Origin of the sequence: Clostridium saccharoperbutylacetonicum N1-4(HMT) (genome assembly GCF_000340885.1) — a bacterium.
GTDB classification, from domain to species: domain Bacteria; phylum Bacillota; class Clostridia; order Clostridiales; family Clostridiaceae; genus Clostridium; species Clostridium saccharoperbutylacetonicum.
The window spans coordinates 4,957,346-5,072,688 of the sequence record NC_020291.1; the positions used below are offsets into that span (position 1 = coordinate 4,957,346).

Genomic DNA, 115,343 nt, shown 5'->3' on the forward strand with positions numbered 1-115,343 from the left:
TATTACTTCCACTTCCCTAACTCAAATTTCGTTTTAACAACTATAAATTTTCAAATAACATTGATTTTCCAAGAGCATATAATAGCAACCCATATGGATGATGATGTAATGCAGCAATATTTAAATATACTAAAGCTGTTAACACTTTAACCTTTTTTATATCGTATCCATTACTAATTATCCATTTCTCAAAGCTTTTTTCACATTGTACTAAGATTTGTTTTCTATTAAAATCAAATCTAATACTATCTTCCTTCCATTCAACCCCATATAAATCTTTTGCTATAAGCTCATGACAAATAATTAATCCATGTAGCATCTTTGCAAAATCATAATATATATCTCCAACAGTTAATGAACCACCAAAGTTTTGTCTCCAATCTAAAAATGTAAATTTATCGTCTTCTTGTGAATAAAGTATGTTTTCAAAGTGAAAATCTCCATGAAAACGCCCTGGTAAACCATCTGATATCCAATTCCAATCTAAATTATCCAGCATTTCTTTAAGAGTTGGCATAACTATATCGTTGATTTTCTCTACTCCATCACTCTTATTAAAATTTTTATAAAATAATTCTACTCGCTCAATTGTTTTATCTTTATAGAATTTCATACAGCTTTCTTTAAATCCACTTCTAGTCTCCATCGATAAATTCTTATTTTCCCAAAACTTAAGAGAATCTTCTAATAGCTTTTCGAATATAGGTAAAGTTACAACTTTTGACATCACTTCACCTTTTGCATATTCATAACTATACATGTGATTATCAAATCCAGTAATTTTAGGGATAAATCCATCAAGTTCTTTTGTTCTTAAAACTCTATCAGAAATAAACTTAGTATCATCTGAGAATTTAATAACGCTATCATTTAAAAACCAAATAGTCTCGTTTGCCTTTTCCAATATGTTAGGTGCATTTTCAACCTTGTAATGTTCTCGTGTTTTATTTAATTCTTCAGCTGTACCAGTATCATACCATTCAAAAAAGTTCGCATATATATCATTATTTTTCATAAGAACTTTTAAACCATATACTTCTCCCTCATTAATTGCATCAGAATGGCCATTTTCCATACTATCCCAAAATGACTTATAATCATAAATACCAGCAAGTCCTATATATGGTTTATCACCTTCTTTTGCCATCCCCTTTTCATTTATATTTTCAACTTTATTATCATTAATACTTACTGTTCTATAACTAGATAAGTCCTTACGCTCACTAAACCCTATCCAATTTCTATCAACTTGTGGAATTTCTCCATCAACTAGTGTATCACAAGAACAAAATATAAAGGGTTGTTGCAAAAACTGTTTACACGATAGCATGCTTAGTCCTAATCCGGATCCTTCACCTTCAAATAAATCTACATATCCAAAATAAAATTTCCTTTTTGGATATGCTAATTTTAAAAATTCTTTAACTATTTCTCCTTTATACCCTAATGCAAAAACAAACTCTGTATCATTAGAGAAATTATCTATTATATTTGATATTGCAGGTTTATTAGAAACACTTATAAGAGATTTATTTAAATATTTTGTCATTCCACCAAGTCTAGAGCCTGTTCCCGCAACTGGAATAAATACTCTATTTTTCATGTTTATTTACTCCTTTCATAATCATCAGATAATCTAATAACATCATCGATTTCAGGAGTGCTAGCCTCAAAATATTCACTATCACTTACAGCTTCCATTCTATGTACCATCATAGGTTCTATCGTAATAGATTCTCCCTTCATATATATTTTACTTTCCAAATTATCTCTATCTTCTCCATAAAGGATACGTAACTCTCCACTTAGTACATATATTGTTTCCTTTTTATGTTCATGATACTGTAAACTACATCTATGTCCTTTTTTCATTAATAACTTTTTAAACATATAAATCTCATTTATTTCAATAATTTCTTCACTACCCCAAGGTTTTTCAATAATTTTAGTCATACTAAATACTCTCCTTCTTATTTCTACTTAATTTTATATTTCTTTAATTCAGGATTATATTCAAAAAAGCTCTCATAGAACATTTTTACATACTGTTGCATAACCCACCGATTATTAAATCCATATTTTTTCTTAATCCATTTAAGGCCTTCTTCTACATACAATTTTAAGTTTTCATTGTATGTTTCTGTTTTTATAATATCAGAATGATTAATTAAATAACTTTCATTTTCTTCTACTATTACTTGAGCTGTAATAGCTGCTGCCCAATTATTAGCATATGCTTTTGCAATCAATTCCACTTCAGTTAAATATCCTCTAAAATTACTTCCATCAAATAAAAAATTCATAAATCCTGGTTCATCACTATTATATATATCTTCAATAAATTCTCTTCTTAAAAAATATGCATTATTATGTATAAACCAAAAATACTTTATAGAATCATTTGCCAATAAAATTTTCTCTCCCCAATTATTTGAACAAGGTGAAAGTATTCCTACTCTACTGTGCTCCTTTAATATCTCCATCAATGGTTTCAATGTTGATTTATTTTCTAATTCTGCGTCGTTTGTAATCAAAAAAAATGCTTCATATTTTTCAAATTTATTTGTTTTCCATAGTTCACTTAATGCATAATTCATGCCTCTTGAATATCTTAACCCATTTTTTTTAACATCCGGTGTATCAACATACCAAGTACAGTATTTCGATATTTTATCTTCATCAGACCCTGCCTCAACAACATATATGTCTGTAATTTCTCCATCATACTGCATAATATGTTCAACCAAGGCATTTGTAGGCTCTGGAAGATTACGATTTAATATAATTGTTGCTATATTTTTCATTTTCTCACCAACCTAAAATTTATTAAGTATCTCATTATTGAACTTTTAACATTCTCTTTTAAATAGTCATCTAAAATAATATTCTTTTTTTGTAATTCCATTGCAGCTTTTAATTTCGCTTCTATAAAATTTTCATCAGAAAATATGTAATGACCAGCTATTATTGCTTTTTCTCTATCTGATGCCTTTGTATTATGTGCCATCCATTTATGCCATTTTTTCGAATTATAAGATAAACTTAAAATGTTTTCTGCTAACTCATTAAGATTATTATTTTCTAGAATCTCAATAAGAGATTTTGTTTCAATAACGCCAAACTCTGGTGCAATATTAGCAGAATGAATACCAAGCCTTGGATACCATTGTAATGATTCATCTGAAAGGTAATCTGTATTGTGTGCTTTCATAAAGACACCATTTTCTTCACATATTTTTGACATATAAGGTACTTGAATTTCCGGAGGAATTTCTCCCTTAACACGAACAGGAAAATCAAAAGACCCAACATTCCTCATTTCAATTACACGAGTACCATTTTGTACTACTACGAATAAAGGTTTAGGATATTTGTTTTTTTCACAAAATTTATTTACCTTCTCTAACATATGTTTAAAAGACGAACCTGTACTAGTACTTCCAGATTGCTCTTCTGTTCCAATTTCAAATTCAATCTTCTTACCTTTATCACATGCAATTTTACAGCAATATTCATATAATTCGAAAACCCTATCTAAAATTTCATCTGAAGAAGGTGTTGTATGTATATCAACACTAGGATCTATATGTATAATTTGAAAACCTGCTTCTATATCAGCCTTATATGACTCTTTTGCAGATTCCATAGCTCTTCTTAATCCTAGCCTTTTTTCTTTTTCTAAAGGATTTTGCCATGGCCCACCATGATCTCTAGCTAGTATAATTTTCCCTTCCATATCTCTATCTAATACATAATCTGCAAATTGTGAAGTTGTCCAATTATTAACATATCCTCCACCAAATCTTTCTGAATCAATTTGCCTTCTACTTGCAATAAGCATTATAGGAACATTATAGCTATTTGCTAATTCAATTGATGCGTCAATACAATTGGTGCTCATTGGCCCAACTCCAAGTAATGTACGCTTCTGTACAATTAATCTTTCAAGCTCTTCCCTAATCATACTGTCCAATCCCTTCTAACATTAATTTTTTCTGTTGGTAATTTTTCAGGATCAAATTTTTCAAAGAACTTTTCTAATATATGCATACATGCTTCTGCTACAGCACGACTTCCTCCATTCCTCTGAGTTACATAATCTGCATACATCTTTGCATTATTGTCACCATTAGAAACTGATATAGAATATCCAACTTCTCTCATGACATAATGATCAAAAATTCCATCTCCCATATATATTACCTCTTCAGGATCATAATATTGTTTAATCCAATCAATACGTTTAATTGTACTAACTAATTCTAATTTCATATGCATATCATCAACAATTCTTTTTTTACTAATAGGGAATCCTTTTTTATCACCAGTGACAAAAATTATATTTATATATGGCTTTAATAAACTTAAAGCATCATTATCATCTGCTCCGAATTTTTTCATTACTTTTCCTTCAATTGTATAATAAAACGATCCATCTGTAAGGATTCCATCAACATCCATAATAAATACTTTCGGTTTTTTTATTTCATTTGCATTCACAACTATCATCTTCCTTCAAAATTCTCTTGCGCTCTTACCTTAATATAATCAAAAAATTTCTTTGCAACAATTGTTTGGTTGAAATTTTTTCTAACATATGAATACCCCGCTTTTGCTATTATTTCAAGTTCTTCATTATGCTCTTGATAATATTTAATTTTTTCTATTAAATCTTCTAATGTTCCATCATAAGCAATGTAATGAATCCCTGGTATTAGTCCTAAACATTTATACATATCATGATCTAATCCTATATATGCGCACCCACATGCCATACCTTCAACAAATCCTATACCTGGCATACCTATAGCTTCTTCTGGGCATATAAACATTTTATACTCATTAAATCTATCAACCATATCAAAGGATAGATAATTCGTTTGCCTCCATCCATGAAACCAATTATACACTTTCTTTAGTTCCTTAATAATTACTAAATCCTTCTCAATAATTTCGTAAGTTTTATCTTCAAATATATATGAAATATTAGAATCTATATATTCAACCAACTTATTTTTCTTGAGTAAAATTTCTCTTCGTATTGGTTGTACCCAATAAGTTCCTGTAAATTTCACATATTCATCATAGCCTGCACCCTTTACTGTAGAAAGTGTTCCTATTGCTAATGCTTTATTTTTTCTCCTATCTGCACTTACTTTCTTTTTAAATCTGTCCTGAAATACAAATGGCAGTATATATTGATTTACGTTATTTAAATTAAAGTACTTATTTATGAATTTATTTTTAGATACATCAACCTCGTTCACAAAACAATTTACACCCATCTTGGATAGATTAGGATTGGAATATAATGAAATAAAATGTTGTCCTAGTACAACTTTATATCCATTTACATTTTTCAAACATTTCATTTGATCCCTATAGTAATATGAAATCATTACTATATCATCTTTTTGTATAGATTTAATATCAGTAATTATCTCTATTTTAGATACATCAATATGATTCTTCCAAAAAACTAATTTACTTTCTTGAACTCTTCCTAAATTATTACTTGAATATTTATTCATCCATTTTGGTGCAGTTGTCCCTTCATCATTTATATAATTTACCACTTTAATTCCTTTTTTAATAGCATAATCCAATAAGTATCTTTGTTTAAAAGTTTTTAACTTATTACCTTGCAAGATATGATTGAATGGTTTTATAAAAAAAACATTACAATGCAAATTAACAAAGACAATTCTCATAAATCTAAGACTCCTTTAATATTTTTATTACCCGTGCTGGATTCCCTCCTACAATTGAATTTTCTGGAACATCCTTAGTAACAACCGAATTTGCACCTATGATTGCATTTTTACCAATTGTAACACCTGGAAGAATAGATACATTTTCTCCTATCCAAACATTATCTTTTATAATAATAGGACCTTTACAGTATAACTTTCTACTCCTTGGAGGAATTTTTAATTGTTTATATTCACTTGTTCCATGAAAATGATCAATAATTAATACATTTGATGCTATCAAAACATCATTTCCTATTATTATCTTATTAACACATCCTATATGGCAATATGGATTAATTCTAACATCATTTCCAATTACAAGATGTGGTTTAAACCTTTGATTTTGAAAAGCATCCAAAGTCTCAATTCTTGCATTTCTATGTAAAATAACATTATTACCAATTGAAATTTTATCTCCGCCTGCAATAAATGCTGGATATTCAATTATTATATTTCTCCCACATTTTTTAAATTGCTTTTTAATCAGTTTAGTATATAGTTTTTTAATTTGATTTTTAATCATTTTCTCATTTCCTTTACACATATAAATAAATTTATTTAAAATTATATATCAAATCAATTTCATCAAAACTATTCCATTTAGTATTTAGCTTCCTTTAATGCTTCTTTTATTGCATTTAAATAAGCATATCTATACTTTTTATCTGGCTCTAAATATGCACCTTCTGACCATTCATTCCATGCATTAATAAATAGTAGTTCATTCCCTAACTCATTACTCCTTTTAATTTGAGTTTTTAAAAATTCTTTGAATTTCCCAGGTGAACTTCCTGTTATGATTAGACCACTTTCATCTTTTCTTGCTGTGTTATCCCAAGAAGGAAATGCACCTAAAAAAACTTTTTTCTTATTCTCTTTATAATTTCTTTTTGTTATATTAGAAACCAATCTAGAATATGAATAATTGGTAATAAATAGTTTATTTAATAAATTATATTTTGTAACACCAATTTTTTCAAATAACTTAGCTTTTTTATAATTCACATTTTTCTCAAAATTAGAAATCTCTCTCAATGCATATAATGGTTCAAATTCAACTGCCGCATCAAAGCACTTATGTACATTATCTGGCTCAAATATTGTTAGCATGGTAACAAAATAAATACCTGAAAGACCATTTTCTTTGGCCATTTCATTCCAAAGTTTTACCATTTCATTGCATTTTTTAAAATCTCTTGACATGTATATTAAAAAAACAGGTTTGTTATCTATTTTTATATATCTATCATCTTTAAAAAATGGTAATAAATAATCAAAATGTTCTATCCATTCTTTTTTTTCTCCATAAACCTGCTTTAGTAGCATCTCTGAGTTTCCATCTTTGCCATACCATGTTCTCTGCCATGATTGATTAGCCCATGAAAAGCAAAACGAAAACTCTAAATTTTTATTGTTTAAAAACATCTCTGCCGGTTTTTCTAATAATTTCTTCCCTGAAAAATAATAGTGATAAAAACAAAAACCATCTACACCAAATTTTTTTGCTATTTTAACTTGCTTTTCCATAACTTCCTTGTCCATTAAATTATAGTAATTATTATTTAATGGTTGTATTGGTTGATAATGATTTTTGTAATATGGTTTACCTCTTTTAACATTTGTCCATTCAGTAAATCCTTTTCCCCACCACAAGTCATTTTCAGGAATAGTATGATATTGCGGCAAATATAATGCTATTGTTTTCATATTAATACCCCTCCAAAATTCAGCAATTTTTTCTTACTTTTGAGCTCTTACAAGTCCTCTTCTAAATTGTGGATGTTCTAAAAAATAATCATCATATATGAATAACATATATCCTTTAGAATGCTCAACTGAATACCCCTTTTCCTTTAAAAGGTTACTAATTATTATAGCATCATTGTATTTATGATATGTGCAAACTAAAAGCTTTAATTCCTTTTGCTCTAGTAAAACACTAGCTCCTTCAAGTGCTTTTTCTTCCTCACCTTCAATATCAAATTTAACAAGGTCAATTTTTTCTAAGAAATTAAAACTATCTAATGTTCTATTAATCCCACTATTGTGATTAGATATATACGTTGGTATAATTTCAACCTTATCCTTATATGGCTCAAATGTTGCATTCAAAGCTTCTATCCACTCTTCATCAACTTCGAATAAATATGCCTTTCTAATTTTATCAATAACACTTATTGTAAAGTTTCCTTCAGCAACACCAACATCTATAATAACTGAATCCTTTTTAATATCAAATTGTTTAGTTAAATATCTATGTGGTGATTTTTCATCCTGCTCCTTACGCAACTCATTATAGTAATTTAATATTTCATTTTCGTTCATACTTCTCTTGAAATATATCTTCTTATTCTCATAAATTACATATCTCAATTTTTTTTCATCATCAAGAAATACCTGAATATCATCAACTTTATATTTTTCTACAAATTCATCACAAAAAATATTTATAGGATTTTTCTCCAAATATTTTATAGCTGCTATTAATTCTCCATCATTTTCAACTTCATTTGCATTCTTTTTATAGTATTCCAAAGTAAACATTTTATTTAATTCAAAATAATTTATTATTTTTTTTGTGTCACAGACTTTATTCTGTATTAATCTATTTTTAATTTCTTGAAAATACGAACTAGCTATTAATATATAGTCATATATGTAATTATTTATTTCTTCAAGCTTTATAATATACTTACCTAAAAACTTTTCACCTTGCTTTGTACTATCCGAGTCTACATATGCCATAATATCAATATCATGCTTATTTAAAATTTCTGTACATTCCTCACTACATTTTCCTGTTCCATAAACAATTAAATTCATTTTTATCTCCTTAACTAAATTAAAATCCCATCATTTTGCATTTATAAATTTTCCATCTATTATTTTAAAATAATCTTTTTCTAAAAACCTTTGTTCTATGTTTATGCCTTCAACATTCTTATATCGCTCTATTTGTTGTTCAAAAAAATAAGTAAAGACTTTATCTGTTATTTTTTCTGCAAGTTCTTCATTTTTTCCTAACTTTATAATTTTTTTCACCATATGTATTCTCGCTAAAGAATAATGCTCTTCTAATTTTTTGTGCTCAATTGTGGAATGTAAGTTATTATAAGAATTAACTTCTCCTCCCCAACTATTTGTATCTGCATTCCTTATTCCAAATGGCATACTAACATACTTCATTTTCCCATATAAAGGTAACATGTAATAATAAAAAAGTTCTCTTAATTGAACATATATAATATTTTTATTAGCTAAAAACTCAACATTTTCATCCAATAAATTTTTATATAATTTTTTATTAAATACTTTATACAACCCTTCATATTGCTCATTTTTGTTTCCTATTCTATCAATAACATTTTTGCTATAGATACAATTTTTTGAGTCAATAAACTCATTATAATAAAAGTTATTTAAATCATTGTCTATAAAATAATATTGATTTCCTAAGACTGTTATGATTTCATTATCTGTTTCCATTTCATATATAGACCTTGTTATTGACTCTTTCATTAAAAAATCGTCGTCTGCACATACTGCTATATAATCATCTTCAATTTGCTCATAAACTTCAAAAATAAATTTATGAAAAAACACACCTAATTCATATTTATTATGATTAATTTCAATGTTCTTATATTCTTTAATAACATCATCATTTTCTTTAAAGAACTTCTCCTCACTAACATCAATGACATATATTTTGGAAATAATAAAATTATCGTCTAAGCATGATGAAAAATAATTCAAGCATCTTTTCAATAGTTCAGGTCTATTGTATGTTGTAATGAATAATGTAAATCCCTTACTTATACAAATATTTTTACTTACTTCTAACTCTACACATTCATTATTAACAAAAAATTTATTATCTTTATACAATAATTTATACTTATAAAAATCATTATCAACAAATAAATCATCTACAACTCTTATGAAATCATCTCCAAGCAACCTTTCATTTTCATCTATAAACTTTTTTCTTTGAGGCGTGATAATCCTAATTTTATTATCATCTATCCCTAAGTCTCTAATCAATTGATTATAAATTTCATAAAAATATGTGCTTGCAATAATCACTTCACAATCACTTACAATTTCATAAAGCGAATTAGGATTTATGATAGGAAGCTGAAATAACTGTTCGTTAGTATTTACAGTCCACTTTTTACTATTATTATCAGCAAAAGCAATAATATTAACTTTTTTACATATCTTTTCAAATACCCATTCTGCAAAATTTCCAGTACCAAATATTATATACTTATCTTTTTCTATTTTATAACTTTTTTTCATATCCATAAATCATAATCTCCTTATACTAATACCCTGCCTCCAATATACAATAGAAAAAATTATGAAACCTATACTAATAAATTTATTATTATAATTATGATTTATTTCTATTTTTTCTTAAAGTAATATTATTATCACATATAAGGCCAAGCAGCCAATAAAATTTTGACAATTTATCTTTATTATCTTCAGAATACAATTGAGACAATCTTTTGTAAATTTTTCCCTTTAATCTAAAATTTTTTTTATCAACTTTTTTCAAATTATTTTTTATTACCTCAATAACCATTTTAGTTACTTCTTCTCTTTTTTTAGTTGTTAGTGATTCTCTATGTATTCTATATTCATACAAAACTTTATCAATAAAATAAAATTTAAATTTGTGCTCATAAGCCCTAAGCCAGAAATCATAATCTTCATAGAGAAATTTTGTTGAATCATATCCATTTAAAACTTTATGCACATTACTTCTATATAAAAAACATGCTTGTATGCAATTCCCAATATACAAATTTTCTATATTGCTAGCAAATCCCTTACCCTTTTTTCGTCCAGATTTATCAATATTAACACACTGCGCATAAACGAAATCTATATTTTTGTTTCCGTTCATCACTTTAACCATTTCTTCAATTGCATTTTTTGCATATTTATTATCATCTGATGTCCATGTATAGAACTCACCACTTGCATCTGAAAATCCTATATTTAAAGATTTCGGTAATCTTTTATTTTGTTCATTTTTAATAATCTTAATTCTAGAATCTTTTAGTGCATATTCTGAAATTATTTCTTCTGTTCTATCCGTAGATGCATCATTTACTATAATCAATTCAATATCAGAGTATGTTTGCTGCAAAATACTTTCAATTGACTCTCTAATGTATTTTTCACCATTATACACAGGCAACACGATACTTACCATTTAATTTATAACCTCCATAAATTTATCAATTGTACTTTCCAAATATATTATATTGCATAAATTACATCTTCAAGAGAAATAACGCTATAATCAACTTTTTCACTTATATTCTTTTCAATAACTTCAAAATCATATACTGGACTTACAACAATCGCATCAACTTCTTCTAATTCATCATCTAGCGAAAAAACATCAAGTTCAGAATAAACACCATCCAAATTTCTATCAATACAATATTTTACTTCTATACTTGTATCTTTTAAATCCTCATATAATCTACACCCAAGTTCACCCATTCCATAAATAGCAACTTTATTATAATTATTCTCTTTAAAATACTCTTCAAGAGATCTTCCCTCTGTTTTTAAAATAAGCCACTGATTTAACATATTGTAGTATGTTGTATATCTTTCTATACATCCTTGTTGCTGATTTTTAGATTTATTTGCTAAATAAGTTGTTGCTCCTGCACCTATTGCCACCCCAGCAACAGTAGATAAAATTGATACAATTCCTTTTTTCATAATTATTTCCTCCTAAAATTAATTTTTGTGTATATATTTGTTATATAAATAATTATATAACCAAAAATGCTTATTATAATTGGAATGCTGATTCATTTCATCATTTTTAGATATTTTAGCATATTTATAAAAATACCTACCATACCTAGAATGAAACCCTTTTTTCCACGGCTTATCATCAGCGAGATAATGAATTATTTTTATATCCATCCTATTTTTTTTATTAACTATAAATAGTAAATACTTTATTAAGTTGTCGTTCACTAAACATGATTTACAATTATAATTTAAACTTATGACTTTAATTTTATTATAAAACATAGAATTTATAACATCTTGATCAGAAAAATACAACTTTTTATAATTCAATTTAACAAATTCAAATAGTTCTTCTGTTCTAACCTCTTCTCTAAATAACTTAAGGTTAATCAGTAATACACCTGCATTAATATAAGGCTTATTTAATGGTATATTTAATTTCTTATGAATTTTCCAATTATCAATATCTATATTTTCATCTTTGGCTGCAAAGAAATAAAATTTTCCCATTTGAGAATTATAAAGTTGTTTTAACGATTCTTTAATTATTATATCTGCATCTAAATATAGAACTTTATCTATATTTTCTGGTAATAGTTCTGCACATAATAATCTATAATATGTTTCGTTAGAAATTCTTTTTATTTGAGGTAAATTATCAAAAAAATTCGTTGATACAAAAATCGCTTCAAATAAATGCCCATTCTTTTCTACAAGCATTTTTATTTTTTTTATATTACTCTCTTTTATATTCGAATAAAATAGAAAAACCTTAATTTTACACCACTTATTTGTTTCAAATAAAGATGTTAACATCACCTCAAGTGGTGCAACATAAGCATCATTTAGCGCAACTAAAATATTCATTTGTCCTCCCTCTATTCTACAAGACCTAATCCAAATAATACTTGATTAATAATTTTATCATCATCATTATAAGTATATTTGATCTCAGTTATTTTTTTATCATTACTGATATCTTTTAATGAAAAGAATTTAAAAGCATTGGGAAAAATTAAACTTTCTTGATATAATACTACTTTTTTTGCTTTTGTCTCACTAACAATATCACAAAATCCACTCCTCAAACCTACAAAATATCCAGCATACTCTATCACATTGTAAGCCTCCTTAAGTGGGAAAAATATAGATTTAGTCCCTTCAATAATTGGTTCGCTTTCTCCTGCACTATTTGTGCACACAATATATCCATTTATAATTAACTTTTTCGCTAATTTTGTCCAAAACTCATTAGGAAGTCTAAAAAATGTTTGAGCATATGGAGATAAAATAACTGTATTTCCTTTTTCTAATTTCTCATCTTCAAATAATTTCCTTACATACAAATTATCATTTTCTCTTTTAGGAATACATTGTTTATAGTTTCTATTAAATGTGCAGTACTTAAACATATTAAAAAAATCAACTTTTTCATACAGATTTCTTTCGCAGTTATTCAATATACCTGTATGTATTTTAAAATACTGATAATGTAATATGGAAATATTAATATTATTTTTTCCTATAAATATAGATAGCTTAACTAAAGCATCTGATTCATCAATATCTAATTTTTCTACTTTTTCAATATTAAACCATTCACACAAATTCTTACATGAATCTTTTATAACTGTAACCACATAATTCTTAATATTGTTATTTTCTATATATTCTTTTAGATAGGTTCCTGCTAAGTACATATCTCCTGTTCCAGTTAATGGCATCATAAATATATTTACATCGTCTCCATATTTATTAATTATTTTTATATAAACATCTAACCCTCTTTTTACACTTTCAACATTATCATCAAAATTTTTTTGTTCAATATTTGACTTACTAGGCACTTCAGATATATCTATAATTTTGATTATGTGCTTATCTCTTTCATAATTCATACTTTCTAATTGTTTTACCATCTCACCATAATATTTAGATGCTATTAAAATAATAGCATTACTTCTATATTCTTTAAGACCATTTTCAGGTGAACATATTTTAACACCAAAAACAAATTCACCTTGTTTACTTATATCATTATCAACAACCGCATCAACATATATATTCCTTTGACTCAAAGATCTAAAAATAAACTCTGTTGTTAAATTTGCTCCAAATACTACTATATATTTTTTATCAAATTTCATTTTTTTTATATTTCTATCTATTTCCTCTTCAATAATATCCTCTAAATTTTTCATTGCAATGTCTCTCCTAATTATTTTTATAATTTTAATCTTATTTGTCTATCAATTAAATTATAGTAAATACTATTAAAATAATATGGATGACATCCATATTCAAAGTTCCTATCGGTAAATTTATAATTCATATCCTCTAAGCTTATAACTATAATATTCTTTATGTTTTTCTCAAAAAATTCATAATATTCGTCCAGTATACTATTGATTTTCCTTATTTCACTTTCATTACTAAAACTTTCAACATAATTATACGTGCCATATTTCTCAGCTAATTTAGTTTTAATCAGTACAATTCTAGCGTTACCAAAATTGTTATTTAAAAATATTATAAATTCACTACAATATTTTTTCCAAAGCTTAGTTCTATTTGAATCTGTTATTTTTAAAATTTCATAACTATCATCTAATTTTATTTCAGCCTCATCAAAAAAAGCGGATTTTGTAATATACGATTCTGATAATTTCATAATATCGTTTATTTCTTCTAATAAATCTATAAATAAAAAATCTATACTTTCTGATTCGCTTTTACTTAAATTCATAATAGTTTTATTTATATCATACTCTATCATTTCTCTTCTAAAGTTATTATTGCTATTTATCTTTATATTATTTAATTCTTTTGGTTTAGTTGACATTGCACTAATTATACTGCTTGAACAAAAATGCTTTTTTAAATTTTGATTATATATTAGTAATTTATGAACAATTATTCTAGTATTGTAACTTCCCCATACATATACATTCCCATCAATTAATTTATTATTTTTCGTATAAATACCGTAATTTTCGTTTAAAAAGCCAATAAATAGATTTTTTATTTTTTCAAACTCGTGCTCATTTAAATTCAGAGCTGCTCTTCTCATAAAAATTTTAATAATCGAAAAGGATAGTTCATACAATTCATTATAAAATTCTTCAAACAAATTGTCCTTTAGAAAATTATTTTTTAAATTTTCTAAACTATCTTTCACTTCTGCAATTCTCGAAAAATTTGTTGACATGTTTCCTTCTCTTATTAAATTATAATTATACAAGGCTTGTTTTAAATGACATATTAACTTTGCTTTTGTAAAAATCAGTGGTAATATAGCTAAATCCTCACATATATTGTTTGTCATTTTAATATTGTTTTCAATAAACAATGATCTTCTAAACATCTTATTACATAAAATTGTTATCATTGTTGAAATCAAATCTTTTCTTTCAAATACATTAACTGATTTCTCTATACTACTAGGCATATTAATATATTTTTTTTCCAAATCACCAAATTCACTTTTATAAATCTCGTAATAGTCAAACAAACATACATCTGCATTATTTTTAGTTATATAATTATATATTTCTTCTAACGCATTTAGTTCTAACCAATCATCTGAATCAACGAAAATTATATACTCTCGACTAGCTATATTAATCCCTAAATTTCTTGTAGTTCCTTGCCCTTCATTTAACTTATTGATAAATATTATTCTTTTATCTCTATTTGCCCACTTCAAACATTTTTCATCAGTCTTATCAGTTGACCCATCATTAATAAGAATAATTTCAATATCTTTAAATGTTTGATTAACAACACTCTCTAGACATTTATCAATATATTTTTCTACATTATAAGCCGGTATAATAACACTAATCACAAGAGAACCTCCTTACTAGCCAATAACAATTTCACTGATATCATCTGATAGCCCCATTTCTTTTATACTAAAGAATAAGCTTTGATTATCTGGATATAAAACAATTTTTTTAGCTTTTGCGTTACTTATCAAATCACAAAAACCACTTCTTACCCCTATAAAAGTCCCCGCATATTCAATCACTGAAACAGCCTCTTCTAATGGAAATTCTAACGGTATACTTTTTTCAATTGGTGGCTCTTCAGCACCAACACTATTTGTGCAAACTTTATATCCTTTTTGATTCAATTGTTCAACAATCTCTTCCCAAACTCCATCTTCTAATCTAACTATTGTATTTGCATATGGTGACAATATTACTGTTTTACCTCTTATTAAATTATTTTGGGCAAATAATTCTTCAACATACTCGCTTCTTTTGCAAACTAAAGGAATAGTTTTGGTCGAATTTTCATCTATTTCAAGAACTCCATATTTAAACAACTCACCCCAAAATAACTTATTAGAGCTTTCAAATTTATTTAAAATATCCGTATGTATATAATTATGACTTAATACCTTTATAAAATTAACCTCATTTTTAATCATTCTATATAAGTCAACTAAATTATCAGATTCACTTTGTTCTAATACTTCTATATTGCCAATATTAAACATAGCAGCTACCCTTTTACATGTATTGCCGACCACTACCAAAACATACTCTTTAACATTATTTTTAATTAAATATTCATTTAAATAACTACTTATAAAATATATATCACCAATGCCTCTATAAGGACAAATCAAAATTGTCTTTTCATCTCCATACTTTCCAATAATTTTCCTATACACATCATAACCCTGAATAACATCAGAAACTTTTTCATCAAAATATTCTTTATCCACAGTATAATTTTTATATCTAATTGTTCTAAATATGTTTACTTCTTCTATATATTTCATACGTTCTAGTTGTGTTTTCATTTCTTTATAATACTGTGATGCTATAAGGATAACTGCATTCTCAATAAATTCCGTTAACAATTCTTCTGGAGTATATATAGTTATTCCTAACATCTTTTTACCAGCTTTACTTTTACTATTATCAATAATAGCATCTACATATATATTCTTTGACTTCAAATGTAATATTGTTTTTTCAGCCGGCTTATTTGCACCAAAAACCACAATGTATTTGTTTCTAAAATTATCATTTGCAATTAGCTTATCCAAATTTTTATTTAATTCATCAATATACTTAGAATTCATCTAATCTGCTCCACCACACCTAAATATTCTTTAATACTTGTTCTATTATAACTTCAATATTATCATCTGCTTCAATTTCTATGATATCTTCAGAAAATCCCATATTTCTAATTCCATAAACATCAATTACTTTACCAAATCCACATGCTTTGTCTGGATATAATATTATTTTTTTGCATTTAGCAGTGCTTAATATATCACAAAGTCCACTTCTAATTCCAATAAATATTCCTGCATACTCCAAAACATCAATTATATCGAAAAAATCAATAAATAATGGTTCAGTATTCGGAATGATTTCTTCTCTTTCTCCTACACTATTAGTAAATACTTTATATCCTGCTTCATTTAATCTTTTAACAAGATTAATCCAAAACTTCCATGATAATTTAGGAATGCTATTAGCATATGGAGAAATAATTACTGTCTTTCCTTTAACTAATGAGAACTCTTTTATTAGCTTTTTTAATTTGTTCCCATCATATATAATATTAGGAGTTTTTGCTTTTGAAATATCATCTAGTTCAAACAATGAATATTTAAAAAAATCATTAAAATTCAGACCTTTATATCCATCAATGTTATTCAAAAAATTAGTATACATTATATATGGTTGAACAGTCATTATTCTAATTTGAGCACTTCTTAAAAACCTTTGTAACCTTACAAGTAAGTCCATTTCATTTTGATTAACTACTTCAACATTATTAATACCAAAAAGTCTTGCGACGTTATAACATCCATTACCTATAACCACTAAAACATAATTATTAATTTTGAACTTTTCAAGATAGCTTTCCAAATATCTACAAGTAATATAAACATCACCATTTGCTCTAATAGGATTTAGAAAAATAAATTTATTTTCACCATATTTATTTTGAATAGCCTCATATGTTTTCATTGCATTAAAAATGAATTCTAAATTCCTATGAAACATATCCTCTTCAATCGAATATTCTATCCCTACATTCATATCCAATATTCTAATAATATGTTTATCTGCAATATATCCCATTTTTTCAAGCTGTGCTCTCATTTCAAAATAATAACTAGAACAAATAAGCACCAAAAGGTTTTCTTTGTAATCTTTTAATAAATCATTCGGCTTATATATAGGAACATCCAATAATTTTTTTCCACTGTTAATTGGGTTATTATCAATAATCGCGTCTACCATCACATTGTTTTTAGACAAGTAACTTATTACTTCATCACCTGGATTATTAGCCCCAAAAAGAATAATATATCTATCTTTGAACACATTTTCATTAATCATAATATCTAATTTGTTTTTCATACTAATAATCAATTCATTATTCAATACAACACCACCTAAAATTATAGCCTTTCATCAACCTCAAAATTGGTTGCAAGAAAAACATCTCTATCTGTATTAATAGCAATTGCCGTTTCTAACCCAGATGGTTTTTTATCATTTATTAAAATCCTTTCTCCAAACGGTGCATTGTAAATAATATGATCAAATCGAATTCCGTTTTTAATTAAAAACTTTTCTGTTTCACTCTTCATATCTATTGTTCGAGAAGTTATAAAAACTATCATATCTTTTTCAGAAATATTATTAAAAAATTCTTTAGCTCTTTGTAATAATGAATCTTCGCCATCTATTTTATATCCATTATGCTTAGCTATCGTACCATCAATATCAAATATCCAAGTTTTCCCTAACGGAGATACTTTTATATCCTTACTATTCATCTTTTAATAAATCTCCTATATGTCCACCTGGATGATTTTCTTTAAAATCCTCTAGCTTAATTTCCATACGCATAGCTATATGCATAGCTAGAGCTTGTAATATTATGAGATTCAGCGTAGTAGAATTATTAGGCATTATATTCCACATGTCGCCTTCATTTTCTAAATCTAGAATAACTATATCTTCAATCATTGAGGTTAATGTACTCTTCTTACAAAAAGATAACAACCATAATCTAGCATCCTTCATTTTTAAATGTTTTACTAGATAAACTGATTCAGAAGTTTCTCCACTTTTTGTGAGAACTATAACCAAATCATCTTTATGTACAACACCAATATCACCATGAATTGCTGAATTTGTATGTAAAAAACAAGAATTTAATCCTAAAGATGACATAGTTCCAACAAACTTTTCACATATTGGAACATTTTTTCCAAGACCAGAAACAATAATTTTTTTTCCACTTCTTAAAGTGTTCACACTTTCATCAACAAGTCTGTTAAAAGATTCTTCATCTACACTATCTAAAGATTTAGAAATAATCTTTAATAGATCTTCAAAATAAGATATCATAATACTTCCTCCAAAATCAAATTCACTATTAAAATATTAAAGAGATAAATCAAAAAATATAAAATATATATCACACCAACAGTTATTCTATTGAAAGAAACTTTTTTATCTTTTCATCGTTTCCATTATAATTCGGAGGTATAATCTTTTTACATTCTTTAAGTCCATATATTCCTATAGCAATCAGTTCTTCCAATGTAATTCCTTTCTTTCCAATAAGTTGTCTTCCATTCCTACCTTCTGGTTCTTCTAGTGAAATTATTATAAGTTTATCTGTAAACATATATAAACAATAAAATTTCATTAAATATTCCGCTTCTTCTCTAGAAAAATCATAAATATCACATATTTTATTCGAAAACATTTTTCCTATTTTTTTTACATTTTCATCATAAGTCAATATTATGATTTTTTCCGCTCTCACTCTATCTATGAATTCACTAAGATGCAAAAGAGCATAATAATTATATTCAGCATTTAATGATGGCATTAAAATAACATAATCTTCATCACCTAATTTATACTTATTGCATATTTCAATCCATAAGTTCCGTCCTTCTTGTGCCTTATTAATATTTTGTTCAAGTATTTGTCTTATTTCCATATTCGTTAACCACATCCTATTTATATTACACAACTTCATAAATATATATAATTTACTTTTCAATTCTATACAGAGTCTGTATCCCATATAATATCTTTATTTAATATACGAGTAAATTTTTCTGCTCCTATCTCATTTAAGTGTGAAACATCATAAAAATCGCTATCCTCAAATAATTTATTATTAAAATAATCTAGAAATTGAAAACTATATTGTTCTTTTACTTTGTTAATTATTGAGTAAAATTCTTCTTTCATAGATTGAAGAAAATACTTTGAATAGTATTTTGATACTGGACAAACAACTATTATCGGTTTTATATTATTATCTTTTAATAATTGTAAGTATTTTTGTAAAATCTCAGTATTCTCTTTTACTGTTTCATAATAATTTTTATTACAATCCAATAAAGCTTGCCTCTTTCCATATTCTTCATTAACTAAATCAATTTTTTTATCAGAAGAAGTTATGTTCCATTTCACTTTAGGATATCCATAAATATCTAAATGGAATACTTCTTTAACAATATATTCATTATTCTCAGTCTCACTTAAATATCTATCTATGTCCAATAAATGATGTTCTTTACCAATAGCTTTATAATAAGCCTGTACCTTTCCCTTCATTGCTGAAAGTGACATATCATATTCAAATGAGTAATAACTCAAACTTATTATTACATACTTTAGATTTTTCATTTCTTCCTTGTATTTATCTATTGCATAATTAACCAAATTATAGTCATAATACAAATCTTGGCTGTGTCTTGTCAATTTATTAAAATTTTTGATTAATACTTTTTCATTTATTCCCTTTTCAGCATATGATATTCCAGTAATTATGCCTTCAACATTTTCCCTGTTGTTATATAGCTGTAAAAGGTCAAATTCTACATAACTCCAAAATGAGTCAATATACTTAAAAAACTGAAGTACTTTCACCTGGTTTATCCCAATCTCAATTAGTTGATTATATATTTCATCATTGAATTGACTTGCTATTATAATATAGTCAAAATTTATTTCTTTAATATTTTCTGGACAAATAACTTCTTTTTCATCGAATATTTTCCCCCATTTACTCTTATCATTATCACAATAACATACTATATCAACATCTTCTTTCAATCCACTATTTACTATTTTTGATGTAGCTCCTGTTCCAAAAATAATTACTTTCTTCACTTTAGAATTTCCTCCAAATAATAAAGTCCATTATAAAATGCCCCACATATTGAATCATAATCTTCCCATGCATATGTTGTAAGAGATAGCCATATTATTGCATGTATAAGTTTAATATCTTCTTTTCTTACGTTTTCTCCAATTAATTCAAAAAAGTAATCTTCCGTATCTTCCCATCCATTAGAATCTATTTCCAGATTAATATTATCTTCATTAATATTTATTCTAAACCTTTTTAAATTAAATTGGTCATAGTTTCCTACTATTGAATAATATAATTTAGCCCAATCATAGGCCACATCTCCATATAATTCAACAAATCCAAAATATCCTCTTGGATCAATCAATTTAGGATCAATACCTTCTTTCAAAACTATATTAGAAAAAGTACAATCTCCGTGCAATAATTTAAATTCTTCAATCGAATAATTAGAGAACATCTTTTCTAGTTTTTCTTTACTATAAAATATGTTTCGACATTGTCGACCATTTATAGTTATTACCTCTTTATCTGCATAAGGCACTAAATCTCTTATTTTATTCAATCTGTCAAATGTCTTAGTTATATAAGCTTCTTTAATACTAAAATAATCTACAGTAGCTTGGCCAAGTTCATGTAGCTCTTTTAGATTACCTATTATATTTTTTAATATTTCCTTTTTCTGATCGTATGTAAAATCATATTCAAATACATTCTTTCCGTCTATTTTCTCCATTTCTAATGGTTCAAATGAATAAATTTCCGGAATTTTATTGAAACCTAATTTTTTAACTTCTTTATACCATTTTTTTTCTCTTACAGCTAATTTCTGTCCTTGCTCATCAATTCCTTCTTTTATAATTGTCTCTTCCTTAATGATCAATTTATTGAAAGGTCTACATCTATCACTTTCAATCTTTTCATGTTCTTTTAATAATCCAAACTCTTTAGTCCTATTTAAAGAAACAATATTAAATTTAATTTTTTTGTTTTTCAACCACCTTACAAATTCTCCTGAAGTTGGCACATCTGAAATTATTGATTTTTCTTTAAATATAAACAAACCTGCAACACCTGTATTTTCAGATGGTACTTCTTCAAATTCACCATTTTCATATCTCCATCTGCACGTGAAATCTTTTGATAATCCAATACAATTTGACTCAGTAATACTAATAGTAAAATCATCTGATAACACTAAGTCAGACCATATAAGCATAAATGCTTCTTTATTTGGAATCAATTCAAGTGCATCATTAATTCCAGCACAGGTACCTTGCTTTCCTCTTGCGTCTACAACCAAGTATTTCACCTCTGCAAATACTTCTAAATAGCTCTTTAGTACATCTATTTTATAATCACCTATTATTATAAATTTCTTATCTGGATATTTTTTAAATAGATGAAATATCATTGGAAGATTTTTAATAGGAACTAAAGCCTTAGGCTTATTACTGGTTAAGTACTCCATTCTTGTTCCTTTTCCACCTGCTTGTACAATAATATATTCAAATTCCACAAAATTCACCTCAATCATAAATCAAGTACTATAACTTTAGTTCTTTATTATATATAAACCGCTTCTTCGTAACGAAGCATAGTAATTTCTTTAAATTCTTTTGTATATTTCACTTGTCCTCCATCCAGGATGCTTAAAATTTGTCGTCCATAATCTGCTCCAGCTTCAAATGATAAAGGAACTCCTCCTCCAAACCTTGGATTAATCTCTAATAAGTAAACTTTTTCTTCCAGTGTTTTAAAGAATTGTATCGTTAATGGTCCACATAAAGCTAGTCCATTTTTATCCCTTAACTTATTTAAATATTCTATTACTTTCAATGTTTCATCTATTATACTTTTATTTTTTTCAGTAGCACTTTTTACTACTTCTCCTGATCTAACTTCAATTCTTTTTCTTGGCACTATATATATTGGATTTCCACTTAAATCTACTAAGGTATCAACTGTATATTCATCTCCTGAAATAAATTCTTGTATCATTCCATCCTTTACATATTCTTCAAAGAATTTCAATTCTTTAAAATTATTAATTTTAAAGACATTATCGCTACCCATTCCACATTTAGGTTTTACTATTAATGGAAATTTATCAATATCACCATAAGTTAAAATGTCTCCAAGTTCAGTTTTTGAATAAACCTTAGGTATATTAATTACTGAATTAACAAAATACTCATAAGTTTCTTCTTTATCTTTACATATATTTAATATTTCTTTATTACTTAATAATACAATCGTTCCTATACTATAAAATTGACTTCTTTCATTATGTAATATTTCAAATTCTCCTTCATATAAAGGAATCAATACTTTAACTTTTTCTTTTTTACAAATTTCCATTAACGTCTCAATGTAATTTTTTTCACTTGCTTTTGGAATTTTATAAAATTTATGTACAAAAGCTTTAGCCGGATTAATTTCACTTGCATCTACACCAATCACCTTAAAACTTTTACTTAAATGTTTGATAAGCTGCACTCTTTTTCCTATAGAAGTTAGCAATAAACTTGGTTTATTATCCTTAATTATCCTTTGTCCATTGTCCATCGTACATTGATTATTTGTATTTTTCATAATCATATAAGCCTTCTTTTTTAAGCACTTCTCTTAATTTTTGCACATTAAGCCATTCTTTATTAGTTCCAGAATTATATTCAAAACCATCTTCTACTAATTTTCCACCTGGAGTCATATGATTTTGAGAATTCCACCAGTCGAAGTGAGGATATATTATATAATGTTTTTCATATTCATAAGTCATTCTTGAATCATCTTTGGCAACCATTACTTCGTCAAGTTTTTCGCCTTCTCTTATTCCTATTTCCTCTATATCAGCATTATTTAACATTGCAAAAGCTAAATCAGTAATTTTAAAGGAAGGTATCTTTGAAATATAAGTTTCTCCTCCTCTTGATTCTTTAAGAGCTTTAATTACCAAATCTACGCCTTCATCTAAGGTTATCCAAAATCTCGTCATTCTTGTATCAGTTATCGGTAATACCTTCTTGCCTTCTTTTATTAGTGCTTCAAAAAATGGAATTACAGATCCTCGACTTCCCGATACATTTCCATATCTAACAACTGAAAAAACTGTTCCATGTCCAGCTGAATAAGCGTTGCCTGAAATAAATAATTTATCCGAAACAAGCTTTGTTCCTCCATATAAATTTATTGGATTAACAGCTTTATCAGTAGATAACGCTACAACCTTTTTAACATTACAATCAATTGCTGCATCAACAATATTTTGCGCTCCATGAATATTAGTTTTTATAGCTTCAAAAGGATTATATTCACATGCTGGGACTTGTTTCATTGCAGCTGCATGAATTACATAATCTATATCTTTAAAAGCTCTATAAAGCCTTTCTTTATCCCTAACATCTCCAATGAAAAATCTCAATTTATGTACTTTATCAGGATACTTGATTGAAAAATTCTTCCTCATTACATCCTGCTTAAATTCATCTCTTGAATATATTATAATTTTCTTCGGATCATACTCATTTAGAATTCTTTCAGTAAACTTTTTACCAAAAGAACCTGTACCACCTGTTATTAAAATTGATTTACCATTTAACATGCTACCCCTCCAAATACATAGTATTAAAATATATACACTTTAAATTTCTTAACGATTAATTATCTCTCCTAACTTATCTTTAATATCGTTTAAGATTGGTGTTATTTCATAACTAAACAAATCACCTACTAATATAAAATCTTCATTGTCTAAAGCTTCTATAGTTTCTTCTAGCTTTTCATTCAAATCTCCAACAGATATTTCTACTTTTTGAAGATCTCTAGTTAAACTTATTACTTGAGTAATCCATTCTATACCATCGCAAATCAATGGAATTAACTTCACTCCTTTTTCTTCATTTCCACTATTTATTGCATTTCCTAATTCGTTAATTCCACTATTCAAATTATCTATATAATTATAAGCATCCTTCAATACTTCAAGCTTATTTTCCATCACCATTCTCCTTTAATTCTTTAACTGTATTTTCTATTTTATTATAACATTCTTTTACAATATTTTTTATTCCTGCATAAATTGCAGCTGATCTTTCAACATTCTTTTTAAACATAACTTTTTCAGAATCATTTTTATTTATTACAAACTCGTTATTACTTTCCACTTCATATATCATTCTGCTTAATGCAAAATTAAGGATATATAATTCTTCTAAATTTCTTCTAATTTCTTGATCAACTTTGTTTAATGCATTTTCACTTTCATATAACTTTTTATCATTTTTTATATTATAGCTTTGTTTATAATCCTTTAATAATCTATCTGCTTTTTCACACAGCTTTATGTATTTGTTAAAATTCTTTAATGACTCTTCTAATTTTTCAATTATAATTTTTGTTTTATCTTCTTTTTCCAAATATTCATTCAAATCAACAACATCGTATTTATCTAATTTTTTTAAAACTTCCGATAATTTTTCATTTTTTGCTCCCCTAATATTAGCTCCACCTTCAGTAGCATTTATAAATTCAATTTCTGGGCATGCATCTATTATTTGTTCCATTGATTTTTTATAATCATTTAATAATAAACTAGTCCTTACAGGTTCCCCATTTATATCTTCCACATATATATCATCATCACGTTTGTACTCATCAAATCCCCATTCTCTCCATCTATTTCCCGATGATATATCATGTCCTCGTTCTCCAGTATATGCAAAATCTTGACCTATAAAAATAATCGGACTACATCCCATATATATAGCTAAAACTGTTAAACTATGTGCTATCGAACCTCCGCAGCTTAAAATATAAGGAGGTTCATCCCATAAATCATCTAAAAATGTATTTATTCTAGTAATAAAATTATTTTTATTGTGTTTTTCTAAAATTCCAGGATGTATTTGATCGTTATAAATAAGGGGACAATTTATCTTATCAATATATTTTTCTACGAGTCTATATGAAACATCAGCTGGGTCAACAACACCAATTGCATTTGGCATTATATTTTTTTCCATTAATGTTGTTAAAGTTCTTCCACCACTTAAAATCAAAGCATTTTTTACATTTTTTAAATTATCAATATTTTTACTCAAAGATGGTCCTGCTGAAACTATTATAGCAGGTTTATTCTCATATTTTCCCCTTAAATTATTTACCATTGTTGATTTAGCAATATACTTTAAGTTTCTTAAAAAATTATCAAATCTCAACTCTCCCGAAACAATTCCTGTATTCCTTACCAAAATAACGCTGATCAGTTCATCTCTTATAAGATAATAAGTTTTCATTAATTCCTTTTTATAAACTTTTAAATACTTACCATAAATTAGTGTTTGTAGCTGATTAACATTAACTTCATTTATATTTTCAGCAAAAAACAATTTAATATCATCATTATCTTCAAGCAATGTAACTCTTGGATTTTCTAATATTCTTCTAATTTTTAAATCTTTTTTGCAATATTCTTTCAACTCTTTATTAAACTCTATAATTAAAATTTTACTATTTTCATAAGTTATTTTTAGTAATTCTTCAATGTGTTCAGCAAAAGACAATCCAAAGACTACATAATTATCTTTTTCTGTTATTTGATCTAAATTGCTCAAAAACTTTTCAATTTCTCGCTTTTGATTGTATTTGCTTCCCAAATACATTTTTTTGTCATCTATATTAACTTTTAATATCTTATATCCATCTTTTGACACATCTATCTCTAAACTCATGCTATCACTTCACTCCTTATAAGTAATTATCGACAGCTTTCATTTTTTCTTAAATATTATTTTTAAATAACTTTAATTCAAAGCATAATTCTATATTTTTTTAATAAAAAAAGAGTGCCAAAACGACACTCTTTAATTCTTATAAAATTAGCCTTGTAATAAGTTAAGAACTTTGTTTGGTTGTTGGTTAGCTTGAGCTAACATTGATTGTGCAGCTTGAGTTAAGATATTGTTCTTAGTGTAATTCATCATTTCCTTAGCCATATCTGTATCTCTTATTCTTGATTCTGCTGCTTGTAAGTTTTCTGATGTATTATCAGTAGCAGTAATAGTATGTTCTAATCTGTTTTGAACAGCTCCTAAGTTAGCTCTCATTGTTGATACTTGGTTAATAGCATCATCAATAACCTTTAATGCAGCAACTGCTCCACCTTGGCTTGAAAGAGAAATATTACTTAAGCTTGCTTCAGCATTAACTGTAGTTGTACCTACCCCATTACTATAACTCATTTGAGCGAAACCAGTACCAGTAGCATTCTTAGTTCCAAGGTTGTTTGCTTTAGCAGAACTTAATTGTACTGATATATCATTACCTTTTTCTCCACCAACTTGGAATGTAACTTTTCCAGCTGCAGAACCAGTTAAGTTGATTCCATTGAAGTTAGTTGTAGAAGCTATTCTTGAGATTTCTGATTTTAATTGAGCAACTTCTGTTTGAATTTGCTTTCTATCAGCTGATTGTAAAGTTCCATTAGAAGCTTGAGTAGCTAATGTTTTAAGTCTTTGTAACATTGCATGAGTTTCAGTCATTGCACCTTCAGCAGTTTGTACTAAAGATACACCATCTTGAGCATTAGTTGAACCTTGATCTAATCCTCTGATTTGAGATCTCATTTTTTCAGAGATTGCTAATCCTGCAGCATCGTCTCCAGCTCTGTTGATTTTTTGACCTGAGCTTAATTTTTCAATAGATTTTGAAGCAGCTCCTGTGTTGATTCCCATTTGTCTGTGTGCATTCATAGCACTAAGATTGTGATTAATTATCATTATAATTTCCTCCTTGATTTTTGAAATTTGGACTTCCATGTCCTAATTTAAAATAATTTATATCAACTCTTAAGAGTTAATAGCTTAAGCTTATGTTTATTTATTCGTCTTATTTATAAATTACTTTATACTTTTTCGAAATTTTTTTTCAATAATTTTATTTAATTACCTTATTTACTTCTAGCAGTAAAAAAATTCTGAAATTCAAAAGCTCTATTATAATTCTTGGCAGCTTGACGGCCTCTTTTAATAACATCCATTTTACTTTTTATTTTTACCTGTTCTACTTTCATTAACCTTACAAGTTCTTCATCTAGTATTAATAAATCAAAATCATTAACTATTTTTTTAAATTCTTCTGAGGAAAAATTCAAATTTTTAATATTCTCCAATACTTCGCTTCTTTTCTCGATAAGCTCTTCAAATTCATCATTATCCTGCTTAATTTTTTCTATTAATTCTAAAGTGATTTTTTTATAATTCTCTAAACATTCATACAAATTCATATTTAGCACTCTTTTCAATTAAAAGTTATTTTATAATCTATGTATTAAAGTTAGCTTCCACTAGAAAAATAACTAGACAATGACGATTGTTGAGATTGCAATTTACTCAAGGCACTTTCCATTTTTGCATATTTAGTATAAAGTGTATTTTCTCTATCATCTAAGTCAGTTTTCATCTCTGCTATTTTCTTTTTCATATCAGTTATTTGCTTGCTTAAATCGTTTGTCAATGCATTTTTTCCATTTTCAGTTCCAGCTAAACTATCAAATGTAGAATCCGTCTTTTTAACTTGATTCCACATTACATCTCCTAGCTGCTTACCTAACCCTGAAGAAGATACAGTTCCTGTATTTTTTGAAAAAAGTTCTTGTACTGCATCCATATTATTTTCAAGTGCTGTTGTAAGAGCAGCATCATCAATTTCATACAATCCATTCTGTGATGAATAATCTTCAACTGGCTTTATACCGATCTTTTCTAATGTTAATCCAGAAGATGACACCATTTTATCTCCTGTTATCCCTGACATTGCATCTTTCATACTTTGTGCTAATTCGTCTAAATAACTATCATTATGCAGCAATCCCGTTTTTGCCTTAGTTTCCCATTTTGTAATTTGAGTTTCTGACATATCTTTTTTTTGATCATCAGTTAGCGGCTGATAAGCTTTATCATATTTCTCATATAATTTTGTATTAATCTTTCCTAAAAGAGCATTGTAGTCAGTTATAAAAGATTTTATTTTATCTTTCACCCCACTTACATCCTTTGAACCTGTAATTTTAACCGAAGTTCCTCCAGTAAAATTACCGCTTGCATCTGGTGTTGTACTTGCTCCTGTTGTATCTTTAAAATTAAAAGTTACTCCATCAAGAGTTACATTATTACTATTACTCTTATGTTGAGAATCTGATATTGTATATGTAGTTCCATCAGCTTTTTTAATAGTTGCATAAAGATTTTTACCAGTAGCAGTCTTTGTAGCTGTATTTAATTCTGTTCCACCGCTATCTTTTAATGTAGCTGTAAAACTTATATCACTTCCCATATCAGATGATTCTATTACTATCCCACCAGAAAAATCACTAGTTTTTGCTGTTGCACTTATTCCTTTTGCTTTTAGTGCAGCATTCAATTCTGATGTTATTTGTGATTGACTCTTTCCAGATGTGTTAATAGTATCTATTGATTTTCCTCCAAAAACAAGATCCAAAGTAGCTGATGAAGATATATCTGTTGCTTTTAGTGTTGTAGAAGCTTTTGCTGCTAACTGTGCTACATCAACACTATAATTTTCAATAGCTGCCCCGGCTGCTCCAGTAACTGAAACAGTTCCGTCTTGAGTTGACGTAAACTTTGACGCATTATACGTACTTGACATTAATAAACTACTTGATCCATCAGATGTTAAATATTTAGTATACAACGCATTAGCATCTTTCATTATATCTCTGTATGCTTCCTGTTTCCATTCTAATAACTGTTCTTTTTGCTGTTGTGTTGTATATTTTGTTTTATAAGGCTGCATAGATGCCGAAACAAGTGCATCAGTATCTAACAATCCTGTAATTCCTGTCATTCTAACTGTCATTTTTATCACTCCTTTTTTTATTTCATCTTCTTGTAATATTGTAATATATAATAAATTCACAATTTTAATCACCAATAACATTGATTGACGATTTACACTTTTGCTTATTGATATTTATAATCGAATATTATCCCTGTCTCTTAGCTTCTTTATATGCGTCATGCCATAGATTACTAACATCTTCTATCAAAGGAATAATTTCATCCATTATTTTGACGTCTTTCTTCAAATTAGCTTGTACTAATTGTCGCTTAATGAACTCATATATGCTAAGCATTTGTTTTGTCCATTCTCCTTGAGTAGTATCTAAACTAACCATTAACTCTGTAAATATATCTTGTGTCCTAATTAAACTAGAATTAGCTTTTTCGATATCCTTATCTACCATAGCTTGTCTTCCAATCTTTGCAAATTTAACTGCACCCTCAACCAACATTAATAATAATTGTTCTTTAGATGCATAATTTACACTATTACTTTTATACACATTATAAGCATTTGGATACATTTCTAGTCCTCCTATTTTTTTGCGTCTAAAATTCTTCCTTTAGAATTATCTTCATAAATATTTTCAATTTTTTCTGCTCTAATTGACATTGATTTATGTTCATATTTCACTCCATCAATTGTAACGTATCTCATAATTTTTTTTTGTTTATTATTCTTTTCTCTTTCGTTGGAGTTCTTTTCATCTTTCAAATCTTTTTTCCCTGTAATCTTCTTTCCAGAATGTATTTTACTTATTTCTATTTCTTCTTGGAGTTTTTTTCTCATATCAGTATCTATTTTATTCAATATAAATTCCAACTATATCTCCTCCATCAGATTATTATACATATTTTCTGAAAAGTTATACTTTTTTATCTAACAATCCATCTTCCCTTAATAGACTTGCAATCATATCTAATATCTTTTTAGGCGGCGCTTCTAAAACAGTTTCTTTTGTCTTATCATCAACTATTTTAATTATCATAGTACCTAAATCTTTATGAATAGAATATTCTGCATGAGTTTTTTCTGGTTCTAAAAACTTATTTAAATAATTCATAGCCTTATCTAATTCTTTTTTATCAATTGGATTTTTATTTTGATCATTAATATCTGTTTTATCTGTTTGCTTAACATCTGAAGTTTTAATATTGTCAGCAGCAACATTATCATCACCAGTATTATTATAAGCATTATTGACATTTATAGCATTTCTAATTCCATTAACATCCATGTTTTACATTCCTCCCTACCTTTTATTCGCATTTCCCTTGCTCATTATTTCTTTGCTATGTTCTTCAATAAACCAATATCAATTTTAATTGCTTCTTTATTTTCATCTTTAACCTGATCATAAAGTTCTTTTCTTAATATAGATACATTCTTAGGGGCATTCACTCCTATTTTTACACTTCCATCTTCAATTTTGCTGATAGTAATTTCTATGTCATCACCAATCATGAGTGATTCACCTTTTTTTCTCGTTATAATTAGCATTTAATCACTCCTTTATCAAGGGCTCTTTAACTTTATATTTAGAGTTATCTACTATTATTTGTTCCCCTAAATTATTAGAAATATTTATAATTATTGGACCTTGTAAATTAGTCGTTATCTTTTTTATATCTGAATTTAACGTTATAGTAGTTAAAATCATAACTTCTTGTGAAGACTGTATATTTAAGTTATTAATTGCTTCATTATTTAAATTAATCTCATAATCATCAAAAAATTCATATGGAGATGTTACAATAAACCCAATTTCTTCATCTTCTAATGAATGAAGCAATTTGAAAGGTTCTGTATCCTTTAAATCAACAAGAAAAAACTTTCTTAACTGATCAAAACCCAAAACTCCTTTTTTAAAAGTAATTATATCCTTATCTTCATATGTTATTTCACCATGAACCTTTGACATGTACTTCATCTATATACACCCTCTATTTTAAATATAATCTAATAATGTCTTTGTTAATACTTTTCCGCTTACTTGAAGAGATGCAGTATAAACAGTTTGAGCTACTGAATATTCCATAGTTTTTTGAGTATAATCAACATCTCCAACTTCTGATAAAACATTTGTCATATTATAGTTTTGATCTTCATTAGTTGATTGAGCTGAATCCATTCGATTTTGTAATGCTCCTACATTTGATCTACATCTTAATAAATTCTTAGTTATGTAATCCATACTTTCTAATTGATTAGTATTAAGATCCTTTAAATTAGCTGCAGTTGGATTACTCATATCTGTTACTATACTATTAATTACATCAGATACATTTACCTTTGTACCTGTGTTAGTATCAGTAAAGTTTAATATATTTGATGCAGTTTGATTGTAATCCACAGTAACTCCTGTTGATATTTCACCTTTTAAGCTTGAACCTATTTGGTTTACAGCTGTATACGATGAATATAAATCATTACCAGACCCAGTCCAAGTAGCTGTTTCTAAATCTGTCTTTAGGGTTGCTGCATTTTTAGGATTATTCGAAACATCTACAGTAGAAACAGTCTTTGGTGTTACTGTTGGTGGAGTTGTACTCGTATCAGTCACCTGCATCATAATATCAGTTCCATTTATGCACATGCTGGTAACACTTTTTGTTCCACTTGTAATTTGAGCTCCAGTTGCAGTACATGGTAACTTATTTCCATCCTTATCTAAATAACTAATTGATCCATCACTATTTGCTTTTACAGGTTTTGAATTACTCTTGGTTCCACCAAAAATGTAATTTCCATCATAAGATGAATTTAATATATCTCCTAGCTGCGAAACCTTTTGTACTACTTCATCTTTAATATTGTTTATTTCATCCGGCGAATAAGAACCATTTCCAGCCTTAACCATAAGTTCTCTTATTCTAGAAAATACATTTCCTGCTTCTGATAATGCTGTATCTGTAGTATCCAGCCAATTTGACATATCCTTTATATTTGAATTATATTGCTTATTTGCTGCAATTTCACTATTTAATTGCATAATTCTTGTTGCAGTAGATGGATTATCTGATGCCCTCTTTATAAGACTACCTGATGATAGTTGATTTTGCAAAGTGCTCATATTCCCTAAATTTCTTCTTGTGTTATTTAAATAATTTGCAACAAGCATTGAATTAGTTATTCTTGGCATATTTATTTTCACCTCTTCTTTGATATCAAAAATTTTCTTACTATAATCAATTTGCCCTTATTATCAATTCTCCAACATATAAATTATTTTAATTTATTGATATAGATATCCAAATTAATAATCAAACTGATAAATGGAATATACATGCATCATTGAGAAATTATAATCTTAACACTACTCTAGAAATTAGATACATTTTTCTGGAAGCAGGCATGTGAAATTGAGCTGATGATGGTTCTTAATGGGGGCTTGTTTCATTTTCAGCTTGTCTAAAAGTGAATGTCCAAATTTTATATTTGGAAACATGAACTTTCTCCTTGGAGCTTTTACATCTGGAACACGCTGAAATGATGACAAGCTGCCATTTAGAACCTTCTAGCGAAAATTTCACTAGTCCTGTGGAAGATAAATGTATCTGATTTCGGTAATTGTTGCATAAGTATAATTCTTGCATTGTATATCTATAACTTATCATCGATAATTATTGACTAAACTTTTACTTCATCAATCCATTTATAACTACATCTAGCAATTCACTAACAGTACTTATTACCTTTGCATTTGCTTGATATGCATGTTGATATTGTATTAAATTTGTTGTTTCTTCATCTATTGAAACTCCTGATTCTGATAATCTATCATTTTCATAAGTTTCTAATTGAGTTTCTGAATTTGCAAGATCGCTTGCTACCCCTTTAGTTACTGTAGCTAAGTCACTAATTAAACTCTTATAGTAATTATCCATAGTTGTTCCTGTAGAATTACCATTTAAATCACATAATTCAGTTGTACTTTTAAAGGTAACTCCTGAATTTCCTCCTGCTGCTGAGGTCCTGTTAAAGAAGTCATTCCTTGTGGATGTACTTGTTACATCAATTTTATTCAAGTCCATTTTTACGTTTTTCAAACTAGCTATTGCTAAAGCTCTTGTTCCTGCATGTTCTCCACTTGTATCAGCATCAGTTAATCCACAATTTAATTTTGATGGGTCTGTCTGTAGTACTGAATTAACTGTTATATTCTTAGCATTGATACCTGTATCAGTAACTCCTGCTGTTCCATTAGTTGCTTTAGTTACAAAAATTGCATCTTTATTTGTAAGTGGTGATGTTGCCGTTCCATCAGTTCCAGTTTGAATTGCGTTAACTGTATATGCAAGTCCAGCTGCCAATTTATCTAATTGATTCATAGAATTTTGAATCGTAGTTTGTACAGTTTGCTTACCTCCAACTTCACCAGTCTTTATATCAAAAATTACATTTGCACTATTAGTATTAAAATTACTTAATGTTATTGTTGCATTTCCAGCTGCACTATAGGCTGAAAGCCCATTTAAATCATTTGCATTCGTAGAAACATCCTGAACTAGACCATTTTGGTCTCCAACAAGGATTCTATTTTGCATTAAGCCTTTTCCTATTGTATCTAATTGTGTTGCATCAGTAGCTGCAGAACCTGTAATTGTTATTGTTTTTATGTTAGTTGTATCTCCCATAACTGCATACGATACTGTAAGAGTTGGTGCTGCTGGATTTGTTGTAGTATCTAAACTTGTTCCTGTAACATAAGATAATCTATTACAATTTGCACCTGTAAAGTCGTTTCCATCAACAAAATTTACTGTATTTGAACCTAATGTTGTAGTAATATCTACTGCTTCATATTTTTCTCTTTTAGTTGATATTCCAAATTTTTCACTTAATTCGTCAAGCAGATTATCTCTTTTATCCATTAAGTCATTTGGTGTCATCCCAACAGCTGATACACCTGCTATCTGCTTATTTAACTCATTAACTTGATCTAACATACTGTTGATGTCTGTAACATCACTTCCCAATGTAGTTTGAATATCATTTTTTTTAGTTTCAAGTTCTGTATATCTAGTATTTAATGCACCCGCTAAAGTTTGAGCTTGTTGTAAAGCTACTGTTCTATTACTTGACTTTGTTGGATCCAAAGACAATGTTTGAAACTTTGCATAAAAATCACTTAAAGCTTGTTGTACACCTGTATCCGATGTTTCATTTAATATGTCTTCAACTTGTGTTAAATAGCTATTTTTTTCACTTAATGCACCATTAGCTGTTCTTTGAGTTCTAACTTGATAATCTTTGAAGACATCTCTAATTCTTTCTATTGTTTTTATTTCTGCACCAGTACCAACTTGTCCAGCTGAACAGCTATCAAATCTTGACATTCCTCCAAAAGGTCTTGTAGTTTGAATTACAGCTCTTTGTCTTGAATATCCTGTTGTACTTGCATTTGAGATATTGTGTGATGTCGTATTGATATTTCCTTGTTGTACATTTAAACCTCTTTTTGCAATGGTAAATGTATCAAATAGTCCTGACATTTATTTTCCTACCTTTCAATAATTCCAACTTCCATGTCATAAAAATTTTTACATCCTTATTGTTTGTTTTATCTTGACAAATTACCATATGAATTATATGTTTTAATTTCTCTATTTGGATTAAGCAACTGTAACATTTTATTATTAAAAACTAGTTGCTGCTTTAATAATAATTCATTGGTTTCTTTTCTGGCTATCACTTGATTCAAATTTTCTTGAATCTCACTATATAATTTCTTTAGTTCATCATCATTTGATTCCATAACAATCTCTTTAATACTTCTATTTTCTGTTACATTTCTTCTTTCTACTTCATCTTTTGCTATTTTCTTACCACAATCATAAATCTTATCAACTAACCCTTCTAAACCAAACACATCTTTACTCATTATCATGTTATATTGAGTTTCCAACAACTCTAAAAGTTTCCTAAGCTCTTGATCTTGGTTTTGCATTAATTTAATAAGTTCTTTCATCATAGTTATTCATTTTGCTCCTTCATTGCATTTAATAAACTTTTTGCAGTTAATCTAGCATCAATACTGTACGTACCACTATCTATCCTATTTTTAATCTCAGTTATCTTTTTTATATTTGCCGCATTATTTTCTAAAGAATAATTTTTAAGACTTTTTCCAAGGTCTGAGATTTCTATTGTGTCCACATTTCTAGTCTTTGTAACTTTATCTACATTTTTACCACTATTAGAATTATAAGCATTTATATATGCTGATCTACTTATTCTATCAATACTCATATCACACGTCTCCATTCCTTATCCTAATATTATAGTTATCGTACAAATTTCAATTAAGTTTACACTTTTTTCTTATAAAAAAAAAGAAGAGGCCCCCCTCTTCATATATTCAAACTCATCCTATTATTTAATTGCTTTTATTTTAGCTATATCATACCAATTATTTGCTGTTATCATTTCAACATTATTAATGTCTTTCTTTATGCTCGTGATGTCTTCTGCTGTTCTTTCTACTTGTTCATGTGTAGATTCTAATTTCTTTTCTATTCGTTCTTGACTTTGCTTTAACTCCTTAATATCTTGTTCCATTAAACCAATTTTACTTTCTATACCACCAATTTTAGTTTCTATCCCGCTAACTTTAGTTTCTATTCCAGTCACTTTGGTCTCCATTACTGTTATTTTATCATCCATAGTATTTATCTTAGTTTCAAGCCTGCCAAGAATTTCTAGAATTTGCTTTTCCATTTTTTCACCTCACATGCTACTTTTTTAGTAATCCTGTAAATTTATTATATCATAATATTTATACAATTCTACTGGTAAATCTATGCAATTCGATAAATAAAAAAACTCCCTTTCGGGAGTTAGTTTATCTTAGCTTCTTTATTCTTTCAACACTGCTTACTATACTAGTTATTCTTATTCCAAAGTTTTCATCAACAACAACAACTTCTCCAAGTGCTATTTGCTTTCCGTTAACTAATATTTCAACTGGTTCTTCTGCAAGTTTATCTAATTCAATTAAGGAACCTGTTCCTAAATTTAAGATATCTTGAATACTCTTCTTTGTTCTACCTAAAACAACTGATATATCTAATGGAACATCTAAAATTAAATCTATGTTCTTTATAGGTGGAACATTATTTTGAGGTGCCAATGGTTCAAAGGCAGCTGAATGAACTTCTACTGGTTGCTGCATTCTTTGTGGTGGTGCCTCATAATATGGTTGTTGCTCATAATATTGTTGCTGAGGTTGACTATACTGCGGTTCCATACTTGGTGCATTGTTAACAGGTTGTTGTATTTCTTTACTCGCAATACTTTCTTTTGGTGCAGCTTTGGCAGGTTCTGCCTTTGGCTCCTCCTTAGGTTTATCTTCTCCAGTCATTATAGCTACAATATTTTTTGCTGTAGAAATCGGGAATATCTGCATTATATTACTATCTACAATATCTCCAATTGTCATTTTAAATGATACTCTTACAATAGGCTCATCCTCTGGAATAGCCTCTGATATTGGCATATTTCCATCTGTAACAACTCTTGCTGATGGTGGTGAAATATCAACCTTTCTACCAAACATTGTTGCCATAGACGTTGCTGCTGAACCTATCATTTGATTCATGGCTTCTGATACTGCACTAATTTCTATTTCTGATAGTTCATGAACTTCTGTAATGTTTCCATCTCCACCCATCATGAGATTAGATATTACTAAACCATCTGCTATTTTTACTATTAGTATATTTCTTCCAATGATCCCTGTAACATATTCTATATCTAAAACAATATTAGGAGTTTCAAATCCTTCCTTTATTTCTCTTAAAGTTGTTACAGTTACAACTGGTGTAGTTATATTAACTTGTTGATTTATAAGCTGATATAATGCTGTAGAGGCTGAGCCCATGGAAATATTTCCAATTTCCCCAAGCAGATCTTTATCAAGATCAGTTATTACCTCTGCATCTGTGCTAGCTGTTGTTCCATTATCACTTTCAGTAGAAGTTGTATCTTCTCCTGATAATAAAGCATTTATTTCTTCCTGTGACAAAAAGTTATTACTCATACTCATCCACTTCCTTATCTGATATATCTAAAATCATTACACCCATATTCTTTCCTGCTATACCTGGCTTAGCATAGTAGCATTCTTCATTTCCTACATATACCTTTATTGGGGATGAGCTCTTATTATCAAGTCTAATGACATCGCCTACTGTTAATTTTAAGAAATCATCTACAGTAATCTTTGTACATCCAAGTTCAGCTATAATATCAACATCCACTTTATTAATACCTTTTTCTAGTTTTTCTCGTGATTCAGCCATCATAGCTTCATCATCATTTCTAAATGCATATTGAACCACTAATTTATCCAATATTTTTTCTATACTTAGATACGGAAGACACATATTTATAAAAGTGCTTCTTTTATTCATTTCAACCGAGAATGTTATTAACGCTACAGGATCATTTGGGGCCAAAGTTTGATTTACAGCCGGATTAGTTTCAATAGCTTCAACTTCCGGCTCAACTTCGATAATTGTATCCCATGCCATTTTTAAGTTATTGATCATTCCTGTTGTGATTTGTCTCATTATGTTTTTATCAATATCTGTAAACTCTTTAGCTTCAACTTTCCTATCCCCTTTTCCCCCTAATAAAACATCAATTATCTGTAGTGAAAATTGAGGATTAGTTTCAAATATTATATTTCCTACCAATGGTGGCATTTTAAATATTGTAATAAAGGTAGGATTTTGTACAGAGTGTATAAATTCCTCATATGTTATCTGCTCTACAGTTTCAATTTTAACTTTAACATTTAGTCGTGTTTGACCTGTTAAATAATTAGAAATTATTCTAGCATAATTATCATGAATTAATTCAAGAGTTCTTATATGCTCTTTTGAAAATTTTTGAGGACTTCTAAAATCATAAAGTTTAATCTTATGTTTTTCTTCCTCTTTCCCAACCTCTTCTGTTTCTAATTCCCCTGTAGATAAAGCAGATAACAGTGCATCAATTTCACTCTGCGATAAGACATCTGCCATATTTCTCCCTCATTTCAAAATACTAATTTAATAACTTGTCAATATCTATTATTGTAAGAAGTTTATCATCATAATTTAATATTCCTTTTATGTATGCTTGTGACCTGTTTGCATCTTTGTCAACTTTTTGTATATTTTTTTCATCTATATCTAAAACTTCTTCAACTTCGTCAACTGATATACCTATTTCTTCATCCTCAACAGTCAAAATAATTATATTATTTTGTTCTACACCTGGAGTTACATCTAACAATAAGTTTATATCAACAAGAGACTTAATACTACCACGTAAATTAATTAACCCTTTAATATAAGCTGGTGCTTTAGGAACCTTTGTAATTCCCATAGTATCATTAATACTTTGAACTCTTTCTGTTTCCACTGCAAAATGTTCTTCCCCTAATTTAAATACTACTATTTGCATAATTACACCTCCTCTTTCTTCCAATTAACAGTTGAAATTTTAATGTTAACTACTTAGCCTTAAATTCTTTTTAAATTCATAAAAATATAATTCCTAAATCCTAAAAATTTATAACTTTACAGTCAACTCATAACTGTTAACTCATAACTCATAACTAAATAAAATTATCCTACAACTTTTTTAATAGCTTCTAAAACTCTGTCAGCTTGGAATGGTTTTACTATGAAATCCTTAGCTCCAGCTCTTATTGCATCCATAACCATTGATTGTTGTCCCATTGCTGAACACATGATTACTTTAGCATCTGGATCAAAAGCCTTTATTTGTTTAACTGCCTCAATACCATCCATATCAGGCATTGTTATATCCATTGTAACAACATCTGGTTTTTCCTTTTTATACAGGTCAACAGCAACCAATCCATTGTTTGCTTCTCCTACTATTTCAAAATCATTTTTTTCTAAAATATCCTTTATCATCATTCTCATAAAAGCTGCATCATCTACAATTAAAACTTTAGCCATAATTTTTTCCCTCCAAATTTAATTTATTCCTATAGATTGTAATATTCTCTCCAATGACCCCGGCATTGGAATATAATAAAAGTGTCCACCTATATTTTCTTCTGTGTCATAATCTAAAAATACAGTTTCTATATCTAATATATATTCATCATATTGATTAGATTCTATAAATGTTGTTGTGAGTATTGCCCCTAACATATCATATGATGTAGCTGGTACTGATGGTGCAATAGCAAGATTTGTTAACTGTGCAATTGAGTTCATGTATGATGCCGATATTATATTGGCTATCTCGCACAATACAGATTTACCCATTTCACTTTCTGGTGACTGCTCGCTCCCAACTAATTTCCTTATTACATTGTCAGATGTTTTTCTATCGAATACTAAAAGTATATTACCTGCAATATCTCCTAGCACTCTTACAACTGTACCAGCTACTTCTATCTCTCCATTTTCTTCTACTAATGCATCTAATCCTACGACATTTACAGCTGGTACTGTCATATCAATCTTTTTTCCTATCATCATGGAAAGAGCAGTTGCTGCATTTCCTGCACCTATGTTAGAGACTTCTTTAAGTGCATCTAATTGTAAAGCGCTTAAATTAGAATACTCCACTTCTAACCCTCCTTCAAAAATTTTCTACCCTTAAGGGCATTTGGTATGATACATGTCCTCACCTTTTCTATTTTTGAAATAAGATCAAACAACATCTACCTATACTAATTTTAACTATATCAAGTAAACTTAATTAATTCAACTTGAAATTTTTTATAATAATGCACCTATATCTAATATCAATGTTACCAAACCATTACCTAGTATAGTAGCACCAATATATTGATCTAAGTTCTTAAGTGTTTTTCCTAAAGGCTTAATAACTATTTCTTGTTGTCCATGCAATGAATCAACTAATAAACCTATAGTCTTATCACCTACATTTACTATTATAACAAATTTCTTATTAGTTTCGCTAGCCTCTATATCTAAAGTTTCATTTAATCTTATTAATGGAATTACATTTTCCCTATAAACAATAACTTCTTTTCCATTACTTCTCTTTATATTTTCTTCTTTATAATCAATTACTCTATCGATAAAGCCTAATGAAATTGCCAATGTTTCTTCTCCAACTTTTACAAGTAAAGCTTGTATTATTTGCAGTGTAAGCGGAAGCTTAATTACAAATGTTGAACCTTTTCCTTCTTCACTTAATACATCAACAGTTCCTCCAAGTGCTGCAATTTTTGTCTTAACGACATCCATTCCAACTCCTCTACCAGAAATATCTGTTACTACATCATTTGTACTAAAGCCTTGTGCAAAAATTAGATTCTTAATATCATTTTCTGACATTCCTTCTGTATTAATCCCCTTTTGCTCCGCTTTAGCTTTAACTTTTTCTACATTAATTCCTGCACCATCATCGATTACCTTAATTAATGCTTTAGTTCCTTCTTGATACGCTACTAGCTTAACAGTCCCAACTGGTGATTTACCTTGCGCAACTCTCTTTTCCACTGATTCTATTCCATGGTCAGCTGCATTTCTTAATAAATGTATTAATGGTTCACCTATTTCATCTATTACTGTCCTATCAAGTTCAGTATCAGCACCTTCTATAATGAAATTAATTTCTTTATTTAATTCTACTGATACGTCTCTAATCATTCTTGGGAATCTATTAAATACTGTATCTAATGGTAACATTCTAATTTTCATAACTAAATCTTGAAGATCTGATGTTGTTCTTCCAACTTGTTCTAAAGTTTCATTTAATTCTTGTGATTTTTGAACATTTACAATCTGTTCCAATCTAGTCCTGTAAATTACAAGTTCAGAAACCATATTCATTAAATTATCTATTCTTTCCAAATCTACCCTGACAGATTGATGTGCTTTTTTAACTTCTTTCTTAGGTCCTGCTTTCTTAGCTGTTTCTTTCTTAGCTTCCGCCTTTGGTTCTACTGACTTTTCTTCAACTGGTTTTACTACTTCTTGTTTTACAGTTTCCTCTTTAACAGGAACTTCTTGCTTAGCAGGTGCCTCTTTTTCATCAATTTCTTTTAGAGCCACATCAATACCCTCAAAGCTAATTAATGTCGCTTCAACTTTAGATACTTCAGAAATACTATTCACAACAGATAAAATTTCATCTACACTGTTTTTAGTTACTAATATGAATTTTAATTCAAAATCAAATTCCTCATTTTCAATTTCTTGTGTTGATGGTTCTGATTTTAATATTTCGCCATGTTCTTCAAGATCTTTAACAATTAAAAATGCTCTTGCAGATTTTAACAACGTGTTTTCACTTAAAGTAACCACTATCTCAATTGAATTAAAGCCCTTTTCTTTTGCTTGTTTGATTACAGATGAATCATATTGATTTAATTGTAAATCAATAGCTGATGCAGACTTTTGTTCATCTTTTTTATCTTCAACTGCACTATTTCCATTATTTTTAATGTCAGTTAAAGCTTTCATTATACCATCTATATCTATTTTTTCATCTGAGCCCTCTTGAACATTGTCAACCATTTTTTCTAATGTATCAAGACAATCAAACAATACTGTAACTACATCTTGTGTAACTTTTAATTCACCTTCTCTAAACTCCGCTAATACGTCCTCCATTTTATGAGTAAGTTCTGCTAGATCTGTAAATCCCATTGTTGCTGCCATACCTTTAATTGTATGAGCAACTCTGAATATTTCATTAACTTTATCTGTATCCTCTGGATTTTGTTCCAAATCTAATAATGACTCATTCAATGTTTGCAAATTATCTAATGATTCCTCTAAAAACATTGACATATATTGAGATGTATCCATCACGTATTCCTCCTTTATAATTTTTTATAAATAAAGGTTGATGCTTTTTCGAATCCGTAGTCTCTATAATTATATATACTTTCTGTAGCTCCTACAAATAAAAGCCCACCTTTTTTTAATGAATTACTAAACTTTTTATAAATTTCCTGCTTTATGTCATTATTAAAGTAAATAACAACGTTTCTACACACAATCAAATCAAAGCCATTTTCATAATTGTCTAAAATCAAATCATGTTTTTTAAATGTAACCATATTCTTAATTTTAGGCATTATATAATACTTATCGTCTTTTGTACTAAAATATTTACTTAAATCTGTATTATTTACGCCTTTTATTTCATTTTGTGTATATTCACCAATTTTCGCTTTAGAAAGAATAGTGTCATCAATATCTGTTGCAATTATATTATGCCTTCCATTTGGAGTTAATCTATCTAAAATAATTCCTAAAGTATAAGGTTCGCAACCTATAGAACACGCCGCACTCCAAATTTTCAAATTTGGATTATTGGGCAATAATTCTTTAGAAATTTGTTTTTCTAAATCTTGAAATAATTCAGGATTTCTAAAAAACTCTGTTACATTTATCGTAATAAAATCCAAAAACTTTTGCCTTTGTTCTGGATTTTCTTTTATCGCTCTAGTATATTCATCTAATGACTTTATACCCACTCTTGTCATCAAGCTATTTATTCGTCTATTTAACTGTTCTGGTTTATATGCTGATAAATTGATTCCTAATTCTCTATGAACCCATTTGTGAAACTCATTAAAATCCATGTCTCCTTCTATACCCCTTTTACTATTTTTATTATATTATTTGCTACCTGATCTAGCGGAACTACCAAATCTACTTTACCAGTTTCATAAGCTGCTTTAGGCATACCATAAATCGTACATGTTGATTTATCTTCAGAAATTGTTATGCCCCCACTATCTTTTATATTTGCAGTTCCATCAGCACCATCTCTACCCATACCTGTTAAAATAGCCGAAACCAAATTTCCTTTGTATACATTTATAGCTGAATTAAACAACTTATCAACTGCAGGCCTTACACCCCATATTGGTGGTTCTTCATTTAACTTTATTGAACTATTACTTGAAATTGTCATATGCTTTCCACCTTTAGCAATGTATATTGTATCATTGTATATCTTCATTCCATCATCTGCTTCAACCACTTTCATTTCACATGCTTTATCTAATCTTTCTGCGAATACTTTAGTAAAGCCCTCTGGCATATGTTGTACTACAAATACTGGAACTCCTAAATTATATGGCAGTTTTGTTAATACTTCTTGGAGTGCCTTTGGGCCTCCTGTAGATGCTCCTATAACAACCGCATCAATTCTCTTATTTTTAGGTATTGATATAATCCGCTCCATATTCATACTACTTTCTCTAACGCTATTCTCTTTAGGCAAGTTGAAGCTGCTTACTGTGCTATTCTGTTCAACTTTATAATTTGTTTTGTTTTCTAATAAAGGATTCCTTTTAAACTTCATACTACTTGTTATACTTTTAATTTGTTCAACTAAATCATTTCTAATTTTTATTATGTCTAGTGAAATACTACCTGAAGGTTTAGGTATAAAACTTATAGCACCATTATCTAAACAATCTAAAGTCATTTTAGATCCTTCTGTTGTTGCACTACTAACCATTATTATAGGATAATTTTTCCCTGATTTCTTTAATTCTTTTAATGTTGCAAGGCCATCTAAGTCTTTCATATGTACGTCTAATGTGATAAGGTCAGGATTATATTTATCAACCTTTTCAATTAGTTCTCTTCCATCTCTAAATTTAGCGATAACTTCGAAAGTACTTTCAGATTCTATCATATCTGAAATAGCTTTTCTCATAAACGCCGAGTCATCAACAACTATAATTTTGATTTTATCCACCTAATCACCCTTTCTTGCAATTTTATATTTCCATAACGCCTTGTCCTACAACTTTAAGAACTACCTTTCCATCACTTGCGTGAAGAATCATTGTTCTCCCCTTATTTCCTCCTGTCTCTTCTGAGATTACAGGTACAGCTTCATCTTTTAAAGCTTTTTTTACCGCGTCACTGTTTCTTTTACCAATATCACTTATTATACTTTTATCAGTAAAATTAAACATTGATGCCCCCCCTGCAATTTTGGCTATAAGGTTTCTTTTTTTGCAGCCCTCTTTTTCCATTTTTTCTATTAAAATAGGTATAGCAGTATCTGCAAATTTCATAGGGTTAGTGTTATTTTTAAATTGAGTGCTATCAGGAAGCATTATATGTGCCAATCCAGCAACTTTTAATGTTTTATCATATAAAGCTATGCCTATGCATGAGCCTAATCCTATAGTCATTATTGTTCCTGGATCCAGTACCAAATTCAAATCAGCTATTCCAACTTTTATCTCTGCACCTACCATTTTTACCCCCTAAAAGATTCTTTCTTCATCTTCAGAAGATAATATTTTTTCTAAGTCTAGCAAAATAACTATATTTTCTCCAAGCTTTATTAATCCAGAAATGTATTTTTTATCTATTGTAGCTGTTATTGGAGGAGCCTCTTCCATTAAGTCACTATTTACATCTCTTACTTCATATACATTTTCAACAATTATCCCAAATTTATTTGATGCTCTTTTTACAACAATAATTTTTTTATCATCATTATTTATATCTTCTCCAATTCTAAATTTTTTAGATAAACTTATAATTGGAAGTATTCTTTCTTCATAATTAATTACTCCTTTAACAAAAGATGGAGCTTCAGGTAAAACAGTAGGTTCTTGATACCCTAGAATTCTTTCAACTTCCTTTATATCTGTTGCATAATGTTCTCCACCAAGTCCAAATATTAATATCTTAATTTCATTACTCGCCATTAGTTTTATAACCTCCTATAAAATGAACTTATCAATCGTTACGTCTCCATCTTTGTCCAAATATGCCTCTACATTTTTAGAAGAGATATCTAATACCATTTGCTTTTCTCCAAAACAAAAAACTGTATTATAATGTGCTATATCAGCAAAAATACGACCTTTCTTAGAAACCTTCAATATAGTATTAACTCCCGCCTCACTTCCTACTGTCTTTACTCTTATCTCTGAACCAGCGTATAGTGTACCTCCTCTACACACTGCTTTTTCATTTGTAAATTCTATTTTATTTAAAGCGGTAATATCACATGTATACTGACCTTTTCCAGTTATATAAACATTTCCTGATGCCTCTATGGTTGCTCCTTGTGCATATCCTAGATAAATATCCGCTGGAACCACTATTAACGCCTCTATTTCTTCTATTTCCTCATCAAGCATATTTTCAAACTTTTCAAGCTCTTTATAGCTTTCCATTTTAAGAGGTCCTAGTCCAATCAATTTATTTATTATAAAAGTAACCAACTCACTATGTTGAATACCTTGTGACATGTTGAAATTCAAAACACTTCTTGATAAGTTAGGCAATGCTTTAAATTTATTCTCAATTAGAATCTTAATAATTTCTCCATCTTTTCTATCACCTAATAATTTGTTTCCCTTTACTTGTTCAGCGGAAGCTCGCAATTCTTCCATAATACTTTTATATGTTAACAAATTATCCAAATATTGCTTTCTTTCAACATTTTCACAACCTGCCGTAACTGTTGAATTTAATACGTTACCATTTATTCTTATTTCTCCGCCCGATCGCACTGTTGCAGACTCTACATTTTTCCCAATTAGTAATTCATTCCCGGCTTTTACCTCCATACCTTCCAAAACCGCTCCAGTTACTTCAACATTACCAACAAAGTCAATATTACCACTCTTCAAATCAACCTGATCTACCTTATATTGCTTATTTACTGCAAATGTATTGGTTTTGAACGAAGGTTTTCCTTCAGTAGTTGCTATAACTTCATCATGTTCAAGTTTACATCCGTCTCCAATTTTTAATGCAACTTTTTTTGACGTCTTTCTTTTTAATTGTACGCCAAAAACATCTTGTCCATCACTTCCTGTAGTACCATGTATTATTCTACCTATAACATCTCCAACAACAGCATTTGCAATTGAAAATCTATTTCTAAAATCAATTTTATCACTTGTTTCTTCATACCCTTTTAACTCTTCAGATTCCTTGAATAATACCTGAATTTCGTCAGGTATGTCATCTTGAGCAGGCATACCTTTTGCTACAAGTAAATCTTCTACATGATGAACTTGACAAGCTTCTTCTAATGCATCATTAATTATACCATATCGAATACCTTTATTTTGCAATAAAGCCCTTAATTCATTCACAGTATATTTTGCTGGATGTTTGTCTTCTACCCTTTTCTTTTGAATAACTAAATTCTTACGGTATCCTTGTTCAACTAGCTTATATATATGTACAGGATTAGACTTTATACTAAGATAAGCTTCCATTTTATTACTTGTAATTTGTATTTCTGCACTTTTTGTTGGTTCAACTTCTTCAAATTTATATTCTATATTATCACGGGAAGATACTTCTGCTATTTGCCCTGAGAGCTCACCATTAACATATAATTTAATGCCATCACATGGTTTTATTGTGATAACTTCATTGCTATTACCAGAGTCTTTTACTATTATCTTTCCATTCTCCACTTTAGCTCCGTATTCCATATCATCTTCTTCTATATTCTCTGTAACTTTATTTTCAATATCATTTTTTATTATTTCTTGCTCATTTTCTTCTATTTTATTAAGTTCACTCTCTAATATTTCTATTTCAACGATCTTTTTAAAAAAATGCTTTTCTTCTTTAGTGACCTTATATTTTAAATTTTCTTTAGCAATATTTAATTCACTAGCTGCTTTATCTAGACATTCTCCTAATGATGATGCTGAAAATTTCAAACTCATAATATCTCCCCCTAAAAAATACTCTTTTCTTTTAGTATACCACAGGCTAATATAATTTTATATTCATTTATTTATATTAATTTATGTAATTTTACAAATAAGTGCAAAAATTTCATTTTTCAATGCATTTTTATATATGAATCTATCTCATGATTATATTCTTCAATTAATTTTCTAATTAAATCATTGTTAATATTAAAATTTATATTATCAACTTTACTTATTGGTAATATTTTAGGAGATGTACCTGAAATAAACATACCATCCAACTCACCAATATCTGAAGCTTTAAATTCCTCTTCTTTAACTTCTATACCATTTCTTAAAGCTATCTCAATCACTTCGCCTCTGGTAACTCCAGGCAAAACCTTTTTTAACGGAGAAGTAATAAGAATATTGTCTTTAACCATAAATATGTTTGATCTGCTTCCTTCCGTAATATTTCCTTTTGAATCAACCAGTATTGCTTCGTAAACATTTTTGTCTCTTATTTCATTATTAATTCGTTCTCTAAAAGTTGTGTTAATTATTTTTGCATTAGGATTTTCTCTTTCAGCAAAATACAAAATGGTTTTAACTCCATCTTTATACATATCTGATGAAGGATATGAGTGTTCAATAAAAAATATTCTTAATAACTTTTCATTGACCGAATATGTTATTTTTATATTTCCTTCAACTTTTTTTTCACTTTTTATCAATTCTTTTATTTTTTCGCTTATTTCATCATAAGTAATTTTAAAATTTTCATTAATTAATTCAAAAGAATTTTTCATTCTCCTTAAATGATTCTCTAAAAAAAGCGGTTTTCCTTCTAAAACTCGCAAAACTTCATATATTATTTTTTCCTCCATCTCCATCACTCTTTTCTTATCTATCTTTTATTGCCATTTTAGTATTTCAATTTCATGCTTTTTACTGTAATTTATTAAATAAGGTTTTCCTACCAAATCCAAAAGAGGTTTATCAGATAAAGAATCCGAAAACATATAAGATTCTTTAAAATCCACTTTGATTTTTTCATCTTTTATTACTTCTTTTAATCTCTTTACCTTCTCCTCTCCCTTACAATTTCTTCCATTAATTTTTCTTGTAAAAACACCATTTTTAAACCAAAACTTTGTTCCAATTACTCTATCAACTTCTTTTATATTATAAAATTCATTTATATAAAATTCTGGGGATGCAGAAATTAGATATATCAAATATCCTTCATTTTTCAATTTTTTTATCATTTTTAATGCATCTTCATATATTATTGTAGTTAATTTTTCATCATAAAACTTCTTAACGAGAATGGCTAAATCTTTTTCCTCTATTCCATCTATAAATTTCAAGAATTTTTCTTTCACCTTTTGCTCATCATACACTTTTATTCCATACATAATCCCGCAAAATATAGCTCTAGGCAAAAAACAAATATTCCTTTTATCATTCTTTATTACAAATTTAAACAATTCCATTAAGGTTTCTTTTTTAGTAATCGTATAATCTATATCAAATATAGCAAGTTTCTCCAAAGCACTATACCTACCTTTTTAATATATAACTCAAGATTCACAAGTTCTAATCAACAATTATCAATTAATAATTGTTCTTTTACTAATAGAACATATACATCCTTAGAGTTAGATATTTATTTAATTCTTGACACTATATATTTTCCATATTTTAATTATCAATTATTCGTTGCATATTGTCAATTAAAATACTTTTTTATATATTTTACTTAATTTTACTTAAAAATATTGAAATTCTATCTATTCCATTTTCAATTACATCCATAGATGTTGCATATGATAATCTTATATATTCATCTGCTCCAAATCCTGCACCAGGTACAACCGCTACTTTTTCCTCTTCTAATAATACCCTAGCAAAATCTACGGAATTATTAATTTCTTGATCTCTAAAAGTCGTATTTAAGTATGCTGCTATACTCACCATAATATAAAACGCCCCACTAGGTCTGATAATTGATATTTCATTTAACTTTTCCAATTTGTATATCATAAAATTTCTTCTATTCTCAAATTCTTTGACCATATTATTTAAATCTTCCACCGGTCCATTTAAAGCTTCAATAGTTGCGTATTGTGTTATTGTATTTACATTTGATGTCATATGACTTTGAAGACTAGTCATAAGTTTAATTATTTTTTCACTTGCTGCTGCATAACCAAGTCTCCATCCTGTCATCGCATAAGACTTAGACACACCATTAATTACTATTGTTCTCTCATAGGCATCTTCGTTTAAAGCTGCAATACTAATATGTTTTTCTCCATCATATATTAATTTTTCATATATTTCATCTGATATAATTAATAAATTATGCTCTTTTGCAAAATTAGCAATTTCCAATAGTTCTTCTTCATGATAAATAGTTCCTGTTGGATTATTAGGACTATTAATTATTATTGCTTTTGTTTGATTTGTGACAGCCTTTTCTAAATCTGCTCTTGTATATTTATAATTACTTTCTTTTGATGTTTCTACAAATACAGGAACTCCATCAGCTAACTTCACTAGTTCAGGATAACTGACCCAATAAGGCACTGGAAGCAATACCTCATCCTCAGGATTTAAAACAGCCATAAGTGTATTCGCCAAACACTGCTTTGCACCAGTAGATATTATTATTTGGTTTGGTTTATATTCCAAATTATTATCTTTTTTAAATTTGTCACAAATAGTTTCTTTTAACTCCAACATCCCTCCAGCTGGTGTATACTTAGTCTTCCCATTATTCATAGCATCTATAGCTGCTTGAATTATATTTTGTGGTGTATTAAAATCCGGTTCTCCTGCCCCAAAACTTACCACATCTACCCCTTGACTTTTCAATTCATTAGCCTTAGCTGTGATTGCTAATGTAATAGATGGTGTTATATTACCTGCCTTTTTAGATAATTGCATTGCTTTATTCCTCCCATTTTGACACTTATGTTCTTTATCAAATAGTATATGTAATTATATATATTGTACCCTATCGTCACACATTTAAAATATATCATTATTATTTTGAATTGTAAACTATATACAATATTGGAGCAATAGCTTATTAGCCGCTCTTCCTTTACTATATTTTTTCCTACAAAAAAAAGACTTTAGCTAAATATCCTAAAGTCTTTTTTATCATATTATTCTTCGCCAACTAGCTCATTTTCATAATAAGCTGATACTTTGTCAAATTCTTCTTCGTCTGGAACTACTAAAGCTTCACCATCTAATCTAAAAAGATAAACTGAGTCTTCATTTGGGTTTTGAGCTAAATAGTACATATTTCCTTCATACTCAAATTCATCAACTACAGGGCATGTAATTACATTTCCATTTTCATCTTCTAAATCTATAACGAAGTTTTCTTCATCATCACCGCATCCACATCCACATTCATGATCATGGTCATTTCCACAATTGCATTCATGGTCTTCACCATGATTATGTCCACCACATCCGCAGTTGTTTTCTTCTTCATTATTGCATCCGCATTTTTCTAAATCTTTATCCATTATAAAACCTCCTTTAGGTATATGTATCAAAAAAATAATTATTAATAATATGTCTATATTATGTTGATAAGATAGTGCTAAAAAATTAATTGTATTTACTTACAAAAATATCATTTCATAAAACAAACAATTTTATACAGAATTAATTTTTGATAATGTCTCAATTAATTTTACCTTGTATTTCAATAAAATAAAACCCTAAAATTAATTTTTTTTATTATTTATAAAAAAGAAGCCACAAAAGTGACTTCTTCTTTTTCGCGCAAATTTAGTTATTTATTCCTCAATACTATTGTTGATTAGCTAACTTCTTGTATCCTTCTAATCTTTCCATAGCATCTTGTTTAGTCTTTTCAAATAAAGCTTCAGCTTGTTCTGGGAATGCTTTAGCTAATGAAGAGTATCTAACTTCTCCCATTAAGAATTCCTTGAAATCTGCTGTTGGTTCTTTTGAATCTAATGAGAATGGATTCTTTCCAGCTTCTTTTAATTCTGGGTTGAATCTGTACATTTGCCAATATCCACATGCACTAGCTCTCTTAGCTTCTTCTTGGCTGTTACCCATACCAATTCTTAATCCATGATTGATACATGGTGCATAAGCAATTATTAATGATGGTCCTTTGTAAGCTTCTGCTTCTGCAAGAGCTTTCATAACTTGGTTCTTATCAGCACCCATGTTAATTTGAGCTACATATACATAACCATAACTCATAGCCATCATACCAAGATCTTTCTTCTTAGTCTTCTTACCACTTGCAGCAAACTTAGCGATTGCAGCAGTTGGAGTAGCTTTAGATGATTGACCACCAGTGTTAGAATAAACTTCTGTATCTACTACTAATATATTTACATCTTCTCCAGAAGCTAATACATGGTCAACTCCACCGTATCCGATATCGTATGCCCATCCGTCTCCTCCGAAGATCCATTGTGATCTCTTAACGAAGTAATCTTTTTGAGCTAAAATTGATTTAGCAGCTTCAGTTCCTGATTTTTCTAGAGCAGCAACTAATGCATTAGCTCTTTCTCTAGTTCCTTCACCTTCATCAACATTGTCTAACCAATCTTGTAATTCAGCTTTTGCTGGATCATTTGCAGCTATAGCAGCTTTTGCTTCTCCTGCAATTCTTTCTCTGATAGCTTTAACTCCTAAGAACATACCTAATCCATATTCAGCATTATCTTCGAATAATGAGTTAGCCCAAGCTGGTCCATGTCCTTCTTTATTCTTAGTATATGGAGTTGAAGGAGCAGATCCTCCCCAAATTGATGTACATCCAGTTGCATTAGCTACCATCATTCTATCACCAACTAATTGAGTTATAGCTTTAACATATGGAGTTTCTCCACAACCTGCACAAGCTCCTGAGAATTCAAGTAATGGTTGCTCAAATTGGCTACCTTTAACTGTCTTCTTGTTCATTGGGTTCTTCTTAACTGAAATATCATGTACTAAGTAATCCCAAGCTGGAATATTTACATGTTGGCTTTCTTGTGGTTGCATAACTAATGCTTTTCCTGGAGCAGGACATACTTGAGCACAGTTTCCACACCCACTACAATCTAATGGAGAAATTCCCATAGCGTAGAATAATGGTTCTTCTGTCTTTAATGCCTTAGCAGCAACTGCTTTAACTGATTCTGGAGCAGCATTCTTTTCTGCTTCTGTTAATAAGAATGGTCTTATTACAGCATGTGGACATACTATTGAACATTGGTTACATTGGATACATTTTTCTGAATCCCATTCAGGAACATTTACTGCAATTCCTCTTTTTTCGAATGCTGCAGTACCATTTTCAAAAGTACCATCTTCCATTCCTATAAATGCTGAAACTGGAAGTTGATCTCCTTCTTGTCTGTTCATTGGAATAACTATATCCTTAACAAACTTAGTCATGTGTTTAACTTCTTCTTCTTTTTCATCTTGTGCAGTCTTCCAAGCTTCTGGAATATTGATTGCAACAATTGATTCAACACCTTTATCTATAGCTGCGTTGTTCATGTTAACAACTTTTTCACCCTTCTTACCATAAGAAGTTACAACTGACTCTTTTAAGTGTCTAATAGCATCTTCAACTGGAATAACATTAGCTAACTTAAAGAAAGCTGATTGCATTATCATGTTGATTCTTCCGCCAAGACCGATTTCTTGAGCAATACCTACAGCATTTAAAGTGTAGAACTTAATGTTGTTATTTGCTAAAAATCTCTTATATGAAGCAGGTAATTTTTCTTCTAATTCTTCTGGTGACCAGATAGTATTTAATAAGAAAGTTGAACCTGGCTTTAATCCATCAAGTACATTGTATTTGTGAACATATGATTGGTTAGAACATGAAACAAAGTCTGCTTTGTTAATTAAGTATGGTGACTTAATTGCTTTCTTACCAAATCTTAAGTGAGATACTGTGATTCCTCCTGATTTCTTTGAATCATAGAAGAAGTATGCTTGAGCGTACATATCAGTATTATCTCCGATAATCTTGATTGCACTCTTGTTTGCTCCAACAGTACCATCTGATCCTAATCCCCAGAACTTACAAGATGTAGTTCCTTCTGGAGTAGCATCTATATCTTCAGTTACTTCTAATGAAGTATTTGTAACGTCATCATTGATTCCTATTGTAAATCCATTCTTTGGTGTAGCTTGTGCTAAGTTAGCATAAACTGCAGCAATATGTCCTGGATTTGGATCTTTTGAACCTAAACCGAATCTACCACCAACAATAACTGGTGCATCAGCTTGTCCGAAGAATGCATTTCTAACATCTAAGTATAATGGTTCTCCAGCTGATCCTGGTTCTTTAGTTCTATCTAAAACAGCAATTTTCTTAACTGTCTTTGGAATAGCTGCTAATAATCTTTCATTTGAGAATGGTCTGAATAATCTTACTTTAATAACACCAACTTTTTGTCCATTAGCATTTAAGTAATCTATAGTTTCTTCACAAACGTCAGTAGCTGAACCCATAGCAATGATTACTCTATCAGCATCTGGTGCTCCATAGTAATCGAAACAGTGATATTCTCTACCAGTTAACTTAGTAATTTCAGCCATGTAGCTTTCTACTGTTTCTGGTAATTCATCATAGAATCTATTTACAGATTCTCTTTCTTGGAAATATACATCTGCATTTTGAGCAGTTCCTCTAGTTACAGGGTGATTTGGGTTTAATGCTCTTTCTCTGAAAGCTTTAACTGAATCCCAATCAAGTAATTTTGCTAATTCATCATATTCTAAAACTTCAATTTTTTGTACTTCATGAGAAGTTCTGAATCCATCAAAGAAGTTTAAGAATGGAATTCTTGTTTTAATAGCAGTTAAATGAGCTACTGCTGCTAAATCCATTACTTCTTGAACTGATCCTTCTGCAAGCATTGCAAAACCAGTTTGTCTTGCTGCCATAACATCTTGATGATCTCCAAATATATTTAGAGAAGATGTAGCTAATGCTCTAGCTGAAACGTGGAATACTCCTGGTAACATTTCACCAGCAATTTTGTACATGTTTGGTATCATTAATAATAAACCTTGTGAAGCAGTATAAGTAGTTGTTAATGCTCCAGCTTGTAAAGATCCATGAACTGCACCAGCTGCTCCAGCTTCTGATTGCATTTCCATAACTTTTACAGTTTGTCCAAATATGTTCTTTCTTCCTTGTGCTACCCATTCATCTACATGTTCTGCCATTGGTGATGATGGTGTAATTGGGAATATTGCAGAAACTTCTGTAAATGCATAAGATATATGAGCTGCTGCAGTATTACCATCCATAGTTTTCATTTTTCTCATCGCGTTGACCCCTCTTTCAAAATTTAAAAATTAAATTTAGAGTATTTATTAATAAGTTAGTCTTAAAAGACCACCTAATAAACATATTAACATTTGACTAGCTAAAAGTCACACCTCTTAAGCAATATTACAATCAGTTTATTTAACCAATTGTTTACTTAAGTTCATAATCATACTCGAGTGCTTCTTAGTTATTGAATCTTTAACTGCTAAATCTCCAATCACATTAAACCCATATGATGACATCTCATCTTTCCATATTTTCATGAAAGAATTATCAATCCATCCATAGGTAGCAAACAAAATACAATTCTTATTTTCATTCTGATCTTTAAAAGATTCTAACTGTTGAAGAAATGGTCTCATTTCTTCTTGTTCTATTTTAGTTGCATCTAATGCTGGGCAGCCAAAAGCAAGGCAATCTGCTTCTAATACATCTTCTATTGTGGCATCTGCAACATGCTTTAAGTTAACATTTGCACCTTGCTCTCTAGCACCCTCTGCCATTTTGTTTGCTAGAATCTCGATATTACCACCACAACTCCAATATATTATTGACACTTTCTTCATTGAAACAGCACCTCATCTTCTCGTTAAATAATTAACTTACTTATTAACTAAAATAAACTTACTCTTTTATTATATCTCACATATTTTTTTTTGCAAGATTTGATTATATAATTTGTATTATTTTAAATAATATTTATAGATTTTAGCAATCTATTCTCCAATGCTCTTTAATAATACCCCTACTATTGCTTCTACACCATTTTGGGCTTGACTTTTCTCCATATTTCCTATCAATTCTCTTTTTCTCTTCTTTAATTCAATAATTTTCTCATATAATACTTTTTCATTAATTTCTTCTTCTTCTATCATTAATGAATATCCTTCTTTTTTAAAGGATTTAGAGTTCAAAATTTGATCTCCTCTACTCGCCTTTTTAGAAAGAGGAATCAATAAAGTTGGTTTTTTTAACGCCAGAAATTCAAATATAGAATTAGCTCCTGCTCTTGATACTATGTAATCTGCAGCAGCCATAAGATTTGGTAGTTCATCGCTTACATATTCAAATTGTTGATACCCACTTCTATCTTTCAAGCTTTCCTCAATATTACCTTTTCCGCAAATGTGAATTATATTAAATTCACTTAAAAGTCTATCTAAGTTCTTTCTTATTTCCTCATTTATCAGTTTAGATCCAAGGCTTCCCCCCATTATAAGCAATGTTTCCTTATCATTAGTAAATCCACATAGTTTTTTCCCTTTAAATTTATCACCCTTAAGGATTTCTTCTCTTATAGGACTTCCAGTAAGTACACCTTTATCGCCCTTTACATAATTTAAGCTTTCTCTAAAAGTAACACATAATTTATCACAAAAAGGTGCTGATAATTTATTAGCTAAACCTGGTGTTATATCAGATTCATGGGCTACTACGGGTATTTTTTTCATTGATGCTGCAATAACTACAGGAACTGCAACAAATCCACCTTTTGAAAAAACAATATCCGGTTGCTCCTTTGAAATTATTCTTATAGACTGAATAACTCCCTTCATTATCTTAAATGGATCTGTAAAATTTTTAACATCAAAATACCTTCTTAATTTCCCACAGCTTATTCCAAAGAATGGTATATTGTTTTTTTCTATTATCTCTTTTTCAATACCATTGAAACTACCAATATATTTTATTTCAAATCCTTTTTCTTTCAATTTAGGTATCAACGCTAAATTAGGAGTAACATGCCCTGCTGTTCCTCCTCCGGTCATTATAATTTTATATTTTGACAAAAGACTTCCCTCCCGAAACCACTTAACTATTTATTGAAATCCATGTAAGATCTCTATTTTTCTCATCTCAATTGTAAATTGCAAACTATAAACAATATCTACATCAGCATCTTACTTTGAGCAATCGCTATATCAACTGTACACTGTAAATTGCCCACAGGGTACCCTAAAGGGCATAAACTGTAAACTTCCTAAATCATCTGTAATTTTGGACTACAATTTGAATACTCGTATTTCCATTATATTCATTAACATTTGGATAAAAAACCAAATCCATCATTATCCCATTATATACTCCATCATAAAGTTTTAACAATTCTTCTTTGCCATACTTATTACTAACTTCTTCTTCAAATTCGTAAATATCTCCAAAATATATTGCATCTATTACTTTATTTAATTTAGTCTTTACCTTAAGCTTTAACACATTTCTATTTTTACCCAATACTACTGCTTTTATTAAATTTACATTTTTTTCAGCAAATAATGGTTTAGAATTAGCTTTTCCAAACGGTTCTAATCTTTCAATATCATTGATCAAATCATAACTTATTGAATCAAGTGGCAAAGCACAATCAATGGTAACCTTTCTAAGTAAATCTTCATCTTTTAAATCAGTATTTCTATTCAATCTTCTTCTAAATTCATCAATATTTTCTTCCTGCAGTGAAAATCCAGCAGCCATAGGATGCCCTCCAAAGTTTTGAAGTAAATCCTTGCATTTAATAAGTTCCTCATACATATTATATTCCTCTATGGATCTACCAGAACCCTTTACCCCTTTTTCGGATTTTGTGATGACCAAAGTTGGCGCATTGTATTTTTCCCTTATCCTTCCTGCAATTATACCTGCTAAGCTTTCATGAACATCTGGTATATAAATCACAAGTACCTTGTCATTAATCATCCCGTTCATTTCAACAATTTCTATTGCAGTTTCAACGCCTTTCATTGTCATTTCTTTTCTTTCTTCATTTAACCTTACTAGTCCTTTAGCTAAAGTAACTGCTTCCTCTTCTTCTTTTGAAAGCAATAATTGTAATCCTACTTTCGCAGTATCCAACCTTCCTGATGCATTAATACAGGGTCCTATTATAAATCCAAGATGATATACTGATAATTTTTTTTCATTTAATTCACATTCTCTAAGCAATTCCATTAAGCCTAAATTGCTAGTATTATTTATAAGTTCTAACCCTTTTTTAACAAAAATTCTATTCTCATCAACTAAATCTACGACATCACAAACTGTTGCAATAGCCAAAAATTCTACTAATTTAAACGCTTCTTCCTTATCTATATTAAATTTTTCATAAAGCACTTGAATAAGTTTAAATGCTACTCCTGCTCCACATAATTGCTTAAATTTATATCTACAATCTTCTTGTTTAGGATTCACTATAGCATCTGCTTCTGAACTTATGAATTTTCTATTGTTATTTTCATCTTCTACAAACGGAATATCATGATGATCTGTTACAATAACAGTCATTCCCAAATCTTTTGCATATTTAATTGCTTCTATCGCTGATATTCCATTGTCACAAGTTAAGATTGTATCAACTCCATCTTCCTTAGCTTGTTGTATTATATCTTTATTTATACCATAACCATCTTTAATTCTATCTGGAATTTCATAATCTACCTTTGCATTGCATTTAACTAATGCAGTATATAAAATGTAAATACTTATAACTCCATCTACATCATAATCTCCAACAATTCGTATTTTTTTATTTAATTGTATTTTTTCTTTAAGGATATTTACAGCTTTATCTAAATCTTTCATATCACTTGCATTTCTAAGTCTTTCAAGACTTGGATTTACATAGCTTCTTATAACTTCATCATTTGTAATATCCCTATTAATAATAAGCTTGCTCATAAATTCTGTAATTCCATATTTTTGTGCTATTTGCTTATAATTAGCTTTTATATTTTTTACAAACCATCTTTCAGCCATCATTTATCCTCTTTCTAGTTTACAATGCACAATTCAAATTATATATCTATTAATTTTTACAATTCAAAATTGTGCATTGCTATTAATTACATCTAACATCTTAACCTATATACATCTTATATAACATTCCTGATGAAATAGCTTCAACCTTATGCTCATACCCTAGCATTTCTAATAATTTATACGAAAAAGCCATTGCAGTTGCTGGTCCTCTACTGGTTATTATATTTTTATCAACCACAACTGCTTCTTCTAAATATTCACAGTTAATTAATTCATCTTCATAACCTGGATATGATGTCATGTTTATTCCTTCAGTCAAACCAGATTTCCCAAGTACAATTGGCCCTGCACAAATTGCTGCTAATAATTTTCCTTCTTTATTTTGTTTTTTTACAAATTTTATTACCCTTTCGTCATCTCTCAAATTAGTAGCTCCTGGTATACCTCCTGGAATTACAACCAAATCATATTCCATATCCGCATCAAAAATTTTATCTGCTTTAATTTCTAGTCCATGACTTGATTTAACAATTTCATCTTCCATTGAAATTAAATCACAGGTTACATCTGCTCTTCTCATTATATCAGATACAGTTAAAGCTTCTATTTCTTCAAATCCTTCTGCTAATAATACGCATACTTTTTTCATATAAAATTCCTCCTCTTATAAGACAAACGAGGATATCCTAACCACTTTAGAACATCCTCATTCTATAATTTATTATTACCTTAATTATAACTCAATTATTTTATAAACACCATATAATATATACTATCTTAATGTAACTTCTTTTATTTCATCATCAAGAACAATAACCATTATATTAGCTCCTCTTCCTGCTCTATTCTGTAATTTAATATCATTTATTTTTAATACCGATTTTTCTTTAGATTTAGAAACGAGCATTACTTCCATATCACTTTCAGACAAAATCACACTATTTCCTTCTCCACTTTTATAATTACTATGATATTTACCAAAAATAACTTCATCCTCATCTCGTAAGCTTATTCCTGTAACTCCTGATGCAATTTTACCCATCGTATTTACATTTTCAACCGGGAATCTTATTGCCATACCTTTTTTAGTAATCATAATTAAATGCCCAAATTTTAATTGTTCAACTTCTGTAGAAATTACTTCATCATCTTCGTACTTAAACTTATAACATACTTGTTTAAAGAAATCACCTTCAAACTCCTTTAATAAAGTCTTCTTAATCATTCCCTTTTTAGAAAATGTATAAACAGCTAAATCTTCATCAGTATATGAATCTATTGATTTTAAGCTAATTATTTTTTCTCCCTTTTCTAATTTTCCCAAAAATGCTTCTACTTCAATTTCTTCTTTTAATACCTTCTTCATTAGGAATGCTGGGACTTTGTATACAAATCCCTTATTGCTAAACATGAGTATCTCTTTTAAGGAATTGGTTTTAACTTTCAAGGCATCTTCTTTAATTCTTTCAAAAGCCCTAAACTTCTTTTTATCTGTTATTCCAAGATTTATTTCAAAATATTCAAGTTCTTCACTATCTTCAACTTCAATTATTTCATCTTCCTTCGGGAAATTGAATAACTGCATTGGCAATATATTCCTAGATGTATCCTCTAAAGCTTTTACTTCAAGAGTAAATTCTAATCCCAACTTACTTTTAACTCTCAAGAATTTTTGTTCTTCTTCTAGCTCTCTTAAGCATACATCTATTAATTCATCATCTTCTCTAAGCTTTAATGCTTGAAGCTTAGTATATGAAGTTTGGAATTTATCCAATGAACTTAATTTAATTCCACCTTTTTTGGTGATAAATCTAAGAGCATTACTTGGTGAAAAATTATCTATTGATATGGCTGAAACTATTTTTTCCTCTTCAAGGTTTAAAGTTTTAATAATTTCATCAAGCCTTTCTCCTTTTTCCTTCCATTTAAGCTCAGATATATTAATACCCTTTGTCTGATACATAAAGCCTTTATCTGTAAATACAACCAGAGTATCTTTAGTATTTGAATTTACTAAAAAGCTCAAATAATCTCCTTCTCTATATTCAATATCTTCAGGATTAGAACTTGATCTATTATAATTTTTAAGAGGCATTCGCTTAACAAATCCGTCTTTCGATACTGTAATTACAACATCTTCTATAACAATTAATTCTTCAAGCTCAATTTTACTTTCACTATCATCATGAACTATTTCAGTTCGTCTTTTATCTGCATATTTATCACTAATTTCTTTTAATTCACTTTTGACTACTTTTAAAAGTTCCTTTTCACTAGATAATATTTTTTCAAGTTTTTTAATAAGTTTGTCAAGTTGTTCATATTCCTTTTGAAACACCTCTATTTCAAGACCTGTTAATCTATACAACATAAGTTCTAATACAGCCTGAGCTTGGTCTTCTGAAAATCCAAATTTATCAATTAAATTTATAGAAGCATCCTTCTTAGATTTCGAACTTCTAATCATCGCTATTACTTCATCTAATATACTTATAGCCTTAATAAAACCTTCAACAATATGATGTCTCTTCTTTGCTACTTCAAGCTCTTTGCTTGTTCTTCTAGTTATTATTTCTTTTTGATGTTCTACATAATATCGTATTATAGCCTTCAAACTCATAGTTTCAGGCTTTCCATTTGCTAATGCAACCATATTAAAACTAATGTTACACTGCAAATCAGTTTTCTTAAATAAATATTTTAATATCTTATCAGCTACATCTTCATCTGCATTTTTCTTTAATTCAACTACAGCTCTGATTCCATTTCTATCAGATTCATCTCTAATATCTGTTATAGCTTCTAACGCTTTGGCATGCCTTTTGTCCCCTGTCATTTCAGATATAGTTTGAAGAAGTTTAGATTTATTTCTTCTGAATGGGAATTCAGTTATAACTATACCAATTCTACCATTTTCAAGCTTTTCTATGTTAGTTTTAGCCCTATATGCAACTTTTCCTTCTCCGGTTTCATAAGCAGCTAAAATAGATTTTTCTCCAATTAAGATCCCACCTGTCGGTAAGTCTGGACCTTTAATATATTTCATTAACTCACTAGTTGTTATCTCATTATTATCAATATAAGCTAAAACGCCATCCGTCACTTCTCCTAGATTGTGTGGTGGTATATTAGTTGCAAGACCAACAGCTATACCAAACGTTCCATTTACTAAAAGATTAGGATATCTGCTTGGTAATACTTTAGGCTCCATTTCACTGTCCGAATAGTTAGGAACCATATCAACCGTATCTTTTTCAATATCGCGAAGCATTTCCATGGCAATAGGCGATACTCTCGCTTCTGTATACCTCATTGCTGCTGCTCCATCTCCATCTATAGATCCCCAGTTTCCATGGCCTTCTATAAGAGGTGCTCTTGTAGAAAAATCTTGGGCTAAAATTACCATAGACTCATAAACTGATGTATCACCGTGTGGATGATATTTACCTAGTATATCCCCAACTATTCTTGCAGACTTATAATATGGTCTATCCGGAAACGCCTTTAACATATACGCTCCATATAAAATTCTTCTATGTACTGGCTTTAATCCATCTCTAACATCTGGAAGTGCTCTATCTTTTGCTACTTCTATTGCATAAGGCAAATAATTTTCTGGCATTGCCTCTTCAATAGGAATGTTAATTATATTATTATCCTTAGGTATGTTATTTTCATTCTTCTTTGCCATAATATATCCCTTCTTCAGTTTACAGTTTACAGTGCACAATTTACAGTTGTGGAATAAATTCACCCCTCAACTGTAAACTGTAAATTGTAAACTGTAAACTACCTAAAATTCTCCGTATTTATACATATAATTCTTTCTTGGTTCTACAATATCACCCATAAGCAACGAAATCATCTTTTCTGCCTTAGCTGCATCTTCTATAGTCACTTGAAGCAGTGTTCTACTTTCTGGATTTAATGTTGTATCCCATAACTGATCTGGATTCATTTCCCCAAGACCTTTATATCTTTGAATTAAAGCACCTTTTCCAATTTGCTTTTTAACACCTTCTAATTCATCATCACTATATGCATATTTAACTATATCTTTACCTTTTGATTCCTTATATACCTTGTATAAAGGAGGCTGTGCAAGATATAAATGACCATTTGCTATTAATGGTCGCATATATCTATAGATATATGTCATCCAAAGAGTTCTAATATGATATCCATCAACATCTGCATCACTCATAATTATGATTTTATCATATTTTAAATCTTCTTCTTTATAATTATCTAAGGTCCCTGTTCCAATTGCAGTATTAAATATTTTTAATTCTTCAGAGGCTAATACATTTTCAAGCTTTTGCTTTTCTGTATTCATTATTTTCCCCTTAGATGGCATTATTGTTTGGAATCTTCTATCTCTAGCCTGTTTTGCAGAACCACCTGCCGAATCTCCCTCAACAACTATAAATTCATTTACAAATTTATCTTTTAATGTACATACAGCAACTTTACCTGCAAGCGGTGCAGTTCCTTTACCTATTTTCTTTTTTTCTGCATCATTTATTTTCTTAATTTTGTCTCTTCTTTTTGCTGCTTCTAAAGCATTATTAATTATATTTGTAGCTAAAGTTTTGTTATCTTCAATCCATTCAGAAAATTTAGTGTATACCAAATCATTCATCATGGTATATGCCTCAGTATTTCCGAGTTTAGTTTTAGTTTGCCCTTCAAATATAGGATTTGTAATTTTAATTCTTACAATTGCAGTCATGCCTTCTCTTAAATCGTCACCTTCAAATTCCTTATCCTTTTCCTTAACCAATCCTAACTTCTTAGCCCACTCCTTAAAGGCTCTCGTCATACCAGTTTTAAAACCTGTTTCATGAGTTCCAGCCTCAGTTGTAGGAATATTATTTACATAACTAGCGATATATTCTGTTGTAGAATCAGTAAATTGAATACATATTTCTCCATACATTTGAAGATCTCCAACAACTCTTTCTCCATCAAAAATTATTGGTGTGTCGTGAATGGGTGTCTTGCTTTCATTTAAATAATTAATAAAATCTAAAAGCCCATTTTCAGAGTAATATTCTTTTGTAATTTCCTGTCCTTTTCTCTTATCAACTAATTCTAGAGTAACACCTTTATTTTGAAATGCCAATTCCTGCAGTCTGCTGTCTATTATATCAAACTTAAAATCAATTGTTGAAAATACTTCTTCATCCGGTTTAAATGTAATTTTTGTTCCAACCTTATCAGTTTTTCCTATAATTTTTAATCCACTAACAGCTGTTCCAGGCATTTCTCTTTTCAATTCTTTGTCATAAGCATATTCAAATCTCTGTCTATATATATTTCCATTTTGATATACTTCTACTTCCAGCCATTTTGATAAAGCATTTACAACTGCAGCACCAACTCCATGTAGTCCTCCAGATGTTTTATAATTTTTATTATTAAATTTACCTCCCGTATGAAGTTCAGTAAATACCATTTCGACTCCCGATTTCTTTTTAACTGGATGAATACCTGTAGGAATACCTCTTGCATTATCTATTACAGTAACGCTTTTATCTTCATTTAAGATTATAGTTACTTTATTTCCATAGCCATTAGCTATTTCATCTATGGCATTATCAACTATTTCCCAAATACAATGATGTAGACCTTTGCTTCCTGTAGAACCTATATACATTCCAGGTCTTATCCTTACTGGTTCTAGTTTTTCTAATGATGTTAAATCTGTTACATCATAAGTATTTTTCAATTCCATAAAACTCCTCCGTTTGAACACCAGTTCTTATTTGTTCATTATAAACTTACTCTATAAAATATACTTCCTTTATCGTACAATGTCAAAAAAACTTAACTTCTAATTAATAAAGAGTGCACTATCAAATTAATAATACACTCTTTATACCTCAATAATCAGAAGCTTTATACATCACATATTTCTATTTTTCTAACATGCTTAGTATGGCTCCACTCTTTATTATTCTTGTTTAATATACCTTGTATTGAAATAGGGAACCATGTTATTGTATATAATCCATATAACCAGAATCTATAGAATAAAACAAATTGTTTCTTTCCTAGTAATATCCCTGTTAACACTAAAAATGCTAAATTATATCCAATACTAATTGCTAATGCTACTAACCAATCTCTAGTATTTGTTGCTAAATATGGAACTACAAAAACATTACTTGAATATAAAATTTCCATTAACATGAATTGTTTTGAAATTTTCTTATCTATTAACAACGTAAGTGGTGTCAATAAAAATTGAATAACACAAAATGCTTTAAATGCATCATCACTAAACAAGTAATTAATAATAAAAATATTAACTCCACTGGTATTGGATTGTATTAATGTTAAAATAGTTGATATACCTATTAATACTGTTACAAATGGTTGTAAAACATATAATGCACAGTCGAAAATATAAAATTTTCTTTCTAAAACTGCTTTCTTTAGTAATTTAAAGAAATATCTTGAAGCAACATCAGTAAAACCTTGCATCCATCTTTTTCTTTGCGACCATGACTGCTTTAATTTCAATGGCTTTTCATCATATATTATAGCATCGTGTGCCCATCCTACTTTTTCTCCATTTAACACAAGTTTACAAGTAAATTCTAAATCCTCTGTTAAGCAAGTTGCACCCCATCCTAGTTTTTTTAATGTATTTGTTTCTAAAACAAATCCTGTACCACCAATTTGACTTGTTAATCCCAAATTTGCTTTAGCTAATTGATTCATTCTGTTCTGAGTCCAAAAACCTATAGAATAACTTGATGCTATCCACGAATCTTCAGGGTTTTTACTATCAATGTATCCCTGTACAACTTTATATCCTTCTTGCATTTTGGAATTCATTTCTTTTAAGAAATCTTTATGTACAAGATTGTCTGCATCAAATATTGCAATAGCATCATATTGTTTTTCCATAGCAAATAATTTTGAAAACATCCATTCTAATGCATATCCTTTTCCTCTTTTGTCTTTAGAAAATCTTTCACAAACATTAACACCATAACCTTTAGCTATTTTAGCTGTATTATCCGTACAATTATCTGCAATTACAAAAACATCATACATTTCCTTAGGATAATCTAATTTCATCATACTCTCTATAAGACTTCCAATAACAACTTCTTCATTATGCGCTGCAATTAACATTGCAAATTTATTCTTAGGCGTATAATTCTTTTTTTCTTCTTTTCTAAATAAACCAGCAATTCCTAAAAACAAATAATAGCATATTATTGCAAAAACCAAAATTTGAAATATAGCTGTTATGGTCAAAATATATTCTCCCATTATGTTCACTCCTAATATTTAATGAGACCTGCTCCCATTTATTATTTTACATACTTATCATCGTACTATACCTACTTAATAATATTTCAATAAAAATAAAAAATCAAGTCTATTTTCTTAAGATAACATTAATATTTCCAAATTTCATTTTTCTGAATTTTAAAATTTCAATTTTAGTAACATCTTTCAAATCAAAGGAACTAATTATAATTTACCCATATTATTATTAAATATTTTATAACTTATGTATCCTGTTAAAACACCACCAACTAAGCCTCCAATATGAGCAAAGTTATCAATATTTGAGATGCTTAATCCTATAAATAAATTTATAATTATAACCTGCATTAAACTAGACATATATTTTTTCTGAATTTTATTTCTCTCTATAAATGCAAAAGCTAAAAGTGCTCCCATCAAACCAAATATTGCTCCTGATGCCCCTACTGATATGCTATCCGGGCTCATAAAATAACTTAATGCTGATGCCGTTATAGAAGATACTATATAAATAATAAGATATTTCAGAGTCCCATAAATTTGTTCTATTTGAGGACCTATTATGTAGAGCGAATACATATTGCAAGCTATATGTATTAACCCAGAATGTAGAAAGGCACAAGTAAGCAATCTCCAAACCTGCCCTTTATCAATTAATGCATTATATTTCGCGCCATAATCCAATAAAACCTTTGTATCAATATCAAATAAACTTCCTGATAAAAAGGCTGTAATCAGAAATATTGCTATATTTATTACTATCAATCCACTAGTTAATAATTTATTTTCAAAATAACTTTTTCCTAACTTTCTATTTGTTGAAAAATTCTTTTGTATAGCATTTTCCCAAATTTGCTTTAGTGGAAGACAAGATTCATCACAAGCTATAACATTACCTCTATCTTTATTAATAATAAGCTTATTTATTGGATGTACATGTTCCGTGTATATATAGCCTTCACTGGATAAAATCATCACATTAAGTGAAAACGGTTTATCTAATGTTTTTATGTACTCAAATGCTTCCAGTGAATCTATATTTTCATTTGCTTCATCAGTTATTAAAACACAGTATATACCTTCTCGTAATTCTTTAATTGCAATATATACATCTTCTTTATGATAATTGCTATAGTACTGCTTCATATAGAAATCTTCTCTATTTAATAAAGTTTTGTAAAATTCTTCTTTAATATTTTTCATGCTTTACCTATCCCAAATATAATTTCAATGCACAATTTCAATATTTTATAACATCAAATTGACAATTGTGCATTGTGTAAATTCTATTTACCTATCATATCTAAAAGTTCATTAAATCTCTTGATAGTTGCTTCTATAGGTGCATTAGACATCATATCTACACCTGCATTTTTCAAAATACTTATTGGATAATCGCTGCCACCAGCTTTTAAAAAGCCTTTATACTTCTCTACTGAATCTTCTTTACATTCTAATATTGATTTTGAGAATGCTGATGCTGCTGCATAACCTGTAGCATATTGATAAACATAAAAATCAGAATAAAAATGAGGAATTCTAGCCCATTCTACATCTATTTCTTTATCTATTATCATTTCACTTCCAAAATATTTAACATTTAAATCGTGCCACGCCTTATTATACTCATCAGCAGTTAATGGAATTCCTTGTTCTAAAGTTTCATGAGTATAAAGCTCAAATTCTGCAAACATCAATTGTCTGAAAACTGTTGTTCTAATTTGTTCTAATTCTTGATTAATTAGATAAAGCTTTTTCTTTTCATCTTTTTCATTTTCAATCAAATAGTGAATAAGCAAAGATTCATTAGTAGTTGATGCAACTTCTGCACAAAATAATGTATAACTCGAATAATGATATGGCTGTTCCTTTCTTGAGTAATAAGAATGTATTGAGTGACCCATTTCGTGAGCTAAAGTTGATACATCCTGCAAATCATTATTATAATTTAAAAGAACATAAGGCATAGTATCATATCCACCCCATGAATATGCACCACCTCTTTTTCCCTTATTTTCATATATATCTATCCATCCATCCTTAATACCACTTTTAAATATATCTAAGTATTCAGTTCCAAGAGGTTTTAAAGCTTCTAAAACTGTATCAACTCCAGTATTAAACTCAATTTTTTCCTTTTCTATTTCAATTACCGGAACATATAAATCATACATATGGATTTCATCTAGGCCTAATAACTTTTTTTTAATTTCAACATATCTATGAAGAGAATTTAAGTTGTCATTTATAACTTTAATAGCATTTCTATAAACATCTAATGGAATATTATTAGGCTTTAGTGAAGCTTCCAATGCACTTGAGTATTTTCTTACTTTACTACTAAAATTAAAAGTTTTTATTGAAGCAGTTAAAGAAGTTGCTAGTGTATTTTTTAACTTGTCATATTCTCCGAATAGTCTTTCAAATGCAGCTTTTCTTACATTTATATTTTTACTTTTTATAAATGAAGAGTAATTTCCTTCTGTTAATTCAACTTCATTTCCTTCCTCGTCTTCTAATTTACCAAACGTCATATCTGCATTAGTCAAAATGCTGTGTATTGCTGATGGAGCATCCAAACAATCTGAAGCTGCTGCTAATAATTCTTCCATTTCTTTTGATAGAATATGTGGTTTTTCTTTTAAGATATCTTCAATTAAAAATTTGTAATTCTTTAATTCACTTACTCTATTTATTTCCGCTTCAATAAATTTATCCTCTAGGCTTAAAATTTCTGGAACAAAAAAAGCTGTATAACTTGCAAATTCAGCCATATATATATCAATTTTACTCATTAAAGCTTGATATGTTGTATTTGAAGTATCTTCATCATATTTTAAATGTGCATAAATAAATAAATTTTCTGCTTTTCTTGATATTTCTTCATTAAATTTAAGATATTCTAAGATTTTTTCTCCATTAGTTAATTTCCCTGAATACTCATTTAATTTCATTGCCTGACTTTTTAGACTTTCAAAATCCTTTTCCCATGTTTCGATATTTGAATATATTTTATTAATATTCCATTTAAATTTTTCTTCAATTTCTTCTCTTTTTCTTAATTCACTCATCTTAACACCTTCCCTTTCATTTAGTTATGAGCTCTGAGTTAACAGTTATGAGTTATTGATTTAACATTTACTGTTAACAATTCTTATTTTGTTTTTATAATTAAATTATTCTGAATATATTTCTTCTTTCCCTTTTATAGCTTCAAATACTGCATTCATTTCATTTTCTATTATTGCTACTGCTTCATGTATTTTTTCCTTCATTTCATTATAATCATCTTTATATTCAAATTTTATTATATATGTAGGATTATATTCTTCTTCATCTTCTTCTAATTCATATCCTTTTTCTACAAATGCTTCCTTATTAAATAAATCATATATAGCAGAGTATTCCCATTCTTCTACATCTTTATTTGTATCAAAATACATATTTACAATTCCATCCAATACATAAAGTTTTTTTACAAACAATGCTCCTTCATTTACTTCGAAGCTTCCTAATTCTTTCTTTATAAAACCTGTTTCATTATCTTTTTCTATTAATACTAAACTCGAAAAATCCATAAACACACCATCCTATTACTTTTATTATATTAGTTTTAACACTTTTTTAAACATATATGAATATTTTATTTATTGTGTTAATTAAAAAATAAATAATTATTTAAAATCATCTATATATCACTCTGATTATATCAAAAAAGGCAATTTATAACCATAAAAATAAAATATAGCAATATATATAAATTTCTTAAACAAAATAGACTATCTAAATGTAATAAAAATTTTAATACTTCTATTACATTTAGATAGCCTAATCTTTTCCTATATTACTATTTATCCAACAATAGTCATCTAATTATATTATTTTCTATTTTCTAAGAATTCAGCCAACTTATTAACTGTTGACATATCTTCTCTTTCTAAATCTGTAGGTTGAAGTTTTATTCCTAATTTCTCTTCCAATTTTAGCAATACTTCTATTATTGCTAGTGAATCTAATAATCCTGCATCAAAAAGATTTAAATCTAAATCTTCAGCAATTTCATCATTTCCTGTAACTTCAATAAATATTTCTAATACTTGTTCTTTCATTTTACATACTCCTTTTATTTAAATAAATATCCTGAAAATATTAACATACCAAAACAAACTATATGGAATGTTATTGCTATTTGAACACAATTAAACCATTTTTGGTTCTTATTCTTTTTATAAAAAGTTGATTTTCTTTGATATATATCTGTTAATACTAACGCTACTCCTTGATATAACCCATATAAAATATAATATACAGTTAGCCCATGCCATAAGCCCATAATAAACATTGTAATTATTTGTGCTACATGAGAAGCTGTAAATCTGCTTCTAAATCTTTTCTTCCTCATAGAATCCAATACAAATCTTGAAAAAATATAATCTCCAAACCATCGTGACAAAGAAATATGCCATCGTGTCCAGAATTCTTTCATATCCTTGCTTAAGAAAGGCTTATTGAAATTCTCTGGGGTTTTAATACCAAATATATAACTTGTTCCAATTGCAAATAAACTATATCCTGCAAAGTCAAAAAATAAATACATGGTATAAGCATACATATAATTTATACTATTTATTATATTAACCTCTTTTGGTATATTTAGCAACCAATATGTGTCAATTAAATACGCAATTATAAATTTATATATTATTGCTATAAATATTTTTCTTAATCCAACTAACAAAAATTCATTAACATATTCGTTTTTTTCTATTTTAGAATTTAAATTTTCTTCAAATCTCTTCCATCTATCAATAGGTCCAGAACTTAATGTAGGAAAGAATAAAATAAAATTAATAAAATCTATAAATTTAATTTCAGTAATTCTACCATCATAAATTTCAATTATTATTTGGATTGCCTTAAAGTTCAAATATGACAAACCAATAAATCCAATGTATGGCGCAAACCTTGTAAGTCCAGCCACTTTAGTTATTATAACCGGAATTATTGACATAAACAAAAAGGCCCAATATAGATATCTACTATCATTTTTTTTTCGAAGATATAAATATCCGTAAATCAGCGTAATTTCTCCAGCCAGAAACATCAAAAACATAATCAAGCCTATAGTTTTTCCCATTATGAGATAAATCATAGCTATTGATACTATTAATCCATAATATTTAATATTTATTCCTTTTAAGGCTAATACTATAGCTGGAATAAAGGTTAATAATAATAGATATAAATAAAAGTAATCTCCATATTGTGTTAATTTCATTATAGGTCCTCCAATAATTTTTTCCTGTCAATCTTTCCATTCACATTAGTAGGAAATTGTGTAACTATTTTTATGTTTCTTGGGACCATATATGACGGAATTAATTCTCCTAATTCTTTTTTTATTGCGATTCCATTCTTTAATCCACTTAACCCGTTATCTTCCTTTAATTCAATAAAAGCTGTTAAATAAGCAATTTTATCATCTTTATTAACTGGCACAACAGCAGCATTTTTTACATTACTTACTTTTACCAAATTGTTTTCTATGTCTTCTATTTCTATTCTGTAACCATTAAGCTTTATTTGGAAATCCTTTCTACCACAGTAATATAAATTCCCATTTACATAATATCCTAAGTCACCTGTTCTATATGCTCTACAGTTAGTACCATTATATTCATCATAAAAAAATGCTTTATCTGTCATTTCCTTATTGTTAAAGTATCCTTTACTTACACTTGGACCTACAATTATGATTTCTCCCTTTTCTCCTTCATTTACTCTATTTCCAGCTTCATCAACGATTTTCACAACTGAAGTTTTCATTGGATATCCTATAGGAAGGCTACCTTCTTGTGCAAGTGTCTCTCTATTCATGTCATTTGCACTTACTGCTACTGTTGCTTCTGTTGGCCCATATCCATTTACAATTCTTGTGCCTGGAAATCTATTTAAAAGTTCCTCGCAAAGAGGTTTTGGAAGAACTTCTCCTACGAATATCATAGCTTTCAAATCAGGAAGCATTATAGAATTGAAGCTTTCTTCTACCACACACATACCTGCAAACGATGGAGTTGACACCCATATATTGATTCCTGATTCTCCCATATCATTAAACATATTTTTTAAATTTGAAAGAGTTTCCTTTGAATATCCATGCAAAGTTTTCCCATAACATAAGCCTGGATATATTGAAGTTACAGATAAATCAAAAGAATATGCAGCTTGATTCATAAATACTTCTTCCGACTCATCTAAATGTAAATAATCTGCTATCCATTCAACAAAGTTATCTAAATTATTACTGCTTATTTGAACACCCTTTGGCTTTCCTGTACTTCCAGAAGTAAATAAAATATATGCATTTTCATCTTCTTTTACCCAACTACTTTTTTGAACTTCAATATCTTTGTACTCATTTTGTATTTCCATAAGCTGTTCTTCTTTTAATACACGTATATTTTCAAAAGTGTTTTCTTTACTAAAGTCAATAAGCACCTTAGGGTTAACTTCACCTATAATTGCCTCTACTCTTTCTTTAGGATAACTAATGTCAATTGGTATATATGCTCTTCCTGATTTTAGAGCAGCCATCATTACTGCCATCATTAAATTTTCTTTATTTCCATATATGATAATAGGAGTTCTATCATCTCCAAATTCTTTTAATAAAAATGCACCTATAGCTTCCGAAGTTTTATCTAAATCCATATAAGTCATTATATTTCCATCACATTTTAATGCGATTCTATCTGTTTCAGAGTATTTTTTTATGCCTTCTAAAATCTTCATTTTTTTATCTCCTTTAAAATTGATTATATACAAATGGTATTTCATTAAATGGTTCAAATGTTAATATTAAGATTGCTAAAACAACTACTACAGAAGCTATTAAAGCAAAGCTTATCTCTTTATTAGTTTTTAAAATGCTCATAAAGTTCTTCATTTACCTTAGTCCATCCCTTCCATCCTAAATGCATCACATCGCATATAAAATAAGGTGTATATTCTTCATTTTTTAAATTTAAAACTTCAAATCCTCTTTTTCTCGCCATTTCTTCTATTCTGTCAAAGAATTTATCTCTATTTTCCTTAGTCATCCCAGTATAATCATACCATCTTCCATTTGTAGGCGCTAAAATTATATATGGTTTTATATTTAAATCTGAACAAATATCTAAATACAGTTCATAATCTTCATATTCTTTTGAATTCATCAAATCAACATTTTTATTAATATCTTTTTGAGATTGTAAATTATCTTTTAAATATTTATCATAATAGGTGTCATACACCATAAACTCATTATTTGTAACTTGGCTTTTACCTTGTTCTTCAGCCTTTTTATATTCTTCAGTCCAGTTTATTTCTCTTAATTCTGTAGTCTCTTTCTCTGGCAAAGTAATTAATTTTCTATATAATAATCCTTTATCCTTAAGAGTAACAATGTTTTCACGTGCAAAAAAATAAGGCTCAAATAAGCACTTCAATAACTTGTATTGAATACCATCATTAGAATAAATTTTAGCATATAACTTTTCTGGTGCAAATTGAGAAGTCTTTGTTAATACCTGATCTACTCTAGAAGCATACTTTTTTCTATGCTCTTCTGTTATGTTTTTATTTGATAAAAGGGTATAAAACTGTGAAGGTGAAAAATTAGCTTCAAAGCTTGTGTTATCAATTCCAGCACTTCCCATAAACCATTGAAGAGAAAGTATCATTGCAACTTTCCTATCTTTTTTATCACTATCCATGCCGCCAAGCACTGATATTTGTTTTAAATCTTGAGAATAAGCTCTACCTGTAGTTGCAAAATTCTCTAATCCCTTGGCAGGAAACGTATTAACAGGTAATTGCGAAACAGGAGCACCTAACTCTGACGATCCTTCTAATAAAAGGTAATTATTTTGGGTCAAGTATTCATTATATATTACTCCTCTGTCTTTATACGTACTTCCATATTCTATATTTATACTTTTTAAGTTTTTTGTGTTTAACAATATTTGTATTTTTTTATCTAGAAAATTATTTAAAAAAATAACTGTTACTATTCCCACAAAAATAGGCATCAGTATCCATAAAATCTTCTTTTTCATTTTCCCCTCCCGGTTTCTTCTCGAACTTCTATTTTATTCTATAATAAGTCGAAATATAATTCAACATTAAAGCACTTATTTATCTTGCAAATCATTTGCAAGAAAGTGTATAATATAATAATGTTTTAAGGAGTTGATTATTTGATTACTATAAAAAATTTAAGTTTCTCTTATACTAAAGGAACAAATTTGTTAACAGATATAAATTTAAATATTCCGAGAGGAATTTACTTATCCATACTTGGAGAAAATGGGAGTTGCAAAAGCACATTGGTAAAACTTATATTAGGACTATTGAAGCCTGATAATGGTACAATCACATTAGGCTCCAATAAAATATCCTATGTTCCACAGAGAATGGATAATTTCAATGCAGACTTTCCAATAACAATTAAAGAATTATTATCTTGTCATGCTAAGACTATTGGTCTTAAAAACCCAAAATGTATCACTGATTCTTTGGAAAAAGTTAATATGCTTGAGTTTTCTAAAAGCTTGATTGGTAATCTTTCTGGTGGACAGCAGCAAAGAATTTTTATTGCAAGAGCTCTTATGGGAGATCCAGATTTAATAATACTGGATGAGCCATCAACTGGAGTTGATGAAAAAAGTCAAAGTGAAATTTATCCTTTACTTCAAAGTTTAAATAAAAATTTTGGAAAAACTATTATTTCTGTCGAACATAATACAAGAATAGCTTTAAAATATTCAACCCACATTTTAAAGGTTGAAAATGCCAATATAAAATTATATTCTAAGGAAGAATTTTTAAATACTATAGATGACGATTGTTCTTTTTCCAAAATAATATAAAATCCCATAACAACCAAATGAGTATTTTTAGAAAGGTAATATTTTATGTTTGAATTAGGTTTTATGCAAAATGCATTTATTGCAGGTTTTCTTGTTTCTATTCTTTGTCCATTTATAGGACTGTTTATTGTTCTTAAGCGTTATTCAATGATTGGAGATACTTTATCCCATTCTTCCTTTGCAGGTGTAGCAATTGGGTTGCTTACAGGCACAAATCCACTTATAACAGCTTTTGCATTTACTAGTGCCTGCGCAATAATTATAGAATTTTTAAGAACTTATTATAAAAAATATAGTGAGCTAGTAATGTCTATTGTTTTAACATTAAGTTTAGGTATTGCAATCATCTTAATAAGTAGTGGAAAAGCTTCTGCAAAAGTAGATTCATTCTTATTTGGTAGTATTCTAACTGTAACAGAGTCAGATATTATGTTAATTTCAATTGTCGGTGGTATTTGCTTTATAACGCTTCTATTTCTCTATAACAAATTAATATATGTAACCTTTGATGAAAATGGTGCAAAAACAGCAGGTATAAATGTTAAATTAATTAATTACATCTTCACCTTACTTGTCGGTGCTACAATTTCACTTTCTATAAGAGTTATGGGAATACTTGTAGTTTCTTCGATTATAGTTGTTCCTGTAGCAACAGCTATGCAATTAAAAAAAGGTTTTACAAAAACATTAATTTTTGCAATTGTCTTTGGTTTTTTAGATGTAATGATTGGACTAGTTCTTTCTTATTTTGTAAACAGTGCTCCTGGTGGTACAATTGCTATAACTTCAGTAACAATGCTTATACTAACTTTAATAATAAAAAAATTCACAGCTAGTAACATGTAAATTATAAAAAGAAAAGTTTTGCTAACTATTTATCAGATAGGTAGGCAGAACTTTTCTTTAAATTATTTTTTATAACATTATAATAATTTGATTACTCTTCATAACTTACTTGCAACTGAGTGAAATATTCCTCTAATAATTCTATAAACTTAAGCATATTTTCTGGGTATATTTGTCCTATATTGGCTATTCTAAAAGTATTTTTTGATGCTATCTTTCCAGGATATATTGTAAAGCCTCTATTATATAAGAAATCGTGCATTTCATTAAAATTATACCTACATATTTGTGGCTCTATTATTGATGTTAGGAGCATAGAAGAGGCTTTTTCACTCACTAACTTTCTTAATTTTAATTTATCTAAGCCAGTCCATAAAACTTTACAACATTCTTTGTATCTTTCGTACCTTGCATTAATAGTCTCCTCTTTAGCCTCAATTATAGCTTGTCTTAATCCATAAAGCACTTGTACTGGCGGTGTAAATCTCATTTGATAATTATCCTTAAAATAAATATATTGTTTATAGAGATTTAAATAGAGATTTCTTGGCTTAATATTTTTTGTTTTAATTAATGCTTCTTTATTTGCTATAACAAAGCTTATTCCCGCCATTCCTTGTATACACTTATTTGAGCTTGAAGCTAGGTATGTTATATTCATTTCATCCATGTTTATTGGAATTCCAGCAAATGAACTCATAGCATCAACAATCATATCAATATTATATTTTTTACAAAGCTCACCTATTAACCCTATATCATTTAATATGCCTGTTGTGGTTTCATGGTGAATTACTGCCAGATGGCTTATACCAACTCCACTATTATCATCTGAATTATGCATTTTTATTATATCTTCTAACTCATCCAAATTAATTTCTTCTATAGGTGAACATTCAAATTCTATATAATTTAAATTATATATATCAGCCATTTCACAAATTCTTTTACCATAAGCACCATTATTAATTATCAAAACTTTTCCATCATCCACTACTGAACTTATAATCGCCTCAACAGCAGCTGTTCCAGATCCTCCAAACAGTATTGTTGTATAAGTATCATTAGAACCAACAAAGTTAGTAAGTTCTTTTGACACAAATTCCATTACATCACCAAATTCTTTTTCTCTTGGACATATATCTGGTACAACCTGAGAAAATTTTACTGTATCAGTAGTAGTTGCAGGTCCTGGATTTAATAATATATTTCTCTTAATGTCCATATTAACGCTCCTTATTTTTCTGCTAATTATAGTTTAAAATTTATAAATCTAAAAACTTCATGAATGCATTTTTATTTTCAATTGGTGTCGTTGTAGGTCTTCCTAAATCTTTTCTTGCACCTTTTTTTACCTTTATTTCTATAAATAGAGGCCCTTCAAGATCTTTTGCTTTCTCCAATAACTCTTTCAATTTTAATTTTGAATCGCACGAATAACAATTTTTAAACCCACAAGCTTCTGCTATTTTACTTATCTCAACGTCAAACCCGACAGTTTCTTGACCCCCAACAGAATCATGAGCACCATTATTAATTAAAATATGTCTAAAATTATTTGGTTTCTGATTTCCTATTATAGCCAACCCACCAAGATGCATTAGCAAAGCTCCATCACCATCAATACAATACACAACCTTGTCTTTCTTATTTAATGCAATTGCCAACCCAATTTGAGATGCATGGCCCATAGATCCTACTGTTAAAAAATCTTTACTATGATCATGGCTCTTTTTTTCTCTTATTTCAAAGAGTTCCCTAGATGCCATTCCTGTTGTAGAAATAATAACTGAATCATCATTAATCTCGTTTACTAATGTTTCTATTGCCTCTTCTCTGGTCATTTCAAAATTATAGACATTTTTATTCTTAAGTTTATATTCATTAAATGTATCTTTCTTCACAACCAAAGCGTAGGGTTTATTTTTTTCCTTCATATATATATATGCTTTCTTTAATTCAAATTTCATTTCATTATTACTAGTAGCTTCATCTAAAACCTTATATTGTATTCCTAATATATCTAATGTCTGAGTTGTAATTAAACCTTGCTTTTTATGCTGAGGTTCATCTTTTTTGTTCGGTTCTCCCCTCCAGCCTATTATTAATAACATTGGTATACTATAAACTAGTTCATCCGCAAGAGAAGCAAGTGGGTTTAATGCATTTCCGAGCCCAGAGTTTTGCATATATACTACTCCAATTTTCCTTGTTGCTAAATAATATCCACTTGCTAAAGCCACTGCGTTACCCTCATTTGCAGCAATAATATTCTTTTCATTACTAATATTATCCTTAATATATGCACAAAAAGATTTCAATAAAGAATCAGGCACCCCCGCAAAAAAATCCATTTCATTTTCTAATAACTCATTATAAAACTCATTAACATCAATCATCCACTTCAACTCCAAACTGCAAACTCATAACTCCTAACTATAAACTGTGCCCTGTTAACTGCTCTACATTCCTCCTGGAATTAAAGTCAATATTTCTTTTATCGGCATACAATTAATTGATGCTTCTTTTGACCTTCCATTTTCCAAAATACTCTTTGCCGTATTTACCATTGCTGGATAAGCACTTCGGATTAAATGATTTGCATATATAACAACACTAACTCCTAATTCAATTAATTCATCTTCTTTCATAAAATTATATGAAGTAGGAACTACTACTAATGGAACTTTATTTTCAAACCCATTATATCTTCTACAAAATTTTATTATCTCTTCACCATTTTTTTCTTTACTATGGATCATAATTCCATCTGTTCCTGCCTCAATATAAGCTTTTGCCCTTTCAATAGCATCTTCCATTCCAGCTCCTGCAATCAAACTTTCAATTCTTGAAATTATCATAAAATCACTAGTAACCCGAGCTTCTCTTCCAGCTCTGATCTTATCTGAAAAATGTTCTATGGTATCCTGTGTTTGAACAACAGCTGTACCAAATAATGAATTTTTCTTAAGTCCAGTTTTATCTTCAATAATAATAGCTGATACACCTAATCTTTCTAAGGTTTTAACAGTATAAACAAAATGTTCAATTTGTCCACCTGTATCTCCGTCAACTATTATAGGTTTTGTAGTGACTTCCAAAATATCATTAATTGTATTTAATCTTGAAGTTAAATCTACTAATTCAATATCTGGCTTACCCTTGGCAGTTGAATCACATAAAGAACTTATCCACATACCATCAAACTCTTTTATTCTACCTTCTTTTTCAACCTTTGTTTTTTCTACGATAAGTCCTGTCAACCCATTATGAGCTTCAAGTATCCTAACTGGTTTTTTGGAATAAATTAGTTCCTTAAGACTTTTCATTCTCATCTGAGGTGTTATTCCTATCTGCGCCAATTCTTCATCTAATTTTGAAATAGAAACTCCTTGGGTATATGGAACCTCAACAAGTTTTCCTCCCCATTCACCTATTGCTTCAATTACTTTATCTCTAAGTACTTTTTGTACTCCTTCTTTCCAATCATCACCATGCAGAACATAATCAGGTTTAATTTCTCTAATATTAGGCACTTGATCTAAACTATCTTGAGGAATTACTGATACAACCCCTTTGATATTGCTTACAACTTCTTTTCTCTCTTCATATTTCATTATAGGATTTCTCCAATATCCTCTTATTACATCATCAGTATGCAATCCAACTATTACATCTCCAAATTTTCTTGCTTCATTTAATACATTTAAATGTCCTTGATGAATAATATCTGCACTCATAGCTACATAAACTGTTTTCATATATTACACTCCTCAACCTTTCATTTTTTTAATTTTCATATATCACCTGTGGAAAAGCTAAATTATTAATTGCTCTTCAGTATTTTTTTCTAATTTAGGTAATATAATTTTTTCTATTCTTTCAAGATGTTTTCTATCATCGATTTCTCCCCAAACTAAATTATCAACTTTTAAATATCCAACTTTTCTTTTTCTTGCAGCATCAAATATGGCATTTTCATAATCATATTTTTTTGTTGATCTTTTCTCATTTTCAAAAATATAATCATTATCATCATCTACATTATAAGAGTTAAACTCTTTATATTGCCTTATCATCTCTCTATACAGATCTAGTGATATTTTAGAAATTCCAACTAATTCTCCATATACCCTTTCTATTTCTTCTTTGTTTTTAGAGATCTTATATAAGTTATCATCCCTAACTTCAACATAACATTCATCTCCAGAATTTGTCCTGCCACTCAATAATACACAATCAGCAGCGGCGTGATTCAAAACTCTAATTAATGCATAAACTTCATATATTAAATCACTTTCAAGTAGTAAGAAATCTTCTTTAAGTTCATCTTCTAATATTGCTAGAGAAGTCATACTACCTGTTGCTTTATATTTTCTATTTCTTCTAGTTTGAATATAATTTTTATCTTTTGCTAAATCATCATAAAATTCATTTAAATGACCTGTAACAATATATATTTTTTCAATACCTAAGCACCTTAATTTATCAATGGATCTTTCAATTAAGCTTTTACCATTTATCTTTATAAAACCTTTTGGTATTAAATCATTAGTTACATCTTGTAATCTTGTGCCCATACCTGCTGCTAAGATTACTGCTGTTTTTATCTTTCCCATACATTTACTTCCCCTTTCCTAGACATTTTTTATAGAAATTATTTCGAAGTTCATTTTTTGAACAAGATTATATTAACATCTTTCACTGTTCAAAACAATATGTTCATGCTTAAAATTTACAATTTTTTATATTCTTCTGATATGAAATTTGCATAAATAAAAAAAGCTATATAAAAATAACGGAAAGTTATTTTTATATAGCTTAGATTTATTTTAATACTATTTTGCTATTGTATTTGAAGTTTCCTTTGATGGAGTTAGCATTTTTAGAAGATCTGCCTGTGTAACTTTAAGAACACTAGTTGGTGAAGTAATTTCTTTAACTTCACTCTTAACAGCTGATGATTTCATATTTAATGATACATCTCCAAAATCTTTAACTTTTAAATTCATACTAAAATCAGAATTGTAACTTGTATCTGTAAATGTTTCTTTAGATGAAATTGTAGAACCTGCTAATGCTAATTTAACTTCTGCTAATCCTTTATCAAACTCCGAACTATTAACTGCTGCTTTCATTTGTGTAATACTTTCAGCTGGTAGTCCCATTTTAAAGCTAGTATTGATATTGTCTAAATTATTAGTTGCAGCTTTTATAGCTTTTACAGCTAAATCTGTAGTTTGATCAGAGTTAAGGTTTAATGAATATTCTCTTCCATTTTGAACAAATGGCAAATCAAGATCATTCTTTTCTCCAAATAGTAATTTAGTAAATTGAGCCATTCCATCTGGTTGACATAATGCTTTAATCTTATCCTTATCTAGTCCTGAAGATGCTAAATCAAAACTTAAATATTCTTCCTTAATTTGAGCCAATCCATTTGGAACAGCTTGTCCTGTTAAGGTATATATTTCTTCAAAATAGCCTTTGTTTATCTCCATACTTCCTGATGCCAAATCAACATATTCTTTAATTTCTGGTAGTTTAATTAATCCTGTTGGATCTGTAAGTTTTATATTTACGTATGCCTTATCTTTAGCCTTATATCCTGTAGCTGTAAAATTGACTTGTTTGCTTATTCCTTTTGCGTCAATTTTGAACGTACCATCAACATTCGATGTTGTTGCTTCCCATTTAGCAGTATTTGAAAGTTCCTGTGAATAATTTAGAGTAGCTTGATTACATCCAGCTAATGTACCGGCTGCTAAAGCTGCTGTCATAATAATTGCTAGTGTTTTTTTCATTTTCATTTTTGTTTCCCCCTGTTATACTAATTTATTTATGATAAAAATACATTTCATGTTGAAAACTAGTTTGTGCTATATTTTTATTATACATCTTTTCTATTATTAAATTCTAAATATAAGATTTAATAATTTAAAAAAATCCTTAATTAGGTAATTATTTGTTATTGAACTTATTTAATTGAAGTTGCTGTAGCTGCTGGTATAGCCTTTGTAGTTGTTGATACACCCAATAATTTATCAAATTCCTCTTCTGTAAGTTTAATCTTACTAGCTGGCATTTCAACTACTTTTCCTTCTGTTTTACTAGTTGTTGATTTCATTCCAAAATAAAGTTTTCCAAAATCTTTAACTTGTAAATTCATATTGAAATCACTAGTATAACTATTATCACTAAATGTGTTTTTTGAACTAATAGATGTACCATTTAAAGCCATCTTTATTTCAGCTAATTTTGAAGTAAAGTTTGTATTATTAATTTCCTTTTTTGCTTCTGCAATTTGTTCTGCAGTCAACTTTAACTTAAAAGTACTATTTAAATTATCTAAATTATTTGCACCCGCTATAATAGCTTTTGCTGCTAAATCTACTGTTTGGTTTCCATCAAGATATAAAGTATATTCCCTTCCATTTTGAACATATGGTAAATCTAAATCATTATTTTCACCAAAAATTAATTTTCCTAATTTCATTAAAGCATCAGGATCATTAGCTAATGCTTTTATTTGTTCTACATTAGCATTAGTTTTAGCATTATTTGAATTTACATCTGTTCCAATATATTCTTCTTTTATATTGGTCAACTCATTAGGAACAGCTTGTCCTGTTGAAGCATATATTCCTTCTAAAAAACTCTTATTTATATATATTGTATTTTCATCACAATATAATTTAAGTTCAGGAATATTAATTTTCCCATTTGGATCTTTAAATTTAATATCTGCATACTCATTTTCTTTTGCTTTGTATGCTGTACACGTGAATGATATATCCTGCTTTATCCCTTGAGCATCTACACCAACTGTTCCTGTTATATCTGAAGTTGTTGATTCCCACTTTTCTACATTATTAACTTCCTTAATATAGTTTTGAGTAGCTTGACTACATCCAGCCATTGTTCCAACAGTCAAAACTGCTGCCATAATAATCCCTAAAGTTTTTCTTAATTTCATTTCTCTTTCCCCCTACAATATTGAATCTTATGATAAGAATACAATACAAGTTAATTATTTACTTTAATAGCATATATTTATTATACCTTCTTTTAATAAATATAAAATAGTTTTAATATTAAATTAAACTTAATTTTCACTTAAGTTTTTATCACTAATCAAATTCTTTTTAACTATAACAAGCTTATATCTCAACTAAACTTAACATTATTCAATTATAAAAACTTGAAATTTACAACTTTCTTTTCTTCTCAACAAAAACACTTAAAAAAGTTGCACCTATTGCAATCCAAAGAACTGTGAATATATTCATCAGAAATTCCTACTTTCTAGTTAACCCAATATTTGATTAGCTACTAATATATTTTATACTTCTTTTTTCATACAAATTTTATATGATACCAAATATGAACAATATCCAATAATCATTATAATGAAAATGCTACAAACTGATAAAATAATTTCATTATTTAAAATAACCTCTAATAAATATCCTAATTCTTTTTTAATAAATTCTGGTAGCATTATTACTAATACAGCTGGTACAATTCCTATAATATTTAGTATTGTCTTTTTTCCATCAAAGCCAATCTTATAACTTAATGGGTATTGAATAAATAAAAATATTAATACTGTTATTTCAGATAAAAACATTATTATAATTTCATTATTATCAATTTGATTTATACTAAACATATATATCATTAACATAATTTCAACAGAAAATATGCATATAAACCACAAGAGCAAGTAAAGAAATCTTCCTAAAACCATTTTAGATATCTTAGCTGGAAAAATATAATGTAACTTCTCTATATTTTCATTTCCTTGTGCAATAAATGGCGTATTTACAAAAACCATTTGTATTAGAAGAAAATAGCCTTTTCCATAATAATACATTTTTCTTTCAAAAAATAAATACAATACTATTCCTAATATCGGCACCATCAATAACAAAGTTCTTTTGCTCAACCTTAAATCAAGTTTTAGGTAACTAATAGCATCTCTCATATTTCTCTAAACCTCTTTTCTATAAAAAATCCAACATGAAACTTTATACGATAAGTAACATATAAATCCTATACTTAATAATTCCAAAACAATAAAACTTTTTTTATTATTTATAATTAAGTTTCCTATACTATTTAATTGATTTGAATATCTCAATCCCGCCTCTTTCATTTCTATTGGAATAAATATTATAAATGATAGTATTGCCAATGAAGCAATTATAAGTAGGGCAGTTTTAATTACATCTCTTTTAGATTTTTGAGCTTCATAATATAGAGGATAACTTATACACATAAGAATTATAGAGATATTTACTACTATTATTAATTCTGTTACAAATAATAGCTCTGGTGAATTGAAATTAAAACAATACAGACTTGTTCCTCCCAATATACAAATTGTTATTACTAAAGTTAAAATTAGATACATAAATCTTCCCCAAACTATACTGGAGTATTTATTTGGCAGTAAACTATAAATATTCTCTAATTTATCTCCATTTTCATTTGCAAAAGGTATTCCTATATACAAAATTACAAAAAACATAAATGCTGCTAATCCAATATCAATATATTTCATCATTATAAATGTAAAGATTGGAATTAGAATTAAATAGATATATTGCATTTTTGCTTTCATAATCCTCATATCAAATTTAAAACAATTTACGGCTTCCCTCATATTATTTTCCCCTTGTCCCATTAATATAAAAAACCATAATTTCCTCCATAGAAGGCTTCTCAAACAATAAATTTTCATCTAAATAATTTTTGTCTTCTGAATGAATCAATCCTGTAAAACTTATATTTGACAATTTATAACCAATTAACTTTTCTTTCACATCTTCACTTAACTCTCCTGTTCCACCTTTAACTAACAGATGATTTTCTAAGATGTTTTCTGTTGTGTCAAAAAATACTTTTTCTCCATCATTAATAAAATAAAGATAATCTGTAATCTTTTCTAAATCACTCATAATATGAGTGGAAAATATAACACTTTTCTCTCCATCTGATATATAGTCTTGTAATATCTCTAAAACTTCACTTCTAACTACTGGATCAAGACCACTAGTTGACTCATCTAATAAAAGTAGTTTTGTTTCCCTTGATAAAACAGTTGCAAAAGCCAATTTTGCTTTCATTCCCTTAGAAAATTCCTTTATCTTTTTCTTATAAGGCAACCCCCATTTTTTTGCATATTGGTCAAACTTACCTTCGTCAAACGAAGAGTAGAAATCTTTTAATGTGTTAATAATATCTTTAAGTGTAAAACATATTGGAAAATAGCAGTCATCTCCAATAAAACCTATCATATCTTTATATCCTGCCTCATCCTCATCATATTCTTTACCAAATACTCTTATTTCTCCACTATTTCTCTTTAAGTGATTCATTATAAGTTTTATTGTAGTAGTTTTCCCTGCTCCATTTTGTCCTATATACCCAAGAATATATCCTTTAGGTAATTCTAAATTTATATTTTTAATATAAAATCCCTTAAGATTCTTATTTAAATTTTTTATTTCAAGCGCATTCATATCTTCATTCTCCCTAAATTGATTTTTAGCATTATATACTTTTCAATTAACAATTATTTATGAAGTAAGCAAACTCTCTCTTTACAAAAAGTTACTCATTATACAAAATTATTCATTCATAAGAGTTTTTAAAATAAGCATTAATTCATCATTTGATATATTTGCTGCCTTTCCATTTTCCATTGCGATTGTAAATGCCTCTTCAATTTTTTTTAAATACTGTTCTTTTACCATTTCTGCATCTTTCGGAAGCACATAACTTCCTTTTCCCCTAAGGGTTGCTATAAATCCTTCACTTTCAAGATCAGAATAAGCTCTTGTCGTTGTGATAACACTAATTCCCAAATCCTTTGCTAGCTGTCTTATTGATGGTAAGAATTCATTTTCTGCAATAGAACCCGTTAAAATCTGCTCTTTTATTTGTGATTTAATTTGTTCATAAATAGGCAAATCGGATTTATTTGAAAGTAATATTTTCAAACTTCACTTCTCCCTCCTCGTTGTTCATACTGTATATATACAATATATACAGTATGAACAGTTTTGTCAATACTTTTATATATTTTTTAAAAAAGTATCATCATAATTTATCCTTTCACACTGTGTATATATTAATTCAATCCCTTCTAGAAATTCCGAAATCCAGTATACAAAAAAAAGATCCTTACGTGACTATTATTGTCATGTAAAGATCTTTTAATTATAAATATACTATGTTAAGATATTAACTTACAAATGTAATATATATACATACTTATAAGACTTAAATTGAAACACTAAACCAGAAATCCAATGCATTTTTCTGGAGCAGGCATGTGAAATTGAGCTGATGAAGGTTTTTAATAGGAGCTTGTTCCATTTACAGCTTGTCCAAAAAGTAAGTGTCCAAATTTTATATTTGGAAACACGAACTTTCTCCCTGGAGCTTTTATATTTGGAACACGCTGAAATGGCTATAAGCTCCTATTTAGAACCTTCCAGTGAAAATTTCACTAGTTCTGTGGAAGACAAATTTATCGAATTTCGGTAATTGTTGTATAAGTCTAATTCACGTGTCGCATATCTATATTTATTACTAATTTAATTAGCTTCAGCTATAATTTTATCATTTGAATTAAAAACTTCTTTATCTAATTCATTGAAACTCTTAGCAACTGTTACTGCTGAAACCATTGCTCCATCAACATTAAGTGCTGTTCTTGCCATATCTAATATTGGATCAATTGCAAGTATTCCTCCTGCAAGTGGGAAGAAACTTCCCATCCCCATACCTGATATTACAACTGATACAGACATTATCGCTGTTCCTGGCAACCCTGCGATTCCAAAAGAACTTATAATTATTGTAATTACTAGCATTGCATAAAAACTGAAGTCCATTGTAGTCCCAGACATATTAGCAATTGTTATAGCCATTAATGCAGGATATATAGCTGCACAGCCATTCATTCCCATGTTAGCTCCAAGACTTCCTGCAAAACTTGCAATTCCTTTCTCAACTCCAACTTTTTTATTTAGAGTTTCTATTGTAACAGGTAATGTTCCAAGACTTGACCTTGAGGTAAATGCTAAAACTAATGGTTCAGTTACATTTTTTACATACTGAATTGGATTTAATCCATTAAGTGAAACTATTATAAGGTGTACAATAAATACAATACTAACGCTCACATATAATGCAATTATGAAGCTAAGTACATTTGTTATTGCCGATATTCCATTTGATGCAATTGTATTTGCAAGTAATGGCAAAACAGCATATGGCATAAACCTTATAACTGTTCTAGCTACACTTGTCATAATACTATAAAATGCTTCAATTATATCTACTGCAGGTTTTATAACATCTTTATTGCTCTTATTTAATTTTCTTATTGCTATTCCAAGAAATGCTGCAAATATAACAACAGCTACTATATTAGCGTCAGCCATTACTTTTATTGGATTTGATGGAAGAAGTCCTCTTATTGTATCTACAAATGGAACTATTTCTTTCATTTCTGCTTTGCTTTGAACTGCCTCTACTCCTACTCCAAGTTTAAATAAATTACCAACTATTATTGCAATTATTGAAGATATTGCTGTAGTCCCTAGCAAAACTGATATAGATCTAAAAGTAATTTTTCCTAAACTTTTCTGAGCATCCATAGTTATTATAACTCTTAACATTGATATGAAAACCAGTGGTACTACGAGCATTTTTAATAGATCCATGAATCCATTACCAACTAATCCATACCATTTTATAACTTCGCCTATCCATTTAACATCTCCACTGCTCTTTGGAAAACCAGCTATAAATTGTATAACAACTCCTAGAATTAATCCAGCTGCTGTAGAAATAAGCATACGCTTTGAAAAATTCAAACCTGCCTTTTCCAGTTTATATATTATAAATATTAGTCCAATTAATACTGCTATGAATACAAGCGGCATAAAGCTTGTAATCATTATAAATTTTGAAAAAAATGTATTTTCCATAATTATCCCCTTCCATTTCTTATAATTCCTATAAATTTAGTAAGATTATATTATCAATTATATTCTTCTATGTCAATAGCGTGTGTTTTATTTTTTTGTTCTATTATAATCAAATATTTAAATCTTTAAACGGTTTCTCTAATATATACTGATTTTTTATTGATATCACTTAAAACTTTTAAATTGTCTGTGACATGTTTAATTAATTATCCATCATTCATCTTCAAAATCCTTTATTTCATAAGGCTCTCAGGTTTCTTAAATTCTTATTCCTGTACAATAAAAAAATCGCAGGCGACTGTGGGAGCCGTAGATTTTTTTACGCATCTGCATATGAGAACATTTTATGCAGGCGAATATGATTTATTTTTTTAAAACATTAAACCTAGTTGATTATTCTATTTCAAAAGGTATCCACAGATTGTCCAACAATATAATTTCCTAAAGAATAAAAAAACTATGTATAAGCTTAATAGTATTAAGACTCCTTATACATAGTTATATATTAGTTTCTTATTCATGTAGTCTTCTGATGATTTTATATGCTACTACATTTTCCATTACTAACGGTGACTTATGAGCAAAAAATATTATCCCATCAGTAGGAGATATAACTTTTTCTATGACCTCTCCTTCATAAGGATGAATTATCTCAGCAAGTATATCTCCTCTTTCTACTCCATCTCCGGGATTTTTTAATCCTCTATAAATTCCGGCAGCTGTAGTCTTAACAGAAAGCAAATCATCTTCTTGCAAAACACTTGCTATATAGCCACTATGACTAGTATATTTTATTACTCCCATTCTTGTTAAAAATCTCAGAACTGCAACCACCGCATGCTTTGCAGAACTTTCATCAATTTGATCTGTAGCATTTGTATATAATGAAAAAGCACTTGATTCCCACATTTGCCAATTATAATTTAAGGTCATTTTATCATATGGTTTAGGTTTACGTATCACTACATATTGCAAGCCAAACAAATTTGCAAGACTTGGACTATGATATCCAGTTTCCATCATTCTTATATGTGGTATAAAATCTCCTGGCATATAAAAACTAGTGAATTGAATTCCATATGGGTAATCCTTAACCTGTTCAAAAACACCATTCGCAATTCTTTGAGTAGTTTCTCCATTTGCTTGTCCAGGAAACATTCTATTTATATCAGTATTATCCATTGCCCAAAATCTTTTTCCTATATTCATGGAATGTGGATTTACACAAGGTATAACAAGAATTTCACGATCTTTTGAAATTGCTCCTCTATGTTCTAACTTAGTTAAGGTTTTAATTAACTGAGAACAAGTATATAATTGTTGAATTTCATTTCCTCTTATAGCTCCAACTATACAGGCTGTCTTTTCACCTTTTCCAAATTTATATCCTGTAATTCTCATATCTTCACGATGAGGTGACTTTAAAGTATATATTATTTCCTTTCTCATTTTGTACCTCCAACAACCCTTGCAATAAGAGAGCCTTCATAAACTACTGGATATTCTCTTAATGTAAATATTACTCCATCACATGGTGAAAAAACTTTTTCATCTATTTCACCAGATAAAGAATTTATTATTTCACCTATTTTTTCACCTTCTCTAACCACATCTAAATGCTTAACAGAAGGCATAAAAACGCCTGAAACATTAGCATTAATAAAGTTCATTTCCTTTTCTACAGATATTATTGGTTCTCTAACATCAATTACTTCACCCTTCCAGATATTTAACTTTTTCATTAAATTAAATATTCCATCTACCAATTGATCTCCATATTCCTTAGTAATTCTCATTCCAACTCCCATTTCTACAAGTAAGGTTGGTATATTTCTTTCATTTAAATTGTATGTAAGAGTAGATTCTAATACTGTTAATTCTGGATGTATCCATATAAAATTCATATTAAGCAATTTTGCATAAGGTACAAGCTTATCTTTCATATTTTCACTGATTCTTACTTGAGGTACTTCTCTTAAAAATATGTTACTTGCATGTAAATCTACACAAATATCAGCACCTTCTATATCCTCAATTATTTTTGCTGCTACATGTTCTGCCATAGCTCCACTTTCTGATCCAGGAAAAATTCTATTCATATCTAAATCAAAAGTTGGCAAGCCCCTATGTACCGAATCTATTCCTAGTGGATTTAAGGATGGATATATATCAACCACTCCATTTAGGCACTTTATATTATCTTGTATTAATTTTATTAATTTATAACATACATACTGCCCCTCTAATTCATCTCCATGCATTCCTGTAACAATGCATATTCTTTTTTCTTGTCCATTTATATTACTTGGAGTAAGCCTATTTTTCTTGATGATTAAATTTTCATCTACTGCTAATTCCAATGATACAACATTTTCTATCATAACGCCCTCCTTATGCTTACTGCTACTTTTTATATATATAATACTATATAAAAAATGACTATTTTATTATTTTTCATGTAAAAAATTTTTCTTCGAATATATTATAAATATCAGATATAAAAATAGACAAAGACCTCAGTAATGAGCATCTTTGCCTTAATTTAATATTACTACTCCATAATTTTATTGTCAAATATTTTAACATAACTGTTAATCAAGTTCAAAGGTATCTATAATATTGTTTAAAGTTAAGGTAATTTCATTTAAGTTATCAGCTAATGAACTCAATTCACCAATATTACTTCCCTGGAATTCCATTGAATTTAAAACCTCTTGAGATGAAGCTGAAGTTTCTTCTGTAGCTGCAGATATATCAGAGAAACATTTAATAACCTCATTTTTATGTTCATTAACCTTGCTTATAGAATTTACTAAACTAGATACACTTTTATTCATTATATCTACTTTGCTATTTATATCTACAAATACATTTTTTGTTTCATTCATACTTTCAACATATTCATTTGTAGATTTCTCTGCTACCTCCATATTTACTTTTGTTAATTCTATTTCTTTTTGAATTTCTTGAATAATTTGAATTATACGCTTTGTAGAACCTGCAGTCTCCTCTGAAAGTTTTTTAATTTCATTTGCTACTACTGCAAAGCCTTTTCCGTATTCTCCAGCCCTGGCTGCCTCAATAGATGCATTTAGTGAAAGTAAGTTAGTTTGAGTTGCAATTTCACTTATAGCATTACTTATTTCACCAATATAAATTGATTTTTCAGCTAACACTTCAACATTCTTACCTGCCTTACTTTGAGCTAATGCTGTATCTTCTATTTTTCTTGATAATTCATCAATATACATCATACCTTTATCTATATGCTCTACTGTAACAGTGGAAATTTTCTCCAAAGTATTAGTATCCTCTGCTGCCGTGTAAATTTCTTCTGAAAGGTTAGTCAATTGTTCAATACCATATTGAGACTCTTTAGCTTCACTTTCAATTGCCTTTACAATTTGTGAAAGAGTTTTAGTAACATCTTCAATAGAAGCTACATTTTCATTTACAACTTCTGAAAGCTTTGAACTTCCATCAATAACCTTGTTAGATGCCCATCGTAATTCTACCACAATATTGATCAAAGTTGCTCTTAAGGCATTTACAGCCTTGCATATAGTCTCAGTTTCTATATTTGAAGCTTTAATATCTCGATATTTTATACTTTCCTCATTATTTGTTAATTTTAAATTTTTAATGTCGTTAATAGTAGCTGTCAATATAGAAATAGGCTGAGCTATTTTAACTCCTAGTAAGTGACCAATGACATATGTAATTATTGATGCAATGAGAATTATAACAACAAAAGTACTTATTAATATTCTTAGCGAAGAATTATAAACACTTTCAGGCACTGCTAATCCTATTTTCCAACCTGTACTAGGAATAGTTGTAAACATAAATAACCTATCTATGCCATCATAATCCTTTAATTTATTTGTATTATAAATACCATTACTTATTTGTGCAGCGCTTGAAAATGCATTTCCAATAATACTTTCAATATTAGTAGTTTTATCTTCTTTAGGCATATATTCATCATTTGGATGAGCTATAATATTATTTCCATTGTCAAGAACAAATCCATATGTATTTTGATCCTTCTTTGCCTCCTCAATAGTTTCTGCTAGTACTTTTAAATTTACGTCTAAAGAAATAACCCCTACAATTTTATTTTCTCTAATAATAGGTTTAGAAATAGCTACGCACATACTTTGAGTTGTAAGATCAAAATAAGGATCACCGTAATTAAGATCTTTCTTATTAATAGCATTTTTAAACCAACTTCTTGTGGTACAATCAAAATCTGCCTTTGGAGTCCACCCAGATCCATCTAAAAATGTTTTATCAATTAATCCAACATATATATCTGATGTAGATTTATTTTGTTTAAATTGTTCAGTTACAAATGAAAGAATTTTTTCATTACTAAAATCAGACATTGTCTCTAAATAATTATCTATAATATTTATAGTATTTCCATGAACCTTAAGATATCCATCTATCTTTGAAGAATATGCTTCAATTTGATTTGAATATTTATCCTGTGTATTAGAAGAAATCATCTTTGATGAAATAAAACAGCTTATAAACATAGCAATAACTAGACATCCTATACAGACCAAACTAAATACCGTTATTAATTGTGTTTTTATTTTTTTCATAACTAATCACCTCTTCTTATTAATTTTTATCCCTAATTACAAATCATATAAAAAATTAAATCCATGCAATCTATAAATTTCGATTTATAGATCACATGAATTAATTCCTACGTTGAAATATTAAATTATATAGATACTAGAACTTATATATAGTTTATATTTTTTAACTTATAGACATTCTTTAATTGATTCTTCTAATACATCCATTCCATATTTAACTTGTTCTTCTGTCATTACAAGTGGTGGTAAGAAACGAATTACATTGCTAAGCAATCCTGCATTTAATAAAATAACACCTTTTTCATAGCATTTTTTAATTATTGCCTTTACTAAATCTGCTGCTGGTTCTTTAGTTTCCAGGTCTTTAACAAATTCTACTCCTATCATAGAACCAAGCCCTCTTACTTCACCAATAGCATCAAATTCTTCTTTCATCTTATTTAATCTACCAGTAATATATTCTCCAAGCTTTTGTGATTTCCCACACAAATCCTCTTTTTCAATTTTTTCAATTACTTTAAGTGCAGCCACACATCCAAGCGGACTTCCAGCATATGTTCCACCAATTCCACCTACACATGCTGAATCCATTATTTCTTTTTTAGCAACTACAGCACTTAATGGAATTCCCGCTGCTATTGATTTTGATAGTGTAACAATATCTGGTTCTATACCATAGTGTTCATGAGCAAACATTTTTCCAGTTCTAGCAAACCCAGCTTGTATTTCATCTACAATTAAAAGTATATTATTTTCATTACAAAGCTTTTGTAATTCTTGCATATATTTTGCAGATGGTACTATAAATCCACCTTCACCTTGTAATGGTTCAATAATCAAGCATGCTATCATATCTGGAGATAATGTTGTTTTAAGCATACTTTTTAATTTATTAATACATTCTTCTGCATAGTCTTCCTCTGAAACTCCAAGTGGAGCTCTATAGGAGTATGGGTAATCAAATTTATAAGTTTCAGGTGCAAATGGCCCAAACCCATTTTTATAAGGCTTATACTTACTTGTAATTGACATAGTCATATTTGTACGACCATGAAAAGAACCTGTCGCTGAAAGGATTCCTGTTTTTTTCGTATAAGTTCTTGCTATTTTTATAGCATTTTCTACTGCTTCTGCACCACTATTTGCAAACATTACTTTTTTTTCAAAATCCCCAACTGTTATTTCTGTTAATTTCTTTGCTAAAGCTCCATAAGATTCATAAGTTACAACATTATATCCTGGGTGAATATACTTAGCTGTTTGCTCTTGTATTACTTTAACTATCTCATCATCACAATGCCCAACATTTTGGACACCAATTGCTCCAGCAAAATCTAAAAATACATTTCCGTCAACATCTTTAATTAAAGCCCCTTTTGCTTCTGCAATAGCAATGTCTGTGGATATCGATACACCATTTGCTACATATTTTTTTCTTTCTTCAAAAATTTCCTTTGATTTAGGTCCTGGTATGGCTGTTACTAATTTTACATTTGATTCTTCTATCATTTTTAATCCCCCTATACTTTATATGATAAAAGCTGTTCATGTTTTAGCCTTCATCATTTATTTTTCATTCTCAATTTTCTATTAAACATTTTTAGCAATAAAAAATGGAATCTTCATGTTTATACCCATAAAGACTCCATTGTCTACAAAACTTTTATGTTGCGCTCTTTGTATTAGCTTGTTTATATAATAATACTTTCTTTCCTTTTTTTCTATGTCCAAACACCATAATATTTTTGTCTATTTTGACCAAAACACTACCTTATCTATAGTATTTTATTTATATATAATGCCATTTTTATATTAAAACATTCTTCAAAATTGTGCAGACTGCAATTTAATAACTCTTCAATTTTTTTTATGCGATATGTTAGAGTATTCCTATGAATTAATAATTTTTCTGCTGTCGTAGTAATGTTACAATTTTCATTTAAGTACATATCTAATATTTTAATATAATTAACATCTTTATTATTTTTTGATTTTTCAATAATTGGTCCAATTACTTGCTTGCAATAATTTTCTAATATACTCTTATTATTAACATTTAATATCAAACTATATATCCCTATATCATTATATTTCCTAATTGCCTGTCTCCCACCATCAAATTTTAAACTCTCAATTACTATTTTCGCTTCATTAAAAGATTCCTTCATAAAACCCAAATCTTCATATCCATTCCCAATCCCTACATTTATTGATATCCCCGCCATGCGCTTAGAAACTAATTCTTGTATTTCTTGCAATGCTCTGTTTAATCTATACATAGAATTTTCTTCTGCTCTATTTAAAAAAATAATTTCTTCTTCATTATCAATTATTGGAACCTTCAATGAATATTTTTCTAATATGTCCTGAACTAATTTCCTTAGCGTAACTTTAATTTTAGTTATACTAATTTCATCTTCCAGAGCTTTCGACTGAGCAAATTCCTTTAATCCATTTATCTGCAAAATGCATATACAGCATTTTCCCTGCAGGTTATATCTAAAATAATTAGCTTTTTCTTTGACATTAACCCCTAAATCCGCTTGAGCAAATAATATATTATTCAAAAAATCATTCATAAATTTTTCTTCAATTCGCGCTAATATAATGGCATTGCTTATTTGCTTTGAGACCTCTACAAGCCTAACTTCCCACGGAAGTGCAAATAAAGGAATTTCAAGTTTATCAGCAATTTCTACCGCACGCTCTGGTATTTTTTTTATGTATTTACCTACATTTACTATTAAACCCACTCCACTTTTTTTGCTTATTTCCTCGATAAGTTTTGTTAATACTCCTATATCACTTTTTATTCCTACACCTGTTATAATTACAATTTCTCCCCCTTGCAGCCACTTTATGCCTTCCAATGGATCTTCTAAGCATTCTGATACGTATATCCATTCTATGCATTTTTCTAGGCCTGCACTTCCTCCAACCAATACCATGTCTTTTAGAGTGTCTAGTTTCAGAATATCTTTTACTAAAATTGACATATAACCACCCCGCTTTTCAGTTTACATTTTATAGTTTACAGTTAATCTTATGCTTAAAATCTATGGAAAAATAAAAGTCTATCACTGCTGTGATAGACTAACATTGTCCTTTTATTTAATTATCCAATATTGATAGTTAAATTATAATATATATAAGTTATAACTATTATTGTACATCTCACTCCAATAAATTCAAAAAACTTAGCTATTAATTTATAATTTAATATTAATAATTAGCAATTAGAATATAACTATTATATAAAATTCTATATTTATTTTATATGTCCACAAACTATAATAAAATTGTCCACTGTATCCATAACATTACTTTTTTAATACTTTGCTAACATATAATGCTATTTTCACTTTAGTACATTCATTAAAATTATGCAAATCACAATTCAATAGTTCTTCTATCTTTTTTATTTTATATTTAAGGGTATTTCTATGTAAAAATAATTTTTCGGCTGTAACTGTGATATTGCAGTTTTCATTTAGATAAGTTTCCAAAATTTCAATCAAATTATTATCTTTATTCTCACTATTTATAATTGGTCCCAAGATTTCAGTAAAATAATTTTCTAATACAGTTCTGTTGTTAATACTAAACAAAAGACCATAAATTCCTATATCTTTATACTTTGTAATTGTATCATCTAGTCCCTGACATTTTGCGCTATCAATAGCTAGTTCCGCTTCATTTAATGATTGCTTCATCATTTTTAAATCTTTATATGAATTACCAATTCCAACACTTACAGAAAGATTATCCATACGCTTTTTTATTATTTCTTGTATTTCTTTTAAAGCTTTATCTAATCTATTCATGCAATTTTCTTCTGATCTAATGAAAAAAATAACCGCATCATCTTTATCAATTATTGGAACTTTAAGTGCATGCTTTTCCAAAATATCTTGTACTATTTTTCTAAATGTAATCTTAATTTTAGATATACTCATTTCATCTTCTAATTTTTTGAACTTTAAATATCTTTCAAATCCATCAATATCAACAACACAAATACAACATTCACCAGCTAAATTATATCCAAAATATGCTGCCTTTTGTATTGCATCTCCTTCAATTTCTCCATCACCAAATAAAATATTACTCAAAAAATGAGTAAGCGAGTTTTCTTCTATACGCGACAAAACTATTGCATTGCTAATCTCTCTTGAAACTTCTACTAACTTAACTTCCCATGGCAATGTAAATAGTGGTATTTCAAGTTTATCTGCAAGCTTAATAGCTTCTTCAGGAATGCTTTTAATATATGGGCCTATATTTACAATTAATCCAGCTCCATTCTTTTCATGTATTCCCTTAATTAAATCTAATAATCTTTGAACATTATCTTTTATTCCTACACCTGTAATAAATATAATTTCTCCACCTTGAAGCCACTTAATTCCTTCTAATGGATCTTCAAAACATTCTGCTACATAAATCCATTCAATACACTTTTCTAATCCAGCCTCCCCACTAACTAGTTTTACTTTTTGTAATGAATCTAATTTAAATATATCTTTTACTGAAATTGACATGTCATCCACCCTTGCCCTTTTATTATTAAAAATATCACTATTGCTTATAATATTTTTATCACATATTAATGCATAAAAAAAGGGTAAATTATAATATTCTTAAATATAAAATAAAAACCACACCATTATTGCCCTAATTTTATATAAGCAAAAGATGTAGTCTTTAATAATTTAAGAACCTAACTGAATTTTAGCATTTTCTTTTCTACTAATTTTACTAATTGAGATAGTGGCAAACTCAATATTAGATAAAAAACAGCTAAAATTGTATATGATTCAATGGTCAAGAACGATTGAGATGCATAACTTTGAGTTCTTAACAACAATTCACTAACTGATACATATGCAAGTAATGAAGTATCCTTTAACATCATAACCAAGTAATTTCCAAATACAGGTATTACATTTCTTAATGCTTGAGGTATTATTATTCTAAATAAAGCTTGATTATTTGTAAGACCTAATGCCAATGCTGCTTCATTTTGCCCACCATCAATTGATACGATTGATGATCGAATAACTTCTGATATATAACAACCATAATTAATTCCAAGACCTACTATTCCAGCAACTAACGAACTTATTTTAAATTGATATCCAGGATTCCAAAATTGTACAATCATTGATACTAAAAGTGGTACTACATAATACATATATACTAATTGAACTAATAATGGAGTTCCTCGAATGAATTCTAAAAATACTACCAATATTCCCCTTAATACTTTAAATCTACTTATACGTCCAATTGCAATAAGTAACCCTAAAACTATTGCCAAAAAAAATCCGAATATAGTTGCTTCTATAACAATCCAAAGTCCATCCCCTAAGGAAGGTACTAAATATTTAAATGCAGTGCTAAAATCTAAATTAGATAAAATATCCATCTATACTTCCTCCTTTTCCAAAAAAGAATCCTTATGGATTCTTTTTTAGATTTTATTATTTATCTGAAGTTTTACCATCTTCTATTGATACAAAATAATCTTCATTCATTCCATACTTCTTAAGAAGTTTAAGAATAGTTCCATCTTTTTTCATTTCATCAAGTTTTTCATTTACAGCATCTGCTAAAGCAGTGTCATTTTTTCTAACTGCTGCTGCTATCATTCCAGATGCCTCTGCCTTATATGGTGATAAAATCTTCAAATTAAGACTACTATCTTGAGATAAAGTATATCCTGCAACCATTCCATCTGTTATACAAGCATCTACTTTTCCAGTATTTACAGCTAACATTAATTCAGATTGACTTGCAAAGATTTTAACATCCTTAACCAAACCATCTTTTTGCCACTTTTGAGCTGTTTCTAAGAAGGCTGTTCCTTTTTGTCCTCCTAATGTTACATTTTTCAAATCATCTTTGCTTGTAATTTTAGAATCTTTAGGAATAACTATTGCTTCTCCCTCTTTGTACCATATATTTGTAAATTTAGCTAATTTTTTACGTTCATCTTTTACGTACATTCCATCTGTTACCATATCTACTGAATTATTATTTAGTTCAACCAATAAATTCTCAAATGGTATTTGCTTCATTTCAACTTTATTTATTCCAAGTCTTTTAGCAATTTCAGTTATTATTTCTGCATCAATTCCAGTAAATTCATTAGTCTTAGCATCTATAAATGCAAATGGTGCATCATTTGATGAAGCAACAGTCAATACTCCTTTTTCCTTTGCTGCTGCTAAAGTATCTTTTCCCTTACTACTATCTGCTGCCCCTGAATTAGTAGCATTTCCTCCTGATCCACATCCTGCCATTAATCCAATACACCCTATAACAACTACCGTCAATATCACTAATTTTCTCCACAATTTCTTCATATTAATTTCCCCTTTTCATAATTATTTTTGCTTATTTTGCTATATTAATTAAATTTAATATTTTATTTAATTAAGAACTCTAGATAAAAATTCTTTTGTTCTCTCATTTTTAGGATTTGTAAAAATCTCTTTAGGTGATCCTTCTTCAACTATATAACCTTTATCCATAAAAATTACTCTATCAGATACATCTCTAGCAAATCCCATTTCATGTGTAACAACTACCATAGTCATACCGTCCTTTGCTAACTGCTTCATAACATCTAATACATCTCCAACTAATTCTGGATCTAGAGCAGATGTTGGTTCATCAAACAAAAGCATCTTAGGCTCCATCGCTAGTGCTCTTGCTATGGCAACACGTTGTTGTTGTCCTCCTGACAAAGTCTTCGGGTACACATCTGCCTTTTCTTTCAAGCCAACCTTTCCTAAAAGTTCTAATGCTTTTTCTTCTGCTTCTTTTCTATTTTTCTTTTTAGTGAGTACTGGTGCTAGCATAACATTTTGAACCACAGTATGTAGTGGAAATAAATTATACTTTTGAAACACCATTCCTACTTCTTCTCTAAGAGTTCTGCTATCTGTATTTTTCTCCATAATACTTTTACCATTATAATACATTTCTCCACCTGTTGGAACTTCAAATAAATTTAAACACCTTAAAAATGTACTTTTTCCGGATCCAGAAGGTCCTATAATACATACAACTTCGCCTTCTTTTATATCTACACTTATATTCTTCAATACTTCAAGATTTCCGTATTTTTTTGATAATTCGCAAACTTTATACATATTCTCAACTCCTGTTTTCATATAATATAAAAAGACGCACTGTTTTAATTTCAGTGCGCCTTTGCATTCAATATAATTATTTTCTTTTTTTGTTAAAATAATATTATCACGATATTTTTATAATTTCTATACTCATAAGTAACATTTTTTATGTGCAGTGTGCACAACCTTTAATTTTAATTTATTCCTCACCATTGATTTTCAAAACTAGGCTGCGTTTCACTAAACAATCTTTGCTACTTTCAAGAATTAATTTGCTTGTATGTATATTATCACATTAATGTTTATCCGTCTATTATCATTTATAACAATATTTTAGTGCAATGTGCACAACCTTTTAAAGTGCGTTAATGTAAATATCTTTAATCTCTTCTAAGTTAAATTCTTTAGGATTATTGGCTATACTTGGTTTTGATACTTTCATACAGTTTTCTGACATCCAATCAATATCACTTTTTTTAACTCCAAGTTCACCTAATGTCACTTTAAGATTAATTTTTTCAAGGAATTTCCTTATAGCCTCAGCACAATCTTTTGCATCTGTTCCTCCTAGAAGCCTTGATATATCACTATATTTTTGTACATTGCTTTCCCATGATTTTTCAATAATTACAGGAGTAAGTGCTGCAAGACCTTTTCCATGAACAATATCATACAATCCACTTGCTGGATGTTCAAGACCATGTGGTGCAGCAACCCCTGCTACCCCAATAACCATACCTCCTAAAGTACTAGCTAATGTCACTTGTTCCCAAGCATCCATATCAGCAGGGTCATTGTATACTCTAATTAAGTTATCAGCTAATAATTTTATTCCATAAAAAGCTTTCATATCTGTTAATGGTTGTCCTATTTTTGATACATAAGCTTCCATATTATGTGCTAATGCATCAAAACCAACAGATGCAAGTATACTCTTTGGCATTGTTGTCATTAATTCTGGATCAATAATAGATGCTTTTGCAATTATTACATTTGTCCTAAGAGACTTTTTATCCTTTGTTTCCGGATTAGTAAGAACAGAAAAACAATTTCCTTCACTACCAGTCCCACAAGTTGTTGGTACTAAAACTATTGGTAATGCTTCATTTCCTTGCTTTATCCCAAATATGTATTCTGAAATATCTCCAGAATTCTTAGCTGAAAATGCTATACTCTTTGCAGCATCCATAATACTTCCGCCACCAAGACCTAAAATAACATCACAACCTGTTTCTCTTAAGACCTCTACACCTTCATATACAGTTGTAGTCAATGGATTTTGCTCAACTTTATCAAAAATTTCATATTCAACTTTTGCGTCTTTCAATAAAGTTATGACTTTATCAAGTAATCCACTTTTTTTTGTACTGCTTCTTCCAGTTACAATAAGCGCCTTCTTCCCATATTTAGATACTTCTGTTCCTATTTCATTGCTTCTTCCCCTTCCAAACAAAAGATTTACTGGTAAATTATAATTAAAATTCATTTCTGACTCCTCCTAAAAATAACTTAATAAATATCACTCGATTATTACATTTACTTAAATAAATGCAAAAATGCCTCTATTTTAAAAATAAAGACACCTTCGTCAAAATAATGATATCATAATAAAAATATATATTCCATGATTCTTGCTAACATTTTTTTAGTGCACCCCGAACAAATTTTACAAAAAGATATATATAAATTAAAAGAAGGCATCTCAGCCTTCTACCAATTATCACTTTTATTATTAAATTTATTTATCTTCAAATAGTGCAGTAGATAAATAACGTTCCCCTGTATCAGGAAGTAATACAACTATTGTCTTTCCAGCATTTTCTGGAAGTTTTGCTAATTCAGTTGCTGCATAAATTGCTGCTCCTGACGAAATTCCTACAAGTAGCCCTTCTGTCTTTGATAATTCTCTAGCGGCACTAAATGCTTCTTCTGTTTTAATCTTTATTATTTCATCATAGATTTTTGTATTTAATACATCTGGAACAAAACCTGCACCAATTCCTTGTATTTTATGTGGGCCTGATTTTCCTTCTGATAATACTGGTGAATCAGCTGGCTCTACAGCGACTATTTTAACATTTTGGTTCTTAGATTTTAAATATTCTCCAACTCCTGTAACTGTTCCACCTGTTCCAACACCTGCTACAAATATATCTACTTTTCCATCAGTATCTTCCCAAATTTCTGGTCCAGTAGTGTTTCTATGAACTTCTGGATTAGCCGGATTTATAAATTGACCTGGAATGAATGAATTTGGAGTTTCAGCTGCTAACTCATCAGCTTTTGCAATTGCGCCTTTCATTCCTTTAGCACCTTCTGTTAATACTATTTCTGCACCATAAGCCTTTATAAGACTACGTCTTTCAACACTCATAGTCTCTGGCATTACAATTATAACTTTATACCCTTTAGCAGTTCCTACAGATGCAATTCCGATTCCTGTATTTCCACTAGTTGGTTCAATTATAACTGAGCCTGGTTTTAATAAGCCTTTGTTTTCAGCATCCTCAATCATAGCCTTTGCGATTCTATCTTTAACACTACCTGCTGGATTAAAATATTCTAATTTCGCAACTACAGTAGCTTTTAAATCCTTACCTTTACTATAATTAGCCACTTCCAATAATGGTGTTCTTCCAACTAACTCTGCAAGATTTTTATATATTTTTGACATTACACTCACTCCTCATTATCTTTCTTAGAATTCTTATCTATTTACTATGTTATAAGTATATTCCTATGTTATTATCTAGTCAATACTTTTTTCCATAATTCTTATTAAAATTGTAGGAATTACTCATTTCATCATTCAATTAATTAATTTTAATTATGACAAATATGTTTTAATTATAAATTAACAGTAAAACTCCAATGAAATAGTTAAAATAATGAGCTATGAAATGTTAACAAGAGAAAACTCCTAAATTTATATTTTCATTAATGCTCAAGTCTTATTTAATTTGAACAATAATTAAAATATTATACATAAAAAAATCGCAGGCGACTGTGGAGCCGGAGATTTTTAATATTAAGTTCTGTATTGTGCTTCGCACTCTTTTTATAGGTGCGCATCTGCCTTTTCGAACGTATGTGAGAAAAATATGCACATTAGAAATGGCAGCTATGTACATATGAGAACATTTTATGCAGGCGAATATGATTTGTTTTTTATTCTTTTTTTATACCCAACTCACTTAAATAGCCCTTTTCATATATTATCCACAGATTTTACTGCATTATAAATTCAAAAAGAATAAAAAATAACAAGCCTGTATGGAATTTATCCAACCACTGACTTGCTATTTCCAGTATCTAAATTATTCTAGTTATTTGAATTTATCTAATACTTTTCAAACTATTTTACAAATTTAACCACTCCAGCTTTTCTTTCATGAACTGCTGGCACATTAGCAGTATATCCTATAGCTGCTATTCCCCATACAATATGATTTTCTGGTATATCAAAACTATTTAACACTTTTCTTACTTCTTCCTCATCACAAATGGTCTTTAATTGATTAATCCAACACGACCCTATTTTTAGTGAATTTGCCATTAAGAATATATTTTCTAATGCACATGCACAATCTGCAAGTCCATTTGTATTATCTTTGTCATTAGACAAAATAATTAAAGTTGGAGGCGCATAAAAATTATATCCAGCATCTCTGCCTAAAGCTTCTCTAACTACTTTTGCAAGTAATTCTATTTTTTCTTTGTTTTGAACAACAGTAAATTGCCAGCTTTGCTTATTCATTCCACTTGGTGCATATATCCCTGCTTTTAGAATTAATTCTAACTCACCATCTTTTATTTGATCTTCCTTAAAAGCTCTCACGCTTCTTCTTGTTAATATGTTTTCTAAAACTTCATTCATAATAGCATCTCCTTGTAATAAATGATTTAATAAGTACATTATACCATTTTATAATTCAATTAGTTATATTATCATTATATTAAGTATTGTTTACTAATTTTTTCAAAAAAGTTAGTACTTCATTATTAATTAGAAAAATAATTATAAGATAAATGTTAAAAAGTATAAATAATAAAAAAATCGCAGGCGACTGTGGAGCCGTAGATTTTTAATATTAAGTTCCGTATTGTGCTTTGCACTCTTTTTATAGGTGCGCATCTGCCTTTTCGAACGCATGTGAGAAAAATGTGCACCTTGGAAAGAGCAGCTATGCTGCATATTTAAACCTAGTTGATTAGTCTGTTTCAAAAGTTATCCACAAATTGTCCAACAATATAATTTCCTATAGAATAAAAAAAGAGCCTATCTATAGGTTCAATTATGCTACCTTTAGCTTTTTAAGAAATACTGCATATTCCTTATCAGCTCCCATGATGTGCTCACTAATCCATTTAGATAGAAAATCTATTATTTCTAATACAACTTTCCTTTGGTTTTCATCAATATCTTCTCTTGATGCTACTTGCTTTATTTTATAAACATAAAATGCATGTTCTTCCTCTTGATTATGAATATGTTCATAATTATATTGTTTTAACATATTTTCTTCATACTCAAAGTGATACTTTGTATATTCCAAAAGCTCATCAAGGATTGTCATTATCTCATCATATCTATCATATCCATCATCTATTACTGCAATATCATAAGCTTTTTTTCCTATTTCCATTAGCTTTCTATGCTGTTTATCTATTTCCTCTATGTTTAAATTATATTCATCTTTCCATTGAAATGCTGCCATTTCTTACATCTCCTTTATTTAATAATTATTATTACTAAATAAATTATATCACTTTAAAAAATAATTGCAATATTATTCTAATTTATGAAATATATATATAGCTTAATAGAACTCACTCTTTACTAATTTTTATATAATATATTTTATTTCTTTTTCTTCAAACAATTCATCAATTTCTTTCATAAAAAATTGCTTTATATCATCTATACTCTCCTTTGGATACACATATTTTCCATATCCAAATTGTCCATATTTAAATTTTCGTTCTTCTTCTTTCATTGGAAGTTCACTTTTAGGGAAAGCTTGAAGTATAATATTCTTTGCTGTAGTAGTATAACGATGAGATATTATTTCAAAAGTTATCGGGTTCTTTAAATCCTTTGGAAGTTCCTTGCTTAATTTCAATAATAAATCATGATATTCTTCTTTCCAATTATTATAAATAAAAACAGGCGCAATTAAAAATCCTATTGGATATCCTGCTTTAGCTGCCTTTATACTAGCTTCTATTCTCAAATCTCTAGATGCTGTAGCATGCTCATATTTATCTATTATTGAAGAAGTATTTATACTAAATCTTATTTCTGTATGACCATTGTGTTCTAACTCTAATAATGAATCTATATCGTTGTATTTTGTAACAAACCTAAATCTAGCATTCTTATTTTTCCCAAAAAATATTATTGCCCTTTCTATAGAGTGAGTATATGGTTCCACTGGTATAGGATCAGAGGTTGCAGCACCTTCAAATATAGTTATATCAGGTAATCTTTCTTCAATATATTTATGAGCTTCGTTAAGAATCTCCTCTACATTAACATGAACTTTTATAAAAGGTTTATCTCCTAGCTTTGTATTTAAATAGCAATATTCACATTGTCCAATACACCCTGATATTAGTGGAAGTTGATAATGCGCTGATGGCTTACAGGATTGAAATTTTAAACTTTTTTTAGTTCCTACTACTAAAGTCTTTTTTCCTTCCCTATATTGAGAATAAAAATCTTCTCCTGGAATATGCTGTTTCAATTTGTTTGATGTTAAACTTATAATCTCTATTTGCTCTTCTTTTTTAAATTTATCGTATATATTTCTTCCTGTTTCATAATTTAATGCATCTTTTTCAAATATAATTCTTTTAGGTATAAACATAATTTCTACCAATAAAACTGCCATAAGGCTGATTTATTTCTCCTCTCCTAATTTATAGGATTATTATTTGCAAAAACTTATAATGTCTATACCATATTTTTATTGAAATTAATTAATATTATTTTTTAGTTTATAATTTTCAACTTTATCTTTAAGCTTTTGAACTTCTGGCTTTCTATCTATAGTAATTTCTGAATTATTATAAATCTTATAAATAACCGGAACCGGTATGCCCTCTTTTAATAGTTCTAGCTCTTCTTCTCTAATAACAGTTGTTACCTCTCCATAAAAGGAATTTTCATTTTCATCTAAAACATCAAATTCAAATTTAACTTCAGGTAGTTTTCTTACATAATTTCCTGTTTTGCTTACATTTTTAATAAGGCCAACACTTTTTATTCCATTTGCAATAGCTTTTCTATATCTCAACTCTCTTAAAGCAACTGTAAAAATAATAGCAATTAAAGGAACAATTAAAACTAATGCCGGAACTAATAAAGGTAATGCTGTTTCAATACCATCTTTGGACATTTGTAATAAAAAATTTTGTGAAATTGTAAAAACGCTAACCCCAATACATATTATTAGTATTCCAATTAATAAATAATTTTTATTTTGTTTCATATATATTTTCCCTCTTTATGCTTCTTAATAATGCTTAAGATAATCGAGTTTTAAAATCTTCATATCCAAATTGTCTTATTATCTCAATGCCTTTTTCTTCACTATATTTTACAATAGCAGGAAGGTTAACTCCATTAAAGGTATTATTTTTAACCATAGAATATATGGCCATATCGCAGAATATAAGCTTATCTCCTGGTCTTAATGGCTCTTTAAATGAATAATCTCCAATAATATCTCCAGCGAGACAAGTTGGTCCACCAAATCTATAAGTATATTCATATTCATTCGGCTTACCTGTTCCTATAATATTAGGTCTATATGGCATTGCAAGCACATCAGGCATGTGACATTCTGCTGAAGTATCTAGTATTGCTATATCCATTCCATTTTTAGTTGTATCTAAAACTGTTGATATTAGAAAGCCTGTGTTTAATGCAATGGCTTCACCTGGTTCTAGATATACTTGTACTCCATATTTATCTTTTATAAAATTAATAGATTTTATTAATGTATCTAAATCATAGTCTTCTCTAGTAATATGGTGTCCTCCACCAAAATTTATCCACTTCATCTTTTTAATATACTTACCAAACTTTTCATCAACAACTTTTATTGTACGTTCAAGAGTATCAGAATTTTGCTCACACATTGTATGAAAATGTAATCCATCTATTCCTTCTAGCTCATCTTCTTCAAAGTTATCTAAGGTAACTCCCATTCTTGAATTTGCAAAACATGGATTATATATATCAGTTTCTATTTCAGAGTATTCTGGATTAATACGAATACCACATTCTATTTTTTTTCCTTCAAAATTTTTAATTCTACTTCTAAATTTTTTCCATTGACTAAAAGAATTAAATATTATGTGATCAGAATATTTCATTATTTCTTCAAATTCATCATCTCTATATGCAGGTGAATAAATATGTACTTCTTTTCCCATTTCCTCATATCCAAGTCTAGCTTCATGCAAAGAACTTGAAGTAACACCTTTTAAGTACTTTCCGATTAATGGGAAAGTTGAATACATAGAATATGCCTTAGTTGCAAGTATAATATTACAGCCTGTTTTATCCTGAACATAGTTTAAAGTTTCTAAATTCTTTTTAAGAAGTCTTTCATCAACCAAATAACATGGTGAAGGTAATTTACTTATATCTATATCTCTCATTTATTTTTATCTCCTCTAATAAAATCAATTTTCAATTGTCAACGATCAATCATCTATTTTTAATAATATGTAAGATTCACCATTCCAAATTTACTAATAAGTATTGACCATTTACTATTGATCATTCATTCTCATTTTTAATAAAAATCTACTTTCTTAGAAAGTATTTAAATAAAGCAATAAAAAACAAAAAAGTGGCCGAGCCACTCTTTTATTTTTATTTAGTGCCCCTTATGGGTACCATGTAATAACTTAAAAATTAAAATAATTAAAAATGTAATTTTTTATTACTTTAACTTTAGAAAAGCCATAAGGCTTTTCCTCCTAAACTGTACACTGTAAATTGTCCACAGGGTACCCTAAAGGGCATAAACTGTAACCTGCCTACTCAACAAGTGTTGGATCAAAACTTTCTTTCCATGGCAATCCCCATTTGTTTAATTCTTCCATAAATGGATCTGGATCGAATTCTTCAACATTATATACTCCTGGTTTCTTCCATAAGCCTTTCATTACTAAGCTCGCACCAATCATTGCTGGAACTCCAGTTGTATATGAAATTGCTTGTGAACCAACTTCTTTATAACATTCTTCATGATCACATACATTGTAAACATAGTAAGTCTTATCTTTTCCATCTTTCTTACCTTGGAAAATACATCCTATGTTAGTCTTACCTTTTGTTCTTGGTCCAAGTGATGCTGGATCTGGTAAAACTGCCTTTAAAAATTGTAATGGAACTATTTGTTTCCCTTCAAATTCAATTGGTTCAATTGAAGTCATACCAACATTTTCAAGCACATTTAAATGTGTTATATATTTTTGTGAGAAAGTCATCCAGAATCTTATTCTCTTAATTCCTTTGATGTTTAAACCTAGAGATTCTAATTCTTCATGATGGAGTAAGTACATATCTTTTGGTCCTATTTCAGGGAAATCATAAACTCTCTTTATTTCAAGAGGTTCTGTTTCTATCCATTTTCCTTCTTCCCAATAGCTTCCTGGAGCAGTTATTTCACGAATATTGATTTCAGGATTAAAGTTAGTTGCAAATGGATATCCATGATCTCCAGCATTTGCATCTAATATATCTATGTAATTTATTTCATCAAAATAATGTTTTTGAGCATAAGCACTAAATACTCCTGTAACCCCTGGATCAAATCCAGTTCCAAGTAATGCAGTTATTCCTGCTTTTTCAAACTTTTCTCTATATGCCCATTGCCATTTGTATTCAAATTTAGCTGTATCAAGTGGTTCATAGTTAGCTGTATCTACATAATGAACCTTCGTTTCTAAACAAGCATCCATAATTGTTAAATCTTGATATGGAAGTGCAAGATTTATAACAACCTCTGGTTTAAATTCATTTATTAATGCTACTAATTCTGGTACATTATCAGCATCTACCTTAGCTGTTTGTATCTTAGTTTTAGTTTTACCTTCCAACGATGCTTTTATAGCATCACATTTTGATAAAGTTCTGCTTGCTATACATATTTCTTCAAACACCTCTGAATTTTGACAACATTTGTGGATAGCTACGCTAGCAACACCACCCGCACCAATAATTAAAGCTCTTCCCATTCTAATTCCTCCTGTTTCTTTAATAATTATTTATCTTCAATTGAATACACAGTTAAATTATTCTTTATCACAATTCTTTTTTAGAATAAATACCATATAATAATCATGAACAAATATCAACTGCCAATTAACATTAATCGAAAATTGATTATTGAGCATTGTTACCGCTTATTCTGTAAGTCCTCTCAACATTTCTTTAACATAATTAGGTAAAGCAAAACATCCAACATGAAGCTCAGTGTTATAGTATTTAGTTTTTATATTTAATTTATTCCATGCTTCAGCATTTAAATCCCTTATAGGATGATATTTTTTTGAAGCAAATCCAAATAACCAATGACCTGATGGATATGTTGGAATGTGTAGTTGATAAACTTTTATAATAGGGAATACTCCTACTATTTTTTCATGAGCGTCTTTCATTGCTCTTGCATCATTATCATAATATGGACTTTCATGTTGATTAACTAATATTCCATCTTCCTTCAATGCTTTAAAACAATTTCCGTAAAATTCTTTAGTAAATAATCCTTCACCAGGTCCAAAAGGATCTGTAGAGTCTACAATTATTAAATCATATTCATTTTCTTTATTACGAACGAACTTTAAGCCATCTTCATAAACTATATTAACTCTTGGATCATCTAGTTTACATGCTGTTTGTGGAAAATATTCCTTACATATATCAACAACTCTTTTGTCTATTTCAACCATATCAATTTTTTCAATTGTATCATATTTTGCAAGTTCTCTTATAGTACCACCATCTCCAGCACCTATAACCAATATCTTCTTTGCATTAAGATTTGTTGCCATTGCAACATGAACTATCATCTCATGATAAATGAATTCATCTTTTTCAGTTATCATCATTAATCCATCTAAAGTAAAAAATTTTCCAAATTCTTTAGCTTCCAGTACATCTATTCTTTGAAATTCAGTTTGCTCTGTGTGTAATTCCTTTTCAACTTTAATTGAAAATCTTACATTTTCAGTATGTTGTTCTGTATACCATAATTCCATAATTAACCCCGCTTTCCCAGTTAAGAGTTATGAGTTATGAGTTATGAGTTAAGAACTTTAATCTTCCGCAGAAAATTCGAGGTATCTAAATATTTCAACTTGATGCCTCGAAATTTTCTTTAGAATTTCAACCTTAACTTTGTTACTCGCTTACTGTTAGCTGTTAACTGAATTAATAACTATATTAATATTCTCTATTTTCGGATCTGCTGTTCCTGTTAAGAAACATCCTTTTTCTTTTGCATAGCTTATATAATCTAGAATTTCTTGAGTTATTTTTTCCCCTGGAGCAAGAATTGGAATACCAGGAGGATAACACATTACAAATTCAGCACATATTTTCCCTTGACTTTCATTCATTGGCATTGATAACTTTTCAGAATAAAAGGCTTCTTGAGGAGTAAGTATTACTTCAGGATTTATATACTCATGATCAAACATTCCTGCTTTATCCCTTGAATGCAGCCTTTTAATCTCTGATAGAGAAGATATTAATCTTTCAATTGCCAAACTTCTATCACCTACAGAGATAATGGCTAAAATATTTGCTATATCTCCAAATTCTATTTGTATACCATATTCATCTCTCAAAAGATCATATACTTCAATTCCTGCAAGTCCTATATCTCTAGTAAATATAGATAACTTAGTTACATCAAAATCATAAACTGCATCTCCATCAATTAATTCTTTTGAGAAAGCATAATAGCCATCTATCTTATTTATTTCACTTCTTGCATATTCTGCTATATCAACTACTTTATGAAAAATTTCATTTCCATGCAATACCAAATCTCTTCTTGCTAAATCCAATGAAGACATTAAGAGATATGATGCACTTGTAGTTTGAGTCAAATTTATTATTTGACGAACATATCCAACATTTAAATCACAATTTAAAAGTAAAAATGAACTTTGAGTTAAAGACCCTCCAGTTTTATGCATACTGATTGCAGCCATATCTGCACCTGCTTCAACTGCTGATACTGGCATATTTTCTCCAAAGTAAAAATGAGTTCCATGAGCTTCATCTACCAAAACATACATTCCATTTTCATGAGCAATTTTAGTAATTTCTTTTAAATTAGAACATATCCCATAATAAGTTGGATTGTTTACTAAAACTGCTTTTGCATCTGGATTTTCTTTAATAGCTCTTTTTACGTCATCAATTGACATTCCAAGTGGAATTCCAAGCTTTTTATTTGTACCCGGATTTATATAAACCGGAATGGCGCCACTAATTATTAATGCATTAATAGCACTTCTATGGACATTTCTCGGCATTATTATTTTTTCACCTTTTTTACAGACACTCATGACCATAGCTTGAACTGCCGAACTTGTTCCATTTATCATAAAAAATGCATGCTTTGCACCAAACGCATCAGCTGCAAGTTCTTCTGCTTCCTTTATGACTGATACCGGGTGACAAAGATTATCAAGTGGTTTCATAGAATTTACATCAACAGAGAGACATTGTTCGCCTAAAAATTCCCTAAGCATAGCATTACCTCTGCCTTGCTTATGTCCTGGCACGTCAAATGGAACCACCCTAGCCTTCCTATATGCTTCTAAAGCTTCATAAATTGGAGCTTTTGAGTGATATTCTTTATTTTTCATCTTATCTGTTCCTCCGTTAATATATATTTACTCCACTAAAAATCTCAATCATTTCTTTTCTTAAATTATTTTCGATTTCAAGCCTTTGCTTTGGCTTAATTTCATAAACATCTCTATTGAAAAGATAATTTTGAAGATGCATTTCTTTAATTAACATTTTAGTATGAAATATATTTGATTGATACACATTTATATCCATTGCATCATATTTTTCTAAAGTTTCTATATCGATATAATCTTGTATCGATGTTATTTTGTGATCTATAAATAATTTTTTGCCATCAACATCTCGAGTAAACCCTCTGACACGATAATCTATAGTTATTATGTCTGAATCAAAACTTCCGATAAGATAATTTAATGTATTTAATGGAGATACCTCTCCACAAGTGGCTACATCAATATCCACTCTAAAAGTAGCAATTGAATTATCTGGATGATATTCTGGATAAGTATGAACTGTTACATGACTTTTATCTAAGTGTCCTACTACAGTCTCCCTAGATTTCAAAACTTCGATTTCACCTTTGTTGCAAGAGTCATCTATTTTTTGTACTCCTATATTTTTTTCTGATATTAATATAGTTACACTTGCTCCTTGAGGATCATAATCCTGCTTAGAAATATTAAGTACATGTGCTCCAATACTTTCCGTTACATCACACAGAATCCTTGTAAGTCTTTCCGAATTGTATTGCTCATCTATATAAGCAATATAGTCCTTTTGCTCGCGCTCACTTTTTGCATAGCATACATCATAGATGTTAAAGCTAAGTGTTTTGGTGAGGTTGTTAAAGCCGTATAACTTCAGCTTGTTGTCCAACCCTAACATCACAACCTTTCTGGCTTAAATTAATTTCTAGTCGCATAGGATTTGTTTCAAAATCCATATATTATATATCGATAAGTTTTCATCTAATTCTTATTATTTTAAATAATAAGTTTTTGTACCTAGCAAATACTAAATTTAAAGTCAATATTGAAACATTTTATCATACAACATTGACATTTTACTATATTATGTTTAAAAATGCTACTGTTTATGACAATATTTCTTGAATATCCACTATAAATTTATTTAAAGTCACTTATGCTCTGTTTTCTTTAATATTCCTTATCATTTCATATACATATAAGCGCAAATTCAACTAACTATTTTTTTTCATAGCTCTCTCTTTCACATATTGATTATATTCTTCTATTGAATAAACTTCTGGTTCTCTTACTTCTTCTAAGAAATGTGAAGCTTCAGCATCAGCATTGCTAAAGGCCAAAACTGATTTATACATTTCTATGGCTTTATTATAATCTCTATACTCATCCTTTGGTACATAAGCTCCCATATGCCATCTTATCATCAAACATTCTTCTAATGTAAGTTTAACAAATTGTTGAAGTAAAATTACACTTTTTTCCCCGTGCCCTAATGGAATTTTATCATCAAATTCATAAGAGGCATATCCTATCCACTTTCCAGTCATTTCATCTTTTTTTAATCTCATGGTTTTATCATACAAGTTGCACTTGCATAAATCATGCAAGTACCCAGTTAAATACATTGTATCATTACTTAATCCTAGCTTATATTGTTTATTCTTTTGAATTAATAGTTCAACAACATTGTCAGAATGAAATGCTAAACCTCCATCAAAGTTTGAATGAAACTTTGTTGATGCAGGTGCTGTAAAATAATCAGTCCTTTCAGTAAGATAATTAATTAATTCATCTATTCCATCTCTATTAATAGAGCTTAATCTTTCTAATATTTTATCCTTTAGTTCTTGCATCTCCTGTGCTGCCTTAGCTTTTGTCATTTCTTTCAAGTCGCGTAAATCACTCATTGATACATCTCCTTACATTGATTAAGTTCTTAATATTATAACTTTTAGTATTTCAGAATAAGTTTATTATATTTATTCTTCTTTTACTATTCTATCACTTTTGAAAAAAAACTTATATCATTCTATTAAATGATATAAGTTTTTAAATTAAACATATTATAATTCAAATCTATATTTTATAAAAGAAAAAAATACCTAAAGTATAAAATTATATTTTTAATCACATAATATTATTGCAAAATGCTAGGAGGTGAAAATTATGAGTCCAAAAGAATTATCGTATATTGAAGATGCACTAAATCATGAAAGACATATGAAAACAAAATGTTCAGATTATGCCAATAAAATACAAGATTCAGAACTTAAATCTTATGTAACTCAATTATCTAATGCTCATCAACAAAGATTTAATGAATTTTTAAATTTATTATAATTAAGGAGAATCAAATTATGAATGATAAAGAATTATTTGAAGACCTTTTACTTACAGTAAAAGGTGGATCTGATTTATATTTACATGGAACAATAGAATCATCTACTCAAAACGTTCATGGTACATTTGATAAAGCATTAAATGATTCCTTAAAAATGCAGAATGAAATTTACACTAAAATGTCTCAAAAGGGTTGGTATCCATCAGAAAAAGCTGATCAAAACAAAATAAATCAAGCTAGACAAAAATTTTCATCACAACAATAAAACTTATTTATATTCAAATATAGTTTTTACTAATAAAAAATGCAGATTTTAATTTTAACATTTAAGTTAAATAAAATCTGCATTTTTTAGATAAAACAAAACTATTAAATTACTTATTGTTATAAAATCCAAATCATTTATTATCAAGTATTTTTTCCTCTAATACTTTTTTATATTTTTTATGTAATTTCTTTATAGTTTTATCTTCATTAAACCTATTATATGGCCATATCCTTGTCTCTACTTTGCATCTGATCCATTCTGCTTTTAGATATATTTGTACCAATACATCTATCTCACTATTTAAACAATCAATCTCATTTTCATATTTATTAATCAAATAATCACTTTCTTTTATTATTTGACTGATTAGTACTGGATTAGCTAAATATAATAATTTCACTTGCTTTTTTAATTCAAACAAACTCATATTATTTAAATTCTCAGTATTAATTCCTAAATTTAAAAACTGCTCTAATACCCGTTTTTCACTTATGGAATCGATTATTTCATCGAATTTAATTAAAAGTTCTTCCTCATTCTTAATAAATTTAATCGTATTTTTACAATAATATATAAGCAAATAGCTATTTAATGCAACCTTCAATTCTTCTACTTTAGAAATTAATATAATATCATGCTTTCCAGTAAAGTTAAGATGCATTTTTATTAATGATACTATTTTTTCAAGCTCTCTTCTATAGGCTATTTTATTAAATCCATCTTTAGTTATTATATACAAATTAGTTATATTACTTAATTCTTTTAAAGAAGCTATATAAGCTCTAAAGGTATTAATCCATATCACTCTAAATTTTGTTATATTGTTTATATATAGGGTTTTCTTATTTTGGCATAAATTCAATACTCCTGTTATAAAAGTAATCATAATTCCTGTAAATGTAATTATATCAATTATTTCCAATTCAATTTCTCCAACTCTCATAAATCACTCCATAATTTTATTCTAATCAAGAATTTTGCTTCTTAAAAAAATAAAATGTTTTAACATAGTTGAATTTATTTTATACATATTTTTATCTTTTATTCCCTAAAATTTAACCATAAAACTTTATTTTATTAAGATTATTATATAATTTTCTATAAATCATATTTTTTTCTAAATTAATATGTACTTTTATATAATTTTGAATTATTATAAATAAATATACACAAATACCAATCAACTTAATATGTTTTAATCTATATTTTTCACAAATTAATAATAGAAATTTATTGAAATTTATACTATTTTATATAAATTTAGGAGGTAAAAATGAAATTCACAAAAAATAAAAATCAAAATCCTGTTAATAAAAAAATCAAATTGAGTAATTTCTCATTTAAACAAAAATTTATCAATTTAAAGAAAAAAAATAAAAATTCAACGAAGTCTTCTTATAGTCACTTAAATGATAATTTTAAATTAAATAGAAACTCAATCAGCTTCAAAGTGCTTTTAAAAGTCGTTCCCATTGTAATTATTACATTAATAATAGTGTCAGTCTTCACTTACACTTCAGCACAAAAGGCATTATACTCTAACAGTTTGGAATTATTAAATCAATTAAGTAGCATTACAGCACAAGATATCAGTGATGTAATGACAGAAAAGATAAAATCTATTGACAGTTTAGCTCATAATCCAATAATCACAAATCCAGAAGCACCAATGCAGGATAAACTTAACATATTATTAGAAGAAAAGAAATTTCAGCAATATAATAATATGGGTATAGCAACTCCTGATGGAAAGCT

At 28.7% G+C, this 115,343-nt stretch carries 108 protein-coding genes (1 of these 108 cut by a window edge); 5 read left to right on the forward strand and 103 right to left on the reverse strand.

The window, feature by feature from the left end:
- Positions 1–40: 40 nt before the first annotated feature.
- The 70 genes from CSPA_RS22060 to dltD form a co-directional block, all read right to left on the reverse strand.
- Entirely contained in the window at positions 41–1,603 is a 1,563-nt protein-coding gene (locus CSPA_RS22060; RefSeq protein ID WP_015394609.1) for a phosphotransferase, read from the reverse strand.
- A 2-nt stretch (positions 1,604–1,605) separates the two neighbouring features.
- Positions 1,606–1,953, reverse strand: coding sequence for a cupin domain-containing protein (locus tag CSPA_RS22065; protein ID WP_015394610.1), 348 nt, complete (start codon positions 1,951–1,953; stop codon positions 1,606–1,608).
- 23 nt (positions 1,954–1,976) lie between these two features.
- Complete coding sequence (locus CSPA_RS22070) at positions 1,977–2,804, reverse strand: glycosyltransferase family protein (protein WP_015394611.1); 828 nt, start codon at positions 2,802–2,804, stop codon at positions 1,977–1,979.
- The gene (locus CSPA_RS22075) at positions 2,801–3,964 is read right to left on the reverse strand and encodes a class II D-tagatose-bisphosphate aldolase non-catalytic subunit (RefSeq protein WP_015394612.1); all 1,164 of its coding nucleotides are present in this window, start codon (positions 3,962–3,964) and stop codon (positions 2,801–2,803) included. The genes CSPA_RS22070 and CSPA_RS22075 overlap by 4 nt, the downstream gene beginning before the upstream one ends.
- On the reverse strand, positions 3,961–4,509 hold the full coding sequence (locus CSPA_RS22080) for an HAD hydrolase family protein (RefSeq protein ID WP_015394613.1): 549 nt from the start codon (positions 4,507–4,509) through the stop codon (positions 3,961–3,963). Before CSPA_RS22080 ends, CSPA_RS22075 begins: the two co-directional genes overlap by 4 nt.
- Positions 4,506–5,711, reverse strand: a complete 1,206-nt coding sequence (locus tag CSPA_RS22085; protein WP_015394614.1) for a glycosyltransferase — start codon at positions 5,709–5,711, stop codon at positions 4,506–4,508. The genes CSPA_RS22080 and CSPA_RS22085 overlap by 4 nt, the downstream gene beginning before the upstream one ends.
- Before the next feature lie 4 nt (positions 5,712–5,715).
- Positions 5,716–6,276: an acyltransferase gene (locus tag CSPA_RS22090; protein ID WP_015394615.1), complete on the reverse strand. Its 561-nt coding sequence runs from the start codon at positions 6,274–6,276 to the stop codon at positions 5,716–5,718.
- Between the two features lie 77 nt (positions 6,277–6,353).
- Positions 6,354–7,460, reverse strand: coding sequence for a glycosyltransferase WbsX family protein (locus CSPA_RS22095; protein WP_015394616.1), 1,107 nt, complete (start codon positions 7,458–7,460; stop codon positions 6,354–6,356).
- A 33-nt stretch (positions 7,461–7,493) separates the two neighbouring features.
- Entirely contained in the window at positions 7,494–8,576 is a 1,083-nt protein-coding gene (locus tag CSPA_RS22100) for an FkbM family methyltransferase (protein WP_015394617.1), read from the reverse strand.
- 30 nt (positions 8,577–8,606) lie between these two features.
- A complete protein-coding gene (locus tag CSPA_RS22105; protein ID WP_015394618.1) occupies positions 8,607–10,061 on the reverse strand; it encodes a glycosyltransferase family 2 protein in 1,455 nt (484 codons plus the stop codon).
- An 88-nt stretch (positions 10,062–10,149) separates the two neighbouring features.
- On the reverse strand, positions 10,150–10,980 hold the full coding sequence (locus CSPA_RS22110; RefSeq protein ID WP_015394619.1) for a glycosyltransferase family 2 protein: 831 nt from the start codon (positions 10,978–10,980) through the stop codon (positions 10,150–10,152).
- A 47-nt stretch (positions 10,981–11,027) separates the two neighbouring features.
- On the reverse strand, positions 11,028–11,504 hold the full coding sequence (locus tag CSPA_RS22115; protein WP_015394620.1) for a hypothetical protein: 477 nt from the start codon (positions 11,502–11,504) through the stop codon (positions 11,028–11,030).
- 18 nt (positions 11,505–11,522) lie between these two features.
- Complete coding sequence (locus CSPA_RS22120; RefSeq protein ID WP_015394621.1) at positions 11,523–12,410, reverse strand: glycosyltransferase family 8 protein; 888 nt, start codon at positions 12,408–12,410, stop codon at positions 11,523–11,525.
- Positions 12,411–12,421: 11 nt separating this feature from the next.
- Positions 12,422–13,744, reverse strand: a complete 1,323-nt coding sequence (locus tag CSPA_RS22125) for a hypothetical protein (RefSeq protein ID WP_015394622.1) — start codon at positions 13,742–13,744, stop codon at positions 12,422–12,424.
- A gap of 23 nt (positions 13,745–13,767) precedes the next feature.
- Positions 13,768–15,390 carry a glycosyltransferase gene (locus tag CSPA_RS28975; RefSeq protein ID WP_015394623.1) on the reverse strand — a complete coding sequence of 541 codons (1,623 nt, stop codon included), beginning with the start codon at positions 15,388–15,390 and terminating at the stop codon, positions 13,768–13,770.
- Between the two features lie 15 nt (positions 15,391–15,405).
- Complete coding sequence (locus CSPA_RS22135; protein WP_015394624.1) at positions 15,406–16,641, reverse strand: ADP-heptose--LPS heptosyltransferase; 1,236 nt, start codon at positions 16,639–16,641, stop codon at positions 15,406–15,408.
- Positions 16,642–16,660: 19 nt separating this feature from the next.
- Positions 16,661–17,941, reverse strand: coding sequence for a glycosyltransferase family protein (locus CSPA_RS22140; RefSeq protein ID WP_241393372.1), 1,281 nt, complete (start codon positions 17,939–17,941; stop codon positions 16,661–16,663).
- A 41-nt stretch (positions 17,942–17,982) separates the two neighbouring features.
- Positions 17,983–18,363: an HAD family hydrolase gene (locus CSPA_RS22145; protein WP_015394626.1), complete on the reverse strand. Its 381-nt coding sequence runs from the start codon at positions 18,361–18,363 to the stop codon at positions 17,983–17,985.
- Positions 18,356–18,940, reverse strand: a complete 585-nt coding sequence (locus CSPA_RS22150; RefSeq protein WP_015394627.1) for an SIS domain-containing protein — start codon at positions 18,938–18,940, stop codon at positions 18,356–18,358. The genes CSPA_RS22145 and CSPA_RS22150 overlap by 8 nt, the downstream gene beginning before the upstream one ends.
- Positions 18,941–19,022: 82 nt before the next feature.
- A complete protein-coding gene (locus tag CSPA_RS22155) occupies positions 19,023–19,544 on the reverse strand; it encodes a hypothetical protein (protein WP_015394628.1) in 522 nt (173 codons plus the stop codon).
- A 65-nt stretch (positions 19,545–19,609) separates the two neighbouring features.
- Complete coding sequence (locus CSPA_RS22160; RefSeq protein ID WP_015394629.1) at positions 19,610–20,728, reverse strand: nucleoside-diphosphate sugar epimerase/dehydratase; 1,119 nt, start codon at positions 20,726–20,728, stop codon at positions 19,610–19,612.
- The gene (locus CSPA_RS22165) at positions 20,725–22,227 is read right to left on the reverse strand and encodes an NTP transferase domain-containing protein (RefSeq protein ID WP_015394630.1); all 1,503 of its coding nucleotides are present in this window, start codon (positions 22,225–22,227) and stop codon (positions 20,725–20,727) included. The genes CSPA_RS22160 and CSPA_RS22165 overlap by 4 nt, the downstream gene beginning before the upstream one ends.
- 47 nt (positions 22,228–22,274) lie before the next feature.
- Positions 22,275–23,309 carry an ATP-grasp domain-containing protein gene (locus tag CSPA_RS22170; protein WP_015394631.1) on the reverse strand — a complete coding sequence of 345 codons (1,035 nt, stop codon included), beginning with the start codon at positions 23,307–23,309 and terminating at the stop codon, positions 22,275–22,277.
- Positions 23,287–24,312, reverse strand: a complete 1,026-nt coding sequence (pseB, locus tag CSPA_RS22175) for a UDP-N-acetylglucosamine 4,6-dehydratase (inverting) (protein ID WP_015394632.1) — start codon at positions 24,310–24,312, stop codon at positions 23,287–23,289. Before pseB ends, CSPA_RS22170 begins: the two co-directional genes overlap by 23 nt.
- A gap of 48 nt (positions 24,313–24,360) precedes the next feature.
- Entirely contained in the window at positions 24,361–24,708 is a 348-nt protein-coding gene (locus CSPA_RS22180; protein ID WP_015394633.1) for a DUF8042 domain-containing protein, read from the reverse strand.
- Positions 24,698–26,440, reverse strand: coding sequence for a motility associated factor glycosyltransferase family protein (locus CSPA_RS22185; protein ID WP_015394634.1), 1,743 nt, complete (start codon positions 26,438–26,440; stop codon positions 24,698–24,700). The genes CSPA_RS22180 and CSPA_RS22185 overlap by 11 nt, the downstream gene beginning before the upstream one ends.
- A gap of 147 nt (positions 26,441–26,587) precedes the next feature.
- On the reverse strand, positions 26,588–27,487 hold the full coding sequence (locus tag CSPA_RS22190) for a flagellin N-terminal helical domain-containing protein (RefSeq protein WP_015394635.1): 900 nt from the start codon (positions 27,485–27,487) through the stop codon (positions 26,588–26,590).
- Positions 27,488–27,657: 170 nt separating this feature from the next.
- Positions 27,658–27,993: a flagellar protein FliT gene (fliT, locus tag CSPA_RS22195; RefSeq protein ID WP_015394636.1), complete on the reverse strand. Its 336-nt coding sequence runs from the start codon at positions 27,991–27,993 to the stop codon at positions 27,658–27,660.
- Positions 27,994–28,043: 50 nt separating this feature from the next.
- Positions 28,044–29,645, reverse strand: a complete 1,602-nt coding sequence (gene fliD / locus CSPA_RS22200) for a flagellar filament capping protein FliD (protein WP_017810404.1) — start codon at positions 29,643–29,645, stop codon at positions 28,044–28,046.
- Between the two features lie 67 nt (positions 29,646–29,712).
- On the reverse strand, positions 29,713–30,093 hold the full coding sequence (gene fliS / locus CSPA_RS22205; protein WP_015394638.1) for a flagellar export chaperone FliS: 381 nt from the start codon (positions 30,091–30,093) through the stop codon (positions 29,713–29,715).
- Between the two features lie 11 nt (positions 30,094–30,104).
- Positions 30,105–30,392 (reverse strand): hypothetical protein, encoded by a 288-nt coding sequence (locus CSPA_RS22210; RefSeq protein ID WP_015394639.1) that lies wholly within the window; start codon positions 30,390–30,392, stop codon positions 30,105–30,107.
- A gap of 43 nt (positions 30,393–30,435) precedes the next feature.
- On the reverse strand, positions 30,436–30,807 hold the full coding sequence (locus tag CSPA_RS22215) for a flagellar protein FlaG (RefSeq protein WP_015394640.1): 372 nt from the start codon (positions 30,805–30,807) through the stop codon (positions 30,436–30,438).
- Positions 30,808–30,851: 44 nt separating this feature from the next.
- Positions 30,852–31,070 carry a carbon storage regulator CsrA gene (csrA, locus tag CSPA_RS22220; RefSeq protein WP_015394641.1) on the reverse strand — a complete coding sequence of 73 codons (219 nt, stop codon included), beginning with the start codon at positions 31,068–31,070 and terminating at the stop codon, positions 30,852–30,854.
- A 4-nt stretch (positions 31,071–31,074) separates the two neighbouring features.
- Entirely contained in the window at positions 31,075–31,500 is a 426-nt protein-coding gene (gene fliW / locus CSPA_RS22225; RefSeq protein WP_015394642.1) for a flagellar assembly protein FliW, read from the reverse strand.
- A gap of 18 nt (positions 31,501–31,518) precedes the next feature.
- Complete coding sequence (flgL, locus tag CSPA_RS22230) at positions 31,519–32,712, reverse strand: flagellar hook-associated protein FlgL (protein WP_015394643.1); 1,194 nt, start codon at positions 32,710–32,712, stop codon at positions 31,519–31,521.
- Between the two features lie 496 nt (positions 32,713–33,208).
- Complete coding sequence (gene flgK / locus CSPA_RS22235; protein WP_015394644.1) at positions 33,209–35,065, reverse strand: flagellar hook-associated protein FlgK; 1,857 nt, start codon at positions 35,063–35,065, stop codon at positions 33,209–33,211.
- A gap of 68 nt (positions 35,066–35,133) precedes the next feature.
- On the reverse strand, positions 35,134–35,544 hold the full coding sequence (locus tag CSPA_RS22240; RefSeq protein WP_015394645.1) for a flagellar protein FlgN: 411 nt from the start codon (positions 35,542–35,544) through the stop codon (positions 35,134–35,136).
- Positions 35,545–35,546: 2 nt separating this feature from the next.
- Positions 35,547–35,822 carry a flagellar biosynthesis anti-sigma factor FlgM gene (locus tag CSPA_RS22245; RefSeq protein ID WP_015394646.1) on the reverse strand — a complete coding sequence of 92 codons (276 nt, stop codon included), beginning with the start codon at positions 35,820–35,822 and terminating at the stop codon, positions 35,547–35,549.
- A 123-nt stretch (positions 35,823–35,945) separates the two neighbouring features.
- Entirely contained in the window at positions 35,946–36,290 is a 345-nt protein-coding gene (locus tag CSPA_RS22250) for a hypothetical protein (RefSeq protein WP_015394647.1), read from the reverse strand.
- Between the two features lie 124 nt (positions 36,291–36,414).
- Positions 36,415–37,617 carry a flagellar motor switch phosphatase FliY gene (gene fliY / locus CSPA_RS22255; RefSeq protein ID WP_015394648.1) on the reverse strand — a complete coding sequence of 401 codons (1,203 nt, stop codon included), beginning with the start codon at positions 37,615–37,617 and terminating at the stop codon, positions 36,415–36,417.
- Positions 37,604–38,599 (reverse strand): flagellar motor switch protein FliM, encoded by a 996-nt coding sequence (fliM, locus tag CSPA_RS22260; protein ID WP_015394649.1) that lies wholly within the window; start codon positions 38,597–38,599, stop codon positions 37,604–37,606. The genes fliY and fliM overlap by 14 nt, the downstream gene beginning before the upstream one ends.
- Positions 38,600–38,621: 22 nt before the next feature.
- Positions 38,622–39,023 (reverse strand): chemotaxis protein CheW, encoded by a 402-nt coding sequence (locus CSPA_RS22265; RefSeq protein WP_015394650.1) that lies wholly within the window; start codon positions 39,021–39,023, stop codon positions 38,622–38,624.
- A gap of 164 nt (positions 39,024–39,187) precedes the next feature.
- Positions 39,188–39,547 (reverse strand): response regulator, encoded by a 360-nt coding sequence (locus CSPA_RS22270; RefSeq protein WP_015394651.1) that lies wholly within the window; start codon positions 39,545–39,547, stop codon positions 39,188–39,190.
- 18 nt (positions 39,548–39,565) lie between these two features.
- Positions 39,566–40,168 (reverse strand): chemotaxis protein CheC, encoded by a 603-nt coding sequence (locus tag CSPA_RS22275; protein WP_015394652.1) that lies wholly within the window; start codon positions 40,166–40,168, stop codon positions 39,566–39,568.
- Positions 40,169–40,321: 153 nt separating this feature from the next.
- The gene (locus CSPA_RS22280; protein ID WP_015394653.1) at positions 40,322–42,385 is read right to left on the reverse strand and encodes a chemotaxis protein CheA; all 2,064 of its coding nucleotides are present in this window, start codon (positions 42,383–42,385) and stop codon (positions 40,322–40,324) included.
- 14 nt (positions 42,386–42,399) lie between these two features.
- Positions 42,400–43,167 carry a CheR family methyltransferase gene (locus tag CSPA_RS22285; RefSeq protein ID WP_015394654.1) on the reverse strand — a complete coding sequence of 256 codons (768 nt, stop codon included), beginning with the start codon at positions 43,165–43,167 and terminating at the stop codon, positions 42,400–42,402.
- Positions 43,168–43,175: 8 nt separating this feature from the next.
- Entirely contained in the window at positions 43,176–44,297 is a 1,122-nt protein-coding gene (locus tag CSPA_RS22290; protein ID WP_015394655.1) for a protein-glutamate methylesterase/protein-glutamine glutaminase, read from the reverse strand.
- A 22-nt stretch (positions 44,298–44,319) separates the two neighbouring features.
- Positions 44,320–44,808 carry a chemoreceptor glutamine deamidase CheD gene (locus tag CSPA_RS22295; RefSeq protein WP_015394656.1) on the reverse strand — a complete coding sequence of 163 codons (489 nt, stop codon included), beginning with the start codon at positions 44,806–44,808 and terminating at the stop codon, positions 44,320–44,322.
- A 9-nt stretch (positions 44,809–44,817) separates the two neighbouring features.
- Positions 44,818–45,267, reverse strand: a complete 450-nt coding sequence (locus tag CSPA_RS22300; RefSeq protein WP_015394657.1) for a chemotaxis protein CheW — start codon at positions 45,265–45,267, stop codon at positions 44,818–44,820.
- A gap of 15 nt (positions 45,268–45,282) precedes the next feature.
- Positions 45,283–47,259: a DUF342 domain-containing protein gene (locus tag CSPA_RS22305; protein WP_015394658.1), complete on the reverse strand. Its 1,977-nt coding sequence runs from the start codon at positions 47,257–47,259 to the stop codon at positions 45,283–45,285.
- A 119-nt stretch (positions 47,260–47,378) separates the two neighbouring features.
- Positions 47,379–48,113: an aminotransferase class IV gene (locus tag CSPA_RS22310; protein WP_015394659.1), complete on the reverse strand. Its 735-nt coding sequence runs from the start codon at positions 48,111–48,113 to the stop codon at positions 47,379–47,381.
- Positions 48,114–48,140: 27 nt separating this feature from the next.
- Complete coding sequence (locus tag CSPA_RS22315) at positions 48,141–48,779, reverse strand: HAD-IB family hydrolase (RefSeq protein WP_015394660.1); 639 nt, start codon at positions 48,777–48,779, stop codon at positions 48,141–48,143.
- Between the two features lie 205 nt (positions 48,780–48,984).
- Positions 48,985–50,178 (reverse strand): pyridoxal phosphate-dependent aminotransferase, encoded by a 1,194-nt coding sequence (locus CSPA_RS22320; RefSeq protein ID WP_015394661.1) that lies wholly within the window; start codon positions 50,176–50,178, stop codon positions 48,985–48,987.
- A 224-nt stretch (positions 50,179–50,402) separates the two neighbouring features.
- On the reverse strand, positions 50,403–50,774 hold the full coding sequence (locus tag CSPA_RS22325) for a DUF1292 domain-containing protein (protein ID WP_015394662.1): 372 nt from the start codon (positions 50,772–50,774) through the stop codon (positions 50,403–50,405).
- A 289-nt stretch (positions 50,775–51,063) separates the two neighbouring features.
- The gene (gene nifJ / locus CSPA_RS22330) at positions 51,064–54,573 is read right to left on the reverse strand and encodes a pyruvate:ferredoxin (flavodoxin) oxidoreductase (protein ID WP_015394663.1); all 3,510 of its coding nucleotides are present in this window, start codon (positions 54,571–54,573) and stop codon (positions 51,064–51,066) included.
- A gap of 138 nt (positions 54,574–54,711) precedes the next feature.
- Entirely contained in the window at positions 54,712–55,143 is a 432-nt protein-coding gene (locus CSPA_RS22335; RefSeq protein ID WP_015394664.1) for a flavodoxin domain-containing protein, read from the reverse strand.
- Between the two features lie 150 nt (positions 55,144–55,293).
- Positions 55,294–56,367 carry an undecaprenyldiphospho-muramoylpentapeptide beta-N-acetylglucosaminyltransferase gene (locus CSPA_RS22340; RefSeq protein ID WP_015394665.1) on the reverse strand — a complete coding sequence of 358 codons (1,074 nt, stop codon included), beginning with the start codon at positions 56,365–56,367 and terminating at the stop codon, positions 55,294–55,296.
- 196 nt (positions 56,368–56,563) lie between these two features.
- The gene (gene recJ / locus CSPA_RS22345) at positions 56,564–58,330 is read right to left on the reverse strand and encodes a single-stranded-DNA-specific exonuclease RecJ (protein ID WP_015394666.1); all 1,767 of its coding nucleotides are present in this window, start codon (positions 58,328–58,330) and stop codon (positions 56,564–56,566) included.
- 100 nt (positions 58,331–58,430) lie between these two features.
- Positions 58,431–58,982, reverse strand: coding sequence for a DJ-1 family glyoxalase III (locus CSPA_RS22350; RefSeq protein ID WP_015394667.1), 552 nt, complete (start codon positions 58,980–58,982; stop codon positions 58,431–58,433).
- A 123-nt stretch (positions 58,983–59,105) separates the two neighbouring features.
- On the reverse strand, positions 59,106–62,024 hold the full coding sequence (locus CSPA_RS22355) for a DNA topoisomerase IV subunit A (protein WP_015394668.1): 2,919 nt from the start codon (positions 62,022–62,024) through the stop codon (positions 59,106–59,108).
- 102 nt (positions 62,025–62,126) lie between these two features.
- A complete protein-coding gene (locus tag CSPA_RS22360; protein ID WP_015394669.1) occupies positions 62,127–64,070 on the reverse strand; it encodes a DNA gyrase/topoisomerase IV subunit B in 1,944 nt (647 codons plus the stop codon).
- Positions 64,071–64,234: 164 nt separating this feature from the next.
- On the reverse strand, positions 64,235–65,623 hold the full coding sequence (locus tag CSPA_RS22365) for a glycosyltransferase family 2 protein (RefSeq protein WP_015394670.1): 1,389 nt from the start codon (positions 65,621–65,623) through the stop codon (positions 64,235–64,237).
- Between the two features lie 204 nt (positions 65,624–65,827).
- Entirely contained in the window at positions 65,828–66,826 is a 999-nt protein-coding gene (locus CSPA_RS22370) for a rhomboid family intramembrane serine protease (RefSeq protein WP_015394671.1), read from the reverse strand.
- A gap of 83 nt (positions 66,827–66,909) precedes the next feature.
- Positions 66,910–68,694 carry an oligoendopeptidase F gene (pepF, locus tag CSPA_RS22375; protein ID WP_015394672.1) on the reverse strand — a complete coding sequence of 595 codons (1,785 nt, stop codon included), beginning with the start codon at positions 68,692–68,694 and terminating at the stop codon, positions 66,910–66,912.
- Between the two features lie 105 nt (positions 68,695–68,799).
- A complete protein-coding gene (locus tag CSPA_RS22380) occupies positions 68,800–69,201 on the reverse strand; it encodes a DUF6762 family protein (RefSeq protein WP_015394673.1) in 402 nt (133 codons plus the stop codon).
- Positions 69,202–69,501: 300 nt separating this feature from the next.
- Complete coding sequence (gene dltC, locus CSPA_RS22385) at positions 69,502–69,732, reverse strand: D-alanine--poly(phosphoribitol) ligase subunit DltC (protein WP_015394674.1); 231 nt, start codon at positions 69,730–69,732, stop codon at positions 69,502–69,504.
- A gap of 14 nt (positions 69,733–69,746) precedes the next feature.
- Positions 69,747–70,901: a D-alanyl-lipoteichoic acid biosynthesis protein DltB gene (gene dltB / locus CSPA_RS22390; RefSeq protein WP_015394675.1), complete on the reverse strand. Its 1,155-nt coding sequence runs from the start codon at positions 70,899–70,901 to the stop codon at positions 69,747–69,749.
- A complete protein-coding gene (dltA, locus tag CSPA_RS22395) occupies positions 70,901–72,415 on the reverse strand; it encodes a D-alanine--poly(phosphoribitol) ligase subunit DltA (protein ID WP_015394676.1) in 1,515 nt (504 codons plus the stop codon). Before dltA ends, dltB begins: the two co-directional genes overlap by 1 nt.
- 13 nt (positions 72,416–72,428) lie before the next feature.
- Positions 72,429–72,557: a hypothetical protein gene (locus tag CSPA_RS30830; RefSeq protein WP_017810402.1), complete on the reverse strand. Its 129-nt coding sequence runs from the start codon at positions 72,555–72,557 to the stop codon at positions 72,429–72,431.
- Positions 72,538–73,722 (reverse strand): D-alanyl-lipoteichoic acid biosynthesis protein DltD, encoded by a 1,185-nt coding sequence (dltD, locus tag CSPA_RS22400; RefSeq protein ID WP_015394678.1) that lies wholly within the window; start codon positions 73,720–73,722, stop codon positions 72,538–72,540. The genes CSPA_RS30830 and dltD overlap by 20 nt, the downstream gene beginning before the upstream one ends.
- 141 nt (positions 73,723–73,863) lie before the next feature.
- Here dltD and CSPA_RS22405 point away from each other — a divergent pair, with 141 nt between their 5' ends.
- On the forward strand, positions 73,864–74,535 hold the full coding sequence (locus CSPA_RS22405) for a metal ABC transporter ATP-binding protein (protein WP_015394679.1): 672 nt from the start codon (positions 73,864–73,866) through the stop codon (positions 74,533–74,535).
- 45 nt (positions 74,536–74,580) lie between these two features.
- On the forward strand, positions 74,581–75,381 hold the full coding sequence (locus tag CSPA_RS22410) for a metal ABC transporter permease (RefSeq protein ID WP_015394680.1): 801 nt from the start codon (positions 74,581–74,583) through the stop codon (positions 75,379–75,381).
- Between the two features lie 91 nt (positions 75,382–75,472).
- Here the strand turns inward: CSPA_RS22410 and CSPA_RS22415 are convergent, their stop codons facing one another.
- The 32 genes from CSPA_RS22415 to CSPA_RS22570 form a co-directional block, all read right to left on the reverse strand.
- The gene (locus tag CSPA_RS22415; protein ID WP_015394681.1) at positions 75,473–76,606 is read right to left on the reverse strand and encodes a 2-aminoethylphosphonate aminotransferase; all 1,134 of its coding nucleotides are present in this window, start codon (positions 76,604–76,606) and stop codon (positions 75,473–75,475) included.
- A 40-nt stretch (positions 76,607–76,646) separates the two neighbouring features.
- On the reverse strand, positions 76,647–77,780 hold the full coding sequence (gene aepY / locus CSPA_RS22420; RefSeq protein ID WP_015394682.1) for a phosphonopyruvate decarboxylase: 1,134 nt from the start codon (positions 77,778–77,780) through the stop codon (positions 76,647–76,649).
- Between the two features lie 63 nt (positions 77,781–77,843).
- The gene (aepX, locus tag CSPA_RS22425; protein ID WP_015394683.1) at positions 77,844–79,142 is read right to left on the reverse strand and encodes a phosphoenolpyruvate mutase; all 1,299 of its coding nucleotides are present in this window, start codon (positions 79,140–79,142) and stop codon (positions 77,844–77,846) included.
- Between the two features lie 57 nt (positions 79,143–79,199).
- Entirely contained in the window at positions 79,200–80,000 is an 801-nt protein-coding gene (locus tag CSPA_RS22430) for a phosphocholine cytidylyltransferase family protein (RefSeq protein WP_015394684.1), read from the reverse strand.
- A gap of 219 nt (positions 80,001–80,219) precedes the next feature.
- Positions 80,220–81,191 (reverse strand): hypothetical protein, encoded by a 972-nt coding sequence (locus CSPA_RS22435; RefSeq protein WP_015394685.1) that lies wholly within the window; start codon positions 81,189–81,191, stop codon positions 80,220–80,222.
- A 167-nt stretch (positions 81,192–81,358) separates the two neighbouring features.
- Positions 81,359–82,357, reverse strand: a complete 999-nt coding sequence (locus tag CSPA_RS22440; RefSeq protein ID WP_015394686.1) for a hypothetical protein — start codon at positions 82,355–82,357, stop codon at positions 81,359–81,361.
- A gap of 366 nt (positions 82,358–82,723) precedes the next feature.
- Positions 82,724–83,368: an ABC-2 transporter permease gene (locus CSPA_RS22445; protein ID WP_015394687.1), complete on the reverse strand. Its 645-nt coding sequence runs from the start codon at positions 83,366–83,368 to the stop codon at positions 82,724–82,726.
- A gap of 6 nt (positions 83,369–83,374) precedes the next feature.
- A complete protein-coding gene (locus CSPA_RS22450; protein WP_015394688.1) occupies positions 83,375–84,049 on the reverse strand; it encodes an ABC-2 transporter permease in 675 nt (224 codons plus the stop codon).
- 1 nt (position 84,050) lies between these two features.
- Entirely contained in the window at positions 84,051–84,908 is an 858-nt protein-coding gene (locus CSPA_RS22455; RefSeq protein WP_015394689.1) for an ABC transporter ATP-binding protein, read from the reverse strand.
- 108 nt (positions 84,909–85,016) lie between these two features.
- Positions 85,017–85,388, reverse strand: a complete 372-nt coding sequence (locus CSPA_RS22460; RefSeq protein WP_015394690.1) for a GntR family transcriptional regulator — start codon at positions 85,386–85,388, stop codon at positions 85,017–85,019.
- Positions 85,389–85,988: 600 nt separating this feature from the next.
- Positions 85,989–87,389, reverse strand: coding sequence for a cation:dicarboxylate symporter family transporter (locus tag CSPA_RS22465; protein ID WP_015394691.1), 1,401 nt, complete (start codon positions 87,387–87,389; stop codon positions 85,989–85,991).
- Between the two features lie 513 nt (positions 87,390–87,902).
- Positions 87,903–88,838 (reverse strand): M14 family metallopeptidase, encoded by a 936-nt coding sequence (locus CSPA_RS22470; protein WP_015394692.1) that lies wholly within the window; start codon positions 88,836–88,838, stop codon positions 87,903–87,905.
- On the reverse strand, positions 88,835–89,770 hold the full coding sequence (locus tag CSPA_RS22475) for a M14 family metallopeptidase (RefSeq protein ID WP_015394693.1): 936 nt from the start codon (positions 89,768–89,770) through the stop codon (positions 88,835–88,837). Before CSPA_RS22475 ends, CSPA_RS22470 begins: the two co-directional genes overlap by 4 nt.
- A 210-nt stretch (positions 89,771–89,980) precedes the next feature.
- Positions 89,981–91,999 (reverse strand): methyl-accepting chemotaxis protein, encoded by a 2,019-nt coding sequence (locus tag CSPA_RS22480; protein WP_015394694.1) that lies wholly within the window; start codon positions 91,997–91,999, stop codon positions 89,981–89,983.
- 168 nt (positions 92,000–92,167) lie between these two features.
- The gene (gene gabT / locus CSPA_RS22485) at positions 92,168–93,508 is read right to left on the reverse strand and encodes a 4-aminobutyrate--2-oxoglutarate transaminase (protein WP_015394695.1); all 1,341 of its coding nucleotides are present in this window, start codon (positions 93,506–93,508) and stop codon (positions 92,168–92,170) included.
- A 266-nt stretch (positions 93,509–93,774) separates the two neighbouring features.
- Positions 93,775–94,995 carry a PucR family transcriptional regulator gene (locus tag CSPA_RS22490; RefSeq protein ID WP_015394696.1) on the reverse strand — a complete coding sequence of 407 codons (1,221 nt, stop codon included), beginning with the start codon at positions 94,993–94,995 and terminating at the stop codon, positions 93,775–93,777.
- A gap of 324 nt (positions 94,996–95,319) precedes the next feature.
- The gene (locus CSPA_RS22495) at positions 95,320–96,540 is read right to left on the reverse strand and encodes a PucR family transcriptional regulator (RefSeq protein ID WP_015394697.1); all 1,221 of its coding nucleotides are present in this window, start codon (positions 96,538–96,540) and stop codon (positions 95,320–95,322) included.
- Between the two features lie 179 nt (positions 96,541–96,719).
- On the reverse strand, positions 96,720–97,427 hold the full coding sequence (locus tag CSPA_RS22500) for an amino acid ABC transporter permease (RefSeq protein WP_015394698.1): 708 nt from the start codon (positions 97,425–97,427) through the stop codon (positions 96,720–96,722).
- Between the two features lie 55 nt (positions 97,428–97,482).
- Positions 97,483–98,367 (reverse strand): substrate-binding periplasmic protein, encoded by an 885-nt coding sequence (locus tag CSPA_RS22505; protein ID WP_017810399.1) that lies wholly within the window; start codon positions 98,365–98,367, stop codon positions 97,483–97,485.
- Between the two features lie 66 nt (positions 98,368–98,433).
- A complete protein-coding gene (locus tag CSPA_RS22510) occupies positions 98,434–99,159 on the reverse strand; it encodes an amino acid ABC transporter ATP-binding protein (RefSeq protein ID WP_015394700.1) in 726 nt (241 codons plus the stop codon).
- 337 nt (positions 99,160–99,496) lie between these two features.
- Positions 99,497–100,627, reverse strand: coding sequence for an iron-containing alcohol dehydrogenase (locus CSPA_RS22515; RefSeq protein WP_015394701.1), 1,131 nt, complete (start codon positions 100,625–100,627; stop codon positions 99,497–99,499).
- 252 nt (positions 100,628–100,879) lie between these two features.
- Positions 100,880–101,815 carry a cysteine synthase A gene (gene cysK, locus CSPA_RS22520; RefSeq protein WP_015394702.1) on the reverse strand — a complete coding sequence of 312 codons (936 nt, stop codon included), beginning with the start codon at positions 101,813–101,815 and terminating at the stop codon, positions 100,880–100,882.
- Between the two features lie 681 nt (positions 101,816–102,496).
- Positions 102,497–103,018, reverse strand: coding sequence for a nitroreductase family protein (locus CSPA_RS22525; RefSeq protein WP_015394703.1), 522 nt, complete (start codon positions 103,016–103,018; stop codon positions 102,497–102,499).
- Between the two features lie 418 nt (positions 103,019–103,436).
- The gene (locus tag CSPA_RS22530; RefSeq protein ID WP_015394704.1) at positions 103,437–103,859 is read right to left on the reverse strand and encodes a bacteriohemerythrin; all 423 of its coding nucleotides are present in this window, start codon (positions 103,857–103,859) and stop codon (positions 103,437–103,439) included.
- A 129-nt stretch (positions 103,860–103,988) separates the two neighbouring features.
- Positions 103,989–105,011 (reverse strand): spore photoproduct lyase, encoded by a 1,023-nt coding sequence (gene splB / locus CSPA_RS22535; RefSeq protein ID WP_026106337.1) that lies wholly within the window; start codon positions 105,009–105,011, stop codon positions 103,989–103,991.
- Between the two features lie 108 nt (positions 105,012–105,119).
- Positions 105,120–105,635 carry a hypothetical protein gene (locus tag CSPA_RS22540; protein ID WP_015394706.1) on the reverse strand — a complete coding sequence of 172 codons (516 nt, stop codon included), beginning with the start codon at positions 105,633–105,635 and terminating at the stop codon, positions 105,120–105,122.
- Between the two features lie 34 nt (positions 105,636–105,669).
- The gene (nspC, locus tag CSPA_RS22545; RefSeq protein WP_015394707.1) at positions 105,670–106,812 is read right to left on the reverse strand and encodes a carboxynorspermidine decarboxylase; all 1,143 of its coding nucleotides are present in this window, start codon (positions 106,810–106,812) and stop codon (positions 105,670–105,672) included.
- A 384-nt stretch (positions 106,813–107,196) separates the two neighbouring features.
- Positions 107,197–108,399, reverse strand: coding sequence for a saccharopine dehydrogenase family protein (locus tag CSPA_RS22550; RefSeq protein WP_015394708.1), 1,203 nt, complete (start codon positions 108,397–108,399; stop codon positions 107,197–107,199).
- A 168-nt stretch (positions 108,400–108,567) separates the two neighbouring features.
- Positions 108,568–109,422: a polyamine aminopropyltransferase gene (gene speE, locus CSPA_RS22555; protein WP_015394709.1), complete on the reverse strand. Its 855-nt coding sequence runs from the start codon at positions 109,420–109,422 to the stop codon at positions 108,568–108,570.
- A gap of 156 nt (positions 109,423–109,578) precedes the next feature.
- A complete protein-coding gene (locus tag CSPA_RS22560) occupies positions 109,579–111,045 on the reverse strand; it encodes an aminotransferase class I/II-fold pyridoxal phosphate-dependent enzyme (protein WP_015394710.1) in 1,467 nt (488 codons plus the stop codon).
- A gap of 16 nt (positions 111,046–111,061) precedes the next feature.
- Positions 111,062–111,880, reverse strand: a complete 819-nt coding sequence (speD, locus tag CSPA_RS22565; RefSeq protein WP_173682137.1) for an adenosylmethionine decarboxylase — start codon at positions 111,878–111,880, stop codon at positions 111,062–111,064.
- A 313-nt stretch (positions 111,881–112,193) separates the two neighbouring features.
- A complete protein-coding gene (locus tag CSPA_RS22570; protein WP_015394712.1) occupies positions 112,194–112,886 on the reverse strand; it encodes a hypothetical protein in 693 nt (230 codons plus the stop codon).
- Positions 112,887–113,145: 259 nt separating this feature from the next.
- Between CSPA_RS22570 and CSPA_RS30345 the strand changes: the two genes are divergently transcribed.
- Both CSPA_RS30345 and CSPA_RS22575 read left to right on the forward strand, forming a co-directional pair.
- The gene (locus CSPA_RS30345; RefSeq protein ID WP_015394713.1) at positions 113,146–113,319 is read left to right on the forward strand and encodes a hypothetical protein; all 174 of its coding nucleotides are present in this window, start codon (positions 113,146–113,148) and stop codon (positions 113,317–113,319) included.
- Between the two features lie 17 nt (positions 113,320–113,336).
- A complete protein-coding gene (locus CSPA_RS22575; RefSeq protein WP_015394714.1) occupies positions 113,337–113,585 on the forward strand; it encodes a spore coat protein in 249 nt (82 codons plus the stop codon).
- Positions 113,586–113,718: 133 nt separating this feature from the next.
- Here CSPA_RS22575 and CSPA_RS22580 read toward each other — a convergent pair whose 3' ends face one another.
- Positions 113,719–114,531: a hypothetical protein gene (locus tag CSPA_RS22580; protein ID WP_015394715.1), complete on the reverse strand. Its 813-nt coding sequence runs from the start codon at positions 114,529–114,531 to the stop codon at positions 113,719–113,721.
- Between the two features lie 330 nt (positions 114,532–114,861).
- Between CSPA_RS22580 and CSPA_RS22585 the strand changes: the two genes are divergently transcribed.
- A protein-coding gene (locus CSPA_RS22585; RefSeq protein WP_015394716.1) for a methyl-accepting chemotaxis protein crosses the window boundary here: on the forward strand, positions 114,862–115,343 show its 5' portion. It continues 1,666 nt past the right edge of the window; the window shows 482 of its 2,148 coding nt (coding positions 1–482); the start codon lies at positions 114,862–114,864; its stop codon lies off the right edge, out of view.

Coding starts and splice junctions, on each gene's coding strand:
- CSPA_RS22060 (WP_015394609.1), bottom strand. CDS start 1,603: ATGAAAAATAGAGTATTTATTCCAGTTGCGGGAACAGGCTCTAGACTT.
- CSPA_RS22065 (WP_015394610.1), bottom strand. CDS start 1,953: ATGACTAAAATTATTGAAAAACCTTGGGGTAGTGAAGAAATTATTGAA.
- CSPA_RS22070 (WP_015394611.1), bottom strand. CDS start 2,804: ATGAAAAATATAGCAACAATTATATTAAATCGTAATCTTCCAGAGCCT.
- CSPA_RS22075 (WP_015394612.1), bottom strand. CDS start 3,964: ATGATTAGGGAAGAGCTTGAAAGATTAATTGTACAGAAGCGTACATTA.
- CSPA_RS22080 (WP_015394613.1), bottom strand. CDS start 4,509: ATGATAGTTGTGAATGCAAATGAAATAAAAAAACCGAAAGTATTTATT.
- CSPA_RS22085 (WP_015394614.1), bottom strand. CDS start 5,711: ATGAGAATTGTCTTTGTTAATTTGCATTGTAATGTTTTTTTTATAAAA.
- CSPA_RS22090 (WP_015394615.1), bottom strand. CDS start 6,276: ATGATTAAAAATCAAATTAAAAAACTATATACTAAACTGATTAAAAAG.
- CSPA_RS22095 (WP_015394616.1), bottom strand. CDS start 7,460: ATGAAAACAATAGCATTATATTTGCCGCAATATCATACTATTCCTGAA.
- CSPA_RS22100 (WP_015394617.1), bottom strand. CDS start 8,576: ATGAATTTAATTGTTTATGGAACAGGAAAATGTAGTGAGGAATGTACA.
- CSPA_RS22105 (WP_015394618.1), bottom strand. CDS start 10,061: ATGGATATGAAAAAAAGTTATAAAATAGAAAAAGATAAGTATATAATA.
- CSPA_RS22110 (WP_015394619.1), bottom strand. CDS start 10,980: ATGGTAAGTATCGTGTTGCCTGTGTATAATGGTGAAAAATACATTAGA.
- CSPA_RS22115 (WP_015394620.1), bottom strand. CDS start 11,504: ATGAAAAAAGGAATTGTATCAATTTTATCTACTGTTGCTGGGGTGGCA.
- CSPA_RS22120 (WP_015394621.1), bottom strand. CDS start 12,410: ATGAATATTTTAGTTGCGCTAAATGATGCTTATGTTGCACCACTTGAG.
- CSPA_RS22125 (WP_015394622.1), bottom strand. CDS start 13,744: ATGAAAAATTTAGAGGATATTATTGAAGAGGAAATAGATAGAAATATA.
- CSPA_RS22135 (WP_015394624.1), bottom strand. CDS start 16,641: ATGAATTCTAAGTATATTGATGAATTAAATAAAAATTTGGATAAGCTA.
- CSPA_RS22140 (WP_241393372.1), bottom strand. CDS start 17,941: ATGAAAAACAAATTAGATATTATGATTAATGAAAATGTGTTCAAAGAT.
- CSPA_RS22145 (WP_015394626.1), bottom strand. CDS start 18,363: ATGAATAGTAAGGATATAAAAGTATCTCCGTTAGGGAAAACTTGGATA.
- CSPA_RS22150 (WP_015394627.1), bottom strand. CDS start 18,940: ATGATATCTTATTTTGAAGATCTATTAAAGATTATTTCTAAATCTTTA.
- CSPA_RS22155 (WP_015394628.1), bottom strand. CDS start 19,544: ATGGAAATAAGACAAATACTTGAACAAAATATTAATAAGGCACAAGAA.
- CSPA_RS22170 (WP_015394631.1), bottom strand. CDS start 23,309: ATGATTATGAAAAATACAAATAATCAATGTACGATGGACAATGGACAA.
- pseB (WP_015394632.1), bottom strand. CDS start 24,312: ATGTTAAATGGTAAATCAATTTTAATAACAGGTGGTACAGGTTCTTTT.
- CSPA_RS22180 (WP_015394633.1), bottom strand. CDS start 24,708: ATGGAAAATAAGCTTGAAGTATTGAAGGATGCTTATAATTATATAGAT.
- CSPA_RS22185 (WP_015394634.1), bottom strand. CDS start 26,440: ATGAGTTTAGAGATAGATGTGTCAAAAGATGGATATAAGATATTAAAA.
- CSPA_RS22190 (WP_015394635.1), bottom strand. CDS start 27,487: ATGATAATTAATCACAATCTTAGTGCTATGAATGCACACAGACAAATG.
- fliT (WP_015394636.1), bottom strand. CDS start 27,993: ATGAATTTGTATGAATGTTTAGAGAATTATAAAAAAATCACTTTAGAA.
- fliS (WP_015394638.1), bottom strand. CDS start 30,093: ATGTATCCAAATGCTTATAATGTGTATAAAAGTAATAGTGTAAATTAT.
- CSPA_RS22215 (WP_015394640.1), bottom strand. CDS start 30,807: ATGGATGTTAATGGAATTAGAAATGCTATAAATGTCAATAATGCTTAT.
- csrA (WP_015394641.1), bottom strand. CDS start 31,070: ATGCTAATTATAACGAGAAAAAAAGGTGAATCACTCATGATTGGTGAT.
- fliW (WP_015394642.1), bottom strand. CDS start 31,500: ATGAAGTACATGTCAAAGGTTCATGGTGAAATAACATATGAAGATAAG.
- flgL (WP_015394643.1), bottom strand. CDS start 32,712: ATGCCAAGAATAACTAATTCAATGCTTGTTGCAAATTATTTAAATAAC.
- flgK (WP_015394644.1), bottom strand. CDS start 35,065: ATGTCAGGACTATTTGATACATTTACCATTGCAAAAAGAGGTTTAAAT.
- CSPA_RS22240 (WP_015394645.1), bottom strand. CDS start 35,544: ATGATGAAAGAACTTATTAAATTAATGCAAAACCAAGATCAAGAGCTT.
- CSPA_RS22245 (WP_015394646.1), bottom strand. CDS start 35,822: ATGAGTATTGATAGAATAAGTAGATCAGCATATATAAATGCTTATAAT.
- CSPA_RS22250 (WP_015394647.1), bottom strand. CDS start 36,290: ATGGAAAAGCAAATTCTAGAAATTCTTGGCAGGCTTGAAACTAAGATA.
- fliY (WP_015394648.1), bottom strand. CDS start 37,617: ATGAGTATGAGTAATAACTTTTTGTCACAGGAAGAAATAAATGCTTTA.
- fliM (WP_015394649.1), bottom strand. CDS start 38,599: ATGGCAGATGTCTTATCGCAGAGTGAAATTGATGCACTGTTATCTGCT.
- CSPA_RS22265 (WP_015394650.1), bottom strand. CDS start 39,023: ATGCAAATAGTAGTATTTAAATTAGGGGAAGAACATTTTGCAGTGGAA.
- CSPA_RS22270 (WP_015394651.1), bottom strand. CDS start 39,547: ATGGCTAAAGTTTTAATTGTAGATGATGCAGCTTTTATGAGAATGATG.
- CSPA_RS22280 (WP_015394653.1), bottom strand. CDS start 42,385: ATGGATACATCTCAATATATGTCAATGTTTTTAGAGGAATCATTAGAT.
- CSPA_RS22285 (WP_015394654.1), bottom strand. CDS start 43,167: ATGGATTTTAATGAGTTTCACAAATGGGTTCATAGAGAATTAGGAATC.
- CSPA_RS22295 (WP_015394656.1), bottom strand. CDS start 44,808: ATGGTAGGTGCAGAGATAAAAGTTGGAATAGCTGATTTGAATTTGGTA.
- CSPA_RS22300 (WP_015394657.1), bottom strand. CDS start 45,267: ATGGCGAGTAATGAAATTAAGATATTAATATTTGGACTTGGTGGAGAA.
- CSPA_RS22305 (WP_015394658.1), bottom strand. CDS start 47,259: ATGAGTTTGAAATTTTCAGCATCATCATTAGGAGAATGTCTAGATAAA.
- CSPA_RS22310 (WP_015394659.1), bottom strand. CDS start 48,113: ATGGAGGAAAAAATAATATATGAAGTTTTGCGAGTTTTAGAAGGAAAA.
- CSPA_RS22320 (WP_015394661.1), bottom strand. CDS start 50,178: ATGCAATTATCTAAAAAGGCAGGTAATATAACACCATCTATTACATTA.
- CSPA_RS22325 (WP_015394662.1), bottom strand. CDS start 50,774: ATGGATAAAGATTTAGAAAAATGCGGATGCAATAATGAAGAAGAAAAC.
- nifJ (WP_015394663.1), bottom strand. CDS start 54,573: ATGAGAAAAATGAAAACTATGGATGGTAATACTGCAGCAGCTCATATA.
- CSPA_RS22335 (WP_015394664.1), bottom strand. CDS start 55,143: ATGAAGAAAGTGTCAATAATATATTGGAGTTGTGGTGGTAATATCGAG.
- recJ (WP_015394666.1), bottom strand. CDS start 58,330: ATGGCTGAAAGATGGTTTGTAAAAAATATAAAAGCTAATTATAAGCAA.
- CSPA_RS22350 (WP_015394667.1), bottom strand. CDS start 58,982: ATGAAAAAAGTATGCGTATTATTAGCAGAAGGATTTGAAGAAATAGAA.
- CSPA_RS22355 (WP_015394668.1), bottom strand. CDS start 62,024: ATGGCAAAGAAGAATGAAAATAACATACCTAAGGATAATAATATAATT.
- CSPA_RS22360 (WP_015394669.1), bottom strand. CDS start 64,070: ATGGAATTGAAAAATACTTATGATGTAACAGATTTAACATCATTAGAA.
- CSPA_RS22365 (WP_015394670.1), bottom strand. CDS start 65,623: ATGGGAGAATATATTTTGACCATAACAGCTATATTTCAAATTTTGGTT.
- CSPA_RS22370 (WP_015394671.1), bottom strand. CDS start 66,826: ATGAAAAATATTAAAGAAGAATTTTACAAAACTTTATTAAATAGAGAA.
- pepF (WP_015394672.1), bottom strand. CDS start 68,694: ATGAGTGAATTAAGAAAAAGAGAAGAAATTGAAGAAAAATTTAAATGG.
- CSPA_RS22380 (WP_015394673.1), bottom strand. CDS start 69,201: ATGGATTTTTCGAGTTTAGTATTAATAGAAAAAGATAATGAAACAGGT.
- dltC (WP_015394674.1), bottom strand. CDS start 69,732: ATGAAAGAACAAGTATTAGAAATATTTATTGAAGTTACAGGAAATGAT.
- dltB (WP_015394675.1), bottom strand. CDS start 70,901: ATGAAATTAACACAATATGGAGATTACTTTTATTTATATCTATTATTA.
- dltA (WP_015394676.1), bottom strand. CDS start 72,415: ATGAAGATTTTAGAAGGCATAAAAAAATACTCTGAAACAGATAGAATC.
- CSPA_RS30830 (WP_017810402.1), bottom strand. CDS start 72,557: ATGAGCATTTTAAAAACTAATAAAGAGATAAGCTTTGCTTTAATAGCT.
- dltD (WP_015394678.1), bottom strand. CDS start 73,722: ATGAAAAAGAAGATTTTATGGATACTGATGCCTATTTTTGTGGGAATA.
- CSPA_RS22410 (WP_015394680.1), top strand. CDS start 74,581: ATGTTTGAATTAGGTTTTATGCAAAATGCATTTATTGCAGGTTTTCTT.
- CSPA_RS22415 (WP_015394681.1), bottom strand. CDS start 76,606: ATGGACATTAAGAGAAATATATTATTAAATCCAGGACCTGCAACTACT.
- aepY (WP_015394682.1), bottom strand. CDS start 77,780: ATGATTGATGTTAATGAGTTTTATAATGAGTTATTAGAAAATGAAATG.
- aepX (WP_015394683.1), bottom strand. CDS start 79,142: ATGAAAACAGTTTATGTAGCTATGAGTGCAGATATTATTCATCAAGGA.
- CSPA_RS22430 (WP_015394684.1), bottom strand. CDS start 80,000: ATGGGAAAGATAAAAACAGCAGTAATCTTAGCAGCAGGTATGGGCACA.
- CSPA_RS22435 (WP_015394685.1), bottom strand. CDS start 81,191: ATGAAAATGAAAAAAACACTAGCAATTATTATGACAGCAGCTTTAGCA.
- CSPA_RS22440 (WP_015394686.1), bottom strand. CDS start 82,357: ATGAAATTAAGAAAAACTTTAGGGATTATTATGGCAGCAGTTTTGACT.
- CSPA_RS22445 (WP_015394687.1), bottom strand. CDS start 83,368: ATGAGAGATGCTATTAGTTACCTAAAACTTGATTTAAGGTTGAGCAAA.
- CSPA_RS22450 (WP_015394688.1), bottom strand. CDS start 84,049: ATGAGGGAAGCCGTAAATTGTTTTAAATTTGATATGAGGATTATGAAA.
- CSPA_RS22455 (WP_015394689.1), bottom strand. CDS start 84,908: ATGAATGCGCTTGAAATAAAAAATTTAAATAAGAATCTTAAGGGATTT.
- CSPA_RS22465 (WP_015394691.1), bottom strand. CDS start 87,389: ATGGAAAATACATTTTTTTCAAAATTTATAATGATTACAAGCTTTATG.
- CSPA_RS22470 (WP_015394692.1), bottom strand. CDS start 88,838: ATGAGAAAGGAAATAATATATACTTTAAAGTCACCTCATCGTGAAGAT.
- CSPA_RS22475 (WP_015394693.1), bottom strand. CDS start 89,770: ATGATAGAAAATGTTGTATCATTGGAATTAGCAGTAGATGAAAATTTA.
- CSPA_RS22480 (WP_015394694.1), bottom strand. CDS start 91,999: ATGAAAAAAATAAAAACACAATTAATAACGGTATTTAGTTTGGTCTGT.
- gabT (WP_015394695.1), bottom strand. CDS start 93,508: ATGATAGAAGAATCAAATGTAAAATTAGTAACAGCCATACCAGGACCT.
- CSPA_RS22490 (WP_015394696.1), bottom strand. CDS start 94,995: ATGTCAATTTTAGTAAAAGATATTCTGAAACTAGACACTCTAAAAGAC.
- CSPA_RS22495 (WP_015394697.1), bottom strand. CDS start 96,540: ATGTCAATTTCAGTAAAAGATATATTTAAATTAGATTCATTACAAAAA.
- CSPA_RS22500 (WP_015394698.1), bottom strand. CDS start 97,427: ATGGATATTTTATCTAATTTAGATTTTAGCACTGCATTTAAATATTTA.
- CSPA_RS22505 (WP_017810399.1), bottom strand. CDS start 98,367: ATGAAGAAATTGTGGAGAAAATTAGTGATATTGACGGTAGTTGTTATA.
- CSPA_RS22510 (WP_015394700.1), bottom strand. CDS start 99,159: ATGTATAAAGTTTGCGAATTATCAAAAAAATACGGAAATCTTGAAGTA.
- CSPA_RS22515 (WP_015394701.1), bottom strand. CDS start 100,627: ATGAATTTTAATTATAATTTACCAGTAAATCTTTTGTTTGGAAGGGGA.
- cysK (WP_015394702.1), bottom strand. CDS start 101,815: ATGTCAAAAATATATAAAAATCTTGCAGAGTTAGTTGGAAGAACACCA.
- CSPA_RS22525 (WP_015394703.1), bottom strand. CDS start 103,018: ATGAATGAAGTTTTAGAAAACATATTAACAAGAAGAAGCGTGAGAGCT.
- CSPA_RS22530 (WP_015394704.1), bottom strand. CDS start 103,859: ATGGCAGCATTTCAATGGAAAGATGAATATAATTTAAACATAGAGGAA.
- splB (WP_026106337.1), bottom strand. CDS start 105,011: ATGTTTATACCTAAAAGAATTATATTTGAAAAAGATGCATTAAATTAT.
- CSPA_RS22540 (WP_015394706.1), bottom strand. CDS start 105,635: ATGAAACAAAATAAAAATTATTTATTAATTGGAATACTAATAATATGT.
- nspC (WP_015394707.1), bottom strand. CDS start 106,812: ATGAGAGATATAGATATAAGTAAATTACCTTCACCATGTTATTTGGTT.
- CSPA_RS22550 (WP_015394708.1), bottom strand. CDS start 108,399: ATGGGAAGAGCTTTAATTATTGGTGCGGGTGGTGTTGCTAGCGTAGCT.
- speE (WP_015394709.1), bottom strand. CDS start 109,422: ATGGAATTATGGTATACAGAACAACATACTGAAAATGTAAGATTTTCA.
- CSPA_RS22560 (WP_015394710.1), bottom strand. CDS start 111,045: ATGAAAAATAAAGAATATCACTCAAAAGCTCCAATTTATGAAGCTTTA.
- CSPA_RS22570 (WP_015394712.1), bottom strand. CDS start 112,886: ATGAGTGATTTACGCGACTTGAAAGAAATGACAAAAGCTAAGGCAGCA.
- CSPA_RS30345 (WP_015394713.1), top strand. CDS start 113,146: ATGAGTCCAAAAGAATTATCGTATATTGAAGATGCACTAAATCATGAA.
- CSPA_RS22575 (WP_015394714.1), top strand. CDS start 113,337: ATGAATGATAAAGAATTATTTGAAGACCTTTTACTTACAGTAAAAGGT.
- CSPA_RS22580 (WP_015394715.1), bottom strand. CDS start 114,531: ATGAGAGTTGGAGAAATTGAATTGGAAATAATTGATATAATTACATTT.